The 113,448-nt window shown below is 56.7% G+C and carries 107 protein-coding genes, 1 tRNA gene, 1 other RNA gene and 1 pseudogene (1 of these 110 only partly in view); 24 read left to right on the forward strand and 86 right to left on the reverse strand.

Annotated elements, in window-relative coordinates:
* From ABWQ15_RS00590 to murD, 11 genes and pseudogenes are all read right to left on the reverse strand, one after another.
* Window positions 1–479 (reverse strand): annotated as a pseudogene (locus ABWQ15_RS00590) (hypothetical protein); the annotation flags it as partial.
* A gap of 103 nt (window positions 480–582) precedes the next feature.
* Window positions 583–768 carry a hypothetical protein gene (locus ABWQ15_RS00595; RefSeq protein ID WP_353906882.1) on the reverse strand — a complete coding sequence of 62 codons (186 nt, stop codon included), beginning with the start codon at window positions 766–768 and terminating at the stop codon, window positions 583–585.
* A 109-nt stretch (window positions 769–877) separates the two neighbouring features.
* Entirely contained in the window at window positions 878–1,309 is a 432-nt protein-coding gene (locus tag ABWQ15_RS00600) for a hypothetical protein (RefSeq protein ID WP_353906883.1), read from the reverse strand.
* A gap of 162 nt (window positions 1,310–1,471) precedes the next feature.
* A complete protein-coding gene (locus ABWQ15_RS00605; protein ID WP_353906884.1) occupies window positions 1,472–2,455 on the reverse strand; it encodes a hypothetical protein in 984 nt (327 codons plus the stop codon).
* Window positions 2,456–2,616: 161 nt separating this feature from the next.
* Window positions 2,617–3,345, reverse strand: a complete 729-nt coding sequence (locus ABWQ15_RS00610) for a hypothetical protein (protein WP_353906885.1) — start codon at window positions 3,343–3,345, stop codon at window positions 2,617–2,619.
* A gap of 67 nt (window positions 3,346–3,412) precedes the next feature.
* Window positions 3,413–4,417 (reverse strand): exonuclease domain-containing protein, encoded by a 1,005-nt coding sequence (locus ABWQ15_RS00615; protein ID WP_353906886.1) that lies wholly within the window; start codon window positions 4,415–4,417, stop codon window positions 3,413–3,415.
* A gap of 653 nt (window positions 4,418–5,070) precedes the next feature.
* Entirely contained in the window at window positions 5,071–5,265 is a 195-nt protein-coding gene (gene gmtX / locus ABWQ15_RS00620) for a gamma-mobile-trio protein GmtX (RefSeq protein WP_353906887.1), read from the reverse strand.
* 252 nt (window positions 5,266–5,517) lie between these two features.
* The gene (gene ligA / locus ABWQ15_RS00625) at window positions 5,518–7,539 is read right to left on the reverse strand and encodes an NAD-dependent DNA ligase LigA (protein WP_353906888.1); all 2,022 of its coding nucleotides are present in this window, start codon (window positions 7,537–7,539) and stop codon (window positions 5,518–5,520) included.
* Between the two features lie 84 nt (window positions 7,540–7,623).
* A complete protein-coding gene (locus ABWQ15_RS00630; RefSeq protein WP_353906889.1) occupies window positions 7,624–8,055 on the reverse strand; it encodes a DNA ligase LigA-related protein in 432 nt (143 codons plus the stop codon).
* A gap of 58 nt (window positions 8,056–8,113) precedes the next feature.
* Window positions 8,114–8,812, reverse strand: a complete 699-nt coding sequence (gene yunB, locus ABWQ15_RS00635) for a sporulation protein YunB (protein ID WP_353906890.1) — start codon at window positions 8,810–8,812, stop codon at window positions 8,114–8,116.
* Between the two features lie 43 nt (window positions 8,813–8,855).
* On the reverse strand, window positions 8,856–10,235 hold the full coding sequence (gene murD / locus ABWQ15_RS00640) for a UDP-N-acetylmuramoyl-L-alanine--D-glutamate ligase (RefSeq protein ID WP_353906891.1): 1,380 nt from the start codon (window positions 10,233–10,235) through the stop codon (window positions 8,856–8,858).
* A gap of 149 nt (window positions 10,236–10,384) precedes the next feature.
* Between murD and rnpB the strand changes: the two genes are divergently transcribed.
* Window positions 10,385–10,813, forward strand: an RNA gene (gene rnpB, locus ABWQ15_RS00645) — RNase P RNA component class A.
* 383 nt (window positions 10,814–11,196) lie between these two features.
* Here rnpB and ABWQ15_RS00650 read toward each other — a convergent pair.
* From ABWQ15_RS00650 to ABWQ15_RS00750, 21 genes are all read right to left on the reverse strand, one after another.
* A complete protein-coding gene (locus ABWQ15_RS00650; RefSeq protein WP_353906892.1) occupies window positions 11,197–11,934 on the reverse strand; it encodes a YebC/PmpR family DNA-binding transcriptional regulator in 738 nt (245 codons plus the stop codon).
* A gap of 4 nt (window positions 11,935–11,938) precedes the next feature.
* Complete coding sequence (locus tag ABWQ15_RS00655) at window positions 11,939–12,727, reverse strand: Nif3-like dinuclear metal center hexameric protein (protein WP_353906893.1); 789 nt, start codon at window positions 12,725–12,727, stop codon at window positions 11,939–11,941.
* Complete coding sequence (locus tag ABWQ15_RS00660; RefSeq protein ID WP_353906894.1) at window positions 12,711–13,424, reverse strand: tRNA (adenine(22)-N(1))-methyltransferase; 714 nt, start codon at window positions 13,422–13,424, stop codon at window positions 12,711–12,713. Before ABWQ15_RS00660 ends, ABWQ15_RS00655 begins: the two co-directional genes overlap by 17 nt.
* A gap of 124 nt (window positions 13,425–13,548) precedes the next feature.
* Window positions 13,549–13,758, reverse strand: a complete 210-nt coding sequence (locus tag ABWQ15_RS00665) for a DUF1858 domain-containing protein (RefSeq protein ID WP_353906895.1) — start codon at window positions 13,756–13,758, stop codon at window positions 13,549–13,551.
* Between the two features lie 345 nt (window positions 13,759–14,103).
* Window positions 14,104–14,385, reverse strand: a complete 282-nt coding sequence (locus tag ABWQ15_RS00670) for a zinc-ribbon domain containing protein (protein WP_353906896.1) — start codon at window positions 14,383–14,385, stop codon at window positions 14,104–14,106.
* A 39-nt stretch (window positions 14,386–14,424) separates the two neighbouring features.
* Window positions 14,425–15,066 carry a sigma-70 family RNA polymerase sigma factor gene (locus ABWQ15_RS00675; protein WP_353906897.1) on the reverse strand — a complete coding sequence of 214 codons (642 nt, stop codon included), beginning with the start codon at window positions 15,064–15,066 and terminating at the stop codon, window positions 14,425–14,427.
* 96 nt (window positions 15,067–15,162) lie between these two features.
* Window positions 15,163–16,518, reverse strand: a complete 1,356-nt coding sequence (gene glmM, locus ABWQ15_RS00680) for a phosphoglucosamine mutase (RefSeq protein WP_353906898.1) — start codon at window positions 16,516–16,518, stop codon at window positions 15,163–15,165.
* Window positions 16,519–16,546: 28 nt separating this feature from the next.
* Window positions 16,547–17,599, reverse strand: a complete 1,053-nt coding sequence (gene ruvB / locus ABWQ15_RS00685) for a Holliday junction branch migration DNA helicase RuvB (protein ID WP_353906899.1) — start codon at window positions 17,597–17,599, stop codon at window positions 16,547–16,549.
* A 52-nt stretch (window positions 17,600–17,651) separates the two neighbouring features.
* The gene (locus ABWQ15_RS00690; protein WP_353906900.1) at window positions 17,652–17,984 is read right to left on the reverse strand and encodes a DUF6054 family protein; all 333 of its coding nucleotides are present in this window, start codon (window positions 17,982–17,984) and stop codon (window positions 17,652–17,654) included.
* 75 nt (window positions 17,985–18,059) lie between these two features.
* Complete coding sequence (gene ruvA, locus ABWQ15_RS00695) at window positions 18,060–18,668, reverse strand: Holliday junction branch migration protein RuvA (RefSeq protein ID WP_353906901.1); 609 nt, start codon at window positions 18,666–18,668, stop codon at window positions 18,060–18,062.
* Window positions 18,669–18,729: 61 nt separating this feature from the next.
* Complete coding sequence (gene ruvC, locus ABWQ15_RS00700; RefSeq protein WP_353906902.1) at window positions 18,730–19,239, reverse strand: crossover junction endodeoxyribonuclease RuvC; 510 nt, start codon at window positions 19,237–19,239, stop codon at window positions 18,730–18,732.
* Window positions 19,240–19,344: 105 nt separating this feature from the next.
* Window positions 19,345–20,751 (reverse strand): DUF4179 domain-containing protein, encoded by a 1,407-nt coding sequence (locus ABWQ15_RS00705; protein ID WP_353906903.1) that lies wholly within the window; start codon window positions 20,749–20,751, stop codon window positions 19,345–19,347.
* Window positions 20,748–21,218: a sigma-70 family RNA polymerase sigma factor gene (locus tag ABWQ15_RS00710; protein ID WP_353906904.1), complete on the reverse strand. Its 471-nt coding sequence runs from the start codon at window positions 21,216–21,218 to the stop codon at window positions 20,748–20,750. Before ABWQ15_RS00710 ends, ABWQ15_RS00705 begins: the two co-directional genes overlap by 4 nt.
* Before the next feature lie 139 nt (window positions 21,219–21,357).
* Window positions 21,358–22,254 carry a site-specific tyrosine recombinase XerD gene (gene xerD / locus ABWQ15_RS00715; RefSeq protein WP_353906905.1) on the reverse strand — a complete coding sequence of 299 codons (897 nt, stop codon included), beginning with the start codon at window positions 22,252–22,254 and terminating at the stop codon, window positions 21,358–21,360.
* A gap of 59 nt (window positions 22,255–22,313) precedes the next feature.
* A complete protein-coding gene (locus tag ABWQ15_RS00720; protein ID WP_353906906.1) occupies window positions 22,314–22,949 on the reverse strand; it encodes a stage II sporulation protein M in 636 nt (211 codons plus the stop codon).
* A 438-nt stretch (window positions 22,950–23,387) separates the two neighbouring features.
* On the reverse strand, window positions 23,388–23,822 hold the full coding sequence (locus ABWQ15_RS00725; protein ID WP_353906907.1) for a hypothetical protein: 435 nt from the start codon (window positions 23,820–23,822) through the stop codon (window positions 23,388–23,390).
* Window positions 23,823–23,913: 91 nt separating this feature from the next.
* On the reverse strand, window positions 23,914–24,327 hold the full coding sequence (gene yajC, locus ABWQ15_RS00730) for a preprotein translocase subunit YajC (RefSeq protein WP_353906908.1): 414 nt from the start codon (window positions 24,325–24,327) through the stop codon (window positions 23,914–23,916).
* Between the two features lie 80 nt (window positions 24,328–24,407).
* A complete protein-coding gene (tgt, locus tag ABWQ15_RS00735; RefSeq protein ID WP_353906909.1) occupies window positions 24,408–25,541 on the reverse strand; it encodes a tRNA guanosine(34) transglycosylase Tgt in 1,134 nt (377 codons plus the stop codon).
* A 9-nt stretch (window positions 25,542–25,550) separates the two neighbouring features.
* Complete coding sequence (locus tag ABWQ15_RS00740; RefSeq protein ID WP_353906910.1) at window positions 25,551–25,805, reverse strand: TfoX/Sxy family DNA transformation protein; 255 nt, start codon at window positions 25,803–25,805, stop codon at window positions 25,551–25,553.
* Window positions 25,806–25,916: 111 nt separating this feature from the next.
* The gene (gene queA, locus ABWQ15_RS00745; RefSeq protein ID WP_353906911.1) at window positions 25,917–26,942 is read right to left on the reverse strand and encodes a tRNA preQ1(34) S-adenosylmethionine ribosyltransferase-isomerase QueA; all 1,026 of its coding nucleotides are present in this window, start codon (window positions 26,940–26,942) and stop codon (window positions 25,917–25,919) included.
* A gap of 117 nt (window positions 26,943–27,059) precedes the next feature.
* The gene (locus ABWQ15_RS00750; protein ID WP_353906912.1) at window positions 27,060–28,595 is read right to left on the reverse strand and encodes a SpoIID/LytB domain-containing protein; all 1,536 of its coding nucleotides are present in this window, start codon (window positions 28,593–28,595) and stop codon (window positions 27,060–27,062) included.
* Window positions 28,596–28,784: 189 nt separating this feature from the next.
* Between ABWQ15_RS00750 and asd the strand changes: the two genes are divergently transcribed.
* The gene (gene asd, locus ABWQ15_RS00755; protein ID WP_353906913.1) at window positions 28,785–29,876 is read left to right on the forward strand and encodes an aspartate-semialdehyde dehydrogenase; all 1,092 of its coding nucleotides are present in this window, start codon (window positions 28,785–28,787) and stop codon (window positions 29,874–29,876) included.
* Window positions 29,877–29,950: 74 nt separating this feature from the next.
* On the opposite strand, the gene ABWQ15_RS00760 is transcribed toward asd, so the two are convergent.
* From ABWQ15_RS00760 to ABWQ15_RS00790, 7 genes are all read right to left on the reverse strand, one after another.
* Window positions 29,951–31,555, reverse strand: a complete 1,605-nt coding sequence (locus ABWQ15_RS00760; protein ID WP_353906914.1) for an ABC-F family ATP-binding cassette domain-containing protein — start codon at window positions 31,553–31,555, stop codon at window positions 29,951–29,953.
* A gap of 98 nt (window positions 31,556–31,653) precedes the next feature.
* Window positions 31,654–32,874, reverse strand: a complete 1,221-nt coding sequence (gene tyrS, locus ABWQ15_RS00765) for a tyrosine--tRNA ligase (protein ID WP_353906915.1) — start codon at window positions 32,872–32,874, stop codon at window positions 31,654–31,656.
* 410 nt (window positions 32,875–33,284) lie between these two features.
* On the reverse strand, window positions 33,285–34,619 hold the full coding sequence (locus tag ABWQ15_RS00770; protein ID WP_353906916.1) for a uracil-xanthine permease family protein: 1,335 nt from the start codon (window positions 34,617–34,619) through the stop codon (window positions 33,285–33,287).
* A gap of 271 nt (window positions 34,620–34,890) precedes the next feature.
* Window positions 34,891–36,060, reverse strand: coding sequence for a cation diffusion facilitator family transporter (locus ABWQ15_RS00775; protein WP_353907086.1), 1,170 nt, complete (start codon window positions 36,058–36,060; stop codon window positions 34,891–34,893).
* 99 nt (window positions 36,061–36,159) lie between these two features.
* Window positions 36,160–36,771, reverse strand: a complete 612-nt coding sequence (locus ABWQ15_RS00780; protein WP_353906917.1) for a hypothetical protein — start codon at window positions 36,769–36,771, stop codon at window positions 36,160–36,162.
* A gap of 95 nt (window positions 36,772–36,866) precedes the next feature.
* On the reverse strand, window positions 36,867–40,427 hold the full coding sequence (addA, locus tag ABWQ15_RS00785; RefSeq protein WP_353906918.1) for a helicase-exonuclease AddAB subunit AddA: 3,561 nt from the start codon (window positions 40,425–40,427) through the stop codon (window positions 36,867–36,869).
* On the reverse strand, window positions 40,420–43,740 hold the full coding sequence (locus ABWQ15_RS00790) for a PD-(D/E)XK nuclease family protein (protein WP_353906919.1): 3,321 nt from the start codon (window positions 43,738–43,740) through the stop codon (window positions 40,420–40,422). The genes addA and ABWQ15_RS00790 overlap by 8 nt, the downstream gene beginning before the upstream one ends.
* 175 nt (window positions 43,741–43,915) lie before the next feature.
* On the opposite strand from ABWQ15_RS00790, the gene ABWQ15_RS00795 reads away from it, so the two are divergent.
* The 4 genes from ABWQ15_RS00795 (at window position 43,916) to ABWQ15_RS00810 (ending at window position 45,874) form a co-directional block, all read left to right on the forward strand.
* Window positions 43,916–44,527 carry a DUF1643 domain-containing protein gene (locus ABWQ15_RS00795; protein WP_353906920.1) on the forward strand — a complete coding sequence of 204 codons (612 nt, stop codon included), beginning with the start codon at window positions 43,916–43,918 and terminating at the stop codon, window positions 44,525–44,527.
* A 171-nt stretch (window positions 44,528–44,698) separates the two neighbouring features.
* Complete coding sequence (locus ABWQ15_RS00800; RefSeq protein ID WP_353906921.1) at window positions 44,699–44,956, forward strand: hypothetical protein; 258 nt, start codon at window positions 44,699–44,701, stop codon at window positions 44,954–44,956.
* 21 nt (window positions 44,957–44,977) lie between these two features.
* Entirely contained in the window at window positions 44,978–45,466 is a 489-nt protein-coding gene (locus ABWQ15_RS00805; protein WP_353906922.1) for a hypothetical protein, read from the forward strand.
* A gap of 3 nt (window positions 45,467–45,469) precedes the next feature.
* Complete coding sequence (locus ABWQ15_RS00810) at window positions 45,470–45,874, forward strand: hypothetical protein (protein ID WP_353906923.1); 405 nt, start codon at window positions 45,470–45,472, stop codon at window positions 45,872–45,874.
* Between the two features lie 39 nt (window positions 45,875–45,913).
* Here the strand turns inward: ABWQ15_RS00810 and ABWQ15_RS00815 are convergent, their stop codons facing one another.
* From ABWQ15_RS00815 to trpS, 4 genes are all read right to left on the reverse strand, one after another.
* Complete coding sequence (locus ABWQ15_RS00815; protein ID WP_353906924.1) at window positions 45,914–46,669, reverse strand: hypothetical protein; 756 nt, start codon at window positions 46,667–46,669, stop codon at window positions 45,914–45,916.
* Between the two features lie 28 nt (window positions 46,670–46,697).
* Entirely contained in the window at window positions 46,698–47,849 is a 1,152-nt protein-coding gene (gene wecB, locus ABWQ15_RS00820; RefSeq protein ID WP_353906925.1) for a non-hydrolyzing UDP-N-acetylglucosamine 2-epimerase, read from the reverse strand.
* The gene (locus ABWQ15_RS00825) at window positions 47,849–49,048 is read right to left on the reverse strand and encodes an MraY family glycosyltransferase (protein WP_353906926.1); all 1,200 of its coding nucleotides are present in this window, start codon (window positions 49,046–49,048) and stop codon (window positions 47,849–47,851) included. Before ABWQ15_RS00825 ends, wecB begins: the two co-directional genes overlap by 1 nt.
* A 61-nt stretch (window positions 49,049–49,109) precedes the next feature.
* Complete coding sequence (trpS, locus tag ABWQ15_RS00830; protein WP_353906927.1) at window positions 49,110–50,117, reverse strand: tryptophan--tRNA ligase; 1,008 nt, start codon at window positions 50,115–50,117, stop codon at window positions 49,110–49,112.
* Between the two features lie 232 nt (window positions 50,118–50,349).
* On the opposite strand from trpS, the gene gltX reads away from it, so the two are divergent.
* Together gltX and asnA are read left to right on the forward strand one after the other, a co-directional pair.
* Window positions 50,350–51,849, forward strand: coding sequence for a glutamate--tRNA ligase (gene gltX, locus ABWQ15_RS00835; protein WP_353906928.1), 1,500 nt, complete (start codon window positions 50,350–50,352; stop codon window positions 51,847–51,849).
* 41 nt (window positions 51,850–51,890) lie between these two features.
* Window positions 51,891–52,898: an aspartate--ammonia ligase gene (gene asnA, locus ABWQ15_RS00840; protein ID WP_353906929.1), complete on the forward strand. Its 1,008-nt coding sequence runs from the start codon at window positions 51,891–51,893 to the stop codon at window positions 52,896–52,898.
* 164 nt (window positions 52,899–53,062) lie between these two features.
* Here the strand turns inward: asnA and tsf are convergent, their stop codons facing one another.
* The 5 genes from tsf to ABWQ15_RS00865 all read right to left on the reverse strand — a co-directional run bounded on the left by tsf (window position 53,063) and on the right by ABWQ15_RS00865 (window position 57,640).
* Window positions 53,063–53,980: a translation elongation factor Ts gene (tsf, locus tag ABWQ15_RS00845; protein WP_353906930.1), complete on the reverse strand. Its 918-nt coding sequence runs from the start codon at window positions 53,978–53,980 to the stop codon at window positions 53,063–53,065.
* A gap of 56 nt (window positions 53,981–54,036) precedes the next feature.
* Window positions 54,037–54,786 (reverse strand): 30S ribosomal protein S2, encoded by a 750-nt coding sequence (gene rpsB, locus ABWQ15_RS00850; RefSeq protein WP_353906931.1) that lies wholly within the window; start codon window positions 54,784–54,786, stop codon window positions 54,037–54,039.
* 190 nt (window positions 54,787–54,976) lie between these two features.
* A complete protein-coding gene (locus ABWQ15_RS00855; protein WP_353906932.1) occupies window positions 54,977–55,282 on the reverse strand; it encodes a YlmC/YmxH family sporulation protein in 306 nt (101 codons plus the stop codon).
* Window positions 55,283–55,367: 85 nt separating this feature from the next.
* A complete protein-coding gene (locus tag ABWQ15_RS00860) occupies window positions 55,368–56,939 on the reverse strand; it encodes a putative ABC exporter domain-containing protein (RefSeq protein ID WP_353906933.1) in 1,572 nt (523 codons plus the stop codon).
* Window positions 56,936–57,640: an ABC transporter ATP-binding protein gene (locus ABWQ15_RS00865; protein ID WP_353906934.1), complete on the reverse strand. Its 705-nt coding sequence runs from the start codon at window positions 57,638–57,640 to the stop codon at window positions 56,936–56,938. Before ABWQ15_RS00865 ends, ABWQ15_RS00860 begins: the two co-directional genes overlap by 4 nt.
* A gap of 166 nt (window positions 57,641–57,806) precedes the next feature.
* On the opposite strand from ABWQ15_RS00865, the gene sigG reads away from it, so the two are divergent.
* Window positions 57,807–58,577 carry an RNA polymerase sporulation sigma factor SigG gene (gene sigG / locus ABWQ15_RS00870; protein WP_353906935.1) on the forward strand — a complete coding sequence of 257 codons (771 nt, stop codon included), beginning with the start codon at window positions 57,807–57,809 and terminating at the stop codon, window positions 58,575–58,577.
* Window positions 58,578–58,634: 57 nt separating this feature from the next.
* Here the strand turns inward: sigG and ABWQ15_RS00875 are convergent, their stop codons facing one another.
* The 7 genes from ABWQ15_RS00875 to ABWQ15_RS00905 all read right to left on the reverse strand — a co-directional run bounded on the left by ABWQ15_RS00875 (window position 58,635) and on the right by ABWQ15_RS00905 (window position 66,321).
* Window positions 58,635–60,329, reverse strand: coding sequence for a glutamine--tRNA ligase/YqeY domain fusion protein (locus ABWQ15_RS00875; protein WP_353906936.1), 1,695 nt, complete (start codon window positions 60,327–60,329; stop codon window positions 58,635–58,637).
* Between the two features lie 174 nt (window positions 60,330–60,503).
* Window positions 60,504–60,749: a DUF6514 family protein gene (locus tag ABWQ15_RS00880; protein WP_353906937.1), complete on the reverse strand. Its 246-nt coding sequence runs from the start codon at window positions 60,747–60,749 to the stop codon at window positions 60,504–60,506.
* Window positions 60,750–60,998: 249 nt separating this feature from the next.
* On the reverse strand, window positions 60,999–61,592 hold the full coding sequence (locus ABWQ15_RS00885) for a ribonuclease M5 (protein ID WP_353906938.1): 594 nt from the start codon (window positions 61,590–61,592) through the stop codon (window positions 60,999–61,001).
* Entirely contained in the window at window positions 61,589–62,644 is a 1,056-nt protein-coding gene (gene holA, locus ABWQ15_RS00890; RefSeq protein ID WP_353906939.1) for a DNA polymerase III subunit delta, read from the reverse strand. The genes ABWQ15_RS00885 and holA overlap by 4 nt, the downstream gene beginning before the upstream one ends.
* A gap of 9 nt (window positions 62,645–62,653) precedes the next feature.
* Window positions 62,654–64,909: a DNA internalization-related competence protein ComEC/Rec2 gene (locus tag ABWQ15_RS00895; RefSeq protein ID WP_353906940.1), complete on the reverse strand. Its 2,256-nt coding sequence runs from the start codon at window positions 64,907–64,909 to the stop codon at window positions 62,654–62,656.
* Window positions 64,906–65,127 (reverse strand): helix-turn-helix domain-containing protein, encoded by a 222-nt coding sequence (locus tag ABWQ15_RS00900; RefSeq protein ID WP_353906941.1) that lies wholly within the window; start codon window positions 65,125–65,127, stop codon window positions 64,906–64,908. Before ABWQ15_RS00900 ends, ABWQ15_RS00895 begins: the two co-directional genes overlap by 4 nt.
* Before the next feature lie 105 nt (window positions 65,128–65,232).
* On the reverse strand, window positions 65,233–66,321 hold the full coding sequence (locus ABWQ15_RS00905) for a DUF3048 domain-containing protein (protein ID WP_353906942.1): 1,089 nt from the start codon (window positions 66,319–66,321) through the stop codon (window positions 65,233–65,235).
* Window positions 66,322–66,466: 145 nt separating this feature from the next.
* Here ABWQ15_RS00905 and ABWQ15_RS00910 point away from each other — a divergent pair, with 145 nt between their 5' ends.
* Together ABWQ15_RS00910 and ABWQ15_RS00915 are read left to right on the forward strand one after the other, a co-directional pair.
* Window positions 66,467–67,015, forward strand: a complete 549-nt coding sequence (locus ABWQ15_RS00910) for a DUF4364 family protein (RefSeq protein ID WP_353906943.1) — start codon at window positions 66,467–66,469, stop codon at window positions 67,013–67,015.
* Window positions 67,016–67,039: 24 nt separating this feature from the next.
* On the forward strand, window positions 67,040–68,065 hold the full coding sequence (locus ABWQ15_RS00915; protein ID WP_353906944.1) for a threonine aldolase family protein: 1,026 nt from the start codon (window positions 67,040–67,042) through the stop codon (window positions 68,063–68,065).
* Window positions 68,066–68,142: 77 nt separating this feature from the next.
* Here the strand turns inward: ABWQ15_RS00915 and ABWQ15_RS00920 are convergent, their stop codons facing one another.
* The 19 genes from ABWQ15_RS00920 to ABWQ15_RS01010 form a co-directional block, all read right to left on the reverse strand.
* Complete coding sequence (locus ABWQ15_RS00920) at window positions 68,143–69,549, reverse strand: aminopeptidase (RefSeq protein ID WP_353906945.1); 1,407 nt, start codon at window positions 69,547–69,549, stop codon at window positions 68,143–68,145.
* Window positions 69,536–71,209 carry an L-threonylcarbamoyladenylate synthase gene (locus ABWQ15_RS00925; RefSeq protein ID WP_353906946.1) on the reverse strand — a complete coding sequence of 558 codons (1,674 nt, stop codon included), beginning with the start codon at window positions 71,207–71,209 and terminating at the stop codon, window positions 69,536–69,538. Before ABWQ15_RS00925 ends, ABWQ15_RS00920 begins: the two co-directional genes overlap by 14 nt.
* Before the next feature lie 37 nt (window positions 71,210–71,246).
* Window positions 71,247–72,308 (reverse strand): peptide chain release factor 1, encoded by a 1,062-nt coding sequence (prfA, locus tag ABWQ15_RS00930; protein ID WP_353906947.1) that lies wholly within the window; start codon window positions 72,306–72,308, stop codon window positions 71,247–71,249.
* Between the two features lie 40 nt (window positions 72,309–72,348).
* Complete coding sequence (locus ABWQ15_RS00935; RefSeq protein WP_353906948.1) at window positions 72,349–72,849, reverse strand: flavodoxin family protein; 501 nt, start codon at window positions 72,847–72,849, stop codon at window positions 72,349–72,351.
* 35 nt (window positions 72,850–72,884) lie between these two features.
* On the reverse strand, window positions 72,885–73,643 hold the full coding sequence (locus ABWQ15_RS00940) for a YdcF family protein (protein WP_353906949.1): 759 nt from the start codon (window positions 73,641–73,643) through the stop codon (window positions 72,885–72,887).
* Complete coding sequence (locus ABWQ15_RS00945; RefSeq protein ID WP_353906950.1) at window positions 73,640–75,538, reverse strand: ABC-F family ATP-binding cassette domain-containing protein; 1,899 nt, start codon at window positions 75,536–75,538, stop codon at window positions 73,640–73,642. The genes ABWQ15_RS00940 and ABWQ15_RS00945 overlap by 4 nt, the downstream gene beginning before the upstream one ends.
* Before the next feature lie 9 nt (window positions 75,539–75,547).
* The gene (locus ABWQ15_RS00950) at window positions 75,548–76,930 is read right to left on the reverse strand and encodes a UDP-N-acetylmuramoyl-tripeptide--D-alanyl-D-alanine ligase (protein ID WP_353906951.1); all 1,383 of its coding nucleotides are present in this window, start codon (window positions 76,928–76,930) and stop codon (window positions 75,548–75,550) included.
* Window position 76,931: 1 nt separating this feature from the next.
* Window positions 76,932–77,981 carry a D-alanine--D-alanine ligase family protein gene (locus tag ABWQ15_RS00955; RefSeq protein WP_353906952.1) on the reverse strand — a complete coding sequence of 350 codons (1,050 nt, stop codon included), beginning with the start codon at window positions 77,979–77,981 and terminating at the stop codon, window positions 76,932–76,934.
* Window positions 77,982–78,210: 229 nt separating this feature from the next.
* Entirely contained in the window at window positions 78,211–79,194 is a 984-nt protein-coding gene (locus tag ABWQ15_RS00960) for an Ig-like domain-containing protein (RefSeq protein ID WP_353907087.1), read from the reverse strand.
* Between the two features lie 140 nt (window positions 79,195–79,334).
* The gene (locus tag ABWQ15_RS00965) at window positions 79,335–80,048 is read right to left on the reverse strand and encodes a V-type ATP synthase subunit D (RefSeq protein ID WP_353906953.1); all 714 of its coding nucleotides are present in this window, start codon (window positions 80,046–80,048) and stop codon (window positions 79,335–79,337) included.
* 12 nt (window positions 80,049–80,060) lie between these two features.
* The gene (locus tag ABWQ15_RS00970; protein ID WP_353906954.1) at window positions 80,061–81,446 is read right to left on the reverse strand and encodes a V-type ATP synthase subunit B; all 1,386 of its coding nucleotides are present in this window, start codon (window positions 81,444–81,446) and stop codon (window positions 80,061–80,063) included.
* Complete coding sequence (locus ABWQ15_RS00975; RefSeq protein WP_353906955.1) at window positions 81,446–83,215, reverse strand: V-type ATP synthase subunit A; 1,770 nt, start codon at window positions 83,213–83,215, stop codon at window positions 81,446–81,448. Before ABWQ15_RS00975 ends, ABWQ15_RS00970 begins: the two co-directional genes overlap by 1 nt.
* A 76-nt stretch (window positions 83,216–83,291) precedes the next feature.
* Window positions 83,292–83,609: a V-type ATP synthase subunit F gene (locus tag ABWQ15_RS00980; RefSeq protein WP_353906956.1), complete on the reverse strand. Its 318-nt coding sequence runs from the start codon at window positions 83,607–83,609 to the stop codon at window positions 83,292–83,294.
* Between the two features lie 13 nt (window positions 83,610–83,622).
* Window positions 83,623–84,618, reverse strand: coding sequence for a V-type ATPase subunit (locus ABWQ15_RS00985; RefSeq protein ID WP_353906957.1), 996 nt, complete (start codon window positions 84,616–84,618; stop codon window positions 83,623–83,625).
* Window positions 84,619–84,645: 27 nt separating this feature from the next.
* Window positions 84,646–85,236 carry a V-type ATP synthase subunit E gene (locus ABWQ15_RS00990; protein WP_353906958.1) on the reverse strand — a complete coding sequence of 197 codons (591 nt, stop codon included), beginning with the start codon at window positions 85,234–85,236 and terminating at the stop codon, window positions 84,646–84,648.
* A gap of 22 nt (window positions 85,237–85,258) precedes the next feature.
* Window positions 85,259–85,747: a V-type ATP synthase subunit K gene (locus ABWQ15_RS00995; protein ID WP_353906959.1), complete on the reverse strand. Its 489-nt coding sequence runs from the start codon at window positions 85,745–85,747 to the stop codon at window positions 85,259–85,261.
* Window positions 85,748–85,761: 14 nt separating this feature from the next.
* Window positions 85,762–87,696, reverse strand: a complete 1,935-nt coding sequence (locus ABWQ15_RS01000) for a V-type ATP synthase subunit I (RefSeq protein ID WP_353906960.1) — start codon at window positions 87,694–87,696, stop codon at window positions 85,762–85,764.
* Between the two features lies 1 nt (window position 87,697).
* The gene (locus tag ABWQ15_RS01005; RefSeq protein ID WP_353906961.1) at window positions 87,698–88,012 is read right to left on the reverse strand and encodes a hypothetical protein; all 315 of its coding nucleotides are present in this window, start codon (window positions 88,010–88,012) and stop codon (window positions 87,698–87,700) included.
* Between the two features lie 292 nt (window positions 88,013–88,304).
* Entirely contained in the window at window positions 88,305–88,865 is a 561-nt protein-coding gene (locus tag ABWQ15_RS01010; RefSeq protein ID WP_353906962.1) for a hypothetical protein, read from the reverse strand.
* 251 nt (window positions 88,866–89,116) lie between these two features.
* Between ABWQ15_RS01010 and ABWQ15_RS01015 the strand changes: the two genes are divergently transcribed.
* Both ABWQ15_RS01015 and ABWQ15_RS01020 read left to right on the forward strand, forming a co-directional pair.
* Window positions 89,117–89,193 (forward strand) — tRNA-Arg (locus tag ABWQ15_RS01015).
* A gap of 410 nt (window positions 89,194–89,603) precedes the next feature.
* The gene (locus ABWQ15_RS01020; RefSeq protein WP_353906963.1) at window positions 89,604–89,999 is read left to right on the forward strand and encodes a hypothetical protein; all 396 of its coding nucleotides are present in this window, start codon (window positions 89,604–89,606) and stop codon (window positions 89,997–89,999) included.
* A 198-nt stretch (window positions 90,000–90,197) separates the two neighbouring features.
* Here the strand turns inward: ABWQ15_RS01020 and ABWQ15_RS01025 are convergent, their stop codons facing one another.
* Both ABWQ15_RS01025 and ABWQ15_RS01030 read right to left on the reverse strand, forming a co-directional pair.
* Entirely contained in the window at window positions 90,198–90,359 is a 162-nt protein-coding gene (locus tag ABWQ15_RS01025) for a hypothetical protein (RefSeq protein ID WP_353906964.1), read from the reverse strand.
* 118 nt (window positions 90,360–90,477) lie between these two features.
* Complete coding sequence (locus ABWQ15_RS01030; protein ID WP_353906965.1) at window positions 90,478–90,783, reverse strand: DUF1540 domain-containing protein; 306 nt, start codon at window positions 90,781–90,783, stop codon at window positions 90,478–90,480.
* 235 nt (window positions 90,784–91,018) lie between these two features.
* Between ABWQ15_RS01030 and ABWQ15_RS01035 the strand changes: the two genes are divergently transcribed.
* From ABWQ15_RS01035 to ABWQ15_RS01055, 5 genes are all read left to right on the forward strand, one after another.
* Window positions 91,019–91,204: a DUF305 domain-containing protein gene (locus ABWQ15_RS01035; protein WP_353906966.1), complete on the forward strand. Its 186-nt coding sequence runs from the start codon at window positions 91,019–91,021 to the stop codon at window positions 91,202–91,204.
* 13 nt (window positions 91,205–91,217) lie between these two features.
* A complete protein-coding gene (locus ABWQ15_RS01040; RefSeq protein ID WP_353906967.1) occupies window positions 91,218–91,460 on the forward strand; it encodes a spore coat protein in 243 nt (80 codons plus the stop codon).
* Between the two features lie 293 nt (window positions 91,461–91,753).
* Entirely contained in the window at window positions 91,754–93,130 is a 1,377-nt protein-coding gene (locus ABWQ15_RS01045) for a citrate transporter (protein WP_353906968.1), read from the forward strand.
* A gap of 15 nt (window positions 93,131–93,145) precedes the next feature.
* Window positions 93,146–94,999 carry an asparagine synthase (glutamine-hydrolyzing) gene (gene asnB / locus ABWQ15_RS01050; protein WP_353906969.1) on the forward strand — a complete coding sequence of 618 codons (1,854 nt, stop codon included), beginning with the start codon at window positions 93,146–93,148 and terminating at the stop codon, window positions 94,997–94,999.
* A 129-nt stretch (window positions 95,000–95,128) separates the two neighbouring features.
* The gene (locus ABWQ15_RS01055; protein WP_353906970.1) at window positions 95,129–95,839 is read left to right on the forward strand and encodes an HDIG domain-containing metalloprotein; all 711 of its coding nucleotides are present in this window, start codon (window positions 95,129–95,131) and stop codon (window positions 95,837–95,839) included.
* Between the two features lie 56 nt (window positions 95,840–95,895).
* Here the strand turns inward: ABWQ15_RS01055 and ABWQ15_RS01060 are convergent, their stop codons facing one another.
* The 3 genes from ABWQ15_RS01060 to fba all read right to left on the reverse strand — a co-directional run bounded on the left by ABWQ15_RS01060 (window position 95,896) and on the right by fba (window position 99,200).
* Entirely contained in the window at window positions 95,896–97,560 is a 1,665-nt protein-coding gene (locus tag ABWQ15_RS01060) for an S-layer homology domain-containing protein (protein ID WP_353906971.1), read from the reverse strand.
* Between the two features lie 98 nt (window positions 97,561–97,658).
* Entirely contained in the window at window positions 97,659–98,162 is a 504-nt protein-coding gene (locus tag ABWQ15_RS01065; protein ID WP_353906972.1) for an amidase domain-containing protein, read from the reverse strand.
* A gap of 99 nt (window positions 98,163–98,261) precedes the next feature.
* Window positions 98,262–99,200, reverse strand: coding sequence for a class II fructose-1,6-bisphosphate aldolase (gene fba, locus ABWQ15_RS01070; protein WP_353906973.1), 939 nt, complete (start codon window positions 99,198–99,200; stop codon window positions 98,262–98,264).
* 255 nt (window positions 99,201–99,455) lie between these two features.
* Between fba and ABWQ15_RS01075 the strand changes: the two genes are divergently transcribed.
* Both ABWQ15_RS01075 and ABWQ15_RS01080 read left to right on the forward strand, forming a co-directional pair.
* Window positions 99,456–100,694: a 6-phosphofructokinase gene (locus ABWQ15_RS01075; protein ID WP_353906974.1), complete on the forward strand. Its 1,239-nt coding sequence runs from the start codon at window positions 99,456–99,458 to the stop codon at window positions 100,692–100,694.
* A 60-nt stretch (window positions 100,695–100,754) separates the two neighbouring features.
* Entirely contained in the window at window positions 100,755–100,928 is a 174-nt protein-coding gene (locus ABWQ15_RS01080) for a hypothetical protein (RefSeq protein WP_353906975.1), read from the forward strand.
* Between the two features lie 79 nt (window positions 100,929–101,007).
* Here the strand turns inward: ABWQ15_RS01080 and ABWQ15_RS01085 are convergent, their stop codons facing one another.
* The gene (locus ABWQ15_RS01085; protein ID WP_353906976.1) at window positions 101,008–101,778 is read right to left on the reverse strand and encodes a type III pantothenate kinase; all 771 of its coding nucleotides are present in this window, start codon (window positions 101,776–101,778) and stop codon (window positions 101,008–101,010) included.
* A gap of 143 nt (window positions 101,779–101,921) precedes the next feature.
* Between ABWQ15_RS01085 and ABWQ15_RS01090 the strand changes: the two genes are divergently transcribed.
* The gene (locus ABWQ15_RS01090) at window positions 101,922–102,464 is read left to right on the forward strand and encodes a methylated-DNA--[protein]-cysteine S-methyltransferase (RefSeq protein WP_353906977.1); all 543 of its coding nucleotides are present in this window, start codon (window positions 101,922–101,924) and stop codon (window positions 102,462–102,464) included.
* A gap of 101 nt (window positions 102,465–102,565) precedes the next feature.
* Here the strand turns inward: ABWQ15_RS01090 and spoIVA are convergent, their stop codons facing one another.
* On the reverse strand, window positions 102,566–104,041 hold the full coding sequence (spoIVA, locus tag ABWQ15_RS01095) for a stage IV sporulation protein A (RefSeq protein WP_353906978.1): 1,476 nt from the start codon (window positions 104,039–104,041) through the stop codon (window positions 102,566–102,568).
* Between the two features lie 283 nt (window positions 104,042–104,324).
* On the opposite strand from spoIVA, the gene ABWQ15_RS01100 reads away from it, so the two are divergent.
* The 3 genes from ABWQ15_RS01100 to ABWQ15_RS01110 all read left to right on the forward strand — a co-directional run bounded on the left by ABWQ15_RS01100 (window position 104,325) and on the right by ABWQ15_RS01110 (window position 106,851).
* Window positions 104,325–105,221: a transporter substrate-binding domain-containing protein gene (locus ABWQ15_RS01100; protein WP_353906979.1), complete on the forward strand. Its 897-nt coding sequence runs from the start codon at window positions 104,325–104,327 to the stop codon at window positions 105,219–105,221.
* Between the two features lie 71 nt (window positions 105,222–105,292).
* The gene (locus ABWQ15_RS01105; RefSeq protein WP_353906980.1) at window positions 105,293–106,078 is read left to right on the forward strand and encodes an amino acid ABC transporter permease; all 786 of its coding nucleotides are present in this window, start codon (window positions 105,293–105,295) and stop codon (window positions 106,076–106,078) included.
* Between the two features lie 14 nt (window positions 106,079–106,092).
* Window positions 106,093–106,851, forward strand: a complete 759-nt coding sequence (locus ABWQ15_RS01110) for an amino acid ABC transporter ATP-binding protein (RefSeq protein ID WP_353906981.1) — start codon at window positions 106,093–106,095, stop codon at window positions 106,849–106,851.
* A gap of 62 nt (window positions 106,852–106,913) precedes the next feature.
* On the opposite strand, the gene ABWQ15_RS01115 is transcribed toward ABWQ15_RS01110, so the two are convergent.
* From ABWQ15_RS01115 to rlmN, 5 genes are all read right to left on the reverse strand, one after another.
* Entirely contained in the window at window positions 106,914–108,449 is a 1,536-nt protein-coding gene (locus ABWQ15_RS01115) for a DUF3794 and LysM peptidoglycan-binding domain-containing protein (protein WP_353906982.1), read from the reverse strand.
* A gap of 467 nt (window positions 108,450–108,916) precedes the next feature.
* Window positions 108,917–109,804, reverse strand: coding sequence for a ribosome small subunit-dependent GTPase A (rsgA, locus tag ABWQ15_RS01120; protein ID WP_353906983.1), 888 nt, complete (start codon window positions 109,802–109,804; stop codon window positions 108,917–108,919).
* Window positions 109,797–111,809, reverse strand: a complete 2,013-nt coding sequence (gene pknB / locus ABWQ15_RS01125) for a Stk1 family PASTA domain-containing Ser/Thr kinase (RefSeq protein ID WP_353906984.1) — start codon at window positions 111,807–111,809, stop codon at window positions 109,797–109,799. Before pknB ends, rsgA begins: the two co-directional genes overlap by 8 nt.
* 1 nt (window position 111,810) lies before the next feature.
* Window positions 111,811–112,563: a Stp1/IreP family PP2C-type Ser/Thr phosphatase gene (locus ABWQ15_RS01130; RefSeq protein WP_353906985.1), complete on the reverse strand. Its 753-nt coding sequence runs from the start codon at window positions 112,561–112,563 to the stop codon at window positions 111,811–111,813.
* Between the two features lie 5 nt (window positions 112,564–112,568).
* Window positions 112,569–113,448, reverse strand: the 3' portion of a protein-coding gene (rlmN, locus tag ABWQ15_RS01135) for a dual-specificity RNA methyltransferase RlmN (RefSeq protein ID WP_353906986.1). 152 nt of this gene lie beyond the right edge of the window; only the last 880 of its 1,032 coding nucleotides appear in the window; the start codon falls outside the window, past its right edge; the stop codon is at window positions 112,569–112,571.

Here is a 113,448-nt window from a genome sequence, read left to right on the forward strand (position 1 = left end):
CACAAAACTGTTACCACAGAAAGAAGCTCCTGAGGCACAGCAATACTAAATTGCCCCCGATACTTGTCCAACTCCTTTGCATAGCGATTAAACAGTGTTGCGTGAATAATCGGGCATTCAATTTTTAGTACCTGAGATTTGAAATAAGCGGGGTCGTCCTGATATTCTTCCAATGTATCTACATCAAAGATGTCGAGATATTTCTGCCTGTCCTTTTCAAATTCCTTATATGCTTCAGCAATGATATTTTTGAAGGCTTTGGAACCGTTCTTCATGCTGCTTTTTGTTATCGCCTTTGTTCCAAAGGCTTTTTGCAAATCCTTAAAAGCCCGGTCGGACACACCGGCTCCTGCTTCAGTCTGAATAAACTGCTCAAAATAGCCGTCAAAATTCTTGCGAATCTCATTGATTACTTTTTTTACATGGGCATCGTCGTAGCAGACTTCCTCAACATGCCATTCATCTTGATGTGCATACATATTTGAACCCCCATGCGTTCCTCTTTTTTGAATAGGTGAGCTGTCCTACCAGTTTATTAATACTCCACCCTTTTATGCTATATAAACATACTGCAAAGCTCAATTACCGATTTAGAGAGCCGGGCTCAAACTCTCCATTGCACCATCTAACAAAATTTCCAGAATGAAGTATGTAAGTTTTCACTGTGTTTTCTTTCAAATACCCCTTCCGCTGAGCCTCTTTAACTTCTTGCTCATATTCATAAAACAGTTTTTTAATAGCGGAAAGTACGGCTGGATCTGCTTTCATATTGTGTTCCTCCAACGTTTCTTAATAAGCTCGTTTGCAATAGCTTTTTGATGATGTTAATTCTACTCATGATAGGACGCTGAAGCCTGAAAGTTCTTTTTAATGTTTATTAGCGAAGCAGGTCCAAAATAGCCTCGCACTGATCTAAATGCTTTTCTAATAAGAATTTCCATTCCTCTGTGTTTTTTAGCAAATCTGCAATTCCGGAACCAAGTAGAGAACTTTTTTCTACACTTTTAAGTTGTTCTATATTTTTATTAAGTCCAGTGAGAGTATTCTCTACTACAACCCTTGACTTCTCAATAGCTACTACGTCACTATTATTATTTTTTATAATTTTTTGTGTTTGCAGTGCAATGTCAAAAGCTGCCAAGTTAATCTTAATTTCATGTAATTTTCTGGTTAATAAGATGTTTAGTGATGGTAATGTACTAATAATATTTGCTTGTGTATGAGTTTCCGCAATATCCTTGTTGAACATCTTTAAGGCTGCATCGATCTCCAAAAATTCTTTTTCAATATTGTTTAATAGGTTTAACATATTATTCTCCTTAAATTTAATAACGTCTTGTAAAGTTAAACAAAAGATTGTGGATTACGCAATATTTTATTTCAAAAGTTTCATCACCACAGCTTTCCATTATGGTATAGCCCGTCTTCCAATTAGTCTAACATAATCGGCTAGCTGATTGGTTTATTATACTTATTTCATAGAAGTCCAAAGATTTGCAACTTTTTTATAGGTGACAGGTTTTTTTAAATGATGTGGCAATTCATCCCTATCCTCATCCTTATGATAATAATACACAACTGACTTAATCTTTGGGTTATTATTAATCAACAAAAATAAATGTTCATCATTTGCTGGAGCTAATCCTACTATTTCCAACTGACCACTGATGGATTTAAAAAGTTCTTCCTTGCTCTTTGAATTTGGTTCAATTAACTTCCCATACTTATCCAGCCAAGACCAACTCATAATTGCATCACTATACACGTGATCCATATTAGGAATCTTCTTGTATATCATTGCGTCGCACTCTGCTTTATGAGCCGAATAATATAAACTTGTGACATCATATTCAGGTGCTAGTTTTCCGAATTCGCCGTGTAAATGACACACTTTGCCTGCACTTAGTATATTTTCCAAGTTGTAATCATAATTTGTGGTAAATATGTTTGAAAATCCGCTAAGATATGTATTCATTCCCATATAGAAATTTTTATAAACATCATTAATAGCACCGTCATTATATATTCCATCAACTAGCATCTGACTAAGTAATCTAAAAATGATTTTTCTATATGATTCGCTTCGTTCTTCACCGTCTTTAGCCTTAAACCCATTGTTGAATATCTCAAACGCCAAGAAATAATCTTCCAAAAGCACAGAAATAATACTGCTATTATCAGGATAAGTCCTTGTTATTCTTTCTAACTCCATAAGCATAAATAGACCATCGGCCTTACTTCTACATTTACCAGCCTTTATTAAATCAATTTCTTTCACCATGCCATCTAGCAATCCAAGTTGTTCATCTATAGACAAACTATTTTCAGTTAGTGGCGTATATTTTCCTACTCTTATATTTTCAATAACTCGATTCATTATGGCAGAACCAGAATACACATCGACCCCACCAAACTGAATATTGATACCATTTCCAACTAATAAATTTCGTTCCATAACTTTTCACCTCATAATATGAAGCTTATCAAATACGCTGAATTATTCGCATTATTGCTATGATGTGCCACCGGCCCAGCTTCGAACTATGCAATTTGCTGTTGGCAAGCCCAAGGGCTACCCCTTGGGCTTGTCCTATTTAACATAACACGTAATTCATATTAGTCAAACGAAAGGCATTTAAAATGCTGATTCCAATTACTGCTTAACGTATGTTGGATTGCTTTTTTCGCCTGTTCTAAATGCTTGGAATGCACTAGAAAGAAATAATCTCTAGTTGTCCCACGCACATATTTGACTCCGAAGGAACGAGCGTCACATAAACTCTCGCAATGGAAAAATGTTTGGAACCGATTAAGATAGGTCTTCTCATCTAGCCGGCAGCGATGATTATAGAAAATTACGCTATGCCCAGCCAAATAATAGTCGATAACTTCTTCCTCAAAAACATATTTAATGCTTTTGCTGCTACCTTGAGCGACACTTTTGGGTAATAATCCGTTATCAGGATCGAGAAAAACTATATCTGTAGCTTCAAGCTTTTTTAAGGCGTTTCTATGCCACTGATACCTAAATGCACTGCCGCCTGTTTGAGGAGGCAGCAATTCTTCATGGTAATAGGTAGCATTTGCAATGAGGTTCATATTTTCTATCGCAGAAATGCTCCGCTGATTGCCGTAAACCATGCAACCCAGCTTTCCGAGCAATTCGTCATCGCAACCTACAAACTTGGGATCACGAAGATAACCTGTATGCTTCCCGTCATCATTATGTACCTCATCGAAGACAAGATACCAATTGACTCCGACTCTGAGATTGCTAGAGGAGAGACTGCGTAATATACCAATTTTTCCAAAGTCCCCCGCATCTCCTGCATATTTGTTTTGCATTCTTGGCGTTCTCCTTTAGCAGTATAAACAAACTACGAAGTTCATAACTTTTGCTACTTAAAATTCCTCAGTCCTCAGTTAGCATATCGTAGAATACTTGTTCCGGAATTACTTGCAGGTCTGCGCCATCAAGAATTAGTTTCTCAGCCTTCTTCTGCTTGCTACTTTTACCATCCTTAATAGTTTTACAATAGTCATTATTTCCGAGAATAAGAAGATTTGTTTTCTTAGTAACTCCGTCAGCAGGTATGCCTCCAAGGTTTGCTATTAGCTGCATAGCTTCCGCTCTGGACATTTTTTCAAGAGCTCCAGTAAAAACGCATACCTTACCATACAATGGATGGCACTCGTCAAATTTGTTAGATGAGGCTTTAATATCATTGGCATGCTTTCCGTGCTTTGAGCATAACAAACTGCAAAACCCATCAAGTGTTGTTCCACCAGCAATAATATGCTCCCTAAGTGCCATAAAACAACTATTACATGCTTCACAGTCATTTAGTGCTCTATGTGCTCGATCAATTTTAATGTTAAAGAACGCTACTACGTCCGCCTGCCTATGGTGTTTAAGTTCTGGGAGTTCTTTTCGAGCAATCCGCGTCACATCAACGAAATCATTCAATAGCGGTTTTTCAAGATATTGAACCATATTATCGTATATAAAATTAATATCAAAGTTAACGTTATATCCGACTAAAATGCTTTCACCCAAAAAATCAGCAAATGCGCCTATGCACTCGTTAATTGTTGGAGCGTCAGTAAGCATTTCATTTGTTATTCCAGTCAGTTCAGTTATGTACTCGTCCACGTCATTTTCCGGATGAACGAGAGTCAAATACTCATCTGTCTTGACTCCTTTTTCATAACGGATAGCCGCTATCTCAATAATCTCATCCCATGCTGGTGAAAGGCCTGTTGTTTCAATATCAATAACTGTATATTTTTCTGGAAAGGCAATTAGGCTCTTTCCTTTTCCTTTGCGTTCAGTTTTGACAGATTCAGCTTGGCCTATTATTATATGTGGCTTTCCATCTTCGCCAATTTCAAATCCTATTGTAATGCCGACAGACATACAGAATCCTCCTATTAATATTCCTAAAACAGGCATGTCTATAATTAATAAACATACTGCGACGCACAAAATTAATGTGTTTACAAGCGTAATTAGTGTTTGATTCTTAGGGATTACGACTTTCGCCCTTCTAATAACGCAAGTTCTTTATATTTAGGATCAAGGTATCAATTGCTTTTTTCTAAAGTCAAGGAATAAATTCCTATTTCGAGATCGCTTGCTGATATTGAATAGATTGGTCTGTTTAGCTAAAAATAGAAATTTAATTCGTATTTACACCATACAGATTCCATTGAGTTATCCGATTTCACTGCGCCATTTTAAAACCTCTCTAATTTAATAATTCAGTTATCAAAATACTTGAATTTCGCCTAATTACTAATTTTAGAATCTCGCTAATCCATGTATAGTTTACATAACAAACACGCAGACCCGCCCTGCTTCCAGCAGAGCGGGTCTCAAATTTCGCACACTGCCAGTTGCTGAAGTCGTATTTGGCGAGGTTGCGTGATAATTCTCAAGTTTTCGTGACTATTGGTTAATTATACCATTAATTTGACAATATGACAATACTTTTCGATTAATTCTGCAGTTTATCAGACAATAGTAGAAGCACATGGGATAATTCAACGTTAACTTATATTGAGTTACCTTTACAAGTTCTCAAGTATTTTAGAAATAGCAGTAACATAGCCTGCCTTATATATGTTTACGCCGCTGAATTTCATTTTTACCCTACCATAGTCATCAGCAATCCAGCCCTGATAGTTCAACAATTCATCAGATATTGCATTTCTCAACGCTTCGATTTCCATACCTGTCAAACCATGAAATGGAGACACAACCACTTCACAAAGCCTATTTCCTCAAGCTGCTTTCTTCCAGTGGCATACGGTACGGCATCCTTCAAACCACCTGCACGTAGCGCTAGAAGCCTCATAAATTGATTTCCTGCTATGAGTTGTTCTTCGGGTGTCAAAGCGAACATATGGCTCCTTTGACTTAATCCAGAAAACTATATCATTTACAAATTAATGGAAATAAGAAAAGAGCCGAATCTTTCGATTCAACTCATTCCTCAATGATTATCTTTGGTAATCTTAGGTAAGCATTTTTAGAAGTTCCTCTTCAGTAATTATTTTTACACCGAGTTCCTGGGCCTTTGATAACTTAGTCCCTGCTGCCTCACCAGCAACAAGGAAATGTGTCTTCTTACTCACGCTGCTAGAGGCTTTTCCGCCGTTCTTAACGATAAGCTCTTGCACTTCGGTTCTTCCAAGCGTTGGCAGGGTTCCAGATACCACAAAGGTAAGCCCATTGAGCTTTTCGGTAGTCTCGACATTCTCTTCCATCGTCATATTAACACCGCATGTTGCAAGTTCAGAGAGAACAGCCTTGTTCTTGCAATTTCTGAAAAAACCATAAATACACTGAGCTGTCGTCTTTCCCACATCCTGGATCAAAATCAGATCTTCAATGGAAGCCTCAGCAAGTTCATTGATACTATGAAAATTAGCCATCAGTTGCCGAGAAGTAGACAACCCGACATTACGAATGCCTAGTGCTGTCAATAAGCGAATGGGGTCATTGGACTTAGAACGTTCAATAGCAGCAAGAATTTTGTCTGTATTCTTTACTTTCCCAATAATACCTTTTTCTACAAGCTCATCACGGTAATCCTTCAACTTATATATATCAGCGTAGTTTGTGAGATAGCCTTCCGCAATGAGTGCGTCAATATTTTTTTCTCCAAGCCCATCAATTTTCATACAGTTGATAGAGGTAAAATAAGAAATCGTCCTCGATAGTTGTGAATGACAAGATGGATTGAAGCAGCGAATATCTGCGGTGTCCTCTTCTCGAACAAGTGGTTCGCCACAAACCGGGCACTTAGTGGGAGCCACGAAAACTGTCTTTGGCTCATCTACACAGCCATTTAGCTTCGGGATGATTTCCCCGCTCTTAAAAAGCTTGTAGCTACCACCAATGCCTATTTTCATATCGTTGATATAGTCCTGATTATGCAGAGTCACTTTGGAAACATTTGTGCCACAAAGACGAGCAGGCTTTCCAGTTTCTTTGTCATGAAAAATACCAGTGAAAGTAAGCTTGCCGGTTCTTCCGACCGCAGTACTGATTTGGTCGATTACCACAACTCTTTCCTCAGGAGGATACTTGTATGCGATGTGACCATCGCTATACTTAGACCCAGCAGGAAAATCGCTTCGATAATCAACTTGATCGATTTTTACAACAGCTCCATCAATGTCATAAGGCAGATCGGAGCGGCTTTCTCCAATCTCACGAATGGTTTTAATTACTTCATCAGCGTTAGAACAACGCTGATGATAAACGCAATTCACGCCTGCAGCGGCGAGTTTATCCAAGCCGTCGCAGTGACTGATCATCAACTCTTTAGGGCCAGCCTGAACATTGAAGATGAACATACTTAATCCGCGTTCTTTTGTAATGTTTGCATCCAGCAAGCGAAGGGTTCCAGCGGCAAGATTTCGGGGATTTGCTGCCAACTTCTTACCTGCAGCCTCTTGAACTGCGTTGTATCTCTCAAACGCCTCACGCGTCATATAAACTTCACCACGAATTTCCAGATAGTCATATGGCAGATCCAGTTCTTGCTTCACATCCGGAATCATCAAGGCGTTAGCCAAGCAATCATCGCCTTCTAAACCTGTACCCCGACTCTCGGCCATGAAGACGCGAAGACTGGCTTTTTCTGAAGGCAAATTTATTTCCTGTCTCATTCTTAACGTCATACTAAGGCCATCTATCTTGTGCTCTACAGAGAACTTCGCATCAGGATGCACCTGTTGCACCTTTTCAACCCAACTAGCAACATCCTCTAAGGTAAAAACATCTTCAATTGAAAGCATCGGGACGTTGTGCTTGATTTTAACGCCACTCTGGGATTTGGCAATGCCTCCAACTTTCTGCGAAGGAGAATTGTTTGTGACCCATTCTGGGTGTTCTCTCTCAGCAGTCTTCAAACGGATCATTAATTGGTCATATTCGTAGTCGGAGATCTCCGGAGCATCATCATTGTAATAAAGGTCCATGTGATGCTGCATGGTGTCTTTCAATTCAGTGTATTCTTCGATAGTCATAGACAGCCTCCTAACAGCCAAAATCATAAACAAAACACTAGTGATCTTTTTGCTTACGATCTATTTTCGTTTATTCAAGCACCCTTATAAACAATAATTCGAAACAGTTAATTTAAGCTGCTTGTACGAAAAAATCAAGCTGATTAGAATACTATTTACAATTATATATCTATCGTCCACCTTCGGCTCCAGCGAGTATTCCACGTCCGCACCCAGAGCATCCTCCATCCGGCGGCAGAAATCCTCTACCTCGGCGGCGCTGAACACGTCCTGCAGGCTCTCCAGCGGCACCTCGTGGCGATAGGTGGCAAAGCCCGCCTTCAGCTTGTCCCCCACCCGCTGGGAGGGGGAATTCGGAGTGATCTCCTCCGGATGCTCCCGCTCCAGCTGTTGCAAGCGCCGATTTTTCATGTCGTAGTCATAGTCCGACATGGATGGTTCGTCCAGCACGTAATAGCGGTAGGCGTTTTCGTTGAGTTCCTCCCGCAGACGCTTCATTTCCTCCTGATAGTCCATGGTTCCTTCCCTTTCCTGCGGCCCGTCCGGGGCCTTGAACGGGAGGGCCGCCTCCCGTTCAGTTTCCGTTGATGATGTAATCCCTGGCGTCCTTCGTCTGGTCGCTGGAATCGCTGAAATAGGTGTAGCTTCCCGGTACGGAGCCCACGATCACCGTTTCCGCCACGGTAAAAGCATTGCTGACCTGCGTGGCCGTGTTAAAGCCCGGCAGCAGAATCGCCACGGACACGTCCACGTCCAGAAGAATCTGGTGTTTTGTCTGGTTGATTCCAGCGGAGATGAACTGATTTTCAAGATGTGCCGTGGACGATCCAACGGACTGCATCCGCACCGTCACCCGCGGTCCCCGGCCGGCCAGCAGGCTGACGCCGGTAAGGTTGCCCACGGGGATGGACAGATCTTTGGTGGATACCTCGGATATACGATCCAAAATCACGTTCAGAATCTTAGACTGCAACCGGTTGAACTCCGGCATATTGGTTTTCACCGCCGTGATTTTCCCATCGTTGTCCTTTTCAAAGGAGATCAAGTCTTCATATTTGATCTCGCCGCTGTCAATCGTCTCGTTCACCGCCTGCGTGACGATGCTGTTCACCGTGTTGGTGACCCGGGTGACGGCAAGCTGAGTCAGCAGCTGCTTCATCTGGACCCCTGCCACCACGGTTAGCACCGCCAGACCAAAAAGTAAAACGGCCAGCATAAAGCGCACAACCGCCCGGCGGGACAAGGGCCGCCGGTAGTACCGATATCCTCTCATAGAATCACCCCATCAGAGGATTCTATGCGGAGCGGGCTTTTCCTTATTTCAGCTCGCTGACAATCTGCTTGAAGACCTTGCCTCGTTCCATAAAATTCTTAAACTGGTCAAAGGCTGCGCAGGCTGGGCTCAGAAGTACCACATCACCGTCGCTTGCCCGTTGGGAGGCGGTCTCCACGGCGGCCTTGAAACCGGAAATATCCACCATTTCCGGCTGACCGTGATAATTGGGTGCGTTTTCAACGCACGCGCGGATTTTGTCCGCCGTGGCTCCGCAGAGGATCAGCAGCTTTACGTGGTCCACGATCTCCGGCCCCAGCACGTCGAAGGGGATGTGCTTGTCATAGCCCCCGGCGATGAGAATGACCTTTTCCGAAAAGGACCGCAGCCCCGCAATGGTGCGGGAGGGGCTGGTGCCGATGGAGTCGTTGTAGTACCGCGTGCCCCGAAGGGTTCGCACCAGCTCAATGCGGTGTTCCACCCCGGCAAAGGTCCGGGCCACCTGTCGCATGGCCTCGTCGGGAACCAGACCGTCCACGGCGGAGATTGCCGCCAAGTAGTTCTCCACATTGTGGACGCCGGGAAGCAAAATGTCTGATGTGCGCAGGATTTCCCGCTCTGCGCCGCTTTTTCGGGATATGACGGCGTCTCCCCGGAGAAAAACGCCCTCCTCTGGCTCGGACTGCCGGGAGAACAACCGCACATGGCCCACGGCCCGACCCGCCTGTTCCGCCGTAATGACATTATCAGCATTAAATACTGAAATATCTTGGGAAGACTGATGTGTAAAAATATTTTCCTTTGCGGCCACATACTCCGCCATATCCCTGTGGACGTCCAGGTGGTTGGGAGCCAGATTCGTGATGACAGAGATGTGGGGACTGCGTTTCATGGTCATCAGCTGAAAGGAGCTTAGCTCCAGCACGGCGTAATCCTCCGGCTGCATCGCTCCCGCATCGCACAGCAGCGGGCGGCCAATGTTGCCGCCAACATGGACGGTTTTTCCGGCTTCCTTCAGGAACTCCGCGATCAGGGTGGTGGTGGTGGTCTTCCCATCGCTTCCGGTGACGGCGATCAGCGTGCAGGGGGCAACCTCAAAAAAGACCTCCATCTCGGAGGTGACCACGCTCCCCCGCTCCACCGCCGCCAGCAGCTCCGGAACATCCTGCCGCAGTCCCGGCGTGCGGAAGATAATATTCTCTCGCAGGTCCTTCAGGTATTCGTCTCCCAACTTCAGCGACACGCCCAGTGCCTCTAGTCGACCGGCCTCGTCGCCCAACGCCTCCCGGCTTTTGCGGTCGCAGGCGGTGACGCGGACGCCGGACTTTGCCAGAAGCTCGATCAGTGGTGTGTTGCTGACGCCGATGCCCACGATGGCTACGGTCTTATCCTTGATGGATGCGATGTATTCGTGTAACGTCATAAACAGTTCCTCCAAAAAACGCCCGCAGGGGCGGAAAAATTACTCAAATAGTATACCGCAGCACGGGGAAAATAGCAATGAACCCAAGCCAAATTTTTCATTTGCCCTTCTGGTTGACAAGATGGGAAAGAGCGGTTAAAATAGATAAGCAAGCAAAACAGACAGTCGCGTGGACAGGCCGAAAGGCCGTCTATGAGGAAAGTCCGGGCTCCACAGGGCAAGGATAACGGGTAACGCCCGCCGAAGGCGACTTCAGGAAAAGTGCAACAGAGAAATACCGCCGTCTTTTTCCGTTCCATGGCAGTCGGCGCCGCGCCGGCTAGCATCGCCTCCGGGCGGAGCGCGGAGCTGCCGATTTCCGTGGATCGGTAAAAGACGGTAAGGCTGGAAAGGCGAGGTAAGAGCTCACCCGACGGCTGGAGACAGTCCGCCGCTGTAAACTCTATCCGGAGCAACACCGTGGGGAAGCAACAGGTCTGCCCGACCGCTTCCGGGAGGTGGCTTGAGCGCGTCGGTGACGGCGCGTCGAGATAGATGACTGTCAAATACAGAACCCGGCTTACAGTTTTACTTGCACAAGATATGGCCCCGGCTGCGGAACACGCAGCCGGGGCTTGTTCTGTCTCTCCCTATGTCCGCCTTGCTGCGCAGCGCCCGGACTTGTTTTGCCAGCTCCGCGCCACCTGACGATAGCGGGATTCAGGTCTCCTTTCCCGAGCCACCCGCTCCTGAGCCGCCCGCTCCTGAGCCGCCCGCTCCTAAGCCGCCTGACGATAGCGGGCGGCCTCACTGTAGCGCAGTGCCTGACGGCTTTCTCGATCGAAACAAAACAAAAGTTTTGTTGAACATTAGAAATAAAATTTGTCCGGGAGCGAATTGCTCCCGGACGCTTCATTCTTTTCGGTTCGGACCGTGGGGTATCCCGCAAAGTGCTGCGGGTGGATCCGGATAGGGTTTCCGCTCAGTCCTCCTGCCAGTTGTGCCAGACGTTCTGGATGTCTTCATTGTCCTCCAGCATGTCGATGAGGCGCTCCATGTTCCTCACGTCGCCCTCGCTGGAGAGAACGATGGTGTTCTGGGGAACCATCTCAATATCGGCGTTGACGAAGCTGTATCCCTTTTCCTCCAACGCCTTAACCACGGCGTTGAACGCATCGGGGTCGGTGGTGATCTCAAGGGCCGGACCGTCGGCTTCAAAATCGGCGGCGCCGGCGTCCAGCGCGTCCATCATCACGGTATCCTCGTCCAGCTCGCCTTCTTCATTGTCGATGACGATGACGCCCTTCCGGTCGAAGGACCAGCTGACGCAGCCAGGTGCGCCCATGTTGCCGTTGCATTTGTCAAAGGCGTGGCGAACATCCGGCGCGGTGCGCTGGCGGTTATCGGTCAGGGCATCTACGATGACGGCTACGCCGCCGGGACCGTATCCTTCATAGGTGATGGATTCAAAGCTGTCGGTGTTGCCCGCACCCAGTGCCTTTTCGATGGTGCGTTTGATGTTTTCATTGGGCATGTTCACGGCCTTGGCCTTGGCAATAACGGTGGCCAGACGGGAGTTATTGTTGGGGTCGCCGCTGCCGCCGCCTTCCTTCACAGCCACAATGATCTCTTTGGCCACCTTGGTGAACGCCGCAGAGCGCTTCGCGTCAGCCGCGCCCTTGGTCTTTTGAATGTTATGCCACTTGGAATGTCCAGACATATGTTTATTCTCCTTTGACGTAGTATTGAATGACTTCCCGGTGAGAAGCGGATTTTTCAACGAAAAGCGTGGGGAATTTTTCCTGTAAGTAGGAAATCAGCACCTGACAGACCGGGTCCTCCGTTGGGAAATGACCCGCGTCGATGAGGTTGACGCCCTTCCCTGCCGCGTCCAGAAACGCGTGGTAGCTGAGGTCGGCGGTGACAAAGGTGTCGCACCCGGCGGCGGCCGCCGCGTCCGCGTACTCGCCGCAGGCGCCTCCGCCCACAGCCACGCGCCGCACTGACTTTCCCGCGTCGGCGTATCGTACGCCGCTGCAGCCCAGCGCCGAGGAGACCCGCGCCACAAAATCACCCAGCGCCATGGGCACGGAGAGTTGCCCAATCCGGCCCAAGCCATCCTCCAGAAACGGCCCAGGGTCCTCCAATCGCAAAGTCCGGGCCAGTACGTCGTTGACGCCGCCCTTCGCCACATCCAGATTTGTATGCATACAGATCACGCCTATATTCGCCCGTGTCAGCTTTCGCAATAGACGCCCCTGAGGTGTGTCCTCCCGCAGGGACTGCACCGGAAGCCACCGGCAGTTCATGATCGGGTGATGGGTCACAATGAGTTCACAGCCCTTGGAAGCGGCCTCGTTCACTACGGCGTCCGAGGCGTCCAGCGCCACTAGAACGCGGGTAATTTCCGCTGCAGGGTCGCCCACCAGCAATCCCACGTTGTCCCAGTCCATCGCGCCGGATTTGGGTGCGAGATTGAATAGACTTTTTTCAATTTCAAGAGCCGTTGGCATGACGCCACTCCTCCCATAATTCCAGCAATGACTCCATTACGCGGCGCAGATGGTCCGCCTTTTCCACGTCCTCCGGGCGGCCTCCACGGTTTAGCCCCGCCACCGCAGCCTGAAGCCGGAGAATCTGCTCCACCAGATACCGCCCACCCAGTGGGTCATCCGTAAGGCACGCGCCGCCGTACAGTTGTCCCGGCGACAGGCTCTGTGTCCCGGCAGAGACCCCCAGTACGGGGTACATGGTCCCCCGGTCCACAATCAGCCGCTCCCGGCGGATGGCATATCCGTTGGCAAAGAGAAAGGCCCGCAGTTCCTCCGCTCGCGACTGGGGCTGGAGCAGCAGTGTATGGCTCCCGTCCTTTGTCCAGGAGGAGGCGGCGAGAATGGAGACGATATTTTCGCCCCCCAGTCCGGCGATGACCACGGTGTCCGCCTCCTGCGGGTCCACCCCGGCAAGACCGTCGCACTGCCGGAAGTCAATCCGATCCAGGACTCCGTAGCGTCCGGCGGTATCGCGCCCACGGCTTAGAGGGCCGCTGCGCAAATCGCAGGCGATGGCGGAACGGAGTCGTCCCTCCAGCATCAGCCAGACCGGGAGATAGGCGTGATCCGTACCCACGTCCACGAGAGCCGCGCCCCGGGGGACCCAGTCCGCCAGCAGTTGCAGCCGGGCCGATAATTCAAGTTTTCGTCCGCTCATTCGGCGCTCCACTTCCCTCCGGTCCCGCCCCACGGCGGGAATATCCTCCGCCAATCTGCGGCACAAATGGAACGCATACGGGAAACCCGTATGCGTTCTATCGGGCCTCCCTGAGTGGGAAGCCTTATTCCTCGGCCTTGTTGGCTTCCTCGTTGACCAGCTCCAGCAGTTTGTCTACATCGATGCCGTGAACCATGCAGGCCTCCTCCACAGTTTCGCCGCGGGATGAGGGGCAGCCCAGGCAGTGCATTCCGATGGAGAGGAAGATTGGTGCGGTCTGAGGGGCCACGTCCAGAATATCACCGATGATGGTGTCTTTCGTAATTTCAACCATGATTTTGCCTCCAAAATTCAGTTTGTCAGGGCAGCACCGTATAATTCACGCGAAACTGCACCGTCTCATTTAAAAAATTCCTAAAAGGCGACCACCGCAAATTGTGCAGTGCTGCCCAGGATTTTGCCACATTTAGGCGTTGTTATTATACCCCGATTTTTCTCTGATTTCAAGAGAAATTGGGGAGAAATTTCGCGCAAAGCGTCAAAATACTCGATATCGTCACCGGGTTTTCAGCGGATGCTCTGTTTTCAGTCTCTTTTCGGATTTCAAAACGGACGGAATCGGCAAAAAAGTGCACAAAAAAGGAACGCCCGAAAGGGCGTTCCTTTGAGATGACTTTCGTTATCTCTGCTCCTCGCGCATCTTGGCGAAGCACTCGCTGCAATACACAGGACGGTCGGACTTGGGCTCGAAAGGAACGCGAGCCTCGCCGCCGCAGGAGGCGCAAACAGCGGTGAAATACTCCCGGGGACCGCGGGAAGCGGCCTTGCGGGCGTCACGGCAGCTCTTGCAGCGCTGGGGCTCATTCTGGAAACCGCGCTCTGCATAGAACTCCTGCTCACCGGCGGTGAACACGAACTCCTGGCCACACTCTTTGCACACTAAAGTCTTGTCTTCGTACATGATTTTTACCCTCTCTTTGAAAAGAAAAATATATTGCGTTCAGCTCTTGCTGAAATCGCCGGAAAGAAGTTGCTGTGCCACCTTGCGACGGATCCGCTGCACAGCGTTATCCACGGATTTAGGGGATTTGCCCACGGTTTCGGCAATTTCCCGACATGATAGACCGTCCAAATAATACCCCAAAATCTTCGCTTCAAACTCGGACAACTGTTTCCGGACACCAAACAAGAGACTGCTCGTATGCTCCCTGTCGATCAGAAAATCTTCAGGGCTACGCCGCGTCAAATCCTGGGTGCCAAGGGTGTAGGAATCGCGGTCAAAGAAGGGTGTATCAAGAGAAACCGACTGGTTCAGAGGCATATGCTTGCCGCGGGAGGCGGCGCGCAGAACTGAAAGCAGACGATTGCGGACACAGGTTTCGGCAAAGGTGCGAAAAGAGGCTTCTTTCTCCCCGTCATATTCCCGGACGGCTTTCATCAGCCCAATCATTCCCTCCTGCAACAGGTCCTCGCTGTCTCCGCCGATCAGAAAGAATGGACGGGCGCAGGAACGAACCAAACGGGTATATTTGGAGACCAGTTGCTCTTCCGCCCGGCGATCGCCGCCAGCGACCTGAGCGCAGAGCTCCTCATCCGAGGGACCGTCTGCATAGGATTGATTTAACTCTTCACATTTGCACATATGTATTATACCTTTTGAACACAAATTTTGTCAAGAGAAATCTAAAATTCGTCAAATTTTTCTTATAACTTTTATAGAATGATTGGGCGGTCCCTGTCAGACTTTCATATTCTTTACGAAATCTGCAAGTTTTTCAGCGGTCCGATGGGCCGTGTCAGTGGTTTTAGCCTCCACCATGACACGAATCAGCGCTTCCGTTCCGGAGGGGCGCACCAGAATTCGACCTTCGCCGCCCAAAGCCTCTTCCTCCGACCTCACGGCGTCCTTCAGCGCCTGAGAGGCCATGATCGCCTCCTTCACGCCCCGCAGATGGGAGACGGATACGTTCACAAGCTCCTGCGGGTATACCGCACAGACGGACACCAGCTCCGATGCCTTTTTTTGGGCCAATTTCAGAACCTGCAAAAACTGGAGGGCGGTGACCTCACCGTCGCCGGTGGTTTCCAGTTCCGTAAAGATCGTGTGGCCGGACTGCTCGCCCCCGATGCGGTAGTCGCACCGGAGCATTTCCTCCAGTACGCTCCGATCGCCCACGTCGGTGCACACCAGCTCCAGTCCGCTGTTGCGGCAGAATTCGTGGAGGCCCAGATTGCTCATCACGGTGGCGACGACTGTGTTGCCGCTGAGCTTTCCCCGGCGCTTCATGTCTGCGGCGCATACGGCCATCACCTTGTCACCGTCGATGGTTCCACCGGTCTCGTCCACCAGAAGGCAGCGGTCCGCGTCCCCGTCGAAGGCGACGCCCACGTCGTACCGCCCCTTCACCACCGCCGCAGACAGGTCCTCCAAATGGGTGGAGCCGCAGCGGCTGTTGATGTTCACGCCGTCGGGCTGAGTGTGGATGAAATCCGTGTGGGCTTTGAACCGGCCGAACAGCTCCGGCGCGGTGGCACTGGCCGCGCCGTTGGCGCAGTCCACCAGAATGTGCAGACCCGCCAGATCGCTTTCAATTGTTCCCGCCACAAAGTCGATATAATCCCGCTTCAGCTGGCGCATCCCGTGATGCCGTCGGCCGATTTCCTCTCGGGTCCGGGATTTCATGGGCTCGTCGGACAGGATCTTTTCCTCCACCCGGCGCTCCACCTCGTCGCTGAGCTTGTAGCCCTGAGCGTTGAAGACCTTGATGCCGTTGTGCTCATAGGGGTTGTGGGATGCGGAGACCACGATGCCTGCGTCTCCCCGCTCCCGTACGGTCAGGTACGCCACGGCGGGGGTGGGAATGGTCCCCAGCGGCTTGACGTCACCACCAACGTCGCAGATACCCGCCATCAGGGCGGATTCCAGCATATCGGAGGAGACGCGCGTGTCCTTGCCGATCAAAATGACCGGACGGCGGCCCAGCTCCTCCATCAGCACGGCGGCGATGGCCTGTCCCACAAGAAACGCCTCCTGCGCGGTGAGATTCTCGCCCACCACGCCGCGGATGCCGTCGGTCCCAAAGAGTTTTCCCATATCAAACATACCTCATTTATTCAAAAAATCAAAGGGAGAGCTGCTCCGGCTCGTCTGTCCCGCCGGGAACGGACAGTCCCAGATGCCGATACGCCCGGTGGGTTACGCAACGGCCCCGGGGCGTCCGGGTCAGAAAGCCCAGCTGCATCAGATACGGTTCGTAGACATCCTCCAGCGTCACGGACTCCTCCCCGATGGTGGCCGCCAGAGTTTCAAGGCCAACCGGCCCGCCGCCATAGTTTTCAATGATGGAGGTGAGCATTCGGCGGTCCACGGAGTCAAGGCCCAGATAATCCACCTCCAGCGCGTTCAGCGCCTGATCCGCCACAGCTTTTGTGATGACGCCATCGGCCTTCACCTGGGCGAAGTCCCTCACCCGGCGAAGCATCCGGTTGGCAATTCGGGGCGTTCCCCGGCTGCGCTTTGCAATCTCAAACGCGCCTGTATCCTCGATGGGGACGCCTAAGATTCCTGCGCTGCGCTTCACGATCAAAGAAAGCTCCTCCGGGGAATACAGCTCTAGCCGCAGCGTCACTCCGAAGCGGTCGCGCAGCGGCGCGGAGAGTTGTCCCGCCCGGGTGGTGGCCCCAATCAGAGTGAATCGGGGCAGATCCAGCCGGATGGAGTTGGCGGAGGGGCCCTTTCCCACAATGATGTCCAGCGCGTAGTCCTCCATGGCGGGGTATAAAATCTCCTCCACAGAGCGGTTCAGCCGGTGGATCTCATCCACAAATAAAATGTCGTTTTCTGCCAAATTTGTCAAAAGCGCCGCCAGGTCCCCCGGCTTTTCGATGGCGGGGCCGGAGGTGATGCGGATGTTGACGCCCATCTCCGCAGCGATGATGCCTGCCAGCGTCGTTTTGCCAAGGCCCGGAGGCCCGTGGAGCAGTACGTGGTCCAGCGGCTCCGTCCGCTGCTTTGCGGCGGCGATAAACACGCTGAGGTTCTCCTTGGCCTTCTCCTGCCCTATGTAGTCCCTCAGCGCCTTGGGGCGCAGGGAAATCTCGCCGCCGTCCTCCTCCAGAAAGGTCTTGGCGACGATGGGTTCTTCATAGATATCGTTTCCAAAGTCGATGCTCAATTGCTCACTTCCTCCAAATCGCGGGCGGTTTCATATGTACAGGAGTTTTGCCTTACAGACCTTCCACCAGCTCCTGTATACAGTCCAAAAATGATTCTTCACCCCAGGTGTTGATCTTGAAAAACACCGCCTGGCTCCCGCCGGAGGTGATGGCGGTGAGGAACAGGTCCGTCCCGTGCCCCAGCAGGGTCAGGTTCATGCTGACCCGATTCTTGCCGATATAGCTGTACCGCTCATAGACTCGGACCGCACAACGCACATCCCCCGCCACATAGTCACTTCCGTCCTCATAGGTGGCGGACATGCTGCCGCTCAGGACTCCGTCATGCAGGACACTCAGGGTGCTGTCGAAATCGCCCTGAAACCGGCGCTCGTATTTAGCCATGACCAATCCCCTTTCTCATCTGACGATGCAAAACGCGGCGAGGCCGCGCAAGTCTTCCCAAATAAGCTCCGAACGTTATCGCGCCATCTTTTTCAGGCATGCCCGGATGATCTCCTCCAGCGGCAGGCTCTCCACGTCCACGCCCTTTAGAGCCGCCACAGTCTCCGCCGTGGAGTATCCCAGCACGCCCAGTGCGGCGGCGGCCTCCGTAGTCTTATTTGACAGGACGGCTCCCGCGCCGGCGTTTCCGCCGACCGAAGTCAGTCCGCCGAACGCGGCACTTTCTCTAGTCATCTTGTCTTTCAGCTCCAAAATGATGCGCTGGGCGATTTTCTTTCCGATGCCGGGGGCTACCGTCAGCGACTTTTCGTCCCCGGTGATGATGGACATAGCCAGCGTCTCCGGCGTGGAAACGGACAGGATGGCCAGCGCCGCCTTGGGTCCCACGCCCGACACGCCAATCAGCATTTTGAAGCTGTTCAGTTCTCCTACGCTTCCAAAGCCGTACAGCCCAAAGGCATTTTCTGCCACATGGAAATAGGTGTACAGCTTTGCCCTTTCCCCTTTTTTAAGGCTGGAGAGAGTGTTGCTGGTGGTGGCGCAGGCGTACCCCACGCCGCCGCAGTCAATCACCGCCAAATTCGGCTGTACTTCCGCCACGGTGCCGTTCAAATAGTAAAACACTGGGTCTCCTCCGATCTTTCGTACAAATGCCGGCAATCAGCCATGTACCCATTCAAAATGCTCAGACAGTCTCCCTCACATCCTTTATCTGTGGCATCTGTGAAGTAAAACTCCTTGCGTGACATAGCGCCAGAGCCAGCGCATCGGCGGCGTCGTCCGGCCGAGGGACGGCCTTCAGGTTCAAAAGCCGCCGGGTCATGTCCATAACCTGCCGCTTCTCCGCCTTTCCGTATCCCACCACGGCCATCTTTACCTGGGACGGCGTATACTCATACAGCGGCACGCCGCATTTCTCCGCCGCCAGCAGAATCACGCCCCTGCCGTGGGCCACGGCGATGCCGGTGGTGATGTTGTTGTTGAAAAACAGCTCCTCAATGGAGATCACATCCGGCTTCAACTGGCCGATCAATTCCTCCATGTCGCTAAAAATCTGATAGAGTCTTTTGGAAAGTGGCAGGCCAGCGGGTGTGGTAATGGCCCCGTAGGTCACCATAGACGCTTTTGTCCGGTCGGCCTCCACCAGCCCGAAGCCGATGGTGGCGATGCCGGGGTCGATACCCAAGATCCGCATGGTACTCCCCTTTCACACAATTAAAGTCATTATAGCAAACCGGGGCCCGATACGCAACCGAAAAAAAGGAGCGCCGTCTAAGGCACTCCTTTTTTATACTTCGTGTCACCGGATGGAGATTGCCGCCGGGGCGGAGAAGTCTGTCACGCGGGTGAAAACCGGCTTTAGCCAGACCTCCGTTCCGTGATAATCCGGCAGGGGAACGGTCTCGTAGAAAAATCCCGATACGCTGCCGTCTAGGTATTCGCCGGTGTCTGGCTCCTGATAGCCGTAAGACGAGACGCTGGATGAGAAGGATTCTGCCGTCCCACCCGCATCCAAATGCCCATTCCACAAGCTATACATCCAGCCTTCCCGATACTGCTTCTCACGGAACGTCAGCAGGTATCCCCGCTCAAGATGCTGAATCCCGGCTAGCTCCGTGCCGTCCGGCAGCGGATCATGCTCCTCTGTGGCAAGATTCAGCCGGATTTTTTCACGACTCTTTTCCAGCCATCGGGCCTGTGTGATGTAAAGTTTTAATTCTTTACTGTTACTAAAATACGTAGTATCCATCCAATAGGTCACCATAGATGGAGAATTCTCCTCCCCCGTTGCGGAGATGCCGTTGGTCACTGGGACGAACCGTTCACCCCGCTCGTTTTCCACGTAGAAGTCCAGTCCGGTCAGCCATGCGGTGTTGTCCGGGTCATAGCCCAAATCCAGCCGCAGATGGGTGGGATAGATCTCCGCCTGCTTCAGCGTCAGCGTCTGACTGTCCAGTTGGAAGGTTTTCCCCACCGCCACGGTCTCGCCCTGAGCCGTGAACCAAGGGTCGAAGGTCAGATCGAAAGTAAACACCGCCAGAATTTTCGGGTCGTGGGTTTGCACTTTAAAATATGTGTCCTCCATCGTCTCTTCAGCGGATTCCATTGCAATTCCATTCTCATCATAAGCGCTCTGGTAGACGTTCAGAGTCAGTGTCAATCCCTCCGGCATGTCCCGGTCCACGAAGTCCACTGTCAGTTGCCGGAGGTCCCCGTTGGGGGTACCGTAGGACCCACTGGAGCTGCTGTACCCGTCGCCGCCATCCGGCAATGTCACCGCACCGTCGGCATCCAGCTGACCGTATTGGTCGGTGTCCAGTGTGTAGAAGACATTCAGCTGCTTCTGGTCCACGATTAGGTACTCCACCCTAGCGGTGATGCCATTTTTGCGCTGCTCCTGTCCCACAGACTGGACGTATTCGTCCTCTACCGCTGCGGAGAGAGACGGCGACCACGTCACCGCCTTTGCCAGCTCTCGCAGCACCGGCACTCCTCCGCAGGCCCGGGCGAAGGGCGGGAACAGGTTCACCAGAAGCATAAACGCCACGAAGCACACCGCCAGACTCCCAGCGGGAATACCCAGAATACGGGTGCGTTTCCGTGAAGCTTTTTTCCTTTTTACCGCCTTTGTTACCGTGTATGCAAGCTGCGATGGAGTCTCCACAAGCGAATCGCGCAGCGCCTTATATTCCTCATTTCGGTTCATATGTTGCCCTCCTCCAGCTCCAGTCTCAACAGCGCCAGCGCCCTGCGCTGGCGGGTAACAACGGTGCCCTGAGGGATACCCAGCGTTCGGGCGGTCTCTGCCAGCGTTAGATCCCCAAAGTACCGCAGGACAATTATCTGCCGTAGTTTCCGAGGAAGACGGGCTACCGCCTCCCGCAGGGGCAGCGCGTCATAGTTGAAGTCTTCCCCCGCCTCGGGCAGGTATTCCGCTGGGCGCAGGCGCATCAGCCGCCGCAGCTCCCGACCGCACTCGTTGATGAGGATGCGGGTGAGCCACGTCTCGAAATACTCCGGCTGACGGAGGTGGCGCAAGTTCCGCAGCGCCTGATACACCGCCTCGTCCACGGCCTCCAGCGCCGCGGCTTCCCCACCCAGATACGCAAAGGCGGCGCGGTACAGCCGCGTCTTCTGCGCCTCCGTCCGCTGGATAAATTCCTGCTGATCCATGCCCTTCCCCCTTTCTGCCTATTAGAGCGTTTATGCGGGCGTTTTGATTTCCCTTCCGTGGGATTTTTTTTAAGATTGCAGCAGTAAAGAGCCAGGGCGGAAAAACCTTCCGCCCCGGCTCCGGCTGACTCGCTTGTATTCACGCTTTGGGATGGGCCTTATTATACACGTCCTTCAACTGGTTTTTCACCACATGGGTATAAATTTGTGTGGACGAGATGTCCGCATGGCCCAGCATCTCCTGAATGGAGCGGAGGTCCGCGCCGTTTTCCAGCAGGTGAACGGCAAAGGAATGGCGCAGGGTGTGGGGCGTGATGTCCTTTTGGATGCCCGCCTTCTCTTGATAGTATTTGATGATCTTCCAGAAGCCCTGACGGCTCATGCGCTCACCGTTCATGTTGACGAACAGCGCCTGCTCGTCAACATCCGCGATGATCTCGGGCCGGACGTTGATCTCGTAGTCCCGCAGGGCCTTCACAGCGGCGGGATACAGGGGGATAATGCGCTCTCGGCCCCGGCTGGCGCAGCGCAGAAAGCCCGCCGACAGGTTCAGATCATCCACATTCAAATCAATCAGCTCGGTGACGCGGATACCGGTAGCGTACAATAGCTCCAGCATGGCGTGGTCCCGGAAGCCCTTGGCGTCCACGCACTGAGGCTGCTCCAAAAACAATTCAACTTCCTTGCTGGTAAGAATTTCGGGATATTTCCGCTCCACCTTCGCAGCCGTCAGCCCCCTGGCAGGATTCGCGGCTAAGTCGCCGGAGGAAACCATGAATTTATAGAAAGACTTGGCCGAGGCCAGAAACCGCGTTACGGAGGCGGCGGACTTACCCTTTCCGTGCATCCAGTCCATATAGTGCTGGACCATTTCCGGCGCGGCGCGGCGCAGGTCACTGTCCTCCTCCACGTGAAGAAACTCCTGAAACTGGTTCACGTCCCGCAGGTAGGCGGACACCGTGTTGGCGGAGGCGTCCTTTTCAGCAGTCAGGTATTTTTCGTAAAGCGCCAGATACTCCGCTGCCACAGCGTGCATCTCCTTTCCTACCGCCGGTAAAAATAATTTCCGTCAGCGCGGTTTTTTCAAATTTTATGTTACCGGAAGATCAACCCCAAGACCCAGCTGAGAAGCTTCGGGGACACCAGCAGCTCCGTCACCACCCCGGCAGCCAGCACTGCGCAGACTGTTCCGAACCGAAGCCACCACGCCCGACCATAGGAGGGCGGTGTGGGCCGCCCACTCTTTTCCAGCGACAGTGCAGCCAGCGCCACAGACTTTTCCAACGCCGGGACCGCCACGGCAAAATAGCACGGCAATGTGATCAGACACCTCAGCCCGAAAACCGCCAGAGCCAATAGAACGCCGTTGCGGCCAAAGGCCGCCGTGAAGCAGCAGACGGAAAACGAAAGGAAGAAGCCGTATGCTGCCGTGACCGCCGGAAGCAGCGCCGCACCCACCGAGGCAAAGCCCAGCAGAAACGCCAAAAGCGGATACCGAAAATAGACCACCAGTGCGGAAACCACCGTTTTCGCGGTCATCTCCGGCGGTGACTTCAAGGAAAAATAACCGTTCAGGTACTCCGTCAGTTCTCCGGCGGTGCTCGTGCTCACGCGCGCGGAGAGGACCTGTCCCAAAAACAGGCCCGCCAGAAAACAGGCCGCCAACAGAACCAGACGCAGCCACGGCCCGCGTCCGCTCCGTATCAGGCGGCGTCCAACTACCGACCCCACAAACAAAGCGCCTCACCTCGCGCAATTCTATGCGGTGCGCCGGCAGGTTAGAAGTCAGTTGACGTAAATATCACTTTTACTAATATATTGCTTTTTCCCCCGGACCGCAAGGGCTTTTACAGGAATTTGCCATTTTTGTAAACTATGACAAAATATTATGTAAATGTAATTATGTAAACACATGAAACTGAGTGGCTTAGAAGCCCTCTCAGTTTCTACCAAACGTCAAGATGTGGGGTCCGCCCTTTGACGGACCCCACTATATCTGCGCAGCCGGACTATTTCGTCTGGCTTTTATACGTTCCAATCATTTTTACAAAAAAATTTGGGTTTTACTATAAATTTGTTGAAAATCACAAGTGAAGCCCTACTACGGACACGTGAGAAAGACGGCGGTCAAGGACGGAGCGGGGCGATCTCTTGAATCCGAGGCCTATTTCAGGACTTCTTCCCCGTCTTCAATCGCCGGGGCGGAGCGGCATGCTGCTTCCGCTTCTTCCCACGCCCACCGCCCAGCAGTCCGGCCAGTATTCCTCCTGCCAGTGCCGATGCAAGCAGGATCGCGCTCTCCCGGGACCAGACCACGCCATCACAGGCCAGCATCCCACCTAGCATCAGTATCACCGCAAAAATGCCCGCGGACCCCAGCGCCGCCAACAGCGTCCCTGCATTGGTGTGCCGGATAGCCTGAATTCCTCCGAAACAGGCTGCCACCGCCCCGCTCCCCGCCTGGAACCGAAATGCCGCCGCCTCCGGAATGACGCCCTTGATGGTCAGCAGCGCCAGCAGGCACTGGAACACAATATACAGGGCCAGCGACAGCGCCGCCCCTTCTGGAAACCCCGCCCATCCGGGCGCTTTGCGTTTGGCCATAAAAAATCCTCCCCCGTCACATGCTCTTTTCCAGCATATGACAGGGGAGGGGCGTTTATGAGGGGGCAGTCCTAATTTTGCTGTGCGGCTTTTACACCTCGGGGTCCCAGGACTTCTTCCCGTCGTCCTCGGCGGGCTTCTCCTCCTCGGCGGCCTTTTCCTCGACAGCCGGGGCGGCGGGCTCTTCGGGTACCTCGTCGGAAGGCTTGACCTTCTGCTTCTTCTGGTCCTTGGGGTCTGTGGACGTCTGCACGCCAGTGGTGGACACAGCCCACTTGGTGATCTCCACGCGGACGCGGTCGTCACTGGTCTCGATGATAATGGTGTCGTCGTTCACCTGCACGATGTTGCCCACGATACCGCCGATGGTGGTGAGCTTGTCGCCTTTCTTCAGACCGCTGCGCAGCTGCTCGGCGGCCTTCTTGCGTTTGTTTTCCGGGCGGATAATCATGAAATAAAATACCGCAACCAGGACAACCAGCATTAAAATTGTCGTAGGATCCATAGGACAAATACTCCTTTGTAAAATCAGAATAGTATTATTATATCCAAAACAGCCAAGATTTGCAAGTCCTTTTTCGGGGCTTATACCCGCTGCTCCAATTTCCCGCTGTATTTCGCCCGGAACTCGTCAAAAGTCCCTGCATCCAGTGCGTCCCGGAGCTTTTGCATCAGCTCGTTGTAGAACCAGAGGTTGTGCAGCACAGAAAGGCGCAGGGCCAGTACCTCGTCCGCCTTGAAGAGGTGGCGCAGGTATGCCTTGGAAAAGCTCCGGCAGCATGGACAGCTGCAGCTTTCACTGACAGGAGACGGGTCGGTCTCGTATTTTCGGTTCAGAATATTCACCGTTCCCTCCCATGTGAACAGCTTTCCGTGCCGTCCGTTGCGGGAGGGCATCACGCAGTCGAAAAAGTCCACGCCGCGGCTGACGGCCTCGATGATGTTGCTGGGGGTGCCGACGCCCATCAGATATCGGGGCTTGTCCTGCGGCATGTGGGGTTCCACCGCGTCGATGATGTCGTACATCACCTCCGCCGGCTCTCCCACCGCAAGGCCCCCGATGGCATAGCCGTCGCAGTTCAGCTTTGCGATCTCATCCATGTGCCACACACGCAGGTCTGGGAATGTGGCCCCCTGATTGATGCCGAAGAGCATCTGCCCGGGATTCACGGTGTCCGGCAGAGCATTCAACCGCCTGTGTTCCGCGACGCACCGCTCCAGCCATCTTGCCGTCCGTTCACAAGACGCCTTTGCATACTCGTGCGTAGCTGGATTCTCCACGCACTCGTCAAAGGCCATGGCGATGTCGCTGCCCAGATTGGACTGGATCTGCATGGATTCCTCCGGCCCCATAAAAATGCGGTGTCCGTCGATATGGGAGGCGAAGGTAACGCCCTCCTCCTTGATTTTTCGCAAAGAGGCCAGTGAAAACACCTGAAACCCGCCGGAATCGGTCAGAATTGGGCCATCCCAGTTCATAAATTGATGGAGTCCGCCCATCGTGCGAACCACTTGATCGCCGGGGCGCAGGTGCAGGTGATAGGTGTTGGAAAGCTCAATCTGACAGCCGATCTCCCTGAGGTCGTGGGCGCTGACGCCGCCTTTGATGGCTCCCTGCGTACCCACGTTCATGAACACCGGGGTCTGAACCACACCGCCGTGGGCACAAGAGAATTGTCCCCGCCGCGCGCGGCCCTGATATTTAATGACTTTAAACATGAACGGCTCCTATTTCAGATTTTTGTGAAACGTCCTCAGCTCCGCTTTCTTCTCCGGAGGCAGCATCGATTTTTTCACGCCCTCCACGGCTCCCTCAATGGCTTCCAGCTGGTGGAGGCACGCGCCGGAGTCCACCTGTGTGTAGATGCGCATAAACGCGTCATAGGTTCCTGCCCTTCGCAGTTCCTCCGGCGTTTCAATGCCGACTTTTCTCAAATTTTCAGCCAAAACCGGCCCAATATTGGGTAGCTCCGTCAGTTCCATGGAAGCTCCTCCCTCGCTATAAATGTCCGATGTATGCGCGGAATTGCATATACGTTGCATACTTTTGCATATTCACTGTATATGCAAAATGTGAATATACAGTGATTCAAGTCAATGAATAAACATGGCATCCCCGAAGCTGAAGAACCGATACCGTTCCTTCACCGCCTCGCGGTATGCGGCGAGAATATGCTCCCTCCCCGCCAGCGCGGAGACCAGCATGATAAGGGTGGACTCCGGCAGATGAAAGTTGGTGATAAGGGCGTCGGTCACCTTGAATTGATAGCCGGGATAGATGTAGATGCCGGTCCAGCCGGACTTGGACTCCATGGTCCCGTCCTCGTTCGCCCAGGACTCCACGGTCCGGCAGGACGTGGTCCCCACGCAGACCACCCGTCCTCCGCCCGCTTTCGTACGGTTGATCAGGTCCGCCACCTCCTGAGAGATGATGCAGTATTCGCTGTGCATCTCGTGGTCGGTGATCTCATCCTCCTTCACGGGGCGGAAGGTGCCAAGACCCACATGGAGCGTCACATACCCGATGCTCACACCCTTGGCGGCGATCTTCTCCAGCAGTTCCTTGGTAAAGTGGAGACCTGCCGTCGGAGCGGCGGCGCTTCCCAGTTCCCGGGAGTAGACGGTCTGATACCGCTCCCGGTCCTGCAATTCCTCTCGGATATAGGGCGGCAGGGGCATTTTGCCCAGACGCTCCAGAACCTCCAGAAAAATTCCCTCGTAGTGGAACTTCACAAGCCGGTTGCCGCCCTCCACCTCGCTGATGATCTCGCCGGTCAGTTCTCCGTCACCGAAGGATACCTGCGCGCCTGGGCGCATCTTTTTACCCGGGCGGACAAGGCACTCCCAGACGCCCTCCCCCTTGTCTACCAACAGCAACACCTCGCAGGCTCCGCCGCCGGGTAGTCGATGGCCCAAAAGACGGGCGGGCAGAACGCGGGAGTCGTTTAAAATCAGGCAGTCCTTCTCCGTCAGAAAATCTGGCAGCTCGTAAAAATGGTGATGCTCCCAGGCCCCCGTGGTCTTGTCCAGCGTCAGCAGACGGGACGTATCTCGCTTTTCGATGGGCGTCTGGGCAATCAGTTCTTTGGGCAGGTCATAGTAAAAATCGCTGGTCTTCATGAAACCCTCCATGGGTCCGCGTGCTGACGATCTGAAAAAATCTCCGGGCATGAAGGTTTTTCGATGTGACGCGGCTCTGCCGCGCTTTAGGCGGGCGGCGTGCCAACTTGCGATCAATCACCCGATGGTGATATCGGTATAGTAGAAATTCAAAATGTCGCGGTAGGAATACCCCTGTTTTGCCATGGCCAAAGCGCCGTACTGGCTCATTCCCACGTTGTGGCCGTTTCCAGTGCCAGTGATCACAAAGCTTCCGGGAGACGCGGTGGTGGCGGTAGACGCACCGGAGGACGCATTCAGCGCCCCGGTCCCGGAGGAGGTGACGGCATAGGGCGCACTGCCGGTGTAGGAAGCCACCGTTCCGGTTCCGGAGACGGTATAGGCCCCGCTCAAAGAGGAAATCGAACTGCCGGAGCCGTTCACATAGTATCCGGTGGTCATTCCGCTGTCGTCCCCATTGATGCAAAAGCGCATACTCTTCACATTCTTGCCGTAGGTTGTGCTGTAAAACGCCATACGGCAGGTCTCGCCTTTCACCGTCAGGATCTTCCCTGTTGTATCCACAAAGGTGACTTTGCAAACGTTTCCGGTGGGGGTCCGCTCTGAGACATAGGCGTTTTTCACCGTCCCGATGGAGTACCCGCTTTTTTGCAGAACCCATGTCAGCTCCGAGGGTGAATAGGTCACGGTGTAGCTGTAATTGGGGATGGAGATGGTGGCCTCATAGGGGTCGGCCTTTCCGATTAGATATCCCACCGCTTTCCCCCAGACGTTTTCGGCGTTTTCTGTGGCTCCGCCGTCGGAGGAGTGATACACCGTCTCCGCCAGCGCTCCCTGATACCGGACGCACTCCCCTGCCGTGGCGTCCACGGCGGCGTCGGTGTCCGCGCCGGAGGCGTTGACGCCGTTATAGACCTGACAGTCCGTGGTATTGCACATGTCAAAGCCGTAGGCGCTCAGATGCTTCGTTGTTACGGAGGCATAGGTTCGGGCGCAGACGGCCTGGGCCTCCAGCGCGGCCATGGGCCAGCCGGTCCCCAGCTCGTAGGGCAGCACGCCCTTCACGTAATCCTCCAGCGACACCACGTTCACCACATACAGTCCCCCGCCGGTGACTCTCGGATACTCGAATCCCCCGGCATACCGATACCCCTTGAACCACGTGGGCCCCCCCACAGGTAGTACGCCAAGCTTGTAAAGTCCCTGACAGTCGAACTCAAAAAGTGCTCCGGAGGACCCGGTGACCGTCACTGCAACAGCGGTGGAGGAATGGCTACTTCCCCCACCGTTCCTTCGGGCGTAAAACTGCCCGCCGATATACGCGGGCCAGCCGCCGTTGGCCGCGGCGGCAGAGGACGCCTCATCAAAGGAACTGTAAGGCCCGGACTGGTCAAAGGAACCCAAATCTCCGCCCGGCACCATGGTGATGGCGGTCTGCGTGATGGAGCCCAGCGTGACAAAGCTCCGGCCGTCGTCATAATAGCCAAGATCATAGCCTCCGCTCTGGGTATTTTCCAGTTTGGCGGAGGTGACGGCACCGCTGCCGTACCGCAGGCCCACCTTGACCGTGCCGTTGACGGCAGCGGAAGCGGACACGGTGTTCAGCGCGAGAAATATGACGAGAATTGACAGGATACCCAACAGTTTTTTCATACATCCTCCACAGGGTTTTAACCTTGACGGGACCGAAAAAGTATGCTACCATAATACAAATGTCCGTGCTGTATGAACATACAGTTCCGGTTGCAATCCACACATTCTATATTATAGTACACCAAAGCCCTACATTCAACAAGAATTCGACGTTCCACGTCAAATCACATCACACAGGAGGCAATTTTCATGAAACAGTACAAAGTCGGCATCATCGGCTGCACCGGCATGGTGGGCCAGCGCTTCGTCACCCTGCTTGAAAACCATCCCTGGTTCCAGCTCACCGCCGTTGCCGCCAGCGCCCGCAGCGCGGGTAAGACCTATGAGGATGCCGTGTCTCCTCGCTGGGCAATGGAAACCGGGATTCCCGAAGAGGCGAAAAAACTGGTGATTCTGGACGCGGAGGCCGACGCGGAAAAGCTGGCGGCTCAGGTGGACTTCTCCTTCTGCGCCGTGGATATGAAGAAAGAGGAGATCCGGGCGCTGGAGGAAAAATACGCGAAGCTGGAATGCCCCATCGTGTCCAACAACTCCGCCAACCGCTGGACGGACGACGTGCCCATGGTGGTTCCTGAATTGAACGCGGAACACATCAAAATCATCGAGGCCCAGCGCAAGCGCCTTGGCACGAAGCGGGGCTTCATTGCCGTGAAGTCCAACTGCTCCATCCAAAGCTACGTGCCTGCTCTCCATCCCCTGCTGAAATACGGCGTGGAGCGTGCGCTGGTGTGCACCTACCAGGCCATCTCCGGTGCGGGCAAGACCTTCCAGCGCTGGCCGGAGATGGTGGATAACTGCATCCCCTACATCGGCGGCGAGGAGGAGAAATCCGAGCAGGAGCCCATGAAGGTCTGGGGCCATATCGAGGGCGGAAAGATCGTCCGGGCGGAGTCCCCCGTCATCACGGCTCAGTGCTTCCGCGTGGCCTGTCAGGACGGACATATGGCCGCGGTGTTCATGAAGTTCAAGGACGGCTGCAAGCCCTCCATCGAGCAGATCAAAAAGGACTGGGCGGAGTTCCGCGGCCCCGCGCAGGAGCTGGAGCTTCCCTCCGCCCCCAAGCAGTTCCTGCACTACTTTGAGGAGCCTGAACGGCCCCAGACCCGGCTGGACCGGAATCTGGAACACGGCATGGCCATCTCTCTGGGCCGTCTGCGGGAGGACAGCCAGTACGACTACAAGTTCGTCGGTCTGAGCCACAACACCCTCCGGGGCGCGGCAGGCGGCGGCGTGCTGCTGGCGGAGCTTTTGTGCAAGGAAGGCTACATCACCGCAAAGTAATGCAGCTGTAAAGTATAAGCGCCTGTCCGTGTTTCGCGGGCAGGCGCTTTTTTATCGCTGGGGCTTCCAGCTTCTTACTGGGCGTTTTCCGCCTTTTGAAGCTCGATATAGTCGTCGTAGGTACAGGCCTTGTCCACTATGCTTCCGTCAGGCTGGAAGTCGATGATGCGGTTTGCTACGGTCTGGACGAACTCATGGTCGTGGCTGGCGAACAGAACCACGCCCTTGTACTCGATCAGCCCCTTGTTGACAGCGGTGATGGACTCCAGATCCAGATGGTTGGTGGGCTGATCCAGCACCAGCGAGTTGGAACCGAACAGCATGATCCTCGACAGCATACAGCGCACCTTTTCACCGCCGGAGAGGACCTTCACGGGCTTGAATACCTCGTCCCCGGAGAAGAGCATCCGGCCCAGGAAGGACCGCATGAAGGACTCCGTGGTCTCGGAGGTATACTGCCCCAGCCACTCCACCAGATTCAAATTGCAGTCGTTGAAAAAAGCGGAGTTGTCCAGCGGGAAATAGCTGGTGGAGATGGTGGTGCCCCACTTAAAGCTGCCCTCGTCCGGCTCCAGTTCCTCCATGATGATCTTGAACAGAGTGGTCTTCGCCAGCTCGTTTTCACCCACAAAGGCGATCTTGTCCCCCTTGTTCACCCGGAAAGAGACGTTGTCCAAGAGCTTGCGTCCGTCGATGGTCTTGCTCAGACCCTCCACGGTCAAAATCTCCTTGCCCGGCTCCCGGTCCATGGCAAAGCCCACAAAGGGATACCGCCGGGAGGACGCGGGCATTTCTTCCACCGTGAGCTTATCCAGGAGCTTTCGGCGGGAGGTGGCCTGCTTGGACTTGGACTTGTTGGCGGAGAACCGTTGGATGAACAATTGCAGATCCTTGATCTTATCCTCGTTCTTCCGGTTCTGGTCCTTCATCATCTTCTGGACCATCTGGCTGGACTCGTACCAGAACTCGTAGTTACCCACGTACATCTTGATTTTGCCATAGTCCACGTCCACGATGCTGGTGCAGACATTGTTCAGGAAATAACGGTCGTGGCTCACCACGATGATAAGGCCCTCGTACTCCATCAGGAAGTCCTCCAGCCACTCGATGGCCTGAAGGTCCAGATGGTTGGTGGGTTCGTCCAGCAAAATGATGTCCGGCTTTCCGAACAGCGCCTGGGCAAGCAGAACCTTCACCTTTTCCTTGGCAGTGAGGGAGGATATCTGGCTGTACAAAATTTCGTTGGACAGGCCCAGGCCCTGAATCAGGCGGCTGGCGTCGGACTCAGCCTCCCAGCCGTTCATGTCGGAAAACTCAGCCTCCAGTTCACTGGCCTTCACGCCATCTGCATCGGAGAAGTCCTCCTTCTCGTAAAGGGCATCCTTCTCCTTCATGATGTCGTATAGGCGCTGGTTACCCATGATGACGGTATCCAGCACGGTGTACTCATCATACTGAAAGTGGTCCTGCTTCAAAACCGACATCCGCTGGTTCGCGGAGACGATGACCTCGCCGGTAGAAGGTTCCAGTTCTCCGGAGAGGATACGGAGGAACGTGGTTTTTCCCGCGCCGTTGGCGCCGATGATGCCGTAGCAGTTGCCGGGCGTAAATTTGAGATTCACGTCCTTGAACAGCGCTTGGCCGCTGAAATTCAGGCTGACTTCACTGACTGTAATCATTCTTGTTTTCCTTTTTGTCGTTTTCGTATTTCAGCGCGACAGCAGGCGCGCAAAAGCACGTCTGCTGTCCGCATGATTGCACACTATAATAGTATAACTCAAATCTGCGCGCGATGGAAGATCTTTTTACCCTTTTTGATAACAATTCCGTCTCCGGAGAAATCGTCCCGGGCAAAGACGTCGGAGACCTCCGGCTTTTTGTCGTTGACCGTCACGCCGCCCTGCTGCACCAGACGCCGGGCCTCACCATTGGAGGCGCATAGGCCACAGGCCGTCAGCAGGTTCAAAATACCGATCTTCCCACCGTCGAACTGGGCGTCGGCCAGGACGGTGGCGGGCATGTGCTCCGCTTCGCCCGCGCCGGTAAAGAGGCGCTTTGCCGTTTCCTGCGCCTTTTCCGCTTCGGCCTCGCCGTGGACCAGTTTGGTCAGCTCATAGGCCAAAATTTCCTTGGCCCGGTTGAGCTGACTGCCCTCCCATTGGTCCATGGCGTCGATATCCTCCAGCGGCAGGAAGGTCAGCATCCGGATGCACTTGAGAACGTCCGCGTCGCCCGTGTTCCTCCAGTACTGATAGAAGTCGAAGGGGCTGGTTTTGGCAGGGTCCAGCCACACCGCGCCGGAGGCGGTCTTGCCCATCTTCTTCCCCTCGGAGTTCAAAAGCAGGGTGATGGTCATGGCGTAGGCATCCTTGCCCAGCTTTTTACGAATCAACTCTGTGCCGCCCAGCATGTTGCTCCACTGGTCGTCACCGCCGAACTGCATATTGCAGCCCACAGTCTGGAACATGTGGTAGAAGTCGTAGGACTGCATGATCATATAGTTGAATTCCAGGAAGGAAAGGCCCTTTTCCATCCGCTGCTTATAGCACTCCGCCCGCAGCATATTATTCACGGAAAAGCACCCGCCAACCTCACGCAAAAGTTCCACGTAGTTCAGATTCAGGAGCCACTCGGCGTTATTGAGCATCATCGCCTTGCCCTCGCCGAATTCGATAAACCGCTCCATCTGCTTTTTGAAGCAGTCGCAGTTGTGCTGAATCATCTCCGGCGTCATCATCTGGCGCATGTCCGTCCGGCCGGAGGGATCGCCGATCATGCCGGTGCCGCCGCCGATCAGGGCGATGGGCCGGTTCCCCGCCATCTGCAGACGCTTCATCAGGCAAAGGGCCATGAAATGGCCCACGTGCAGGCTGTCCGCTGTGGGGTCAAAGCCGATATAAAACACGGCCTTTCCGTTGTTCACCAGCTCCCGGATCTCCTCCTCGTCGGTTACCTGCGCGATCAGGCCTCGGGCCTTCAATTCCTCGTAAATTTCCATTGTCTTATTTCTCCTGTCTTTCTATTGTTCGAATTTGGGACAGGACGCAAAAAAACGCCCTCCGTCCCATGGGGACAGAGGGCGAATCGCTTCGCGGTACCACCTCTGTTCGCGCCGCCCTCGCGGACGGACGCCTTCGGCCGTGCCATCACACGGCAGCGCTGTAACGGGCGCGCCCGGCGCACGCCTACTGGGCCGGTTATGGCCGTTGGGGTGCCGGTTCAGAGGTGTATTCGCCCGCAGTCGCTCGCCCCTTTTCACCAGCCAGGGGCTCTCTTTGCAGCGCCGTGCGGAGTACTGTTCCCCATCATCACTGTATACAGGGTGTACTATATCCGATTTTTTTCTGTTTGTCAAGGGAAAGTATATTTCCCGTCGCTTTTTTTTAAGGCTTAAAAAGGCTCTGCCGATTAGTACTTGCCCAGATCCGCGGAGCCGTCCGCGCTGGCGGTCTTTCCGAACTGGAAGTCGTTGCCCGGCAATATGGCGTTCAGCGCCACACCCGCGATGGCGGCAATGGCAAGTCCCGTCAGCGTCATATGCGCGCCCGCCACGGTGAAGGTCAGCCCGCCGCAGCTGTTGAAGCCAAGGCCCGAGACCAGAATCACCGCCGCGATGATGAGGTTGCGGCTGCGGGTGAAGTCTACCTGATTTTCCACCACGTTCCGCACGCCCACGGCGGAGATCATGCCGTAGAGAATGAAGCTGACGCCGCCGATGACCGCCGCGGGAATGGAGCTGATGACGGCGGCGAATTTGGGACTGAAGGACAGTACCACCGCGTAAATCGCCGCCAGACGCACTACCTTCGGATCGTACACCCGGCTGAGAACCAGCACGCCGGTGTTCTCCCCGTAAGTGGTGTTGGCGGGGCCACCGAACATGCCGGCCAGCGACGTTGCAAGACCGTCGCCCACCAGCGTGCGGTGAAGGCCCGGGTCCTCCAGAAAATTCTCTCCCACTGTGGCGGAGATGGCGGAGATATCGCCCACGTGTTCCATCATGGAGGCGATGGCGATGGGCGCCATGACAAGGATTGCGGACAAGTCGAACTTTGCTAGTACAAAGGGCTGCAAGCCGAAGAAGCCGGCCTCCCCCACGGCGGTGAAGTCTACCTGTCTGGTAAGCAGCGCCACCGCATAGGGGATAGCCACCCCCAGCAAGATGGGAATGATCTTCAGCATGCCCTTTCCCCAAATATTGAATACGATGATGACCGCCATGGCCAACAGCGCCAAAGGCCAGCAGGCGGACGCGTTGGTCACGGCAGAGGGAGCCAGAATCAGGCCGATCAGGATGATGATGGGCCCGGTGACCACCGGTGGGAAATAGCGCATGACCTTGTAAGGTCCTATCACTTTAAAGAGAAGCGCCAGCACCAGATACAAAAGGCCCGCCACCACCACACCGCCCAAGGCGTAGGGCAGTTTTTCCGCACCGGTCATGTCGGCGTATTTTCCGCTGTTCAAATCCGCCACCGCGGCAAAACCGCCAAGATAAGCGAAGGAAGATCCCAAGAAAGCTGGGACTTTGAATTTTGTGCAGGCGTGGAACAGCAGCGTTCCAAGTCCCGCGAACAGGAGCGTTGTCTGAATGGACAGAGGCAGACCGTATCCCCTGACGATGATGGGCACCAGCACGGTAGCGCCGAACATGGCGAACATATGCTGCAAGCCCAGCAGCAGCATTTTGGGGACACCCAGAGTTCGGGCGTCGCGGACGGGACCGGAATTTTTCTCGTTCATGGCAGGTGTTCTCTCCTTTTTGCGCAAAAAAATACCGGCACAACGGCCGGTTAAACAGGAAAAGCAAAAAAGGCGGTGCCGTAATTCTTCAACATCGTCATGACACTGCCCCCTTTCGCTCTTTTCCGTATGATTATACAGAAGCCGAGGATGAATTGCAAGAGTGGATTCACCTGCGTTTGTAAAAAATAATTCTCTGAATTTAGTGATTATGACGGCGGCCTCCTGATGCCGGGAGGTCGCCTCTGGGCGGGGTTTGCTTTTCAGAAGTTCACGCGGTATATGACCGTTCAATATTCATCACCGCGAAATAGTTGCCATCCAGCACCTGCACCGCCGCGCAGATCTCAGACCTCACCTGCTCGTCGGCAAGCCGGAATTTGAACGGCACCACCACATCAAAAATCAGGTTCGTGTGAGTTGATCCCGTCACCATGCGGAAGTCGTGAATGGATATCTGGCTGTCGATACGGCTCACCAGCGCCGCCACCTTTTGACGGGTCTCTTTCGTGATCCCGTCGTCCACCACGATGGGGTCCATGTGGATCACCGTCTCGCAGCCAAGCTTTTTCTTCAGCTCCATTTCAATGTTGTCGATCTCGTCGTGGATGTCCAGCACGTTTTCGTTGGCGGGGACCTCCGCGTGAAGGGAGATCATCCGGCGACCGGGGCCGTAATCATGGACAATGAGGTCGTGGATGCCCAGAATGCCCGGATGCGCCATCACGATGTCCCGGATGCCGGCCACAAAATCGGCTGAGGGCGGCTGGCCCAGCAGTGGGTCCAGCGTGTCCCGTCCCGAGCCCAGCCCGGACCAGATAATGAACAGCGCCACCAGAATACCGCACCAGCCGTCAATCATCACCCCGGAAAAACGGCCCGCCAGCGTAGCGATCAGCACCGCTGAGGTGGCCGCGCTGTCGCTGAGACTGTCCATGGCTGTGGCGTGCATGGCGGTGGAGCTGATACGCTTTCCTACCGTGCGGTTATAGGAGCACATATACAGCTTCACGCAGATGGACGTAATCAGTATCCCGACGCTCACCCACGAGAATTCCACAGGCTCAGGGTGCAGAATTTTCCCAACAGAGGTACGGGCCAGCTCGAAGCCCATCAGAATGATGAACATGGACACCAGCAGTCCGGAGAGGTATTCAATCCGCCCGTGGCCGAAGGGATGCTCGGAGTCCGGCTTCTGCTCCCCCAGCCGAAAGCCCATCAGCGTGATAACGGAGGAACCCGCGTCGGACAGGTTGTTGAACGCGTCGGCGGTGATGGCGATGGAACCGGAGACTGTGCCGGCGAAGAACTTGCCCGCAAACAGTAACAGGTTCAGCAGAATTCCCACCGCGCCGCACAGGATTCCGTAGGCTGTCCGCACCGCCGGGTTTCCAATATCGTCCCTGTTTTTAATAAAAATTTTTGAGAGCAGCCGGATCATTCCGTCAGACTCCTTTTCAAAGCGGCGCAGGCCGCCAATCATTTTTCATCTCTTTCCGGCGCGAAAGGCCACCGGAAAAGAGACGGCGCAACGAAAAGGTTACGCCTCACCGGGGATCGTCAAATGCAGGTGGCAGCACAAATCATCCAGATCGTCCTCCGTGGCGGCGGGAATGCGCAGCTTTGCGCCGCAGGACTTGCAGATCAGATCCACGGCGGACCGGCGAATTTCCATGGCGTATTCTCGGCTTCCACAGGCGCAGACGATCCCGCCTTCCCGGGCGGCGATATCCTTCAGCTCGGAGAGGACCTCGTACATAATGACGCTGTCCAAAAACGGCTCGCCGCCGTTCTCCTGGTTCTGCTTCTCCTTCTCCGCCAAGATCTCCAGCGCCTGAAGATGCTTTTCAACGATTCCCTCGTCCCCCACGTAGCAGCAGAACTCCTGCGTCTTCGCGCAGCTGAAGGCCACGCCGCCTTCCCGCGTCAGGCTCTCCACGCTGCACTGGGTTGTGTGGGTCTCGCCGCAAAGTCCGCAGGGAACGAAAATTTTACACCGCTGACCGTCAAACTCCGTCCGCAGGGCGGACCCGCCGCAGGGGCACTCCACCTCCACGCCGGAGGCCTTTAGCGCGAACAACGACCGCGCCGCCATCACGGGCTTTCCGCAGGCGGGGCAGAGATAGCCGAACGTCCTCATCTCATTTTCCATGGGTACACCTCAAATTTTTAATTCCGGTAAATGTCATTAAAAACGTAGTATAGCATAACGCAGCAGAGTTTTCCAGTATATTCTGCTGTTTTTCCTCACAAATTCACCGTTTCGCCGGGAGACAGAAAGTACAGTGCCCTGCGGACCACTTTTTTTTCCAGAACCCGTTCCAGCGCGGCGCTGTAAGCCTCCAACTGGGGACGGTAATGCTCCGCCCGGCGCCGAACGTCCTCCTCGAATACGCGGTCGGTCTTGAAGTCCACCACCGTGAGGCCCTCTGCCGTCTCAAAGCAGCAGTCCACCACGCCCTGTAACAGCACCTGGTCGTCTCCCGCGTCTGCATCCAGCTCCGATGCGGAGATCAGAACGGTGAAGGGATACTCCCGTAGGACATTTTTCCCAGAGCGGATATCCTCCGCCAGCGGCGAGGCCAGCAGGGCTTCCAGCTGCCCCACGTCCACGCAGTCCGCCTGCTGAGGCGTCAGTAGACGCTTTTCTCGTAACGCCGCCACCTGTCCCACGGCGTCCGGGTCGGCAAAGTTCAGATATTGAAGGGCCAGATGGACCGCCGTACCCCGCTCCGTGGGGGTGAGCCCCTGGCGCTCCTGACGGAACCGGGGTTGGTCCAGCGGACGCAGAGCGGGCGGGCGGGGCGCATTTTCCGCCGCCTCATCGTCTTTCTCTCGGCCCTTCAGTTGGGTTGCCGTCCGCTTGGCGGGAAGGCGGGTGGCCGCTTCGTAGGGATAGCTCCGATCCAACAGGCTCAGGTCCGCGCACCCCTCGTCTCCGGTCTTCCTGCGTTCCGTCCGAATGGGCAAAATCTCTCGGAAATCCTCGCTGTCATGCAAAAACACCTGCCACGGACTCTCGTCCCCCGCGCAGAGGTTTTCCGGCTCCACACCCGCAAGGTCCCGCAGGGGTTTTGCCTCCGGACGGCACAGGAGAGGCAGCAAAAGCCACTCGCCATAGCTCCGGCACCCCGCCGCCGTCTCCGGCGGGACCGGGCAGGCGGCAAGGCTGGCCAGTCGTTTCAAAGTGCTCTGCGTATGATACAGGCTGTGCAGCAAAATCAGCTTTTCCTTTGGCCGGGTCATGGCCACGTATAAAATGCGCTGCTCCTCCGACTGGTTTTCCCGGCGGAGCTTTTCCTCGATCGCCCGGCGGGCCATGGTGGGATAATGGATGTGGCGGTCAAGGTCCACCCGCCGGGGGCCGAGACCCAGCTCCGGATGAACCAGCACCGGGGTGTCGAAATCCATCCGGGAAAACGTCCGGTCCAGGTCGCACAGCAGCACGATGGGAAATTCCAGTCCCTTGGACTTGTGGACGCTCATGAGCCGAACACCGCCCAATTCCGATTTTCCCCGGGTGGCGGGCGCCTGATCGCTGTCGATCAGCTTTTGAAGCTGCTCCAAAAACAGGAACAGTCCCCGGCAGCCATTGGACTCGAATTTCTCCGCGTGTTCCGTCAGGGCGATCAAATTTTCCTTCCGCTCCTCGCCCCGGTCCATGGCCCCGAATACGCCCAACACGTTCAACTCGTTGTAAATATGCCACAGCAGCCGCTCCACACTCATGTCCCGGGCCAGAAGCCGCAGGCGGTCCAGCGTTTCAAGAAACGCGCGGCAGTCCTCCCCGCCGTCGCTTGTTACCGCGTCGTAATAGTCCCCAGCGGCAGAGGACGCCCGCACCCGCGCCAGCCGGTCCGGCGTGAACCCGAACAGGGGCGAGCGGAGAACGGCAATCAGCGGCACGTCCTGCCGGGGGTTGTCAATCACATGGAGCAGGCTCAGCAGGGTGGATACTTCCATAGAGGAGAAGTAGTCCCCCCGCTCCTGAAAGGAACAGGGTACCCCCCGCTCCGCCAGTGCCGCCGCGAACACCGCCGCCCGGCTTCCCGGCGAGCGCATCAGAATCACGATGTCCTCCGGGCGGCAGGGCCGCAGTGTGCCATCCTCCCCCGTGATGGGGTACTTCTCATCCAGCAGCTGCCAAATGCGCTGCGCCGCCAGCCTGGCCTCCGCTACGCCCTTTTTCACCGGGCGCTCAAGCTCCGCCGACCGCTGGCGGGCGGAAATCAAATGGTACTCCGTGGTGCAGTCGTTTCGCTCGGGGTAGTAGGCCGCGCCGAAGTGCAGCTTTTCGTCCTCGCCGTACTTTATCTCTCCCAGCTCCGGGGACATGATGTTCTCAAAGATGAAGTTGGCGGCATCCAGAATTTCCTTCCGGGAGCGGAAATTCTGGGATAGCAATATTTTCCGCTCCTCCCCCTCCGCCGCGTCGGCGTGGGATTTGAAGGCGGCGTATTTCCGCAGGAAGATGGTGGGGTCCGCCAGCCGGAACCGGTAGATGGACTGCTTCACATCGCCCACGGTGAACAGGTTCTTCCCCTCCCGGGATACCGCCTGAAAAATGTGGTTCTGGACCTCGTTGGTGTCCTGATATTCGTCCACCAGAATTTCCCGATAGCGGGCGGAGACCTGCTCCCCCAGCTCCGTGGTATTACCGTCCTCATTCGTCAGCAGCTCCAGCGCCAGATGTTCCTGGTCGGAGAAGTCCGCCGCGTTCAGCCGCAGCTTTTCATTTCGGTAGCGCCGGGAAAATTCCGCTGTCAGTGCCAGCAGCGCCGCCATGGCGGGAGCCACGGCTTGTAAATCCTCCATGGCCTCCCCTCCGGTGACGGCCAGCAGCGTCCGCAGCTTCTTCACATCCGCCTTACATTCGTCCCACAAGGTCTTTAGGCGCAGAACCTCCGGGTCGTCTTTTCGACCTTTTGGGGTAGTCAGGTGGGGAAAGTCCACCGCCTCCGCCATGTTTCCTGCGCTGTCCCAGCCCTGAGCGGCGTCTCGCAAAGCATCCAGCGAATCCGCTGCGGACAGGAACTTCTCTCCATATCCAGTATGTAAAGCTATATCACTTTCAACACTCTCTGCACCGCAACGGAGAATTTTTGACCAGGACGCTGCTCTGCGGGCAACGCCCGCCAGCAGCTCCGCTGCATAGGGCGTTTCGTCGAACACTCCGGAGAGGTGCTCCCACTTCTCCCGGTTCTCCTCCAGCCACCGCTGTGGGTAGGCGTGGCTCTGGAGCTTTCCGTGGAGTTCCAGCACAAGCTCAGCCAGCGCGCCGTCGTCCCGGCCCGCGCCCAGCGTGTCCGCCAGCAGCTCTGCGCCGGGAGTTTCAACAAGTTTTTTGTAAAAATCCTCCAGCGTCCGGTCCAGCACCCGGCGGCGCAGCAGCGCCGCCTCTCCCTCATCCAGCACCCGGAAGTCCGGGGTCAGGCAGTATTTCTCCCCGTCCCGGGCCAACAGGTGGACGTTCTCCCGGAGAAGCGCCGTGCAGAAGGCGTCCACCGTTTTAATGTCCGCCTGATAGACCCGCAGCAGTTGGCGGCGGAGATGGGCATTGCCGGGGTTCTCTCCCAAGAGTTTACCCAGTTCTGAGGCGATTTTGCTCCGCAGCTCCGCAGCGGCGGCTTTCGTATAGGTGATCATGAGGAAATCGTCGATGTTGCAGCCGTCCTCGAGAATGTAGAGAAACAGCCGCTCCACAAGCACTTTCGTCTTGCCGGACCCTGCCGCCGCCGACACCAGCAGGCTTCCGCCCCGGTTCTCCACCGCCGCCCGCTGGGCGTCGGTCAATTGAATGTTAGCCACGTCCGTCTCCCTCCCCATCCATCTGCTGCCAGAACTCCGCAACCGTCACCTTCTGGATGTACCGCAGGCGGTCACCGCCCCGGCCGTCCTCAAAGTGACAGGCAGGCGCCCAGTCGCAGAACTGGCACACGCTGTCGCTCTCGTCGTGGCAGCAGGGGTCTGCGTCGATCATACCGTCGCGCACCTCGTCAGCGATGGTGTGGAGCAAATGCTCCACGTAGTTCCCCAACTTTCCCAGCTGGGCGGCAGTGGCGATGCTGCCGGAGAGGTTCCCCTCCCGATCCACCCGCAGCGGCAGGTATTTCGGCTCCGTCAGCGCGTCGTGCTCCATGGCCCGCAGAACCTCCGACTCGTTCAGTAAAAGGCCGCTGCGGCGCAGGGTTTTAGCCCGTTCCTGGGCCAGTTTCTCCGGCGTCACGTTCCGCTCCTGCGCCAGAATGTCGTCCCGCGCCGGGAGATACAGCACTCCTGCGGGCACCACGTCCCGCTGGAAGTAGGCTTTTCCCTCGTTTTGCAGCGCAAACAGGTACAACAGCATCTGGATGTCCAGCCCCATGCGTACCTCCGCCAAATCAAAGCTCTTCTTCCCAGTCTTGTAGTCCACCACCCGGAGGTAGAGCCTGTTGTCCTTGACCCAGCCGTCCACCCGGTCCACCTTGCCATTCACCCGAAGCTCCCCGTCCGGCTCGGACACAGTGACGGCAGGCAGCGTTCCCTTGTCCCCGAATGACAGCTCAAATTCCACCGGTACAAAGTCCGACTGCGCCAGCTCCCGCGCCGTCTCCTCCACCACGGCGTAGGCCGTGGTCCTGAGACGGGAGAAAAGATACCGGAACCGGGCCGTCCGGTCCTGAAGGTTGGGCAGCTCCTTTTGGACGAACGAATCCATAAAGCGGTCGGTCAGTCGACGAAGCATTTCCTGGGAAACATTCGCAAATCCGCCCTGTTTCGCCGCTTCTGCCGTGACATTTTCCAAAATAAAATGTAAAAACGTGCCGATTTGCGGCGCATCAAAGGAGGCCGTTTCGCGCTGTCTGGCCTTCAGTCCGTACTGCATGAAGTACGCGAAATGGCACTGGCGCAGCTTTTCAAGCCGGGACGCGGACATATTGAACCGCTCGCCGTACAGCGCACGAACGGCGGGCAGGGTCAGCCGTCCCCGGCCCATGGCCGCCGCCCGCTCCATCGCCGTCAGACGCTCCGCCCAGTCCGGCTTTTCCGCGAACCAGCGCCACACCGGACCGCCCGGGTCCTGACCAGCGGCTTCTAAAGCGGGCGCAATGGCTGACAGGCGATATTCCTTTTCACCGCTCTCCCTCTCCAAACGGTTATCCGGGAACAGCTTTCCCAGCCGCTCCACCACAAAGGCGGGCCGGAGCTGCGCCCCATTCACGTCGGAGATGGGATAGCTCACAGTTAGCCCGTCCGTGGGCTGGGCCAGAGAGGCGTATAGATTTTGAAGCTCAACGTTGAACTGGTCCATACCGGTGGGGGCCAAATGAATACCCCGGGAGGCCAACTCTTCTCGGTCGTCGTCGTTCAGCACGCCGCCGCTCTGGGCCACGGCGGGCAGCACATGGTCGTTGGCTCCCAGCAAAAAAAGATACTTCGTCGTGTGGCGGTCGTTCCGGGTGATTTCGCTGGCGGACACCTGATCCAGCGCGGGTGGAATGGTCCCCACGCTGTACTGCGTCAGAAGCAGCCGGAACAACCGGGCGAAGGACTCCGGGTCCATGGCCTCGTTCCCCAGAATTTCCACGAACTGGTCCAGTACGCCGCAGAGGATTCCCCACAGCTGACTCGTCTCCTCTGCCGTCTGCAATTCACCCTGCTCGCCCAGGGCCTTCATCTGGCCTTCCAGCGAGGACTGAAGGTCCAAAGCCTCCATAAAACTGTAGAGTGCATTTACCTGTTCACTCGCTGTCTCAGCGGCTTTCATGCCGTCCGACAGGAGCTTCAGCGGCCCGCGAACCCGGTGGCGCAGATCGTTCAGCTCCTGAAGCTCTGCTTTTTGCGCTTCTGTCCAGGGCGCGCCGTAGCCGCCGGGATTGGCGGCCCAGTCCGCTTCCCGCAGCCAGAGGGAGCCGTGTATCTCCCACGTGAGGGCGTAGTTTTCCAGTCGGTCGCACTCCGCCGGGCTCAGCCCGGCTAAACCGGTTTTGAGATAGTGAAACATGTCCTCGTACTCGCACCCGCCGGTAACGGAGTCCAGTGCTCCGGCCAGAAGGGACAGCACCGGCTTTTCCAAAATGTCGCTGCGGCGGCTGAGAAACACCGGCACGCCGTACCGCTCGAACACATTTTCAATGGTGGATTCGTAGTCCTTCATGTTCCGCGCCGCCACGGTGATGTCCCGGAAGCGGCATTTTCCCGTCTTCACCAGCCGCACAATGTCGGCAGCGGTCTGCTCCACCTCCGTGAAGGCGGTGTCCGCATCCCTGACGCGGACGGCGTCCGTCGGGCCATCCCAAGTCTCGTCCCCGCCAAAAAACGCCCGCTCCACAAGACCCAGCGGAGAGTCGTCCCTGTCTTGGACATATTGAATTTCACAGGCCTGGCCCGCCTCCGCCGCCAGGCGGCACAAACGGTCCCGGGTCCGCACGGAGACTTCGAATATCTCGCCGGCGTTGTTCTCTTCCCCCAGCAGCGTCACCATCACGGACGCCGCCCGCCGCAGAAAGACGGACAGCACCCCCTGCTCCAGCCCGTTGAAATAGGAGAAGCCGTCCAAATAAACGTCTTTACCGTCGGCGTACCCGGATTCCTCCAGATGGTCCTGGAGTTTGCTCATCCGGTCCCTTCCGTCCAGCCCCGGACGGCAGAGCCGGGCATGGTAATCCGCGTAGATCAGTGCAAGATCCCGCAGCTTGTCCCCCATGGCACCGGAAATATCCTGCGCCTGGGCGGCAAAAGTCTCCGGCGTCACGGCGTAGCTGGTCAGCTCGTCCAAAAGCCCCATGAGCTGCTCCAAAAACGCGGCGCGCTGGCTGGGGCGGCGGTAGACCTTCAGCACCGGGGCCAACTCCGTCAGAGACATTTGCAGCGTCAGCAGCTTTCCCCCGGCGTCGAGTGTCACGTCCGCCGCGCCGCCGGTGATGGCCAGAACGCGGGTGGCGAGACGCCGAAAGCTCAAAACCTCCGCGTGGCGGCTGGCGGTGTCCCCGCAGGCCCGGCACAGGTCCACCTCCGCCTGATGGGAGGCATGCTCCGGCACCAGCAGGATCTGCCGAGATGAATCTCCCTTTTCGGCGATCTCCCGCAGAATCCGCTTTGATTTTCCGGACCTCGCCCGGCCCATCAGGATCGTCAGCATGGCTCTCTCCCTTTCCGCGTCTCCGGCTGAACCGGTAAAATTCCATTCGGCTGCTTTAAACGACCGTCTTTGCAGCTATTTTACCACAATCCGCCAAGAAAGAAAAGAACGGAGGATTTGCATTTTTGCCCCCGGCCTGTTACACTGAGGAAAATGTCGAAAAGGAGCCAAGCCGATGCACATTCCCAGTTCCACCACCGGAGAGATCAAGGTAATGTCCTTTGATGCGGCGCTGTGCCACGCGCTGCGGCCCTCCCCGGACTACGACGCCGCCAAATGGCTGTACGTCCCCAACGCCTACTCTGAATACCGATATATCCTGGGGACCCGGGGCGAAAAGCCCCTGATCTGCGTGGGCATCAACCCTTCCACCGCCGCGCCAGACGCGCTGGACCCCACGCTGCAATCCGCCCAGCGCATTGCCCTGAGCAACGGGTACGACAGCTTTCTCATGTTCAATGTATATGCCCAGCGGGCCACCCGGCCAGACGACATGGAGAAGGCCTGCAATCTCTTTCTCCACGGGGAGAACCTCAGGGCCTTCGCGTACCTCCTGTCTCTTTCTCCCCAACCCGCCGTCTGGGCCGCCTGGGGCAACATCATTGAAAAGCGGCCCTACCTGATGGAATGCCTGCGGGACTTCGCCACACAAGGCCGGTCCGCTGGAGCCAGATGGTTCACCGCCGGTCCGCCTCTGAAGTCCGGCCACCCCCACCATCCGCTGTACCTCAAGCGGGACACCGCTCTCATGGAGTTTGACGTCAAAGCCTATCTGAGCGAACGGTAACGAATTCCTCTGCGGCCGCGTGCGGCGGCGCATTAAAATTCCCGTCCGGTTACGGCCCCGCCCGCAGGGGTTCCGCTCCGGACGGGAATTTTCCGTCCGGCGGCACATTTCCCCCCTTCCGGTCATATACTGCTTTGACAGATACAATTCGACCATTGACAGGAGGGTACCATGGACGACAATACCAATCAGACCATTCAGCAGATGAATCAGGACCCGGCCGCCATTCAGCGAATCCTTACCTCTCAGGACGGACACAGACTGGTCCAGCTGATGACTCAGTCCTACGGAGGCCCGGCTCTCCAAAAGGCAGCCGTCAGCGCCATGCAGGGTGACAACGGTCAGATCATGCAGATGGTGAACCAGCTGATGCAAAGTCCCGAAGGAGCGGCGCTGGTGGAACGCATCAATCAGGCGACAAAAAAGTAAACCGGAAAGGGGGCGGATGGCATGGCGGAATTTGAGGATAAACTGAACGCGTTGCTGTCGGACCCCAACAGCATGGCGCAGATTATGCAGCTGGCGCAGTCCCTGAACGGCGGGGCCTCCGCCTCTCCCCCTCAGCCGGGTCCGGCGCAAAACGGATATCCGCCCCAGGGCGGCTATTATCCTCCGCCTGGTCAGCCTCAGGGAGGCTATCAGAGTCCTCCGCCGCAGAGCGGCTTTCCCCCACCGGGAAATTTTCAGGCGCCCCAGGGAGCGCCGCCGGGAGGCAATCCGCTTTCGTCCCTGCTGGGCGGCATCGACCCCGCGACGATAGCCCGGCTGATGCCGTTGGTTCAGGAGCTAGGCAGTCCCCAGAACAACAATAGCCGGGCGCTGCTGTACGCTTTGCGCCCCTATTTGAAGCCGGAGCGGCAGATGAAGATCGAACGGGCGCTTCAGCTGGCGCGTATTGTCCACATCGGGAAGAAATTTATCGCCGGTTGGGAGGCATGAGGGATGTATAACCGCTATATCCGCAACGATAACGGCTCTTACTCCCGAATTCCCGAAGAAGACCTCCGGTCCGGTCTCGGAAATCCACCGCCCCCGCACGGAAGCGGACCCGTCCCTGGCGGATCTGGCGGTCCCGCGCCGGGTCCCGGCGGACACCCTCATGCTCCCCCAAACGGCCCATTTTCCGGCCCGCCGCCCCCGCCTCCAAACGGCCCGTTTTACGGCCCGCCCCCCCCGCCGCTGCACGGCGAGGGAATCTCCGCAGCACTGCGGAAGATGCTGGACAAATTTCATTTGGACAACGTGGACTCCGGCGATCTGCTGCTCCTCCTGCTTTTGTTTTTTCTATTTAAGGAAGAAGCCGACGAAGAGCTCCTGATCGCTTTGGGCCTGCTGTTGATCTTATAGAAAAGCGGCTTTCCGTATGTACGGAAAGCCGCTTCTAAATTATGCCGCTTCGGTCAGAACCGTTCCGTCCGGCAGGGTAAAATCTTTCGTGGATGGCCCGGAGGAATCCAGTGTTGGGGACCCCATGCGGTAGATGGTCTCGCCGTCCTTCAGCCACTCCGCCGCCGCTAGAAGTCCGGTGTCCACGCTGACCCAGTACCGCAGAACGTAGCCGTTCTCGTCCTCTCCCGTTTCCACATAAATGCAGTTCACCCCGGAGAGGCTCCGGTAATCCGCCTTTTCGATCTGGTTCACCGGCAGAGCCAGCACATCCTCATAGGTGGAGATTTCCTGCTCCTCGTCTGCAGAGATGTCCCCGGCCGAGCAGCTGTAGACGCTGGTCTGATTCCCGTACCAAATGTAGGTGGTCTTGCCGTTGGTGAGGGTGTGGCGGGTCTGCTGGCCCTTCGGTGCGGTATCCGTCCGGGTCCAGCCGCCACTGACGGACACGGTGACATCCGTCGTGCCGGTTCCGCCGCTCCATAGCCGCTCCACAGTGATGCTCCGCCGGTAGCTGGCGGGGCGGTGGAGGGATTCGATGGCGAACTGCACCGTCTCCGGCGTCACGGCGATGGGTGTGATCGCGTCAATCTTCCCGCCGTCAATCGCCGAGGAATCCTCCGTGGGCTGGACGACATCCGGCAGGACAATGCGGGAGGAGCGGCGCAGGCTGTTGATCAGCAGGATCGCCACCACCAGCACAAACACAACCACGAAACCGGCGGCGGTAAACTTTCCAATTTTGCGGTTTCTCATGGTGCCCTCCCTCCCCGCCGTCTTTGACTTAGGCGCCGGTATAGTCCTCCGGCAGGTCGCTGCGCAGGCCGAAATGCCACTCGATAGCGTCCGCGATGCGCGCGCAGGCGCGGCCATCGCCATAGGGATTCACGGCGCGGGCCATCTGGTCATAGGCCCCACGATCCCGAATCAGGCGCGTGGCCATGGTGACGATATCGTCCTGATTGACGCCCGCCAGCTTTACCGTTCCGGCGGCTACGGCCTCGGGCCGCTCCGTCTCCCGGCGCAGTACCAGAACCGGCTTTCCAAGAGCGGGGGCTTCCTCCTGAAGTCCTCCGGAGTCGGTCAGCACCAAAAAGCAGCGCGCCATGAGATTGTGCATCTCATCGGCGGGCAGCGGGTCGATCAGATGTACTCTCGGCGCACCCCGAAGATATTGGTCCACCGCCTCCCGTACTACGGGGCTCAGATGGACGGGATACACCAGCTCCACGTCGCTGTTTTCCTCTGCGATCTGGCGCAGGGCAAGCATAATATTTTTCATAGGCTCGCCGTAGTTCTCTCTGCGGTGGCAGGTGACAAGGCACACCTTTTTCTCCCCGTAGGGCAGACGGTTCAGCTCCTCCGTGGAGAAGTGATAGTCCGGACGGACAGTGGTCTTCAGCGCGTCGATCACCGTGTTTCCGGTGATGAACAGGCCCTCCCGGATGCCCTCTTTCCTGAGATTGTCCCGGTTGTTCACCGTAGGGCAGAAATAGAGGTCCGCCAGTCGGGACACCAGCACCCGGTTCATCTCCTCTGGAAAGGGAGAATACTTGTCATAGGTTCGAAGCCCTGCCTCCACGTGGCCCACCTTCACCTGATGATAAAACGCGGACAGCGCTCCCGCGAAGGTGGTAGAGGTATCTCCGTGTACCAGAATCATGTCCGGTTTCAGCGCGTCTATGGCCTCGTCCATCCCCAAAAGACACTTGCTGGTGATGGTGGAGAGAGTCTGCCGGGGGGTCATGATGTCCAGATCCCAGTCCGGCTTCAAATCGAAGACCTCCAGTACGGAGTCCAGCATCTGGCGGTGCTGCGCCGTGACGCAGCAAAGGCTCTCAATTCCCTCCCGCGCGGACAGTTCTCTGACTAGAGGCGCCATTTTGATGGCCTCCGGCCGGGTGCCGAAGACGCTCATCACACGAATTTTCCCCATCACTGGTCCTCCTCCTTTTCCCAGCCCTCCGGCTCATGTGTCTCGGGCTTTCCCGGGACGGAGGGTCCGTCCTGCGCCGGGGGCGCCGGGGACTCCGGTGCCTCCGTATGGTGTCCGTGTTCCTTCAGCTCCTCCATCTCCTCGTGGAGCTCCTCCCGGACCTCCTTAGGAAACACAGCCCTTGCGGCCACCACCGCAACCACGCACAGCGACACGAAAAAGATCATGGCCCGCAGCTCACCGCTGGTGGTCAGCACCACGGCACTGAGGCCCAAAATCGCGGAGATCACGTACAGCGTGGCCACCGCCTGTTTCTGGTTCAGGCCCATGTCGATGAGGCGGTGGTGGATATGGCTGCGGTCCGCCTGCATGGGGCTTTGCCCGTGGGCAATGCGGCGGATGAAAGCGAATGCCGTGTCGAAGATCGGCAGGCCCAGAATCAGAAACGGCACCGCGAAGGAGATGATGGCCCAGGATTTGAACAGTCCCTCCACAGACATGCAGGCCAGAATATAACCCAAGAACGTTGCTCCGGTGTCCCCCATGAACATTTTGGCGGGGTTGAGGTTATAGGGCATGAAGCCGACGCAGGCTCCCACCAGCGCCGCCATGACCACGGCAACCTGGACCTCGCTGACCAGCAGCGAGATTACAAGCACGGTAGTGGCGGAGATGGCAGACACGCCGATGGCAAGGCCGTCCAGTCCGTCGATCAGGTTCACCGCATTGGTAATCGCCACGATCCACAGCACCGTGATTGGAATGGACAGCACACCCATGTCCCAGTATGGATTTTCCGAGAGCAGGTTGGGGTTGCTCAGAACGTGGATCACCACGCCGTTGAGCGCCGGAATCAGTGCCGCCGCGATCTGGATGAGAAATTTGAACTTGGCGGGCAGGGGCGTGATGTCGTCCACCACACCCAGTACCACGATGATGACGGCCCCCAGAAGAATGCTGCGAAATTGGTTCGTCATCTCCGCAAACAGCAGGATGCTCACAATGAAGCCCAAAAAAATGGCCAGCCCGCCCAGCCGCGGAATGGGAACATGGTGCATCCGGCGGTTGTCCTTGGGAACATCCACCGCCCCCACCTTGTAGGCAAAGGTTTTTACGATGGGAGACGCCAGAAAGCTGACCACCAGCGCCACAAGCAGGGCCAGAGATACCCCGGCAAACAAATGCGTATTCAATAGCATTGTGACAACGATTCCTTTCACCGCGCGCTTTGTCCGGCTTCTCCGGCGGCGCGCGCTGTAATCAGCGGTCGATGAAGCCGACCTTTTTGTAGACTTTGCCCAACGTCCGGTTGGCGACCTTTGCCGCCCGCTCCGCACCGTCGCGGTAGATGGACTGCAGGGCGTCCTTGTCGGCAAGCAGCCGCTCCGTCTCCTCCCGGATGGGGCGCAGCAGTTCCACCACCGCCTCGCCCACGGCGGTCTTGAAATCCCCGTAGCCGTGCCCGGCGAACTCCGACTCAATGGTGTCGAAGCCCCGGCCCGTACAGGCGGAGTAAATCTGCATCAGATTGGACACACCCGGCTTTTCCTTCTGGTCGTACCGCACGCAGGCCTCGGAGTCCGTCACCGCCTTTTTGAACTTGCGCAGAATGTCCTCCGGCTTTTCCAGCATATAGACGCAGCCGTTTTGATCCTTGTCGGACTTGCTCATCTTGCTTTCCGGAGAGGCCAAGCTCATCACCCGCGCCCCGATCTGCGGAATATAGGGCTCGGGAATTTTGAACACGTCGCCGTAGATCCCGTTGAAGCGGGCGGCAATGTCCCGGCAGATCTCCACGTGCTGCTTCTGGTCGCCGCCCACCGGCACCAGATCCGCCTGATACAGAAGAATGTCCGCCGCCATCAAAGCCGGATAGGTGAACAGGCCCGCGTTGATGTTGTCCGCGTTTTTCGCGGACTTATCCTTGAACTGGGTCATGCGGCTCAGCTCTCCGAACATGGTGTAGCAGTTCAGCACCCAGCCCAGCTGGGCATGGGCCGGAACGTGGGACTGGACAAACAGCGTGTTTTTCTTCGGGTCCAGACCGCAGGCGATATAGGTTGCAAGCTGCGTGAGGGTGTGCCGCCGCAGCTCGGAGGGGACCTGACGGACCGTGATGGTGTGCATGTCCGCCAGCATATAATAGCAGTCATACTCGTTCGCCAGCGCCGCCCAGTTGCGGATGGCCCCCAGATAGGAGCCCAGGGTCAGGTCACCGGAGGGCTGAATACCGCTCAGAATCCGTTTTTTCTGTGTCTCGTTTTCCATGGTAACACCTCAAAATCTGCCGCTTTACCCCATGTTGGCCATAAAGCGGCAATATAACTTTTTTATTGTAGCACGGCGTATGGAAAAGTGCAATCCGTTTCGGGGATTTTGCCCCCAGCGGCGTCAAAGGCTGCTTCCTTCCCCTGCGTCGGCGCAAAGCAGGAAAATTCTTGACATTCAGGGAGACAAAAGCGATAATATATCCTGTTAAATTCTGCATGGAGGTAAATTCATGGCTGTTGATAAAGCATTCTTTGACGAAATGGAGGCCCATATTCCCGGAGGGAAGGTACGCACCCGTTTCGCCCCCTCCCCCACCGGCTACATGCACGTGGGGAACCTGCGCACCGCGCTTTACACCTGGCTCATTGCCCGCCACGCGGGCGGCACTTTTATCCTACGCATTGAGGACACCGATCAGGTCCGTTTGGTGGCGGGCGCCACCGACGTGATCTACAAAACCATGGCCGAGTGCGGCCTGAATCACGACGAGGGTCCCGATGTGGGCGGTCCGGCGGGCCCCTATATTCAGTCGGAGCGCCGGGACCTGTACGGAAAGTATGCGGAGCTGCTGGTGGAAAAAGGCTTTGCATACCGGTGCTTCTGCGGGAAGGACGAGGATGAATCCCAGGAGGTTGCAGAGGGCGTCAAGGTCAAAAAGCACCACTGCGGCTGTCCTAATCTCTCTTGCTCCGAAATTCAGGCAAAGCTGGACGCCGGCGCGCCCTATGTCGTTCGCCAGAAGATTCCCCGTGAGGGAACTACCACGTTCCACGACGTGACCTTCGGGGATATTACGGTGGAGAACGACACGTTGGACGATCAGGTACTCATCAAATCCGACGGACTGCCCACCTATAACTTTGCCAACGTGGTGGACGACCACCTGATGGGCATTACCCATGTGGTCCGGGGCAGCGAGTATCTCAGCTCCGCGCCGAAGTACAACCTTTTGTACGAGGCGTTCGGCTGGGAAATTCCCACCTATGTCCATTGCGCCCCCGTCATGCGGGACGCCCACAACAAAATGTCCAAGCGCCACGGGGACCCCTCCTACGAGGACCTGATCGCGCAGGGGTATCTGACCACTGCCGTTTTGAATTATGTCGCCCTGCTGGGCTGGGCGCCCAAGGGAGAGCTGAGCGAGCAGGAAATCTTCTCTCTTGATCAACTCGTGGATGCGTTTGACATTGCCGGAATTTCCAAGTCACCCGCCATCTTTGACATCGCAAAGCTGGACTATTTTAACGCCACGTATCTCCGCGCCCTTGCGCCGGAGGAATTTTCAAAGATTGCGGAGCCCTATATCCGAAAGAGCGTCCAAAATCCGTCCATTGACGCTGCCGCCGTTGCCGCACTGCTTCAGGCGCGGTGCGAAAAGCTGACGGAGATTCCCGAAAAGGTGGACTTCTTCGATGTGCTGCCGGACTATGACGTTGAGTTTTATGTAAATAAAAAGTCCAAAACCGACAAGGCCGTCTCCAAAGGTATGCTCTCCGTCGCCATCCCCGTGCTGGAGGCGCTGCCCGCCTGGGATACCGACTCTATCCATGACGCGCTGATCGACCTTGCGGAAAAGCTGGCGGTCAAGAACGCCACACTGATGTGGCCCGTACGGATCGCGGCGGCGGGCAAGTTGGTGACGCCCGGCGGCGCGGTGGAGATCTGCCGCATTCTGGGGCGGGATGAAACGCTGCGCCGGCTGAAGCACGGCCTTTCCCTGCTGGGCTGAGTCCCGGTATCAAAATACAAATCAGAAAGATGGGTAGCCCAATGAGTAAAGTAGTGATTCCTGCCGGATATAAAATGCCCCTGACAAACAACCAGCTCCAGCGCGCCATCGAGTTCATCCACGCGGATTTTCAGAAGAATCTGACGGAGCGGCTTGATCTCCACCGTGTTTCAGCCCCCCTGTTTGTGGACGGAGACACAGGCTTAAACGATGACCTCAACGGCGTGGAGCGCCCTGTGGCTTTCGATATTCCGGATGTGGGCACCGACGGGCAGGTGGTCCACTCTCTTGCCAAGTGGAAGCGTCTGGCACTAAAGCGTTATGAGTTCAAGGTCGGGACTGGCCTCTATACCGACATGAACGCCATCCGCCGGGATGAGGAGGTGGACAACCTCCACTCCGTGTACGTGGACCAGTGGGACTGGGAAAAACACATCCGCCGGGAGGATCGGAACATCCAGTATCTCAAAGACACCGTGCGTACTATCGTGACCTCCATCTGCGACACCGCCGAGGACCTGAGGAAAGCCTATCCCGTCCTCACCTTCCACCCGGATCGGGACGTATTCTTCATCACCACCCAGGAATTGGAGGACCGCTATCCCGACCTCTCCCCCAACGAACGGGAAAAGGCCGTGTGTGAGCGGCACCATACCGTGTTTCTCATGCAGATCGGCGGAAAGCTCAAATCCGGCAAGCCCCATGACGGCCGCGCCCCAGACTATGACGACTGGACGCTGAACGGCGACATCCTCATGTGGAACCCCATTCTGGAGCGGAACTTTGAGGTCTCCTCCATGGGCATCCGGGTGGATGAGGCGGCGCTGGACAAGCAGCTGACCCTCTCCGGCCACGATGAGCGGAGAAGCCTGCCCTTCCACAAGATGCTGCTGGGCGGCGAGCTGCCCCAGTCCATCGGCGGCGGTATCGGGCAGTCCCGGCTGTGCATGTTGCTGCTTGGCACCTGCCATATCGGCGAGGTACAGGCCAGCCTTTGGGATAAGGATACAACAGCGGCGTGTGAAAACGCGGGGATTACCCTTCTGTAAACCGCATCAGCAAAAAAGCTGCTTCGATCTTGAATGGCACAAAAAGGCGCAGAGTAAGAATATTTTCTTGCTCTGCGCCTTTCCTATAAAACGTAAAAAAGGGCCTGAGAAGCACCGATTTGGCGCATCTCAGGCCTCTAAACATTGACTTGAGGGACAGCTGATTAACCCTTCACCATGGAGGCGATCTCGTCGGCAAAGTTCTCCTGCTTCTTTTCAATGCCCTCGCCCTTCTCAAAGCGAACGGCGGTAACGAACTCGAGAGAGCCGCCCAGCGTCTTTGCGGAGGAAGCGATATACTGCTCCACGCTCATGCTGTTGTCCTTCACAAACTCTTGCTGCAGCAGGCAGTTTTCCTCGTAGAACTTATTCAGCTTGCCGGAGGCAATCTTCTCCTTCACGGCGTCGGGCTTGGAAGCCATCTTGGGATCGTTGGACATCTGAGCGACCAGAATCTTCTTCTCCTCGTCCAGAACGTCCTGAGAAACCTCGGACTTGTCCCAGAAGCGGGGGTTCAGAGCAGCGATCTGCATGGCGACGTCCTTGCCGACGGTTTCCACCTTCTCGGCGGCCAGGTCGGTCTTGAAGTTCACCAGCACGCCGATCTTGCCGCCGGCGTGGACATAGGGCACGGAGATGCCCTCGGAATAGCGGACGAAACGGCGGACCTTGATGTTCTCGCCGATGACCAGCACCATCTCCTGCTGCTGCTGGGTGACGGTCAGGTCGGTACCCTCGTACTTGCACTCCATCAGCGCGTCCAGATCAGCGGGGTTCTGCTTTGCAACCGTGGCGGCCACGCCCTTAACGAAGTCCACAAACTTCTCGTTCTTGCCCACAAAGTCAGTCTCGGCGTTGACTTCCACCACAATACCCAAGCCGTCGATCACTGTGGCCAGAGCCATGCCCTCGGCGGCGATGCGGCCGGCCTTCTTCGCGGATGCGGCCATACCCTTCTCGCGCAGCCATTCAACAGCCTTGTCAATGTCGCCGTCGGTGGCGGCCAAGGCCTTTTTGCAGTCCATCATGCCCACGCCGGTCATTTCGCGCAGGTTCTTCACATCAGCAGCTGTAATAGCCATCTTCGATATTCCTCCAAATTGATGATTTAATGAGGCATATGCCCCGGAAACGTCTCTTACTCGGCGGACACGGGTGCGGAAGCCGCAGGGGCCTCGACGGCCTCCTCCATCTGCTCGCCCTGCTTGCCTTCCAGCATGGCGTTGGCCATGATGGAGGAGATCAGCTTGATAGCGCGGATGGCGTCGTCGTTGCCGGGGATGACGTAATCGATCTCATCGGGGTCGCAGTTGGTATCGGCAATGGCGACCACGGGAATACCCAGCTTGTGGGCCTCGGCAATGGCATTGCGCTCCTTGCGGGTATCCACGATGAACAGCGCGCCGGGAAGGGACTTCATGTTCTCCACGCCGCCCAGATACTTCTCAAGCTTGGCAATCTCGCCCAGGTGCTTCATGACTTCCTTCTTGGGCAGCATATCAAAGGTGCCGTCCTCCTGCATGGTCTTGAGCTGATGCAGCCGATCCACGCGGGTGCGCATGGTCTTGAAGTTGGTCATCATGCCGCCCAGCCACCGGGCGTTGACATAGTACTGACCGCAGCGCTGAGCCTCCTCGCGGATGGCGTCCTGCGCCTGCTTCTTGGTACCAACGAACAGAAGGCTCTTACCGTCGGCAGACAGATCGCGGACAAAATTGTACGCCTCTTCCAGCTTGCGGACGGTCTTTTGCAGGTCCACGATATAGATGCCGTTGCGCTCGGTATAGATATACGGAGCCATCTTGGGGTTCCAGCGGCGGGTCTGATGACCGAAGTGGACGCCTGCTTCCAGCAGAGACTTCATGGATACGATACTAGAATTTGCCATGGTTTTGTTCCTCCAAATATAAATTTAGTTTACCCTCTGGCGCTTCAACCCATCCGCCAGTTTCCATCGGAAACACAGACGGATAGTCCACCACCATGCGTAATGCTGTAATATAATACCACAAGATGTCTACGGATGCAAGGACTTTTTCGTGAAAAACCGCAAAATCCTGACCGGAACCCCTCACTTTTCAGGGATTCCGGTCAAAATTTCTATATTTCTTCCGCCTCTTTCGTTCCAGCGCAGGGTCCCGCCGCTGAAACGGCTTGTCAATCAGGATAATGTCGTCCCCAATGCGCTGGATGCAATCCCAAGGGATATAATACTCCTCGCCCCTGCCGAACAGACCGAAAAAGCGGTATGGCCCGTACACAATGATCGCGCACACCTGTCCTTCCGGCAGCTTCAGCTCCACGTCCGCCACGTATCCCAGTCGGCAGCCGTCGCAGATGTTGATGACCTCCTTGCTCCGCATCTCCCGCATCCTGCACTCCATGGCGATCCACCTCCCTGAAAAAGAGGATATGCCGGAGCAGGAATGTCCTATGCCGGGCGGCAAAAGACTTTGAAAACGCGGCCCCTTACCGGCTGCTCAGCTCCGCGTATTCCAGCAGGTTTCGGCACAGAAACAACACCAGAAGGCTTGCGGGCAGATTGCCCGCCACAGTCAAAAGCAGCACGCATGCCGCGCCAAAGTCCCAGATGAGTCCACCCACCAGCGCCAACGCGACACCGGTCGCCATCACCGCCAGCGAGATCGCAAGATAGAGCAGCAACACCAGCACCCTGGACACGCTGCCACCCCAGATGCGCTGCACGGCGATGTCCGCAGAAAGATACACGATCCCAAACGCGACGCGAGCCAGCACAGCGGCCAGAAACTCCATCGGTCCGAGCCGCAAAAGAACGCCCACCGGAACGAAGATCACCAGCGCGTCCAGCACCATGGAGGGCATCGTTTCCGCCAGCGCCCAAAGGAGCTTTTTCAGCGCCGGCTCCGGCACCAGATAGAGGTACGGACGGGTCAGCTCATAGTTGAACCGCCCGGTCGTCATGGCGGAAAAGAGCTGCAGATAGGAGGCCATGCAGAAGGTGGGCAAAAGCCCGGCGTCTTTTGTGAACACGCAGAAAATCACGGTAATCACCGCGAACAGCAGGCTGTTGGCAGGCAGAATAAATTTCCGGGAACGGCGGTTTTCAAGCAGATGCTTGCGGAAAAAGGCGCTGGAGCCCCAGCCGCCGCGAAGGCCGGTCCTGCCAACCTTGACGTTGGCGGGCAGAGCCTCCCGCATGGTTCCCTCTTTTTTGGCGGAAATGGCAGAATAGCTGATCTCCGCGCTTTTGAGCACATCCTCATAATAATCCGGGTCCATACGAAACAGCAGCCGGAGCAAAATGACCGTCAAAAGCACGCACAGGCCCACGCCCTGAACCGCAAGGCCCCAGTCGCCCACCAGCGCGCCCTTTGCCGCAAGGCTCAGCCAGCCCCCCACGGGGACCGCGTATAAAAACTTTCCCGTAGCCTGCACCGCGGCCCGCGCACCGATGCCCTCCAACCCATAGGGCAGACACCGGGCGGCCAGCCACATCCCACACAGGGCATATATGCCGGTGAAAACCACGCGGCAAAGTTTTTGCCTCCGCAGGTCGTGGCTGGTGAATGCGTAGAGCATCATAGCCACGACCTGACCCAGAAAGATTGCGCAGCCGTAGAGGATCAGCAACGCGATCATCTGAAGGATGGTGGCATTATAAAAATTATGGAGATTCGGATACTGGAACAGCAGAAAAAAGCCCACCAGCAGCGAGGTTCCCATCTGGCGCAGCAGTCCGTAAAACAGAATGGTTTGAGGTCGGACAGGCGCGGTAAACAGCAGCGTCGCGTCCGAAAGGTTAAAGATGTTGCCGCCTCTTGAAAAGCCGGCGTTGGCCGTCATGATGAACATTGCCGTGTAAAACGCCAGGACGATGGCTGTCAGCCCATCCATGCTGTGATACGCGCCACCCCCCCCGCCGGTGTGGCTGCCGCCGATCATCGTAAAGACCAGCAGCGCCAGCAGGACAATGGCGTAGATCAGGCGGGCCGGCTTTTTCACCATCTCCCGAAGCCGGTTTTTCATGGTCGTGAAGGCCAGATACCGCAGCGGTCTCATACAGCGCCGCCTTCCCCGCCCTCGGTGATGGAAAAGAACAGTTCCTCCAGACTCTGTTCCGCCGACTCTCCCTTTTTCCGGGTGGCGGCGAACGCGCCATTCATCATGATATGGCACACGTCCCACGTCTCCTCCACGGAGTTGATCATGTGCGTGGAGATCAAAACAGTGGTGCCGCTCGCCTTCAGCTCCTGAAAGACCTCCTTCAGTTCCCGGATGGCGTGGGGGTCCAGCCCCACCAAGGGCTCGTCGAATACCGCAACTCTCGGCCTGGGCAGCAGCGCGCAGCAGATGGAGAGCTTTTGCTGCATTCCCTTGGACAATTCCTTGCCCAGTTTGTCCTTCTTGTCCCACAGCTCAAACCGCTCCATAAGCCGCTGCGCGTATCCGTCGTCCTCCAGCCGGTAGGCCCGGCGGATAAATTCCAGATGCTCCTCCACGGTCAGCAGATCGTACACCGCCGGAACCTCCGGAATATAGCCAAGCATCCGCTTAGCCTCCAGCGATTTGTTGGGCTTTCCGCAAATTTCTATGTCGCCCTCAAACCGCAGAAGCCCCGTGATGCATTTGATCATGGTGGATTTTCCCGCGCCGTTGGGACCCAGCAGCACCGCCGCCTCTCCGTCGTCCACGAAGAAGCTGATATCCTGATTGGCAATGGTTTTGCCGTATTTTTTGGTCACATGATTAATGCGAAGCACGCCTTCTCTCATCCTCTCTCAGTATAAAGATCCAAATTATTCTAGTATAGATCCCCGTGAAAGTCAACACGTGCCGCCGTATCTCGACAAAACCTTCCAGTATAGGAAAATCGACCGCCGGAAATACTGATTCAGGAAGAAAAAATCAGGTAGCGAGGTGGCTTTCATGCAGGGAAAGGTCGAGATTTGCGGTGTAAACACATCCAAGCTGAAAGTTCTGAAAAACGAGGAAACCATGAACCTGCTGCGCAGGACGAAGGCGGGGGACAAGGAGGCGCGGCAAAAACTGATCGAGGGAAATCTCCGTCTGGTGCTGTCGGTTATCCAGAAGTTCTCCAACCGGGGCGAGAACGCGGACGACCTTTTTCAGGTGGGCTGCGTGGGCCTTATTAAGGCCATTGACAATTTTGACGTCTCACAGCCCGTGCGTTTCTCTACCTACGGAGTTCCGATGATCGTGGGTGAGATCCGACGGTATCTGCGGGACAATAGTGCCATCCGGGTATCCCGCAGCATGCGGGACACCGCTTACCGGGTCCTCCAGATGCGGGACAAGCTGATTGGCGAAAATCAGAGGGAGCCATCGGTGGAGCAGATTGCCAAAGCGCTGGACATCCCCCGGGAGGAGGTGGTCTTTGCCATGGACGCCATCACCGATCCGGTCTCCCTCTACGAGCCAGTGTATTCCGACAGCGGAGACACCCTGTGCGTGATGGATCAGGTGCGGGATAAGAAAAACACCGACGAGAACTGGGTGGACCACATCGCTTTGAAGGAGGCACTCCGTCGCCTGAGCGACCGGGAACGGCGGATTCTGGCCTTGCGGTTTTATGAGGGCAAGACCCAGATGGAGGTCTCCGCCGAGGTGGGCATTTCTCAGGCGCAGGTTTCGCGGCTTGAAAAAGGGGCCATTGATACCATTCGAAAAAATCTATAGCGTGCAAAAAAGCGGCCCGCCGTCCAATAAACGGCGGGCCGCTCAGTGTGCCGCAAATTACTTTTTAAAACTGTCCTTCAGGCTGACGCTGCGGTTGAATACCAGATGGCCCGGTGCGGAATCCTTGTTGTCCAGGCAGAAATAGCCCAGACGCATGAACTGGAAATTCGCGGGAGCCGCGGCATCGGCCAGCTCGGCCTCCACCTTACACCCGCGCAGTACCTCCAGCGAACCGGGATTCAGATAATCTAGGAAGTTCTTGTCCGCGCCGTCGGGGTCCGCGTCGGTAAACAGGTTGTCGTACAGCCGCACCTCGGCATCCACGGCTGTGGCGGCGTCCACCCAGTGGATTGTCGCGCCCTTGACCTTCCGTCCGTCGGCGGGGTCGCCGCCCCGGCTCTCCGGGTCGTATTCGCACAGGACCTCCGTGACATTGCCGTCCTTGTCCCGGACGCAGCCGGTGCAGGTTACGAGATACGCACCCTTCAGCCGTACCTCGTTGCCGGGGTACATCCGCTTGTACTTGGGCACCGGCTCCTCCAGAAAATCGTCGGCCTCAATATAGACGGTCCGGGAGAAGGCGACCTCACGAGTGCCAGCCTCCGGGTCGATGGGGTTGTTCTCCACGGTCACCGTCTCCTGCTTGTCCGCGGGGTAATTGGCGATCGTCAGCTTCAACGGCCGCAGCACCGCCATAGTCCGGCGGGCGGTCTCGTTCAGATCCTCCCGTAGGCAGTGTTCCAAAAAACCGAATTCTACGACGGAGGGAACCTTTGCAACGCCGATACGCTCACAGAAGCTGCGGACAGACCGCGGCGTATAGCCCCGGCGGCGCAGACCGCACAGAGTGGGCATCCGGGGATCGTCCCAGCCGGAGACCATCCCCTCCTCCACCAGCTTGCGCAGCTTCCGCTTGCTCATGACCGTGTGGTCGATGCCAAGTCTGGCAAATTCGATCTGCCGGGGTCTGGAGGGTAAATCGGTATGCTCGATGACCCAGTTGTACAAGGGCCGGTGATCCTCATACTCCAGAGAGCAAAGAGAGTGTGTGACCCCCTCCAGCGCGTCCTGAATGGGATGGGCAAAGTCGTACATTGGATAGATGCACCACTTGTCCCCCTGCCGGTGATGGTGAGTATGGTTGATCCGGTAGATAACCGGGTCGCGCATATTGAAGTTCCCGCTGGCAAGATCGATCTTGGCCCGCAGAGTCATGCGGCCGTTTTCAAACTCGCCGTTTTTCATCCGCGCAAAAAGATCCAAGCTCTCCTCAATGGGACGGCCACGCCACGGGCTGCGGGCTGGGACACCGATTTCGCCCCGATACTCCCGGAACTCCTCCGGGTTCAGCTCGCAAACGTAGGCCAGCCCCTTTTTGATGAGTTCCACGGCCTGCTTATAATCTTCGTCAAAATAATCGGAGCCGTAAAACAGCCGGTCGCCCCAGTCAAAGCCGAGCCAGTGGATATCCTCCTGAATGGCGTCTACATACTCGGCGTCCTCCTTGGCGGGATTCGTATCGTCAAACCGCAGGTTACACAATCCCCCAAACTTTTCCGCCATGCCAAAATCGATGGCCAACGCCTTGCAGTGTCCAATATGCAGATAACCGTTGGGCTCCGGTGGAAAGCGGGTGTGGACCTTCATGCCGGCATATTGCCCGCCGGGAGCGATGTCCTCCTCGATAAACGTCTGGATAAAATTTCGGCTCTCCGGGGTCTCTGTCTCCGGGGTCTTGCGTTCCTCTGCCATACTGCGTTTCCTTCCTTCCTATGGCGCACTTCTGCTTTTGTCCATATTAAAAGCTATTATACAAACTTCATACAGAAAATGCAAGAGGGGGCCGCATCGCCGAAAAAGCAGTCAAAGAAAGTCTGGAAATCTTTTTCATCTTCACCGAGCCGCTTCCATACTCCCCCGTCCGGGCTAACTAAGCAGCCAATCTTCCGTCACATCCCTCAGCGATACCGGAGTCACCGCACACCGCAACAGCAACTCCACCAACCGCCAGACCCGGTCACCGGACGGCGCAAGGCCGTTCACGCGGCTGCACTCACTACCACGGACGATCTCCACTCCATAGTCTCCCGGAAAGCCGTCCGTATCATCCAACAGGTAATATGCCGTTTTTTCTCCCAGTACCTCAGCCTCTCCTACCAAAACCCTATGCAACAGCGCTCCCTCCAATTTTTGACAAACTGTCAAGTTAGTTTATGCTTGTACCGCGAATCCCGCCGTGAGGGAATCGATACACGTGTATTTTAGCACATCGCTCTGTCGAATTTTGTCGAATTTTAAGCAATATAAGTATTTTTGCAAGAAATTTAATTTCTTTATAGCAATTCATTTGTTTAAAATGCACAAATAGTTTCATATGTGAAAGTGAAACACCTCTGCCCTTTCATCTCTTCCGCAAATCCGTCAAGACTCGTCATTCAGCAGAGCCAGCAGCTCCGCCTTGCCGTACAGTAGATTCAGCGCGTCCAGCATGGCGGAGGCGGACAGATGCTCCGGCAGAGCCAGCCGCCGCAGCAGCGCCCGGCGCTTTTCCGCGCTGTCCGGCCCGCCGGTGAGACCCAGTTGATAGAGGTCGGCCTTTGTCAGCGGCTCCCGCACAGGCGCGGGGGCGTCCTCTCCCTCGAAGGTGGCCCCGGCCCGCTCCAAAGCAGCGAGCAGCACCTCGGGGCGCATCCCCTCCACTCCCAGCTTTCCCTCTTTTCCAGCCTTGCGCTTGCGGCGCTCCTTGCCGTAAAAATCCGGGATATACGCCTGCTTTACCTTGTCTTGCGGCAGCGCACCCTTGAGGTAATTTCGGATGACGAACCCCGCGCCGTCACTGTCCGTCAGGACGATCAGTCCCTGTTCCTCCGCCAGACGCCGCAGGAGGGACAATTTCTCCCGATCATTGAACACGGCAAAGCCGCCCACGGGGAACACAGCGGCGTCCACCGTCTGACGGAGGGTATTCTTGTCGTAGCGGCCCTCCACCACGATCACTTCCCGCACCTTTCTCATTTACGCTGCGCCCCCAGGCGCACCAGTAACAGCTTCAGCTCACCGGCGCTGTCCACGCCCTTTTCGCTCTTCATCCGCCGGTCCAGGACCTGGCACTGCTTCACCGCTGCGGCGCACCAGGGCGCTGTGGTCTTTTTTGCGGCGGACAGCAGCATCCGCACCGGATAGTCCGACTTGTAGCCCCACAGACTCATCAGCCAGTATTTGTCCTTTCCGCTGTCGATGGAGAGCCGGGCGGTGTAAATGCGGCGGAGCTGCGCCCCCAACATTCCAAGAATCAGGATCGGCTCCGTCTGCATTTTCAAAAGGTCGCCCAAAATCCGCGCTGCCTCGTCATAGTTCCCCGCCAGAACTGCGTCGGACAGCTTGAACACCTCCGCCGACAGCACCGGGTCCGCCACCGCGTCGATGTCCTTCTCGGTGACGGTCTTTCCTTTTGCATAGGCGCCGATCTTTGCGATCTCCGGCACCAGTCCGGTCATCAGCGGGCCGCAGAGAAACGTGAGGTACTCCGCCGTCTGTCGGTCGATCTCCTTTCCCAAAGCCCGGAACCGTCGGGCGATCCAGGCAATCAGATCGCTGCTCTCCGCCGGACGGAATTCCACCGCCTGCGCATGGCTTGAGAGAACCCCGCACAGCTTTTTCATCGTTTTGTTGGGCTTGTAGGTCAGAGTATCGTAAGAAAAGACGATGCAGCAATACTCCGGCACATCCTCCAAAAATGCAGTAAGCTTTTCCCGCTGGTCATCCCCCAGCTTGAAGAGGTCGAAATCACTGACCAGAATCAGCGTCCGCTCCGTCATCATCGGCATGGCCTCTGCCATCTCGGAGAGCGTCTGGACCGTCAGGTCCTTTCCCTCCAGCCGGTGATAATTGAACTCCTCAAATTCCTTGGGGATCAGCTGCTTACGCAGTTCGCCCAGATAGTATTCCCGGAGGTATGCCTCTTCTCCGTAAAAAATGTAGACGCTGCCGAGAGTCCCGGCGGCGATGTCCGCTTTCAGTCTTTGAAACGCTGTGTTTTCTTTTGGCTTAACCGCTTCACGTGCCATGTTGACCTCTCACTTTACAAAAATGTGGATATTGCCCTGCTTGTCCGTCCGATAGACGGTGACGCCCGCCTGCACCAATCGCCGCAAGGCCTCCTCCGATGGATGGCCGTAGCTGTTTCGGCCCACGCTGACGATGCCTATTTCCGGTTTTACCGCGTCCAGCAGCTCTTCGCAGGTGGAATATTTGGAGCCGTGGTGTCCCACGATCAGCGCCTCGATGTCCGGCAGAGGATAGGCGGAAATCAGTTTTTCCTCCGTCTTTGCGTCCATGTCGCCGGTGATCAGCAGGTCGAAGTCGCCGTCGGAGCAGAGCAGTGACAGGCCGTGGTCGTTGTCGTTATCGCCGCCAAGAGGCGGATAGATCGTCAAGACGCTGTTCCCTAGCGCCCACGACTCCTCTTCCGTGACGAACTCCACATCCGCGCCGTGGTTCGCCGCCGTTTCCATCACCCAGCTTCTGAGATTCGCGTCGTCCCAATAGTCCGGGGCCATCAGAGTCTTTACCCGCAGCCGGTCCATCAGGCCCGCCACGCCGGAGATGTGGTCGTAATCGTAGTGGCTTAGCACCAGATAGTCAAGCTCCTTGCAGCCCATGGTCAAAAGCTGGTCCGCGGTGTCGCTGCCCGCGCCCAGCCAGCTGTTTCCGGAGCCGCAGTCCATCAGTGCAAACTGCCCGCCGGACGCCATAATGGTGCCGGCTCCCTGCCCCACGTCCACCGCCACGATATCCAGTGCGCCCCGGGCGTAATAGAGACGCCCCAGCTTCACCGTCGCCGCCAGAGACAGCGCCGCCAGAACCGCCGCCACCGCATATTTGCGGCGGGCCTTGGGTTTGCAGAAATACGCCGTGCCGAACAGAATGTAGAAGTACACAAGCCAGTATTTCAAAAACGGATTTGTGTAATACAGCGCGTGATACGGAATCTTCGCCAGAGTATGGACCGTCAGCAGCACGTAAGCAATCAGCCCCCTTGGGACCAGCGCCGCAACAAAAGCCAGCGGCATCCAAATAAACCCCAGCAGGACGGAAATCAGCCCCACCGCGAAGATCAGGCTCACCGCCCACAGGCACAGCAGGTTGGATACAGGCGAAACCAGCACCAGAAAGCCGAAGTAATACGCCGTCAGCGGCAGCGTAAACACCAGCGCGCCGCAAGTGGCGGAAAAGCTGGTGGAGACCGCGCGAAACACCCTGCCCCGCTCCTTTTTGCCCCTCAGGACGCGGTCCAGCTTCGGCGTCAGCCACAGCATCCCGGCCACCGCGCCAAAGGACAGCTGAAGGCTGATAGACGCAGCGGCAAACGGGTTTTGCAGCAAAATCAGTAGCAGCGCGAAGCTCAGGGCCGTGGGCGGGTCTCCCTCCCGCCGCATGGCGGGTGCGATCAGCACCAGCGACAGCATCACGCAGGCGCGGACCACGGATGGCCGCGCCCCGGTGAGCAGCGCGTAGAAAATCAGCACCGGAATGGCGGTGCATGCCGCCGTCCGGCGGCGTTTCTTCCCCACCAAAGCCAGTACCAGCAGCATTAAAAAGGAGCAATGCAGACCGGAGACGGCCATGATGTGATAAATTCCCGCCTCGCTGAGATCCGTCCCTGCCGAATCGCTCAGCAGCGTCTTGTCGCCGGTGAGAATGGCGGTCATAAACCCCGCCGTCTCGCCGGGATACAGCTCCAGAATCTTTTCCTGCATGGCGTGTCCCAGCCGGACGGGCCACCACCGGAGTGAGGACGCGCCCAAATCGCCGTAAGTCGCCTCTCCTCCACCGTATGCCAGCAGGAAGACACCCCGGGACGTGAACGTGGTCACCTCGTCGTCCTGAATTCTTGCCGCGCTTTTCAGGTGGACGTCATCCGTCACCGTACACCCAGGGGTCAACTCCAGTAGCGCCGCGTCCCCATAGTAGACGGCCCTCACCCCTCGAAGGCCTGGAAGCTCCGGGCGCACGGTGACCTTCGCGCCGTAGTCCGTCGCCGTCGGATAATCCAGCAAAACCATGGTCACGCCCGCTGAATCGGTTTCCGCCAGCGCCTCCGCCGGAGTCTGGACAAAAAGGGTAAATGCCCAGTCATACCCCAATGCTACGGATAGCGCCGTGCAGATCAAAACCACCCGATACCGCGTCGGTTCCCGCAGGAAAAGCGCCAGCGTTCCCAGTCCCAGCGCCGCTGCCGAGCCGGGCAGCAGCCACCGCGACGGAAGCAGATATTGCGCCAGAAAGATGCCCGCTGCAAAGGAGAGCGCCCATGTCGCCAATTTTCTCATTTTTTTGTCGGAGGCGCGGGGTCGATGGTCCTGCCCAGCAGGTAGTCCGTACTGGTATTGTAAAGGTCCGCCAGCTTGACCACGGCCCATACGGGGATTTCTCGCTCGCCGTTCTCATACCGCCGATAGACGCTGCGGTGCATATTCAGGTAATCCGCTACCTGCTGCTGCGTATGATCCCTGTCTTCACGTAAATCCCGGATTCTCTTAAATTCCACACCACATCACCATCCCCTAAAAAGCTACCAAACGGAAACATTTTTACCTTGTATTGTGCTCGTTCGGAGCCATTTCATGCCACAGTAATCTTATAGGATCACGCCTTATGATACCGTCATGACACCGGTCTTGGAGCTGATGATGCACACATAGCTGTTACCCTGCCCCAGATTCAGCGGGATGTTGCCCATGGTGGTGTAGACGAAGGGGCTGTTTCGTCCCAAACGGCTCCAGTGGATGGGAATGCTTTTCCCGCCGCAGAAATACGCGCCGTCCCCCTTGCCAATGGTCTTTACCGTCAGGCGTCCGTAAGTATCCCCCGAAATCACGGAGATGTCGGTTTCCAGCACCAGCAGGTTCGTAATTCCTACCTGCTCACCTGTGTTGCCGTCCACATATTCCTTGCCGTACTGCCCCACCAGATACTTGCCGCTGGCGGCGTCGTAGTCAAAGGTCCCGGTCTTGTACTGGGAGAATTTTACGGAGACATGCTCCGCCGTCTCGCCGTTTGGCGGCGTGCCGTCCTCCACGAACTTCTGGCCGTAGATATAATTGGACTTGTGCTCCGTGCGGAAATGGCCCGCTGTCAGATAGCCGAGGATGTTTTCGCCGGAGGTCAGCATGCTGTGCTCGTAGCCCATGGTCTTCCGCCGATCCGCATCCCGCCAGAAAATTTTAGCATCAGACCCGCCGTTGACCCCGTCCATATTGTCCACGCCCCATGCGGCGATGTCGGAATAGGCATCCGGGCTGCCCCCGGCGTGGACGTACAGCGCATCGTGCCCCAGGGCCAGCTCTATGTAATAGGGGCGGCTGGAGCGGATACTGCCCAGTGTCCCGACGCTTTCCCCCTCCAGCGTCTGATAGAGCGCCATCATGCGGGTAATGCCGCCCTCGGCGGGGACTTCGTAGATAATATCCGCCAAGGAGGTTCCCAACTGGGGCTGGGCGGCCTTCAAATTGTTCAGCATTACCGCCACGGGCCGAAGATTCTCATACTCCGGCTCCATGGGAAGCCCTGTCAGCGGATTCGTGCCGGAGGGGACGTAGGGCTCCGGCTCCTCTACGACTGCCGGCGCAAAGGCGGATACCGCCGAGGCCGACGAGGATGCCGCCGACTCTTCCGCCTTGCCGCAGGCGGAAAGGGTGAGCAGTATCAGGGCCGCACACAGGAGGGAGAAGATTCGTTTCATAGACGCGCCGCCTTTCGTTTTCTTCTCTCCTATCATCCCACCCCGGTCCCTCTCCGTCAAGTCATTTTACATTTTTCCCCTATACAAATCGGAAAAAGGCGGTTATAATCAAAGTAAAGTACGTATGCGCAAAGGAGGCGGTTGCATGGCCGGACATGGGTTTATCCATGATCAATTGGAAATCAAATTTTTGATTTTGTACATCGCCGCGCGCGTCATTCAGCCGGTGCCTTTCGATACCATGCTGGAACTGACGCTGTGCGACGACGCCATAGACTATTTCGACTTTTCAGACTGCCTCGCAGACCTTGTAAAGACAGAACACTTAACATTGTCCGAGGACGGTTTATACGCCATTACCGAAAAGGGACAACGAAACAGCGAAATCTGCGAATCCAATCTCCCCTACTCCGTCCGTCAGCGGTGCGACAAGAACTTGGCGGACTGCAACCGCCGTCTGCGGCGCAAAAGCCAGGTTCAGGCTTCTTCCGTCCAGCGGCCCAACGGGACGTGGACGGTGTCCCTCTCTCTCTCCGACGACATGGGCAGCGTGATGGACCTGAATCTGATGATGGTGCAGGAGGACATGGCCCGGGCCGTTGAAAAGCGCTTTCGCCAGAGTCCCGAGCGGCTGTACAGCCAGATCGTGGACCTGCTTCTCTCCGACGGACAGGACGAAAAGAGCGAAAAATAAACCAAAATGAGAAAGAGGGATTTCATGTACAGCTTCCGCAACGACTACAGCGAGGGCTCACATCCCGCAGTTTTGAAGGCCCTGACCGACACAAATTTGGAACAGACCTGCGGGTACGGTCTGGACCCCCGCTGTGCCGAGGCGTCCGACCTAATCCGCCGCCAGTGCGCCGCGCCGGATGCCGACGTGCATTTCGTCGTGGGCGGCACCCAGGCAAACCTGCTGATCATCCACGCGCTGCTGCGCTCCTTTGAGTCCGTGGTGGCCGCCGACACCGGCCACGTCAATACCCACGAGACCGGGGCCATTGAAGCCACCGGCCACAAGGTCTGTTCCGTCCCCTCGCCCGACGGGAAGCTTACCCCCGCTCTGATCGGGGCGGTTCTCGACCGGCACGACGGCTCGGAGCATATGGTCCATCCCAGGCTGGTCTATATCTCCGATACCACGGAGGTGGGCACCGTCTACACGAAAGCGGAGCTGTCTGCCCTGTATGATTTTTGCCGGAATCAGGACCTGTATTTGTTTTTGGACGGCGCGCGTCTCGGCTCCGCGCTGACGGCGGAGGACAGCGACCTGACGCTTCCGGACCTGGCGGCATTGACCGACGTATTTACCATCGGCGGCACGAAAAACGGCGCGCTGTTCGGCGAAGCCGTCGTTCTCAGCGCCGGATGCGGCAGGGCGGATTTTCGGGCTTACATGAAGCAGCGGGGAGCCATGCTGGCGAAGGGACGGCTGCTGGGCCTTCAGTTCTCCGCGCTGCTGGAAGACGGGCTGTATTTCGACATCGCCCGCCATGCCAACGAAATGGCGCAGCTCCTGCGCAAGGGCATCGCAGAATTGGGATACAGCTTTGCCTCCGATTCCCCCAGCAACCAGATATTCCCCATTTTCCCGGATGCGGTGGCGAAAAAGCTGGAGTGCTGCTATGAATTTGAAGTAAACGGCCCCACCGGGGACGGCTGTACCTGCATCCGGCTGGTCACCAGCTGGGCCACGCCGCGCAGCGCAGTGGAGCAGTTTCTGAAAGATCTTGCGGCGGTATGACTGCCGCCCTAAGTGCGATAAAAACGACCCGTCGACGCAATGCGCCGGCGGGCCGCTTTTTGTTTTAAGTCAAAAGCTCAGTTTTTCGCCTGAAACACCGCCGTCATGCCCTTATAGGTCTCGTAGCAGTCCAGCTTTGCCACCGTTTCAAACGGTGAGTGCATACTCAGCACCGGAACTCCCGCGTCCAGTGTGGTAATGTTCCGATTGGCCATATACGCGGCCACCGTCCCGCCGCCGCCGGCGTCCACCTTGCCCAGCTCCGCGATCTGCCAGAGAACGTTCGCCTCGTCGAAGAGGCCGCGCACATAGGCCACAGTCTCCGCGTCGGCATCGGATGCGCCGGATTTTCCTCTGGCTCCGGTATACTTGCAAAGGCCCACACCGTAGTTGAGCCAAGCTGCGTTTCGCTTGTCAAACACATCAGAAAAGACAGGGTCGAACGCCGCGGTAACGTCCGCGCTGAGGCAGAAGGATTTCTCCAGACACACCCGCACGGGAACGCCCTGCGTTTCACACAGGTCCTCCATAAAGGTGTCGAACGCGGCGGACTGCAAGCCCGTCACTCCTTCCGACCCAATTTCCTCTTTGTCCGCCAGAATGCAGACAGCGGTTTTCTCCGGCGTCTTCTTTAAATCCAAAAGCGCACGGAACGCCGCGTAGGCACACACCCGGTCGTCGTGGCCGTAAGCGCCGATCATGCTGCGGTCCAGCCCGATATCACAGGCCATGGCGGCTGGAACAGCCTCCAGCTCTGCGGAGGTGAGATCGTCCTCTACAATGCCGTATTTCTCGTTCATCAGCTGCATCACCGCCAGCTTTACTCGATCGCTGCCCTCGCCCTCCAGAGGGCGGCTTCCCAGCAGAAGGTTCAGCGACTCGCCGAGAACAGCCTCGCCCAGAGGTTTTTTATTTTGCTCTGTGCCCAGATGGGGCAGAAGGTCTGTGATGACCAGCTTGGGGTCGCCCTCATCCGCGCCGATGCTGACGGGGATAGTCTCACCATTTTTCAGCGCAACCACGCCGTGGAGCTCCATAGGGACAGTAACCCACTGGTACTTGCGGATGCCGCCGTAATAGTGGGTCTTGAAGTAGCACAGCTCGCTGTCCTCATACAGCGGGTTGGGCTTCAGGTCCAGCCGGGGCGAGTCGATGTGAGCAGCGGCGATCTGCGTGCCCTCGCTGAGAGACTTGTTCCCGATGCAGGCAAGATACACGCTCTTCCCCCGGTTGCGGAAGTACAGCTTGTCCCCCGCTTTCAGCTTCATGCCGCGGGCAAAGGGCTTGAATCCAGCCTTTTCCGCCAGCCGCACCAGCTCCGCCGCGCATTCCCGCTCGGTCTTGCTCACATCTAAAAACGCCTTGTAGTCCGTACAATAGGACTCCATGGACTTCTCTTCTTTTACATCAAATTTATCGTAGCCGTTTTTCTTGCCGGAGAGCAACTTTTCCCGCAGCTCTTTCATCTTTTTATCCTCTGCCATTTGCTTTATCCTCCTTGATTTTCTCGATTAAACGGGCAAAGAAATCCCTCGCATCGTCCCGAAACGCCTTCGGTGTATCTGCGGTATTGCTCAGCTCCTGATCGCACTTTTCGCGGAAGTAGTCGTCCTGCTGCTGGGCGGAGACACGGAGACGGGCGTACTTCTCGTCGATGCCGTCCCGCTCCATAATCCGCCGGACCCGCATCTCAATGGGCGATGTAACCGCCACGGTGCAGTCGCATAGCTTGTCGAGGCCGGACTCAAAGAGATTGATGGCGTCCAGCGCGCAGAGCTTTCCCTCAAACGCAGCAATCCGCCGCTCCACTTCCGGCCGGAGAAACCGGAACACGATGTCATTGAGCTGGTCCAGCCGGTCGGAGTCGCCGAAGACCAGCTCGCCCAGAGCCTTGCGGTTCAATGTCCCATTGGGATTGAAGACCTCCGAGCCAAAGGTCTCTGCAATGGCGCCGCGCAGTCCCGCGTCCGTGTTCAGCAGCTCATAATAAACCGCGTCGCAGTCCAGCGCCAGTCCGCCCAGGTCCTCAACGGCTTTCAGCGCGCTGGTCTTGCCCGCGCCGGTGCCGCCGGTGAGGCCCAGAACAATGCTCTCTTCCTCCACGTCCACCACATGGAACCCGGCCGCCTTTTTCAGCCGGTTGCCAATGGCCAGCCCCAGCCCCCGGTTGTCCGGGCACTGGGCCAGAATCTCCGTTACATCGCTCCCGTCAAAGGTCCGCAGCGCGTCGAACACCCGCTGAGCCTGAACCTCCTTGTCGTCAACAGGGCCCAGAAGGTGGGTCTCATGACCTTGAAACAGCGATGCAAACTCGTCAAAGCAGATCACGCCGGTACCGGCCTTCAGCCGCTGGACGATAGCCTGAGCTGTCCGGCGGGGATTGCCCGTGAACACGGTGACGGCGGCTTTCGGTGCGTAATGGCGGTACTTCATGCCGGGGGCCCTGGGCTTTTCGTTCTCCCCCAACGGCGCGGTGACTGCCTTATCCACCTCGATCTCCCCAAGAACCCGCTGAAGGTCCTCCAGCGGCAATCCGCCGGGACGGAGCAACCGGGGCGGCGTCACCGTCAGATCTATGATTGTGGACTCCACACCCACGGAGCAGGGTCCGCCGTCCACAATGCCCTCAATCTTGCCGGACATATCCTCCGCAACGTCCGCCGCGGTAGTGCAGCTGGGGCGTCCAGAGGTGTTGGCGGAGGGCGCGGCGATGGGGACCCCCGCATAGCGGATGATGGCCTGCGTCACCAGGTGGGCCGGGCATCGGACGCCCACGGAGTTCAGTCCCGCCGTGGTCACGTCGGGGATGACGGGTTTCCGCTTCAAAATCATCGTCAGCGGTCCCGGCCAGAAATTCCGCGCCAGCGTGTATGCCAGAGGCGGCACATCCTCGCAGAACCGGGGCAGCCACTGGGCGGAGGGCACGTGGATGATGAGGGGGTTGTCCTGAGGCCGGCCCTTCGCCTCAAAGATGCGGCGCACCGCCTCCGGGTTCAGCGCGTTGGCCCCTAGGCCGTACACCGTCTCCGTGGGGATGGCCAGCAGCCCGCCGGAGCGGATGATATCCGCCGCCATCTCGATTTTTTCCTCCACAATCCTTTGCTGACCCTTAATGTTGGTTAAATCAATCAGTTTTGTCTCCATGGTCATACCTTCTATTTTACACGGGTCCCGCCCGCTTTTATTTCTCCTGTTTGCGCAGCTTTTCCGCCGTGTCGGCGGCGATCAGCGCGTCAATCAGCTCATCCAGATCGCCGTCCATGACGGCGTCGATCTTATAGAGCGTCAGTCCAATGCGGTGGTCCGTCACCCGACCCTGAGGGAAGTTATAGGTGCGGATGCGCTCACTCCGGTCCCCGCTGCCCACCTGACTGCGGCGGCGGGCGGCCTGAGCCGCGTCCTGCTTCGCAAGCTCCGCCTCATAAAGTCTGGAGCGAAGTACCTTCATGGCCTTGTCCTTGTTCTTGAACTGACTCCGTTCTTCCTGACACTCCACCACTGTCCCGGTGGGCAAATGGGTGATGCGAATGGCGGATTCGGTCTTGTTGATGTGCTGTCCCCCCGCGCCGGAAGAACGGTAGGTGTCGATCTTCAAATCGCCGGGGGCAATGGTGAATTCCACCTCCTGCGCCTCCGGCAGCACCGCCACCGTGGCGGCGCTGGTGTGGATGCGCCCGGCGGACTCCGTCTCCGGCACCCGCTGGACCCGGTGAACACCGCTTTCAAATTTGAACCGGGACCAGGCCCCGTCACCCTCGACAAGAAAGCTGATTTCCTTCACACCGCCCAGCTCTGTGCGGTTTTCACTGACCACATCCACGGAAAAGCCCTTCCGCTCGGCGTACATACCGTACATGCGGAAAAGGGACGCGGCAAACAGTGCGCTTTCCTCTCCGCCTACACCACCGCGGATCTCCACCACAACGTTCCGCCCGTCCTCCGGGTCCCGGGGCAAAAGCAGCCGCTTCAGCTCCTGTTCCAGCCGCTCCGCCTCCGCCTTTGCGTCAGGCATCTCCTCCTGAGCCATGGCCCGCAGCTCCGGGTCGCTCAGCAAATCCTCCGTCTCCCGCAGGCGGCAGTCCGCCTGCTCCCAGGCGGAGAATGCCTCCACAACCGGAGTCAGTTCTTTCAGTTCCTGATTTACCACCCGCAGTCGGTCCGGACTGCCATAGACCGACGGGTCGCTCAATTGAGATTGCAGCGCGTCGTACCGCGTTGCGACCTCCCTCAGTTTTTCAAGCAAGCTCATGCCTCCCCTCTCTTAATTTTAGTTGGGGAAGCAGCTAATCCTGAATCTCCTCGCCTTCCAGAAAAGCCCGCGTCCGACGGAGAAATTCCTCCTGCCAGAAGTGGTAGCCAACAGAGCCGGCCCGCAGAGACACGGCGGTCCGGTGGGGCTGAGAGAGGTACTTATCCATCTGCTGATAGACCTCCTCGCACTTGCCGTTACCTCCGCGGAGAAGCACGTAGGACACATTGGTTAAAAGATATCCCTTCTCCTTCAAAAAGCCGCGTATCACGCTGCTGCACCGCCCGGCCCAGACCGGCGTACCCAAAATCACCAGCTTGTAATTCGCCAGAGGCTTTTTCGTCTCAAAAGGTTGGAGCGGCGCCACCGTGCGGCGCATAGCATCCATGCCGCTGCGGAGAAAACCCTTTGCGCCGCTGCGGTCCACGCCGTCGTTCAGCTCCACCAACTCGGCGTCAAGTGCCATCGCCAGCTCTTCCATAGCAGCCTTGGTGTTCCCCGTTCGGGTCGAATACATACATAAAATATCGCTCATAAGACCTCCTTGGTCTCTCGCGGGTACGCCCGCGGTCAGTCAAATAGTACGGTCTTCACCAGCGCGAAGGCCTCACGCGCATAGTAGTTGACGGAAAGCCACACCCAAGGCAGCTTTGCAGGAACATCGAAGACATTCAGTCCCGCCCGCTGGGCGATCAGATTGGCCCGGAAGGCGTGAAAATCGTTGGTAATCACGGCGACGGAAGCGCTTGCTGCATCCACTCCGTTCTCCTCCAGCAACTTCTTTGAATACCGGAAATTTTCTGCCGTGCTGGTGGAAGTCTCCTCCAGAATCAGCCGGTTCGGGTTGATGCCTCTCTCCGTCAGCGCCGTAAACATGGCCTGTGCCTCGGTGATGTCCTCCCCCGGACCCTTCCCGCCGGAGAGCACCGCCGGCACGTCCGGGTGGGCCGTCAGGTACTCCGCCGCCGCGTCGATTCGGGTGGAGAGGGCCAAGGACGGCGTCGTTCCGTTCACTCCCGCGCCAAGAACAATTACCGCGTCGGCTTTCAGTGCGGAATTATCCGCCGTTCCGTGGGAAACCAGCAGCGCCTCGATGGAGCAAAAACCCACAATTCCCACAGAAATGATTGCAAGGAAAATCACTTTACAAATTCTGCCGCTTCGACTTTCCTCCGCCCAGCGGAGCAAAGCCGCCCACAGGGCAAGCCCTCCTGCAATTCCCGCGCACAAGCAGGCGGAAAACTTCACGCCGGGGACAAACCAAAGCCCCATCGCCACCATCAAAAATACGCCTGACGCAGCCAGCGAAAGACGGATGGATTTTTTCACTCAGCCGCCTCCGAAAGTGCCTCCCACTTTTCATATAGCTCGTCCAGCGCGGCCTGCACGGCATCCTTTTCCGCCATCAGCCCGTTCAGCTTTTCATAATCGCAGGCCGCGTCGATCATGTCCTGGTCCAGCTTCTGGAGAAGTTCCTCCGTCTCGGAGATGTGGTGTTCGCAAATAACCAGCTGCTTCCGGGCGGCGGTCTGCTCCCGGCCTGTGCGGGGTGGTCTTTCCGTAATGTCTTTTTCCTTAACAGGTTTTGTATTTTCCCGCTTTTGAAGCACTTCTCTCGCCTTGTCCGCCCGGTACTGAGTGAAGCTCATGGGCCAGTCGGTGATGGTGCCGTCCGCGATCTCCCAGATGCGGGTGGCAAAGCGGTTGATAAAATAACGATCGTGGGAGACGAACAGCAGCGTTCCGTCAAAACTTTCCACCGCATCCTCAATCCACTCCCGGGAGTCAATATCCAGATGGTTGGTTGGCTCGTCCAGAATCAAAAAGTTGATCTCCTCGTCCATCAGCATGCAAAGCCGCAGTCGGCTCTGTTCCCCACCCGAGAGGACGGAGACGGACTTAAACACATCCTCGCCGCGAAAATCGTAGGATGCCAGCCGATTTCGGGCGCTGGATTCCGTCATGCTCTTTTTCACTGCATGGAGATTCTCCACCAGATTCCAATTGGGGTGGTCGAAGTGGATGATCTGGGGCAGATAGGCCGGCTTGATGGCCGGTCCCAGCTTGATACGTCCGTCGTCGGGGTAATCCTCGTCCATAATCATTTTGATGAGCGTGGATTTTCCTGTGCCGTTGTCTCCGATGAGTGCGATGCGCTCTCCGCCCTCCACCTTCAGGCTGATGCCTTCGAACAGGTGCTTATCGCCGAAGGACTTGGCCACATTGCGCAGCGTCAGCACCTCGTCGCCCTGAAACTCCACGGAAGAAAATCGGGCGTCCATCTTCCGTCGCTTTGTGGGACGGTCGGTGGTGCGCATCCGCTCGATGCGCTTTTCCATGGAAAACGCCCGCTTGTACATGGCGTCGTTTCCCATAAATGCCCACAACCGCAGGCGGTCCGCCGCCTCGGTGAGTTGGGATATCTTGGCCTGTTCCTTTTCGTACTGTTTCAGCTTTTCCTGATAGCGCTTTTCCTTTTCAACGGCGTAAAAACTGTAATTTCCACTGTAAAACTCCGCTTTGCCGCCATTGATCTCGATGATGCGATTCACTGCCCGGTCCAGGAAGTACCGGTCGTGGGAAATTGCCACCACGGTGCCCTTGAAGCGGGAGATATAATCCTCCAGCCACTCCGTGGCATGGAGGTCCAGATGGTTGGTAGGCTCGTCCAGAAGAAGAACATCCGTGTCCTCCAGAATCAGCCGCCCCAGATTCACCCGGGTCTTCTCCCCGCCGGAGAGGCGGTCGAAGGGCTCCTTGCGCATGGACAAGGGGATGGAAAGGCCGTTTGCCACCTTGTTGACGGCCACTTCTGTGTCGTATCCGCCAAAGGTCTCAAATTTCTCCGTCAGCATCCCATACCGCCTCAGCAGCGCCGGATCACTCTCCCCCGCCGCCATGCGCCGGGCGATGTCCTCCATCTCCTGCGCCAGAGCGGAAAGGCGAGTGAACGCCGAGCGGAGCACGTCCTCCACCGTGAATCCCTCCGGATAGATGGGAATCTGGGAGATCAGTCCCATTCGGTGGCCCTTCGCCAGCGACACGCTGCCGGCGTCATAGTCCAGCTCACCGGTGAGGATGCGGAACAGCGTGGTCTTTCCCGCGCCGTTGGGGCCCAGAAGCCCTACCCGCTCTCCCTCATCGATCTGAAAGGTCAGCCCATCCAGTATTTTCTTTTCCAAATCGAAGGACTTAACCAGCCCCTCTACCTGTATCTCTATCATTGGTAATCCTTAATCCTGATAATCCTGCTCTTTCAAAAATTCCACAATGGTCTCAAAGTGCATGGAAAAATGAGACGCCTTCACCAGAGCGCTGGTATCCGGGCCGAACTGCCGCAACAGTTCCTCCCGGGCCGAGTCCTTGTCGGGGAAATGAATGGCGCTTCCACCGGAGGCCAGCGTGCCCTCCGCGATCTTCTCCGCCTTCTGCCCGATGGCAATCACCATGTCAATTCCCAGCATGGCCGCCAGTGCGCCGATGTTGTAGTGAGCGGCCTCACCGTGGTCTCCCAGTTCACCCATGTCGCCCAAAATCGCCAGCTTGTGACTCCCAGTGCTCTTTGCCAGCACCTCCAGTCCCGCCGCCACCGATTGGGGATTGGCGTTATAGCAGTCGTTTAAAATAATGCGCCGACCCGGAAGCCGCACAACCTCCATGCGATTTCCCACACCCAGAAAGGACGCGACCCCGGAGACGATCTGCTGGCGGCTCAGACCCAGCATTTCCGCAATAGCTACCGCCATGGAGGCGCAGTATACCAGATGCTGTCCCGGTGCGTTAATGGTCAGATCATAGACGTCCTTTTTTGTGGTAACGCGGCAGGTGATGCCGTCAAGCCCATGGTCGCTGACATCGGTTACGCGGATGCCGCAATGCTCCGACTGACCGCAGCGCAGGGTGGTAAACGGCAGCTCCAGCGTATTCAGCAGCGCGTCGTCCCCGTTGAGGATGGCGGTGCCGCCGGGCTTGAGAAAGTCAAAAATCTCGCTCTTGGCCTTTAAAATTCCCTCCCGGCTGCCCAAAAATTCAATGTGGGCGTCACCGATGTTGGAGATGACGGCGATATCCGGCCGCACCAGCTCCCCCAGATAGTGAATCTCACCGAAGTGGTTCATACCGGTCTCAATGACCGCCGCCTGATGCTCCGGCATCAGCTGGAACATCGTCAGCGGAGTCCCGATGTCGTTGTTGAAATTCTCCGGCGTCTTCAAAATATTCAGTCCCGCGGAGAGAACGGCGGCAATCATTTCCTTGGTGGTAGTCTTACCCACGGAGCCGGTAATCTGGACAAAGGGGATGTCGAACCGGTCCCGGTAAGTCGAGGCCAGAGCCTTGAGCGCCAGACGGGTATCGTCTACCTTGATATAAAATCTGTCGGAACGAAGATCTGCGGGCAATCGGGTGCACAGGGTTCCGGCCGCGCCGGATTCCAGCGCCTTGTCAATGAAATCGTGGCCGTCGAAATTTTCACCCTTCCAGGGCACGAACAGGCAGCCGGGAACCAGGTCCCGGCTGTCGGTACATACGGCCGACACGGCGGGAGCGTCCTCCCGCGGATTCCACCAGACTCCGCGAACAGCGGCCTCGATCTCTCTGACTGTCATTGGCAGCATGTTAATTCTTCCTCCTTAAAGACAACTGAACGATCTCCTCGCAGAGATCATCATATGTAAGTCCCACGGCGGCAGCCTCCTTGGGCATCAGGCTGGCAGGGGTCAGCCCCGGCAGGGAGTTGGTCTCCAAACACCATGGCACGCCGTCCCCGTCCAGAACAAAATCAGCACGGGAATAGACGGACAGGCCCAGCAGCTGATGAAGCTTCAGCGCCATCTCCCCGATTTCCTGCTGCTGCTCCTCCGTGAGGTTGGCGGGGCACAGCTCCAGCGCGGCGCCGGACTGATATTTTGCCTCATAGTCGAATTTTCCCTTGGCGGAAATCACCTCCACTGGCGGCAGCCACCTCTCGCCCAGCACCGCAGTGAAAATATCCCGGCCCATGATCCGCTCCTCCACGATGACCTGGCTGTCAAAGCGCAGAACGTCCCGCAAAGCGGCTTTCAGTTCCTCCCTCGTCTCCGGCAGGTAGACGCCAAGAGACGACCCGCTCCCCGGCGTCTTCACGACGCATGGCATCGTCAGCCCCTCCGCCAGCGCGGCCACATCCGTCTCGCCGTACTCCGCCATACGCCACTTGGGCGTACGGATTCCGGCAGCGTCCATCATCCGCTTCGTGACGATCTTATCCATCGCCATGGCGGAGGACAGGTGGCCGGAGCCGGTATAGGGAATCCCCAGCAGGTCCAGTGTCGCCTGAATGCGTCCGTCCTCTCCGCTCTCGCCGTGGAGTCCCACGAACACGAGGTCCGCCAGAGCGCAGACGTTCAGAACATCCTTTCCGATCAGTCCGTGACTTTGGAACTTCCGACCGCGGCGTACCGCGTCCAGATCCGGCTCGCAGGTTCGGATCGCGGCGTCCCCGCACCGACCGTCCGGTGCGTCAAACAGCGCCTCCAGCGGACCGTCATAGTCCTCCAGACCCAAAAACAGGTCCACCAGCACCGCCTGATGACCTTTCCTGCGCAAGGCTTTGCAAACAGCCGTTCCCGTTACCAGCGAGACCTCCCGCTCTGGAGACAGGCCACCGGCCAATACGACAATTTTCATGGTTCTCCCTTCCGCCGCCGTCGGCAGCCTATAAAACGCCCCACAGCCACAGGACGGCCCCCCATCAGGTGGGCTATCCAATGATTATTTCAATCTGTACCAGTTTAGCACAAATTTTCCGTGAATACAAGCACAGGAACCTGCCGGAAGAACTTTTCGGCAGGTTCCTGTAGATTTTCTTGAATAAGGCCGCCGGGAGTAACGCAATTATAGGAAAAAGCGCACGATTTTACTTCATCCAGCCGAAGAACCCGGTGTCCTCTCCCTCAAGCAGCGTTCCCGCCGCGCAGAGCATCTGCGCCGCGTCCGCCCGCGTCATGGGCTGAGCGAGCGTATTGCTTCCGAAGCTGCCCGCCGCCATAACGCTGGCAGCCTCCATGTTGCCGACGGCCTGCGCCGCCCAGGAGGGCACCGCATCCCGATCTGCATACCATGTGGCAAGGTCCACGTCGCCCACTGCCAGCACCCGGTCCAGAATGGATGCGGCCTCGTTAAACGTCACCGGATCGGCGCTGCGAAATGCCGCCCCCGCCCCAGTGGAGACGCCCTGGACAATGCCGTCGGCCAATCCCGCAGCGGCATAAGCCTTTGCCCATGTGGGGATCGCGTCGTCGTCGGAGAAGCCGGTCATGGTAACGGTATCCGCCGGAAGTTTTGCAAGCTCCATGGTCATGGCGAGGAATTCGCCCCGGGACACCGTGCGATCCGGTTCAAAGTAATACTTCCCGCCCATGCAGGCCCCGGTGAACACTCCGGTTTCCGCAAGATACTGGGCGGCAGCGGCGGCGGTGCAGTTTTTGGTGTCCTGATACTCCACGCCGGACTTCGTCTTATCCACCGTCACGGTGACCGTGGCGGGGGCGGAGACGTTTCCTTTGGCATCCGCCACCACATAGGTGAAACTGTCCTTCCCGCTCTTACCTTCCGCGGGGGTATAGGTGAAAGTGTTGCCCGACACGGCAACGACACCCTTTTTCGGTGCGGTCGCTACGGTAAACGTCAAATCACCGTTTTCATCGTCCGTAGCCAGAAACTGTGCGCGGTAGGGAATGTTGCGGTAGGTCCTGATGGTAAGTTCTTTTGCGATGGGAGCGCCCTGCGCGGGAACGGCTGTCTCCTCGCTTTTCTTGCCGAACAATGCCTGAGCCGGCACGGTCATCATCAGCAGCAATGCCAGCAGCAGCGCCGGGACGCGAGCTTTCTTGTTTGTCATTTTCAAGGGAACACGACCTCCTGTTGTAAATTCTGTGTGGAGGTAGTGTTTGCCTTCCCGATAAGATTATACAGAAAAAAGAGCGGTTTTTGCCGCTCTTTTTTCTGTATATTTTATCATGTGATTTTAAAACTATAGGCTTATTCACCCTGCGGTGCACCGGACCGTTCGGCAAAAGCCTTGAGCGCCTTGGCGTCGCGCTCTCTCTGTTCCTCAATGGCCTCAGCCAGAAGCATATCCTTCACCTTCATGAGCCGGATGGTGGTGGCGCGGTCGTTTTCGTCCAGCTTCATGTTGATATATCGGATGGCCTCCTGGGTATCGGGAATCATCACGTATTCCAGCGCGTTGACGCGCCGGCGGGTCTTCTCGATCTCCTCCGCCATCAGCTGGGCAGCCTTTTCAATCTGCGCCAGCTTCAGCATCTTGCGGAACACCTTTCCCAGAGCATCCACCGCCGTATCCAGTTCACCGGAAGTCCCGGCGAAGCCGTAAGGATAGATGTCGCTGTCCGACTGGGTCTTGGTCTTGAAATCATAGACCGGGACGTTAACGGACATGATGTTCTGAAACCCCATGGTCAACTCCACGCTCTGCTTGGGATACAGCAGCGCCTGTTCCATGGCCTCGGAGGACATGAGGGCCGACGCCACGGTAAACGACCCGTGGACGGTCATCAGCTCCTCCTCCACCTCCGCCCGGAGGGTACGCACCTCCCGGACGGTCTCCAAAAACTGCTTCATCAGCTCATCTCGCTTGTCTTTGAGCAGCTTGTGGCCCCGCTGGGCCGTGCGGAGCTTACCCTTTAGCCGGGTCAGCTCCATGCGGGTGGGGTTCACATTGAGCTTTGGCATGGTCCCCCCTCCTTATTTTTCGTCCTTCTTGGGCCAGTATTTTTCGATCAGCTCCGGCTTGATCCGCTTCAGCTCACTCTTGGGCAGGATGCTCAGAAGTTCCCATCCCAGATCCAGCGTCTCTTCGATGGAGCGGTTCTCCTCGTAGCCTTGGTTGACATAGCGCTTCTCGAATTCATCCGCAAACTTTGCGTACAGCAGATCCGTGGGCGTCAGGGCAGCCTCGCCCAGAATGCTCATCAGCTCCTTGTTGTCCTTGCCGGTGGAATAGGCGGCGAAGAGCTGGTTCATGGTGCTGGAATGGTCTTCCCGTGTCTTGCCCTCGCCGATACCCTTATCCTTCAGACGGGACAAAGAGGGCAGCACATCCACGGGAGGATGAATGTTCTTGCGATACAGCTCCCGGGAAAGGATGATCTGGCCCTCGGTGATATAGCCCGTCAGGTCTGGGATGGGGTGGGTCTTGTCATCTTCGGGCATGGTCAAGATGGGGATCAGGGTGATGGAGCCTTTCTTCCCCAGCTGGCGGCCGGCCCGTTCATACATGGTGGCAAGGTCGGTGTACAGATATCCGGGGAAACCGCGGCGGCCGGGGACCTCCTTCTTGGCGGCGGAGACCTCGCGCAGAGCCTCGGCGTAGTTGGTGATGTCGGTCATGATGACCAGAACGTGCATATCCTTTTTAAAGGCCAGATACTCCGCGGCGGTCAGCGCCATACGGGGTGTTGAAATGCGCTCCACTGCGGGGTCGTTGGCAAGGTTTGAGAACAGCACCGTCCGATCGATGGCACCGGTACGCTTGAACTCGCTGACGAAGAACTCCGATTCCTCAAAGGTGATGCCGATGGCGGCAAACACCACGGCAAAGTTGGAGGCCTCGTCCCCCAGCACCTTCGCCTGACGGGCAATCTGTGCCGCCAGGTTTGCGTGGGGCAGGCCGGAGCCGGAGAAGATGGGCAGCTTCTGGCCTCGGACCAGCGTATTCAATCCGTCGATGGTGGAAACGCCGGTCTGGATAAACTCGTTGGGATAGTCCCGGGCGGCGGGGTTCATGGGCAGGCCGTTGATATCCCGATACTCTTCCGCCAGAATGGCGGGGCCGCCGTCGATAGGCTCGCCCATGCCGTTAAATACGCGGCCCAGCATGTCGGCGGAAACGCCCAGCTGAAGCGGGTGGCCCAAGAAGCGAACCTTGGACTGGGCCAGGTTGATACCTGCGGCGGAGTCGAACAGCTGCACCACGGCGGTGTCGCCGTTGACCTCCAGCACCTTGCCCTGACGAATAGAACCGTCGTGCAGCTCCACCTCCACCAGTTCATCATAGGTGACGCCCTCCACCTGTCGGACCATCATCAGAGGGCTGACAATCTGTTCGACGGTACGGTATTCTTTAATCATCAGTCCACACCTCCCTGCGCGGTCACTGCCGCGATCTCCTGCGTCATGGCTTCGTCAATGGCAGCGTATGCCGCTTCATATTCCTCCGCCGGCACGCTCTTTGCCCGGCCGATGGTCTCTCGGGACGGGATGGCGAACAGCTTGGCCGCATCCGCACCCTTTGCGATGGCGTCCCGGCACAGCAGGTCGTAGCGCAGAATAATTGCCATCAGCTTTTTCTGCCGATCATAGCTGGAATATCCGTCAATATCCGTGAAAGCGTTCTGCTGCAAAAAGTCCTCGCGGATCATACGAGCCGTTTCCAGCGTCAGCTGATCAGCGGAGGACAGCGCGTCCTTGCCCACCAGCTGGACGATCTCGTTCAGGCTGGCCTCATTTTGCAGAATGCTCATGGCCTGTCCTCGGTCCTTCATGAAGTCCTCGCCTAAGTTTTCGTCGAACCAGGGCTTCAGAGAATCCAGATACAAAGAGTAGGAGTTCAGCCAGTTGATGGCCGGGAAATGGCGCTTGTAGGCCAGCGCCGAATCCAGCGCCCAGAAGACCTTGACGATCCGCATGGTGGCCTGGGACACAGGCTCAGATAAATCGCCGCCCGGAGGCGACACCGCGCCCACGGCGGTCAGGCTGCCCCGGCGCTCGTCGGAGCCGATGCACTCCACGCTGCCGGCCCGCTCGTAGAACTGGGCCAGACGGGAGCTCAAATACGCGGGATAGCCCTCCTCGCCGGGCATCTCCTCAAGGCGTCCGGACATCTCGCGCAGAGCCTCGGCCCAGCGGGAAGTGGAGTCGGCGATAACAGCCACATCATAGCCCATGTCGCGGAAATACTCCGCGATGGTGATGCCGGTGTAGACCGACGCCTCACGGGCGGCCACGGGCATATCAGAAGTGTTGGCGATCAACACGGTCCGTTTCATCAAAGACTCGCCGGTGCGGGGGTCCTTCAGCTCAGGGAACTCCCGCAGCACGTCGGTCATCTCGTTGCCGCGTTCGCCGCAGCCGATGTAGACCACGATATCCACGTCGGACCACTTGGCCAGTTGGTGCTGGACCACTGTTTTGCCGGAGCCGAAGGGGCCGGGCACGGCGGCGGTGCCGCCCTTGGCGATGGGAAACATGGTGTCGATGACGCGCTGGCCGGAGCACAGGGGCCGCTTGGGGGGATACTTGTGCTGATAGGGCCGGCCCACACGGACGGGCCACTTTTGGGCCATGGGCACCTCTACCGTCTTCCCGTCGTCGGTTCGGATGACCGCCACGGTCTGCAAAACGGTGAAGGAGCCGCTTTCGATCTTCTCTATCGTACCGCTGATATTGGGCGGCACCATAATCTTGTGCAACACTACCGGCGTCTCCGGAACAGTGCCCAAAATGTCACCGCCGGTGACATGATCTCCCACCTTTGCAACGGGTGTAAAGTCCCACTTCTTGTCATGATCCAGAGCGGGAATCTCAATGCCGCGGGTGATATTGGCGCCCACCTTTTCAACGATCTTCTCCAGCGGGCGCTGAATTCCGTCGTAAATGCCCTCGATCATGCCGGGCCCCAGCTCCACGCTCATGGGCGCGCCGGTTGTAATCACCTCTGCGCCGGGTCCCAGGCCAGAGGTCTCCTCATAAACCTGAATGGACGCGGAGTCGCCCTTCATGGTTAAAATCTCGCCAATCAGCCGCTGGGGACCAACACGAACCACGTCGGACATATTGGCGTCCGACAGTCCCGTCGCCACAACCAGCGGCCCGGATACTTTTACAACTTTACCGCTCAAACAGACAACCTTCTTTCAGGATAAATTCGCTCTTTAGCAGGGGGCTTCACAGAAAGCCCACTCCTACGCCCGACCGTTACAGAATATCGGCGCCGACCGCCCTTTCGATCGAGTTCTGGATGTTGTTTCTGCCAATGCCCAGAGACCCGCCCCGTCCGGGGATCAGGATGATGGCGGGACGCAGCTCATCCTTGTACCGTTCCAGCACGTCCGGCAGCTTCGCCGCCAGTTGCTCCGTCAGGTAGATTACTGCGCAGTCGGTTTTTGCCAGCTCGTGGATCTTCCTGCGGGCCTCCTCCGGCGCGGAAATGGGGTAGGTGTCCAGCCCCAAGGCCCGAAAGCCCATGACGGACTCCCAGTCCCCTACCACCGCGATGCGATAGGTCGTTGCCATTTTTTCACACTCCTTACGTCCGAAGCCGCGCCCGGATGGTCTCCGGGTCCAACCCGGCAGCCCGGCCCATCAGCAAAATGCGGAGGTTTGTATACTCCGTCTCCCGCGCGGCCAGATAGCCGATCAGCGGCGCTTCGCCGAACGCCACCATCTGTGCGCCGGAAAGATACCCGGAAACCGCGTCGTCGCACAGCTTTTCAAATTTTGTCAGCGCGCCGACCTTCAGCGCGTCCGCGCCGGCTTGGGCCGCGTCTTTTAGCTCCGTGGAGGCGTACAGCTCCGCAAGACCGCCGCCGTTGTTCCCGGCAACCGTCAAAATCTCGCTCTCGCCCACAGTCCCGCCGGAAACCAGCACGCCCTCCAAAAAGGCCGCGTTCTTGCCCATGCGGAGAGTCCGCACCAGAGAGCGGAGGTTCGCCGCGTCGATGGAGACGCGGACATAGCCCCGGAGAAATTCGCTGCCGGTGGTTTCCGCCGTTTCCATCTCGTCCCGATACATCCAGCGGTCCAGCACGATGTCCCCAAGCTGGGGGTCACGGGTGGTCTCCAGCACTTCCTTCGCCTCGGCGATGGCGGTGGCCAGCAGGGGCGGCAATAGATTCATGTCTCCGCCGGTGATCATCTCTTTTAGTTCCGCCGCGGGAACGCGCCCAAGGTCCGCCAGCATGTGGTCCGGGTCCGTATTCATAGCTTGGGCCTTCAGAATGGCCTTTGCATTGTGGTAATCGTATTTCAGCTTGAAAATATTCAAGTATTGGTTGTCCGGTGCGCTGTCGCCCAAGTCCTGTAAAGTTTCTTCCCTTGCAGTTGCAATCGCCGCATCCATAGCCCCTGGACTCTCAAGGCTCATGGTGGGATACCCGCTTTCCTGCAGGAGCTTCACCACTTCTTCGTTGCTGCGGGAAGTCAGGATCTGCTCCATTCGCTCGCCCGTCAGCAACCCCGTCTCCATGGCGCGGATGCGGGCGGATATCACCAGATAATCGGTGTCCTTGATTTTTTTAGACAAGGCGCTTCCTCCCAGCTCTTCGATTCGTTACGCTTCCGGGAACAGGACTTTGGCGACCTCGCCGGCCATCTCGCCCCTTTGCAGACGCACCAGCGTATCAAAGGTACAGTTGACCTCCACGCTGCCGTCCACCAGAATGAAGCCGCCCTTCAGTGCCCGTGTCTGGCCGGAAAGAGTCAGCTTCCCGTTCAACTTCTTATTGGCCGTGTCCACCGCGGCCTGGCCCATCTTTTCCCGGTCCGCCTGAGAGAAAACCACTTCTCCCCTGCCTTCTGGCGCGGCCTGGGCCAACAGGTTCGCCGTCACGGCAATGTACCGTTCCTCCGGCATGGCGCAGAGGTTTTCCAATGCCAGATTAAACGCGGTCTCCACCTGAGCTTGCCGCGCGGAGAGTAGATCCTTTCGGGCCTCCATCTGCGCCACGCTCACCAACCGATCTTCCCGCTCTGCGGCGGTCTTTTCATTCTTCGCCCTGGCGTCCGCGGACTCGCGGTCCGCCTGAGCGCGGTATTTCGCCGTGATCTTCTCCGCCTCAGTTTGCGCCTCCGCCAGTACGCGGTCGATCTCTGCCTGTGTGTCGGCGGCAATGCGGTCCGTGATCTTTTCGATTCCGTTCATGTCAAATCCCCTTTCTGCGGGGTTACTTGCTGATGTTGATAATCATGAGCATGGACGCCAGCAAAGAGAGGATGGCGTAGAACTCCACGGTGATGCACAAAACCATGCCCTTTGCCCAGTCGTCCGGCTTCTTGGCCAGAATATTGATGGATGCAGCGGCCACGCGGCCCTGAGCGATGGCTGAGAACAGTCCGCCCAGCGCCATGGGCAGGCATGCCGCGAAATACTGCAAGCCCACTTGAAGGGAAATGTCGGGAAGAGAGCCGCTCAGCAGCCCCATGCGGAAAATGGCGAAGAACCACACCACCAGACCGTAGAGGCCCTGCGTGCCGGGAATAACCTGCAAAATCAGGACTTTGCCGAACTTGGTTGGGTCCTGGCACAGAAGGCCGGTGCCTGCCTCGCCGGCAATGCCGGTGCCCTTTGCGGAGCCAATGCCGGAGAGTCCCGCCGCCAGACCAGCGCCCAGCAGAGCCAGAGCCAGACCACCAAATGCTTCAAAAAATCCCATGATGAATTTCCTCCTTATTCTTTTACAATATCCACATATTTTGTTTTGATCTCCAGAGGCCGGAACCGTCTGCCCCCGTCCTCATAGAACTTATTGAAATACTCCAGGCACTGAAGTCTCAGGTCGTGGACGAAGCAGCCCAGCAGATTCAGGGCGAAGTTCAGCGCGTTGCCCGCCATGGAGATGATAAAAAATATTACCACGTTGCCGGGGATGGCGCCCAGTGTGTTGAATACCTGCGCGATGACGCTGCCCGCCAGCATCAGGGCCATGAGACGGGAGTAGGACAAAATGTCTCCGAAATAGCCCGTCACGTGGTTATAGAGGGATCCGATCACCGCCGTCACCTTGCCAAAGCCTTTGGCATTCCATCCGGAGCCAACCATCACCATCACGCCGCCGACAATCAGTACAATCCGGGTCACACCCAGAATGGACAGCGCCAATCCGGCGAACATGACCCACCAAGTCCCTTCCTCCCAGACGGCGTCCATGATCTGTCCGCGCTTGAGCTTCTTGTAGAAGCTGATGGCCATACCGGTATTAATCTGGATGAAGCCGAGGCACATGGCCCCGATCAAAATCATCAGCGTATCGTCCAGTGGGGTGAACAGGGCGGGTAGGGCAAATGTCGTTCCGGGGTTGATAATGCCCATAAGCTGGGGCAGGAAATCTCCGAAAAAGCCGCCTGTGATCAAGCCCATGATAAACGTGCTGATGCCGCATAGTCCCATCAGACCAAAGAAATGAGCCATGCCACCCTTGGGCCTGTATTTTTTCAGAACCACCACAGAGGCCAGCATCATCAAAGTGCCGTATCCCATATCCGCCATCATGATACCGTAAAATAAAATAAAGAACGGCGTCATCAGCGGGTTGGGATCCAGACTTCCATACGCCGGCAGGGAGTACATATCCGTCACCATGTTCAAAGGCCTTGTCAGCCAGTTGTTTTTCAGCTGCACGGGAACGTCCGGGTACTCCTCTTTACTGGGCTCGGCAGTCTCCCACGCGCAGTCCCGCTTTTCAAGCAGGGCCGCAAGCTTTTTCTCCGCTTCCGCAGGAACCCAGCCCTCAAAAAAGACGATGGTCCCGTCGGTCAGCAGGCGCTGGGCGTCCGCGTCCTCTGCCGCCTCCGCGTTCAGGCGGTCGGCATAAGTCCGCAGGGCGTCCCGCGCGCCGCCGCAGGCGGAAAGCGCCTCGGTGACCCGCTTCTGGCCCGCTTCATTCTCCGCAGCGGACTTTTCAAGCCTCGCCAGATTCTCCGCCGGAGTCCCGGTGCAATCCGAAAAAGTCACCACGCTGAACCCAGCGCGGTGCAGAATCTCCATCGCCGCTTCCTCGTCCGCCCGGTGGCAGACCAGCAACAGATACTTCTGCGTTTTATCCGCCCCTGCGGGATATAGCTCTGCGGCCATTTTACCGCCGCTCAGCTCCGCCCGCAACGCCCCCACGTCCGTGGCGGCGGGACAGACTCCCAGACGGAAAACCGCGTGGACGGTGTCCGGCGTCTCCAGTGGGAAATCCAGGTCCTTCCATGGCGTCAGGGCCGCGGCGCGGGCCGTCAGCCGTCCCTTCCGGCTCTGGAGTTCGGCCAGTTCTGTCAGCAGACCGTTAATCATTTCACAGGATGCTTTCGCCTGCTCCGCGGAGTCGCTGCTGAGAAATTCCGACTCCTTGATGGGTCTTCGCTGAATGAACAATCCATCCTTTACCGCGGCATACTTCCGAATGGCGTTCAGGGCGGTGGTCACGTCGGCAATAGCTCCCTTGGCGTCCATCAGCGGGGACGTACCCCGGCGCAGCAGCGTCGACCAGGCCGGGTCGTTCAGCAGGCCGTCTGGCTCGCTGATCTCCACGCAGCCAAGACGCAACAGCGCCCGTAGCAATCCGTCCCGTTCCGCCGCCATGGCCACCACGCGGAGCTTTTTCATTTTTACGATGGCCATTTTACTGCTTCACGACCTTTCCAACGATACGCTCCACGGCCTCGGACATGTGGGTCTTCGCCTGTCCGGCTAAGGCTTCACACTCCTGAGCGGTACCCTCCCGGATCTTTGCGCATCGCTCTTCCGCGCGGCCCTCTGCCTCTCGCAGCAGCCGCTTGCTCTCCTCTGCGGCCTGACTTCGCATCTGCTCCAAAAGTGCAAGCCCATTTTTCTCCGCCTGAGCAATCCGCTCCTTTGCCTCCTGCTCCGCAGTGGCTTTTCGCGCCTTGTTCTCATTTTCCGCCTTGTTAACGGTCTCAATGGCTTCCAGTGACATTCTTTGATCACCTTCTCTCCCAATGACTTAATATTTTCCATTATCATGCAATACCCGATTAGATTATATGGTATTTGCATCTGTAAAGCAAGGCCATTTTTTTATTCCGCATTCCTTTCCGGACATTTGTTCATACTTTTATAACAAAAATGGACAAACCGTCTTTGAAAATTTATTATATATGCCTATGTTTTTTCACAGACAAGCAGACATATCCTGTTCCAGAGGGAAGTGCCTCTAAAAGCGAAAAAAGCAGAACGCTTTCCATAAGGAAGCGCTCTGCTTGTATCAGTCAATGTTTTTTCTGGCCGCTGACCGCGCAAACCATCTCGTTGAGCTCCTTGCCGGTCTGGTCCATGGCGCGGGGCAGCTGAGAGAGGCCAACCTCGATCTTCCGCAATTCCGCGGTGACCTGAGCCGCAGTGGTGCCGAAAGCCCCGGCCATATCCTGATACTGTCTTTGGATGTCGGATACCAGTGCGTTCAGCCGCGCTGTGGTAGCAGACTCCAGCTCACTGGCCCGCCTCCGGGCCTGGCACTCGATGTCCCCCACTTGCGCCCGGACCTCCTGATAGGACTGCGCCTGAGGGCGCAGTTCCTCCAGCTCGGCAGAAAGGCTTTCGATCTTCTCTCGCAGCTCCTCCGCCTCTCTCCGTGCCGAATCTTCCTGCTTCCGCAGCGAAAGATCCAGCCTCTTTTGCAGGGCCTCATTTTCGGCACGGAGATCGTTGTTCTCCCGGCGAAGCGCCTCCTGAACATCCGTGTTCTCCTGCGCCGTCTTCTGAATGTACTGAATGACTTCCTCTTTGTCGAAGCCACCGAATGCAACGCTTTTGAAATTTTTTGTCTCCATTGTTGCCGCTCCTTCTCCGGGTCCCGCCCGCGCCTCCGCCGACGGCTTTCAGGTATGACGCCGCGCGCAGGCAAGTCTCTAAAAAAGCTTCATCCGCCGTGGCTCTTGCCATTGCGGTATATGCAAATATTATAGCATGCCATTTTTTTCTTTACAAGCCCTCATATAAAAAGTGAAAAGATTGTAAAAAAATGCTTGCATTTTGAAATCAACTATGCTAGTATAAATAAGCTGTTTGAAAACAGTGGTACGCGCCGTTAGCTCAGCTGGATAGAGCGTCTGGCTACGGACCAGAAGGCCGGGGGTTCGAATCCCTCACGGCGTACCAAAAAAGAAGTCTTGAGAAATCAAGGCTTCTTTTGTTTTTGCTTAGGACTGCAATGGATTAGAGATTCGTACTTGAATGAAGTTTATTCATATCAGAATAGCGTATGTCCAAAAATAATTGAAAAATTGCACACGAATTTGGACACAAAAATCACCCCTGTGAGAACCTAGCTGGTTCCCACAGGGGTGATTATCCTAGCAACACCGCTCACCATTCGATCAGAACGAGGGTGGTGTTTTATATAATTGATCAAATCAGTCAAGTTATTCTATACTGCCGTCTCCATCCCGACAGGCTGCAGCTTCCGGTCGAACCCGCAGCCCCGGTAAATAAATACTAGCGTCCGCACCTGCTCATGTGTCAGGTGCATATCTCCTTCTTGTGGAATAGTATAGGAGAGGGGTCGAGTCATGTACACAAAAATTACTAACCCAAGCATCGTTATTTTCGACGGCAAAACCGGCGAGCTTATTGGAACTGCAACATTCAAATTAACGGATGAATCGGAAAAAAAGCTCTTAAATCTACTAAATTACAATATACAGCCACCCTCTCTTACGCTGTTGGATGTAGATCTATACAAACCTTCCCCGAATTATACCCCGCCGATACCGTACAGTCCGTATGCACGCAATGGAACCATTTATGCGTTATTTACTGATGAATATACAGGTAACCCTGTTCCAGTAGAAATTCAGCTAAACTATAATGCGCGGGCAAGAGGAAACACAACAGGCAACCTATTTCATTTTGAAAGCGTAGAGTTTGGTGACATAGATATACAATCCGTGAAAATCATTTATTAAGTTAAAGTCCCGCCTTCAAGGTATTATCATCAGAGGCGGGACTTCTTCTGTTTATTTAGAAAGATATGTATGAGGACTATCAAAACGCGGATGCGACCGGGAAGAAGCACCTGCTGAAATATGTGGAAACCCGTTCTGATTCTTCGGAGGCGGATTCGAGATCTGCAACAGCTAGTCGGAGTTGGACAAGCGGAAATCCTAAGTTTCCTTATTGGCTGCGATAATTGCAAGGTTATCTCCAATCGCGCTGAAAAAGTTCGCAAGGACATTGGTTTGATCGGCTGTTAAGTCAGTTGAAATTGCTATAGCAATTGAAGAAGCCAATAAAACGAGGCTGCTGCCGGGCGGACATGGCGACATGGAACCACCTCCTCCAGTCATCATATGTGGAGGGCTTCCAAAAGGTCAATTGGTCAAGCTGCCGCCTGCCGAGCGGATAAAAAGGAATCCGCCACTTAATAGTGGCGGATTCCCTTGATTATTCCTTGAAGGTCTGGCATCCGGCACCATTGCCGCATCCGCAGTTTTCAATGGTAACTTCGCCAGCTTTGCATTTGCAGTTCTCATTGTGCTTGCAGTTAGTAGCTTTGCAGCTGATGTTGGTTGCGGGGCTTGCGGAAGCCTCATTTACGCTGTTAGTTGCACCGTTTGATGGGCGAAAAGAACGGCAGGAAGTTTGGCTGCTGGATTTCGCGCTTTCTCCCGAAACATCGATGGAAGACAGGCCGCAAAGGCCGGAACAGTTATAACCGCATGAATGCACGCTACATCCGAGATTACTCATATCTGGCAACACCTTTCCTTTGAATATGTACTTAGTCTTACTGAATAATTTGAAATTATGCAAAGCACCGAGCGAAAGCCATTGAGACCGAGACCGGTAGATCCGCTCCGGTACGCGGAAGGTCTCTCCATCCGAAATTCTCGCTGAATGCAGATAGAAAAATGTCTTGAAACAGACATGATATTGAAACTTTTGCAGATAATATGCTCAAAACGTATGAAAGGAGCAAATAACCATGTCTCAACTCAACCAAATGGAACTGCAGAACCTTCGCCATATGATTGGCGCACATGAGACTGCCTATCAGAAGATGCAGACCTATGCACAGCAGTCAACCGATCCTCAGGTAAGAGCCTTTTTTGAAAAGTCCGCGCAGAGTGCCAAGACCACAAAAGAAAACTTAATGACATTTTTAGGATAAGGAGGAACTTGTTTTGCACGAAAAAGAAATGGTTAACGACGCTCTGTCTGCCGTGAAAAGTGAGATGACATTCTACTCCAACGCGATTGCAGAGTGTTCAAATCAGAAGCTTAGATCCACAATTCAACAGATTCGCAACAGCTGTGAGACTTCTCAGTATGAACTTTTCCAGTTGGCCAGCTCCAAGGGGTATTATAAGCCCGCAGCGCAGGCCAGCGATACTGAAATCCAGCAGGTAAAGTCACAGGCTCAGTAAATTCTGCAAAACAGCATCTAAAGTGATTTGTTCTGTATTTTAATTTTGAGCGATTCAAGCTGACCGTTAACAACGGCCTGTGATAAGAAAGCAGTGAAACGCCCCGAAACCTGCCGCACGGCAAGTTCCGGGGCGTTTTAGGGCTCAAGGTTGCTTGGTCAGAGCCAAAGATTGTTCTCATAAGCAGCAAAGAAACTGACAATTTGTGGCATAGAATTGAATTTTTCAAAAATCACACTCCGAAACGGTGGGAATAAGATGGTCTGCCAGTATTTTTTTAGGAGGTACAGTTAATGGCGGATTTTGCAGTTTCCTTGACGCCGCTTCACTTTATATATCTGATCGGCGTCATCACCGTCCTGACCACAATGATTCTCAGGAAAGATACCCCCCTCGTCTGCATTGTGTTTTTATTTTTAATTGGCCTTGTGGCCTGCGGCACGCTGACGGGAGCGATTCAGTCCGTGTTTGCATCAATTCTATATGCGGCCAAGGAATTTATGGAAATTATTGCGACCATCGCGCTGATTACGGCGCTGTCCAAGTGCTTGTCGGACCTTGGCAGCGACCGCATCATGATGCGGTCCATGTCCACCGTGATGAAGAATTCGTACATATCGTGGTGGGTTCTTGGAATTACCATGCTGGTCTTCTCGCTGTTCCTGTGGCCGTCCCCGTCCGTAGCGCTGGTGGGTGCCATTCTTCTCCCGCTGGCGGTAAAGAAGGGGCTTAAACCGCTGGCCGCGGCTATGGCGCTGAACCTGTTCGGCCATGGCGTTGCCCTGAGCGGAGACTTTGTGATTCAGGGTGCGCCGGCCATCACCGCCTCGGCGGCGGGGATTGACACCCACCTCTTCATTTCTGAAGGCATGCCGTTGTTTTTGGTAATGAGCGTCACGACGGTGGTGTCCGCTTTTATCATCAATCGCAAGGAAATGGGGCAAACTGAAAGCGTTTCCGTGACTGCGGAGCAAAAAGAGAACACTGAAAATCGCTTTCCCCGGGCGGCAATGCTGCTGGCCATTTTGGCGCCGGCGGCATTTATTGCCGACGTGGTACTCATGGCGGTCTTTAATCTCAAGGGCGGCGATGCAACCAGTCTCGTCTCCGGCACTGCGGTCGTGGTACTGGTCATTGGTTCGGTGGCCGGGTTTGGAAAAGAAAGTCTGGATCGGTTCACAAATTATATTTCGGACGGATTTCTGTTTGCCATTCGTATCTTTGCACCTGTCATTATCATCGGCGCGTTTTTCTTCCTTGGCGGCAGTGGAATTACCACCATTCTGGGTGAGAAATACCAGAGCGGAATTCTGAACGACTGGGCCGTTTGGCTGGCCGGCGTTACACCGTTGAATAAATATGTGGTCACGCTGATTCAGATGGTCATCGGCGGACTGACCGGTTTGGACGGCTCCGGATTCTCCGGACTTCCGTTGGTGGGATCTCTGGCCAATACATTCGGCACCGCGGTCGACTGCTCGGTGCCGCTGCTGGGTGCGCTGGGACAAATCGCTGCCATCTTTATCGGCGGCGGTACCATCATTCCCTGGGGCCTGATGCCGGTGGCAGCCATCGCTAATGTGAATCCGCTGGAACTCGCGCGGAAAAACTTTGTTCCGGTTATGATCGGCTTCTTCTTCACTTTCTTGACCGCGTGCCTGCTGATTTAATGAGGAGGCAATGCTATGTGTGGAATCGCGGGATTTTATAACGCAAACAAAAACTATCTGACTGAGCGGGAGCGCTATACGGACATTTTGGAAAAAATGAACGTCGCCCAGCATCACAGAGGTCCGGACGACTGCGGTACGCTCCTGGATGCCCATGTCGGTCTGGCTCACACGCGGCTTGCAATCATTGACCTGAATACGGGCCGTCAGCCCATGTCCAAAACCATGGACGGACGAACCTGGACAATTGTATATAATGGGGAACTCTACAATACCGCCGAACTTCGCGGGGACCTTGCGGCCAAGGGGTGGACCTTTGAAACCACCAGCGACACGGAAGTGATTCTGGTGGGTATGATGGAGTATGGGTCTGAATTTGTGAAACGGCTCAACGGCATTTTTGCCTTTGCTGTCTACGACCCTGTACACGACAGGGCGACGCTGTTCCGGGATCGCTGCGGTGTAAAACCGCTCTTTTATACCGTGCAGGACGGGAATTTGATTTTCTCGTCGGAGATCAAGGGACTGTTTGTATTTCCCGGTATGAAGCCACGTCTGGATCGCCGGGGTCTCAACGAGATTTTCAGCATCGGCCCCGCAAAATCTTACGGTGTGGGCGTATTTCGCGACGTGGAGGAGCTGCTTCCCGGACATTTGCTCACGGCATCACCGGACGGAATCTCCGTGGAATGCTATTGGAAGCTGGTCAGCCGGGTTCATGAGGATGATTTCACGACCACAGTGGAGACCACCCGGGAGTTGGTGCTGGATTCCATTCGGCGGCAGATGGTCTCCGACGTACCGATCTGTACGTTCCTCTCCGGCGGGGTGGACAGCAGTCTGGTGACGGCCATCTGCGCGGAGGAGCTGAAAAAAAAGGGTGAGCAGCTCCGTACGTTTTCCTTTGACTTCACGGGAAACGACCGCAATTTCAAGCCCTCATCCTTCCAGCCGTCCCAGGACCGGCCCTATGCAGATCTTGTGGTTGACTATCTGAAAACGGATCACCGGTACCTGGAATGCAGTACGGAGGATCAGTTTGCCTGCCTGGAGGCTTCCGTGGACGCCCATGACCTTCCGTGCATGGCGGACGTGGACTCCTCACTCATTTATTTCTGCAAGGAGGCCAGCCGGTACAACAAGGTGGTTCTGACCGGCGAGTGCGCCGACGAAATTTTTGGCGGATACCCATGGTTCCACAAAAAGGAGTGCTTCGAGGCAGACACCTTCCCGTGGACCATGGATCTGGAAGCGCGCAAGGTACTGCTGCGGGATGATTTTCTGGATTATCTGGGGATGGACGACTATGTGGCCGAAACCTATCAGCGTTCGGTCGCCGAAACGCCCCGGCTGGCGCAGGATACACCGGAGGAAGCCCGCCGCCGCGAGATTGCCTATCTGAACATCCGGTGGTTCATGCAGACGCTATTGGACCGCATGGACCGCACCAGCATGTTCTCCGGACTGGAGGCCCGGGTGCCCTTTGCGGACCATCGGATTTTGGAGTACGTCTGGAATGTGCCCTGGGAGATGAAGACGAAAGACGGCGTCGTGAAGGCGCTGCTGCGCTCGTGCGGCGTCGGGCATCTGCCGGACTCGGTGCTATACCGCCGCAAATCCCCGTATCCCAAGACCTATGACCGGCAATATGAGACGTTGCTCTCCAAGCGAGTACGGGACATCATGGCGGATTCCAGTTCGCCCGTGCGGCAGTTTCTGGACCCCAAAAAGGTGGAAGTATTTCTTTCCAGTCCCTCGGATTACGGAAAACCGTGGTACGGGCAGCTGATGGCAGGACCGCAAATGCTGGCGTATATCATTCAGGTGAATTACTGGATGAAGAAGTGGAACATTGCCCTGCTCCCATAGCGGAGCCAAATTTCCAGTTCAGCCTGTTCCCTGCCGTGATTTAAGTTATCATGGTATAGCGTTGCCTCTTTTTGCGGGCACGGCGCATGATTTGGGGCAGCAATCAAATACTAAATCCGGGGTGATCATTTGGCTGACGGCAGCTCTTTGTTCGAGGAAATCGAGCAGCACTTGCTTTCTGACGAAAAGCCATCCCGCTTCCTGTCGGAGCTCGCCGGTTCCTCCGCACTGGGCGAGTATCCGTTCGACATGCTGAAACGGCTGCAACCAACGCCGCAATCCCCCCGGTACCATCCGGAGGGAAGCGCCTGGAATCACACTCTGCTGGTCGTGGACGAAGCCGCGGGGATCAAGACAAAAAGCGCCGATCCCCGCGCTTTCATGTGGGCTGCGCTGCTGCACGACATCGGCAAGCCCTCCACAACCGTTCGCAGAAACGGTAAAATCACATCCTATGACCACGATAAGGCGGGCGCTCTTCTCACAAGAGAGTTCCTTGGCGTTTTTACAGCGGACATGGACTTCATCGAGCGGACGGCCCAGCTGGTTCGCTATCACATGCAGATTCTGTTCGTGGGAAGAAACCTGCCTTTTGCCGATCTTGAGGGAATGAAGCGGAATACGGATGTCCGGGAGATCGCCCTTCTGGGGCTTTGCGACAGGCTGGGGCGGCAAGGGGCGGATCGACAGCAGGAGCAGGAAAATATCCGCACTTTTTTGGAAGTATGCAATTCGCAATCAGGAGGCAGGCTTCATAAAGCCGGACACGGACAGCGTGGACAGTTTCCGATACAGTTCAGACATGGCAACTCGGATGTACCTTACGGGCGGAAGCGGTAAAGCAGAAAAGCATGGTTCCCGGATACTTCCGGGAACCATGCTTTTTTATTCAAAGTTCAGGCCAGCAAACTGTTCCAGTTCCAGCCGTGTTCCGTGGGGATGGTCCCCAACCGCCACAGCGACAATCCGGTAATCCCCAGCAGCTTTGCGGCGTTCAGTTTAACCTGCACGCTGTCGTCGTTGTCGTACCAGACGAAGTAGCGGCTGCCGTCCTCTGTGGTATAGACCGCGTAGGGCTGCTGGTAGGTATCCGACCAGCCCGCTTCCGTGTCGGACTGATTCAGCCGCAGATACAGCGTCTCGTTGGAGGGATATACCGGTGTGCCGGAGAGCAGCTTTCCGTCAGCGCCGATCTTCCAGGCCATCGGCTTGCTGGAGTAGCCCAGAAGGAGCTTGGACGTATCTGCCACACCGGTGTTGGGGTCAGTCGCGGCCAGCAGCGAGGCGTACACCTGGTCGGCGGGGGCCGGCGCGGCGGTCTTATAATACTCCGTCCCCACATAGGCGGTCAGATCCGCGGCGTTGTAGTCATAGGCCATCAGGATCACCTTGTCGGCCAGCCGGCCGATGGCGGGGTAATCGTAGCCGTCGTAGTAGCTTCCAGTGGTCAAAACCGGGGAAACGCATACATACAAGCTCTTGCCAAGGGAATGTACTTTACCCGCAAGAGCGGTGATAAACGCGGTGAAATTCTCTTTTTGCGCGGCCCGCAGTCCCTCAAAATCAATGGTCACACCGTAATAGGGGTTCTTTCCGACTACGTTGTAGGTAACGGTCAGTTCATTTGTGATCTGCTCCACTGCCGCTTCCCTGCCGTTGGCCGAGGCCAGCAGGTCCCTCACTCCGCCGGAGACATCCATAAATACGCTGAGGTTCAGCGAAGTGCCATTGATATCCAGATTGCCGGTCACATCCTGATAGCTGCTGGGGACGGCGTACTCATTGCCACCCGCCGAGGTGGTGGACAGCAGAGCCGTCGTCCCGTTCCAGGTCATCCGGCTCCATCCGGCGCTGACCGCCGCCATCCCGTTCGACAAGCCGATTTGGCTGTATGAGGAGATGGCGTAAAATGCGTGGACGAAATCGACTTTCCTGTTCAGCTTTTCATAGATGCGCACCAGCATGGCCGCAGCCTGCGCCCGGGTGGCGGTGGCAGAGGGCGCGAAGGTGGTGGCGCTAGTGCCGGAGGTCATGCCGATCTGATAGGCTACGGCCACGTACCCCTTCCCCGCCGTCACGTCGGTAAACGGCAGGGAGACCTGCTTTCCCTCAATGGCGGCGGCGCCCTTCAGGCCCAGCGCCCGCACCAGCATTTCGGACATCTCGGCCCGGGTAATGGGGGCGTTGGGCCGGAAGGCCCCTCCGCCATCCACCACGTCGTGGGCAAGAGCTGTCTGCGCCGCGGAGTACCATGCGTGGGAGGCGGGCACATCGGTAAAGGTCGGCTGGGCCGGGGTCTCCGTGGCCCAGTTCATGGTCTTTGCCATCATCCGCACCAGCACCCCAGCAAACTGCCCCCGGGTCATGGAATCGGAATAGCCGAAGGATGTAGTGCTGTACCCGCCCATCAGACCGTAATCCACGGCCTTCTGCACCTCTGATGCAAGAGAGCTTTCGGCGGGAACGTCCTGAAAGGACGTGGCGAAGGCCATGGCCGAAACAGGCAGCGCCAGAGACGCCGACAAAGCGGCGGTCAGCAGCGCCGCAATAAATTTTTTCATTTGATTAATCGCCATCCTTTTCTTTCGTAAAAAATCATCTGAGGCGGGACGCATCCCGCCATACCGCAATTATAGCACCTTCAGCCGCTTCGTTCAAGTCATGGCCGGATGACGCCGATAATTTGGATAGGCCGGAGCAAAAGGTACTCATAGCTGTTCAGGGGGCGATTGTCAGCATCAAAGCTGTGAGCCGCCACCAGAATGTTCTCCGGGGCATAGGGCGGCTGCGCCGCCACCACCACCGGCGTATGCTGAAATCCCTGACCGGTGAAGGACAGCTGGACCACATCTCCGGGGCGTATTTCCGTCAGCAGACACTCCCGTCCCACCGGCCCCACAGAGGACTGCGGGCGGGTAAGGAAATTGAAAAAATACTCCACACCCGTCCAGGACGGAGATTTTCGGTTAGCGTCGATGTAGTACCAGCCAAACGTCGGAAGATAGTTCATAACGCCGGACCCGGCATAAACGCACTGGGAGGCGAAATTCGTACAGTCGCCGCCGATGCTGTCGTAGTTGTAAAAATCCGGGTTCCGTCCGTATGCCCACCGGTGGGCGTACGCTACCGCCGCCAGGCGGTCATAATCCTGTAAAAGGCACATAGGCACCCCTCCCCTGCCCTCAGACTATGTTAAGCGGACGGGAAACGTGAAAAAAAGCAGGGAGACAAAGGTCTCCCTGCTTTCATGCTGAAATGATGCTTATGCCTTGTGATCGCAGCCCAGAACGTCCACAATCTTGTGGGCGACCATCTCCTTGATGGCCTGACGGGCGGGCTTCAGGTACTGGCGGGGGTCAAAGTCGGCGGGAGCCTCCGCAAAGTGCTCGCGGATGCAGGCCGTCATGGCCAGACGCAGATCGGAGTCGATGTTGATCTTGCACACGGACAGCTCCGCGGCATGGCGCAGCTGGTCCTCGGGTACGCCGACAGCGCCGGGCATATTGCCGCCAAATTTGTTGATCTTCTCCACAAACTCCTGAGGCACGGAAGAAGAACCGTGCAGCACGATGGGGAATCCGGGCAGACGCCGGGAGACCTCCTCCAGCACGTCGAACCGCAGCTGGGGCTTGGTGCCGGGCTTGAACTTGTAAGCGCCGTGGCTGGTGCCGATAGCAATAGCCAGAGAGTCGCAGCCGGACTTGGTGACAAACTCTTCCACCTCTTCGGGGTGGGTATAGGAGGAGTCCTCAGACTTGACCTTTACATCGTCCTCAATGCCGGCCAGAGTGCCCAGCTCCGCCTCGACCACCACGCCGTGGTCGTGGGCGTATTCCACGACCTTTTTGGTAATCTCAATGTTCTCGGCGAAGGACTTGCCGGAGGCGTCGATCATGACGGAGGTGAAGCCGCCGTCGATGCAGCTCTTGCAGGTCTCAAAATCCGGACCGTGGTCCAGATGGAGTACGATGGGGATATTGGGGCACTCAATGACCGCAGCCTCCACCAACTTCAAAAGGTAGGTGTGGTTGGCATAGGCCCGGGCGCCCTTGGACACCTGAAGGATCAGGGGAGCGCTGAGATCACGGGCAGCCTCGGTAATCCCCTGCACGATCTCCATATTGTTGACATTGAATGCGCCGATAGCGTAGCCGCCGTCATAAGCTTTCTTGAACATTTCGGTTGATGTGACCAGTGGCATATCAATCATCTCCTGTCAAAATTATCAGTTTTCCCCGTCTTCCGGCGCCGCCGGAGTCCCAAATTCGCCGCTCTGGTGAAGAAATCCAGTTCAGTACCAATTAAATTAGAGGAAAACGATTTTCTTTTATGATAATATCACAGAAAAAATAAAATGCAAGTATTTACAATTATATTTTGTCATGGTAAGATAATTTTGCCAATATGTACAAGACAAACCCGGTTTTCCGGGATGAAAAATCAGGAGGTAAAATTCATGAGTGAACTGAAAGGTGCCTGCATTCTGGGCCAGTCCGGCGGCCCCACTTCCGTCATCAACGCCAGTGCATACGGCGTCATCGCCACCGCTCTGAAGTCTTCCAGCATCACAGCGGTCTATGGCGCGGAGCATGGAATCAAGGGCGTTCTGAACGACCGCCTGTTCGACATGAGCAAGGAGGATCCCGGTGAGCTGGAGCTTCTAAAATACACGCCTTCCTCCGCTTTGGGTTCCTGCCGCTACAAGATGGCGGACCCCGACGTGGACGACACCGACTACAAGCGTATTCTGGAGATCTTCAAGAAGTATGACGTGCGCTATTTCTTCTACAACGGCGGCAACGACTCCATGGACACCTGCAACAAAATTTCAAAGTATATGCAGAAGGTCGGCTATGAGTGCCGTGTGATGGGCGTACCCAAGACCATCGACAACGACCTTTACGGCACGGACCACTGCCCCGGCTACGCCTCCGCCGCCAAGTATATTGCCACTAGCTGCATGGAGGTCTATCAGGACGCTCGGGTGTATGACACCGGGATGGTCTGCGTCATTGAGATCATGGGCCGTCACGCCGGATGGCTGGCCGGAGCGGCAGGTCTCGCCACGGCCTACGGCGCAGGTCCCGACCTGATCTACCTGCCGGAGACGGACTTCAACATGGACGAATTCCTGGCCGATGTGGACCGCATATATAAGGAGAAGGGCAACTGCATGGTGGCGGTGTCCGAGGGAATCCACTATGCCGACGGCACCTTTGTCTCCGAGGCAAAAACCTCCTCCACCGACGGGTTCGGCCACGCCCAGCTGGGCGGCCTCGCCGCCACCCTCGCCGCTGCTGTCAAGGAGAAGACCGGCGCAAAGGTCCGGGGCATTGAGCTGAGCCTTTTGCAGCGCTGCGGCGCGCATCTGGCCTCAGAGACCGACATCGAGGAGTCCTTCATGTCCGGCAAGGCGGCCGTGGAGAACGCGGTCAACGGTATTTCCGACAAGATGGTGGGCTTCGTGCGGACCGAGCGAGACGGCCGCTACGTCTGCAAGACGGAGCTTTTGAACCTGACCGACGTTGCCAACGCGGAGAAGAAGGTTCCCCGGGAGTGGATCAATGAACGGGGCAACGGCGTGGAAAAGCCCTTTATCGACTATGCGCTGCCCCTGATTCAGGGCGAGCCGAAGCTGCCGAAGCAGGACTCCCTCCCCCGCTTTGCAAAGCTGAAAAAGGTGCTGGCGAAATAAGCACAATGACGCCGCGCCCCGCTCAAAAGAGCGGGGCGCGTATAATCAGGAGAGCAAACCATGCAGATTTACTGGATTTTTATCATTATTGCCGTCTTCGTGTTGATTTTTTCAGGCAAGATAGATGCAGCGGCAAAGGCTGACAAAAAGCTAAAAAAATTACTTATTGGGGCTTGTATCCTTTTGGTTGTAGCGAATACGATACTGATCGTAATTTCGCTGAAAGCCTTATAAGCCAACGGGCATTTAGCTCTCCAAAGCCAGATGACTTTGGAGAGCTTTTCATTTCCTTCAAAGCATTCACCCACTTTGTTCATTTGTTCTTCTGATAGATGGCCCACAGCCCGTCCATCAAAAGATACTTGTCGTAGACGATCTTGTTCCGGCAATACTTGACGATGACCGGCGCGTTGCCGCCGGTGGCCACCACGCTGACGGTTTTCCCGTTAAACTCCTCCCGAATGCGGTCAATCACACCGTCCAGCATTCCAGCGGTGCCGTAGACAATGCCGGAACGCATACAGTCCTCCGTATTCTTGCCGATCAGTGTCTTGGGATGCTGGAGGGAGATGGCGGGGAGCTGCGCCGCCCGGCGGCTCAGCGCCTCCAGCGAGACATTGACCCCCGGCAGCAGGAGTCCGCCCTCGTAGGTGCGGTCATGGGAGATCACACCGATGGTGGTTGCGGTGCCCATGTCGATGGTGACAATGGGCGCCGGAAATTTTTCAAGAGCCGCTACCGCGTCCGCCACAATGTCGGCCCCCATCTGGGTCTGAAAGTCCATGCGGATATTCAGTCCCGTTTTGACGCCCGGTCCGACCACCATGGGCGGCTTGCCCAAGAGGCGGGCCACCGCTTTTTCCAGCATGAAATTCAGCGGCGGCACCACGCTGCACACGATGGCCCCGCTGACGTCCTTCAAATCGTAGTGATACAGCGCGAATACGTTCATCAGGTCGATGCTGAACTGATCTGCCATTCTGCGACCGTCCGTGTCCAGCGTGGCCAGAAATTTCAGCTCCCCGTCCGCGCCGAACAGCCCCACGGACGTATTGGAATTTCCAATGTCGATGGCTAAAAGCATACGCATCCTCCCCCTGTCTAATGTTTCTATGGTATCACGTCCGGCTTTTTCTTGCAAGGGGAACCACACTCTGTTATAATGATTTCAAAAGTCGAACAAATGTTGCCTTAGCCAAATTGCTGAATTTGAGAGGAGCTTTCGCCATGGACACGATCTTTACGCTCTCTTCCCCGCTGGGTCCCCTGCATCTCGCCGCCGATGGCGCGGCGCTGACCGGGTTATGGCTGGAGGGGCAGAAGTACTTCGCCGCCACCCTCACCGGTGGAGAGCAAACCGCTGAGCTACCGATATTTGACGAGGTCCGGCGCTGGCTGGACGCTTATTTTTCCGGGGAAGACCCAGGCCCGCTCCCCCCGCTGGCCCCCCGAGGCAGTGCGTTCCGCCAGGAGGTCTGGAAGCTGCTGCTGGAGATCCCTCGGGGCGAGACCACCACCTACGGCGCGCTGGCGGAGTCCCTGCGAGCGGGGGGTGTGGCTGCGTCGGCTCAGGCCGTGGGCGGAGCGGTGGGCCATAATCCCATCTCCATCCTCATCCCCTGCCACCGGGTGGTGGGAAGCGGCGGCTCCCTCACCGGTTATGCCGGTGGCCTGGACAAAAAGCAAAAGCTGCTGGAGTTGGAGGGCACGGACCTCTCCCGGCTGTATATGCCGGTTGAAAATGGACAGTCCCGGAAAGCCGCAGAGTAAAGCGCCATGCCGTGTCAAGCGCACTGATTTCGGACAAAATATTGCGGGTTTGCACACGCAGGCAGAGGAAAGCACTTTGTGCTTTCCTCTGCCCTTTTATATTACAGAATAATGCAGATCAGCCCTCCGCTGCCTTCGTTGATGATGCGGGTCAGTGTCTCCTGCAGTTTCTTCCGGGCGTCGTCCGGCATCCGCTGGAGCTTGTTTTGCAGATCCTCGCTGACCAGCTCGTGGAAGCTGCGGCCGAAGATGTTGGACTGCCAGATCTTGCTGGTGTCTCCCTCGAACTGCTGCAAGAGGTAGTTCACCATGTCCTCAGACTGCTTTTCGTTCCCCACGATGGGGCTGACCGCCGTCTCAATGTCGGCTCGGATCATGTGGATGCTGGGGGCGCTGGCCTTCAGGCGGACGCCGTACCGTCCTCCCTGCTTCATGATCTCCGGCTCCTCCAGTTTCAGCTCGTCGATGCCGGGAACAACAATGCCGTAGCCGTTTTCCCGCACATCGTGGAGCGCCCCGGCCACCTTGTCGTATTCCGCCTTTACCGTTGCCAACCGGGTCAAAAGGCTCATTAGATCCCCGTCATCCGCCACAGAGAAGCCGGACTGCTCCGAAAGCGTCTTGTAGAACAGTTCCCGCGGCAGACTCAGCTCCGCCGAGGCGACGCCGGTCCCAAGGTCGATGCCGGTGAGCTTGGCGTTGCTGATGCTTTCCCTCTGGCCCAGAGCGGCGATCACGCTGTCGATCTCCCGAATGTGGTGCAGCTGAGCCGTCCCCTCTCGGACCGCGCAATACAGTCCCGCCTTGATGGGGTGCTCCCCCGGGAGGGCGTCCACCCATGCGGGCAGAAACAGGTCCAGCTCCTGCATGGGGAACTCGTACAGCACGGCTTTGAGAATATCAGCCACCGCCGACTCGTCCAGTTCCAGACAGTTCACCGCCATACAATTTACGCCGTACCGGGAAGAAATATCCTTTGTCACCGCCTGTGTCCGATCGGATTTCGGCGCGTCGGAGTTCACCAGGACGATAAACGGCTTGCCCAGCTCCTGCAATTCCCGGATGACCCGTTCTTCGGCCTCCAGATAGTCCTCCCGGGGAATATCCGAAATGGACCCGTCGGTGGTGACCACGATGCCGATTGTGGAGTGTTCCGCGATGACCTTCCGGGTGCCGATCTCCGCCGCCTCCGTCATGGGGATCTCGTGGTCGTACCAAGGGGTGGTCACCATGCGGGGCTGGTCGTCCTCCGTGGACCCAATGGCCCCCCGGACCATATACCCCACGCAGTCGATCAGCCGTACGGAGAACGCCGCCCCGTCGGGCAGCTGCACCTGAACGGCCTCCTCCGGTACAAATTTTGGCTCCGCCGTCATGATGGTCCGGCCCGAGCCGCTCTGGGGCAGCTCGTCTCTGGCCCGTTCACGGCGGTAGACATTATCGATGTTGGGGATCACCTGCGTCTCCATAAACCGTTTGATAAAGGTGGATTTTCCTGTGCGTACCGGTCCTACCACGCCGATGTAGATGTCACCGGCGGTCCGGGTGGCAATATTCTGATAGATGGTCGTATTCATAGCATCCCCCGTCCTTCTTGCAATCCTGCTTCCACTTTATGTCCGACCCCTGACAAGTATGACAGGCTGAAGCACTGAAAAACAAACGAAGAAATCTGATTTCGCTTTAAAAAGAGAAAAACGGCAATACGGTCCCAGACTTTGCGCTATTTGTGGAAGTTTACAAAAATTCATCTATTTTTTTACAGTAATTTTTTATATCTTATATTTACAGTATCGGTTTATCCTGATAAACTGATAGCGTATTGAATTAGAGGGTGGTGCCCTCAGTTTTGGAGGATTTATGATGAATATGAAAAAGATTCTCGCTCTGCTGAGCGCGGCGGCTGTGATGAGTTCCCTGGCTGCCTGCGGGACCTCTGCTCCCGCGGCAAGCGCAGCTTCCGGTTCCGCGTCTTCTTCCGCAGCGGCGTCCGCGTCCGGCAGCGCGGAGCGCACCACGTTCACCGTGGGCTTTGATGCGGAGTACCCCCCCTACGGCTACAAGGCCGACGACGGAAGCTATGTGGGCTTTGATCTGGACCTTGCGCAGGAGGTCTGTGATCGCAACGGCTGGGAGCTGGTCCGTCAGCCCATCGACTGGAACTCCAAAGACATGGAGCTGGATGCGGGTAACATCGACTGCATCTGGAACGGATTCACCATGACCGGCCGTGAAAATGACTATACCTGGGTCGGACCCTATGTAAACAACTCCATTATGTTTGTCGTGAACGCCGGCAGCGGCATCACTGACGCGTCCCAGCTGGCCGGTCATCCCGTGGTGACTCAGTCCGGCTCCTCTGCTCTCACCGCCCTGACCGACGACCCGGGCGACGGCAGCAACAACGAGAATCTGACCCTGGCTGCCTCCTTCTCCGCACTGGATGAGGTCCCCGACTACAATACCGCGTTCATGAATCTGGAGTCCGGCGTGGACGACGCCATCGCGGTGGACATCGGCGTTGCCAATTACCAGCTGAAGACCCGCGGCTCCGACAAGTTCATGATGCTGGAAAAGCCCCTCTCCACCGAGCAGTACGGCATCGGATTCAAGAAGGGCAACACAGAGCTGGCCGACCAGGTGAAGGCCACGCTGGATAAGATGTGGGCTGACGGCACCTTTATGAAGATCGCCACCGCCGCCGCGGAGAAATACGACGCGCCGGAGCTGGCCGACATGATCTGCTACGGAAAATAATCAATGCGCTTCCAAGAGGGCGGCGGGTCTCCCCGCCGCCCTTTTCATGAGAACAGCAAGGAGAGACATCTATGGATTGGGGCAATATCGTTCAACAGCTGATCTATCTTTGGGTTCAATATCTGGTACCCTTAATGAATATCCTTCAACAGCTGCTGGTGGGCCTGTGGGCCGCTGTGCAGCTCTTTGCGCTGACGCTGGTGTTCTCCCTGCCGCTGGGTCTGCTGGTGGCTCTGGGGCGAATGTCCTCCTGGGCGCCACTGCGCCGTCTGGGTTCAAAACCGGAGTCAACCGGAAAAGCACTGGGCAAAACGATACTGGGACTGCGGAGATTCAAGCCCGTGCAGCTGATCGTCAAGTTTTTCATCTCCATTCTCCGGGGCACGCCGCTGATGCTCCAGATGATGGTGGTGTATTTTGGGCCTTACTATGTGTTCCATGTGAGCCTTTCGGGGTACTCCCGCCTGCTGGCGGCTGTGATCGCGTTTTCCATCAACTACGCCGCCTACTTTGCCGAGATCTACCGCTCCGGCATCCAGTCCATTCCCCAGGGACAGTATGAGGCGGCGCAGGTGCTGGGGTACAGCCGGGGTCAGACCTTTTTCAAAATTATCCTGCCCCAGATGGTGAAGCGGGTTCTCCCCGCCATCACCAATGAGGTCATCACCCTGGTCAAAGACACGTCGTTGGCCTTTGTCATCGCCTATCAGGAGATGTTCACCATCGCAAAGCAGATTTCCGCAGCCAAGACCACCATCATGCCGCTGTTTGTGGCGGGGGTGTTTTACTTCATTTTCAACAGCGTCGTGGCCTGGATCATGGAGCGTATTGAAACGCGCATGAACTATTATAGCTGAGGAGATGTCCTGCAATGAAAGTCATGGAACTGAGCAACGTCCGCAAGTCCTTTGACGGAGAGTCGGAGGTCCTGAAGGACATTTCCATCGGCGTGGAAAAGGGCGAGGTGGTGGCCATCATCGGCCCCTCCGGCTCCGGAAAGTCCACGCTGCTCCGCTGCGCCACGCTGCTGACGGAGATGGACGGCGGCGAGCTGTCCTACTCCGGGGAAAAGGCCGCGTGGAACGACGAGGGCGGAAAGACGGTTTACGCCAGGGATCTCAAAAGTATCCGAAGCCGTTTCGGCCTGGTATTTCAAAATTTCAACCTCTTTCCCCACTACACCGTCCTCAAAAATCTGACGGACGCGCCCGTCAGCGTCGGGGGCCGAAGCAAGGCGGAGGCGGAAACCACAGCCCGGGGTCTGCTGGCAAAGATGGGCCTTTCCGACAAGGCGGACTGCTATCCCTGCCAGCTTTCCGGCGGACAGCAGCAGCGGGTGGCCATCGCCAGAGCGCTGGCCATGAATCCTGAGATTTTGTTTTTTGACGAGCCTACCTCCGCTCTGGACCCCGAGTTGACCGGCGAGATTCTGAAGGTCATCCGTCAGCTGGCTCAGGAGAAAATGACCATGGTGATTGTCACCCACGAGATGGCGTTTGCCCGGGACGTGGCCGACCGGGTGATCTTCATGGACGGCGGCGTCATCGTGGAACAGGGCGACCCAAAAAAGGTTATCGGTTCGCCGAAGGAGGAGCGGACAAGGCAGTTTTTGGCCCGGTTCGCCAACTGAGGGCGCAGTCAAAGATAAAGCGGTCCGGCATTGCCGGACCGCTTTTATGTCGCTTTGTGGCTTTACGCCCGCTTCCGTGGAATCAGCAGCAGCTTTTCATCCGGCACACCGTCCTCCTCCTCCAACTCGTTGGCGGCGAGGATGGTGGAGATGGTGGTGTTGTACCGTTTGGCCAGATCCCACAGCGTCTCCTGCTTTCCCTTGCACCGCAAGACCAGAGAAGGCGCGCCGCTGAGGTCCTTGGGCGTTTCGCTGCTGACTTTTGCGGCGGAAACGCAGACTCGTTTTTTACGAGAGACCGCCTCCGCGCGGAACTCCACTGGGAACCGGACCTCGATGCCCCGGTCGCCCAGGCTCCCCTGCACTTCCTCGGCGCAGAAGGCGTGGGCGGTGACCCGGCAATCCTCTGGCAGCTCCAGCTGACAGCTGACGTCGATGCTTCGCTCCGCCACCAGCGCCGCGCCGCCCTCGTCCAAATACAGCGCCCGGATGGCAACGGCGGAACGGAGCGTGACACCGCCGCCCTCCCGGTTGACGGACACCGCGCCTGGAATGGCTGAAAGGGATAGAATCGATTCCGTGACCACGCCGATTTCCAGCACCTCCCGCACCGTCTGACGGCGGATCAGTGTCTCCGCTAAATCGCAGAATTGCATTGGCTTGGCGTCGTAGCTCAGGTCATAGGCCGTGCTGTACAGGTCGCACAGAAGCGTCGCGTCCTGCTCCTGACGCAGCAGCGCCGCGGCGTGGAGATAAAGCGTTACGGCGATCTTCCGGTTGTCATGGTCGCCGTCCACCTGAATGTCGGTTCCGGTGAGTTGGAGCCTGACCGTGGCGACGGAGCCCTCTGCGGCTCCCTCCACCTCCATAATCTGGGAAAACGGAAGTTCACCGGAGGTGGAGCAACACTTCCCCTCCGGGGAGCGATACAGGAGGGTCACGGTGAAAAGACCCTTCAGAATCAGCTTGCTGCCCACGACCTTTGCCTCCGTCACGCAGCTGCACACCCGGCTGGACAGAATCTCCGCAGCCCCCGCCCTGCCCGGTGACAGGTCCAACTCATCAGAAAATGTAAAATCCTTCTCAACAATATGTGTCAGGGCGGTGGTGTGCTGAACCTCCTGCCGCTTTTGAATACACAGCGCATTTTCCGCCTCCGCGTCGGTACAGAATTCCGTCGCCGTGCGGCGGTAGCCGGTGAGGCGGGTCACCAGCTTGCAATGGGTAAAGACCTTACGTGGGTTCAGAGCTCGGGTCTCCAGCAGTTCCGGTTCCGTCTCTGCCAACAGCACCACACACTCCGGCATGGCTTTGGCATCCGACTCGGCGGAAAAGGGCATGGCGAAATCCAGCGTACGGACGCCGCTCTCCCCGTCCGGGGTGTAAAGCACCGTAACCCGTATGGTGCCGGAAACCTCTGCCTTACCGTCCCGCAGCTCCCGACTGTGGAGATATACTTTGCCCTCCGTGTCAATGATGCGGGCGATGTCGGGGCAGTAATCCGGCACGATTGTCTCCGCCGTCTCCTCCTGCGTCAGCGTCAGCTCGCCGCCTACGTCATAGGCGTCGAAGCGGGCCTTTTTCAATTCCAGTTCCATTCAGACCATCCTTTCCCGGCCATTGTGATTCTGGCGTATCCTATGCCGGGAAACGGTCGGTTATTCCTTGATTCCGAACAACCGGCGCAGCAGTCCACACAGCGCTTTGGGCGACTTCCAGACGACGATTTTCATAAGACGCACTCCTTTTTCAAATAAGACTCATCTCAGCGCCGAAGACAGGCGCATCCGCAGGCAATCAGAAGAAGCGCGACAATAAACATCAGGCATCCTGTCGGAAAGACCGACGCAACCAGAATGCCAAATCCAAGCGCAACCGCGCACCTGCCCAGCCAACAGCCTCCGCCTCGTCCAAACCACATATCCGCCGCACCTCCTCCCGTACTCCAGTATATACGAGGGAGAGGAAAAGCGTGCGGGTCGGGATACCGGGAGCGACGGAGAAATTTTTCATGAACCGGGAGCAAATAAGCGCGGATACCGCCAAAGCGGTATCCGCGCTTATCTTACTTTTTCTGTTCCTCCCACTCTTTCAGAGGCTTCAATTCCTCGTAAAGCCGAAGATAGCTGTCGTGGCGGCTCTTTTGGAGGTCGCCGTTTTTCAGTGCCTCCAGCACCACGCAGCCCTTTTCCTTTGTGTGGCTGCACCCCACAAACCGACATCCGGAAAGAAAAGGCGCAAAGTCCGGGAAAGTTTCCGGCAGACGCTGCTTCAGTTCAAAATCCAGCTCGTCGGTGTCAAAGGAGGCAAAGCCGGGAGAATCCACCACATCCGCGCCGCAGTCCAAATGGTAAAGCTCGATATGCCGGGTGGTATGCCGTCCGCGGCCCAGCGCCTGGCTGATCTCGCCCACCTGAAGATGATACTCCGGGTCCAGCGCATTCAAAATGCTGGATTTCCCCACGCCGGAGTTACCTGTAAAGGCGGAAAGCTTTCCGGTTATCAGGGGTTTCAGTTCCTCCATCCCCTCTCCCGTCTCCGCGCTGACGCGGACGGTGGGGAATCCGGCGGCGCGGTAGATGTGGTACAGGCTGTCGGCGCTGTTCAAATCGCACTTGTTCAGCGCCACCACTATGTGACAGCTCTTCAGTGCCGCGATGGCGGAGAGCCGGTCGATCAGATAGGGGTCGGTTTTGGGGAGGGCTTCCGAGGCGATCACGACGATCTGATCCACGTTTGCCACGGCGGGGCGGAGAAAGGAGTTTTTCCGGGGTTTCACAGTCTCCACGATTCCCTCGCCGTTTCCCAGCTCCAGAATCTCTACCCAGTCCCCAACCAAGGGAGAAATTCCCTCTCTGCGGAACTTTCCTCTGGCGCGGCACTGGAGTATCTCCCCGTCGGTCTCCACGTAATAAAATCCGCTGAGTGCCTTTTTAATCCGGCCCTCACCCATTGAAATCCACCGTGCGCGTCTCGAAGAGCTCATCATCGTAATAGACCTGCACCGTCCCGGAGCCGGACCCGTACAAGTCCAAAGGAATCGTCCCTTGGCTGCAATTCACGTTACCCTCATAGGCCGATTGCCCGTTCAGAAGAACCACCATATGAACTGTTTCCCGTCCGTCCTGCGGCAGGGAGAAGGTAACGGACTTGGCGACGGTGTTCCCTCCGGGATTCTGTGTACCGGCCGGACCTTTGCTGACAGAGAGAGTGATTGGGTCTCCCACATAGGCCTGCGTTCCATTCTTAATGTCCTGATCCACCACGGTTCCGGCGGGCTCATCGCTGTCCACGTCCTTCTCGGTCACTTTCAGTCCCATGGTTTCGGCTTGCTTCTTTGCCACATCAAAGGAGACATTCACAAACGAGATCACGGTGATCGGCGTTTTCTCCGGCCCTGTGCTGATGACCAGCGTCACACTGTCGCCCTTTTTCAGGGGAGTCCCCGCCTCCGGCTCCGTGCGGATCACGCAGTCTACACCCACATCGCTGCTGCTCTCCTCTTTGGTTTCAAGGTTCAAGTCCAGCTCGCTGATTAGGTTTTTCATGGAAACCTTGGCAATCTGAGAGGTCTGTCCGGTCAGGTCCAGCATATTGTCGGTTTTCACCCCGGCGCTGATGGTCACATTAATGACAAGGTCGCTCTTTTTGGTCATGCCCTCTGTCGGGTCCTGCTTGATAATAACGCCCTCGGGCGCATCGTCATATACGGAGTCCACGACGTTGATCTCAAAAATTCCGGCCACCTCCGGCAGCTGTTTGGCCTCGTCCTCCGTATAGCCCATCACCTTGGGGACGGTATAGGTCTCCCCCGCCTCCATAGAGCTGAACACCGCTCTGGCCAGGAAGAAGATTGCCAACAGTGCCACCACAACAATGCCGATGATCATAGCCGTGCGTTTTTGGGGAGACACCTGTCGGGCCGGTTTCCGGGAGAGCTCCCGGTCGTAACTCCGGTCGTAATTTCGGTCATAGTTCCGATCGTAATCCCGCGCGGATTCCCGCTCCCGGAGCGTCTCCCTGGACGGATGGTGCTGTGCGGCGGCCACGGCACCGGTGTGGAGCAGGCGGGTAGGCTCATCGGGTTCCTCCGGGTGCAAGTCCTTGGGATCAATGTCCAGATCCACGCCCGGGTTTTTGCGGAACGCGTCCAGATCGGCGATCATGGCTTCTGCAGAGTCGTACCGCCGGTCCCGGTCCGGGGCCATGGCTTTCATGCAGATCAGCTCCAGCGGCCCCGGGATATCGGGATCGATCTCCCGAGGAGCCAGCGGGATGGAGCTGAGGTGCTGGATTGCCACGGAGACGGCGGAGTCCCCTTCAAAGGGCAGGCGGTTGGTGAGCATTTCATAGAGCACCACACCGGCAGAGTAGATGTCGGAGCGGGCGTCGGTTCGATCACCGCGGGCCTGCTCGGGAGAGATATAATGCACGGAGCCAAGGGCCTCCTGCGTCAGCGTCTGGGCAGAGTTTTCCAGACACGCAATTCCAAAATCGGCCACCTTCACGCTGCCGTCCCGCAGGACCATTATATTCTGAGGCTTGATGTCCCGGTGGACGATGCCCCGGCTGTGGGCGTGGGAAAGGCCCCGCATGATCTGGGTGATGAAGTGCAAAGACTCCCGCCAGTCCAGCTTTCCCCGCTTTTCCATGTACTGCTTCAGGGTAATACCGTCGATAAGCTCCATAACGATATATTCCACGTCGTCGCTCTGGGACACATCGTACACAGAGACGATGTTGGGGTGGGACAGCATGGCGACCGCTTTGGATTCCGCGTGGAACCGGCGACGGAACTCCTCGTTCTGCGCCAGATCGCTCTTCAGTATTTTGACCGCCACCAGCCGGTTGAGGCGATGACACTTGGATTTGTAGACGACGGCCATGCCGCCGGTGCCGATCCGTTCCAGAATCTCATAGCGATTATCCAGCATTTTTCCGATATAGGGATCCACCATGTCACATCGCCTCCTTTTCGTCGTCCTTCCGCATCAGCACCGCGGTCACATTATCCTTGGCCCCCCGGCTCTTTGAAATTTCCAGCAGTCTTGCAAGACAGGCCTCTCCCGTCTCGTCGTGGTTTACCTCATCCAGCATTTCCTGATCCGTCACGGTGTCCACCAGCCCGTCGCTGCACAGCAGGAGAAATTCTCCCCGCTTCATCGGGCATATGTAGCCGTCGCACTCGATCTGCGCATCCGGCCCCAAAGCCCGGGTAATGAGGTTGCGGTTGGGATGGCGGCGGGCCTCCTCGGCGGTGATATCGCCCCGCTCCACCATGCTCTCCACCAGAGAATGATCCCGCGTCACACGGACAATAGCCTCCGGTGTGATGTGATACGCCCTGCTGTCGCCCACGTTGCTGACCACTGCACCGCCGCCGTAACTGACAGCGGCGACCAACGTCGTTCCCATGTTGCGGAATTCTTCGCTTTGCTGCGCCGCCTCCCGTACCGCTCGGTTGGCAAGAGACACCGCAAAGGACGACGCCTCCCGCAGCTGCTGCGGCGTCATCTCCAGCGTCAGCACCTTTTCAAGCTCTCTCACATAAGTATCCACTGCAATATAGCTTGCCTGCTTACCGCCGGCGGTGCCGCCCATGCCGTCGCAGACCACGCAGACGGTGTATCCACCGTCCGTCTCCTTCACAGCATAAGCATCCTGATTATCCTTGCGGACAAGGCCCACGTCCGTGATACCCCAGACCTGCATGTCGATCACTCCCCTTTCTGTTCTTCCATGGCCTTCCGGCGGAGCTGTCCGCAGGAAGCGTCGATATCCCCGCCCAGACTCCGCCGCACTGTGGCGGTAAGCCCATGGTCTTCCAGTCGTTTTTGAAACGCCGCGACCCGCTTTGACGGCTTGAACGGGCTTTCCACCACATCGTTCAGCGGGATCAGATTCACATGGCCCGGCATTCCCCGGACCTTCTCCGCGATAAGGTCGGCCTGCCAGTCGCGGTCGTTCACGCCGTCGATCATGGCGTATTCAAAGGAGATACGCCGTCCCGTCTTCTCAAAGTATCGATGACAGGCGGCGAACAGGTCCTCCACGGGGTACGCCCGGTTCACCGGCATAATTCTGGTACGCGTCTCATCGTCCGGCGCGTGAAGGGAAACCGACAGCGTCAGCTGCAAGCCAAGGTCCGCCAGACGCTGGATGCCGGGTATAACGCCGCAGGTAGACAGAGAAATATGCCGCATCCCAATGTTCAGTCCGTCCGGGTGGTTCACCAGCTCCAGAAATTTCAGGACGTTGTCCAAATTGTCCATCGGCTCTCCAATGCCCATCAGCACGATGTTGGAGATGGGTAGGCCGGAGTCCTTCTGCGTGAAGATCACCTGATCCAAAAGCTCCGCGGGCGTCAGGTCCCGAACCTTTCCGGCGATGGTGGACGCGCAGAACGCGCACCCCATCCGGCACCCCACCTGAGAGGAGATGCAAACGGTGTTCCCATGGTGATACTGCATCAAAACAGATTCAATACAGTTGCCATCGCCTAGCTCCCATAGGTATTTTATGGTGCCGTCCAGTTTGGAGACCTGTTTGCGGACGGCCTTTGGCGGCATAAGTACGCAGCTCTCCTTCAGCTTTTCC

This window comes from Oscillibacter sp. (genome assembly GCF_040505565.1).
Classification (GTDB): Bacteria; Bacillota; Clostridia; order Oscillospirales; family Oscillospiraceae; genus Oscillibacter.

What these genes read in the sequence shown, in the direction of transcription:
- murD (WP_353906891.1), bottom strand. Translation starts at nt 10,235, where the DNA reads ATGACGTTACACGAATACATCGCATCCATCAAGGATAAGACCGTAGCC.
- ABWQ15_RS01060 (WP_353906971.1), bottom strand. Translation starts at nt 97,560, where the DNA reads ATGAAAAAATTTATTGCGGCGCTGCTGACCGCCGCTTTGTCGGCGTCT.
- ABWQ15_RS00655 (WP_353906893.1), bottom strand. Translation starts at nt 12,727, where the DNA reads ATGCCAACGGCTCTTGAAATTGAAAAAAGTCTATTCAATCTCGCACCC.
- ABWQ15_RS00915 (WP_353906944.1), top strand. Translation starts at nt 67,040, where the DNA reads ATGTACAGCTTCCGCAACGACTACAGCGAGGGCTCACATCCCGCAGTT.
- ABWQ15_RS00810 (WP_353906923.1), top strand. Translation starts at nt 45,470, where the DNA reads ATGTATAACCGCTATATCCGCAACGATAACGGCTCTTACTCCCGAATT.
- ABWQ15_RS01130 (WP_353906985.1), bottom strand. Translation starts at nt 112,563, where the DNA reads ATGCAGGTCTGGGGTATCACGGACGTGGGCCTTGTCCGCAAGGATAAT.
- asnA (WP_353906929.1), top strand. Translation starts at nt 51,891, where the DNA reads ATGAGTAAAGTAGTGATTCCTGCCGGATATAAAATGCCCCTGACAAAC.
- ABWQ15_RS00860 (WP_353906933.1), bottom strand. Translation starts at nt 56,939, where the DNA reads ATGAGACCGCTGCGGTATCTGGCCTTCACGACCATGAAAAACCGGCTT.
- ABWQ15_RS00770 (WP_353906916.1), bottom strand. Translation starts at nt 34,619, where the DNA reads ATGAACGAGAAAAATTCCGGTCCCGTCCGCGACGCCCGAACTCTGGGT.
- ABWQ15_RS00690 (WP_353906900.1), bottom strand. Translation starts at nt 17,984, where the DNA reads ATGGCTAAATACGAGCGCCGGTTTCAGGGCGATTTCGACAGCACCCTG.
- ABWQ15_RS01020 (WP_353906963.1), top strand. Translation starts at nt 89,604, where the DNA reads ATGTACACAAAAATTACTAACCCAAGCATCGTTATTTTCGACGGCAAA.
- xerD (WP_353906905.1), bottom strand. Translation starts at nt 22,254, where the DNA reads ATGCACGCTGTGGCAGCGGAGTATCTGGCGCTTTACGAAAAATACCTG.
- ABWQ15_RS00825 (WP_353906926.1), bottom strand. Translation starts at nt 49,048, where the DNA reads ATGCTATTGAATACGCATTTGTTTGCCGGGGTATCTCTGGCCCTGCTT.
- ABWQ15_RS01085 (WP_353906976.1), bottom strand. Translation starts at nt 101,778, where the DNA reads ATGCTTTTAGCCATCGACATTGGAAATTCCAATACGTCCGTGGGGCTG.
- ABWQ15_RS00800 (WP_353906921.1), top strand. Translation starts at nt 44,699, where the DNA reads ATGGACGACAATACCAATCAGACCATTCAGCAGATGAATCAGGACCCG.
- ABWQ15_RS00705 (WP_353906903.1), bottom strand. Translation starts at nt 20,751, where the DNA reads ATGAACCGAAATGAGGAATATAAGGCGCTGCGCGATTCGCTTGTGGAG.
- ABWQ15_RS01105 (WP_353906980.1), top strand. Translation starts at nt 105,293, where the DNA reads ATGGATTGGGGCAATATCGTTCAACAGCTGATCTATCTTTGGGTTCAA.
- ABWQ15_RS00780 (WP_353906917.1), bottom strand. Translation starts at nt 36,771, where the DNA reads ATGGAAAATGAGATGAGGACGTTCGGCTATCTCTGCCCCGCCTGCGGA.
- ABWQ15_RS00665 (WP_353906895.1), bottom strand. Translation starts at nt 13,758, where the DNA reads ATGGTTGAAATTACGAAAGACACCATCATCGGTGATATTCTGGACGTG.
- ABWQ15_RS00905 (WP_353906942.1), bottom strand. Translation starts at nt 66,321, where the DNA reads ATGAAACGAATCTTCTCCCTCCTGTGTGCGGCCCTGATACTGCTCACC.
- ABWQ15_RS00925 (WP_353906946.1), bottom strand. Translation starts at nt 71,209, where the DNA reads ATGGAGACAAAACTGATTGATTTAACCAACATTAAGGGTCAGCAAAGG.
- gltX (WP_353906928.1), top strand. Translation starts at nt 50,350, where the DNA reads ATGGCTGTTGATAAAGCATTCTTTGACGAAATGGAGGCCCATATTCCC.
- ABWQ15_RS00945 (WP_353906950.1), bottom strand. Translation starts at nt 75,538, where the DNA reads ATGATAGAGATACAGGTAGAGGGGCTGGTTAAGTCCTTCGATTTGGAA.
- ABWQ15_RS01025 (WP_353906964.1), bottom strand. Translation starts at nt 90,359, where the DNA reads ATGTCGCCATGTCCGCCCGGCAGCAGCCTCGTTTTATTGGCTTCTTCA.
- asnB (WP_353906969.1), top strand. Translation starts at nt 93,146, where the DNA reads ATGTGTGGAATCGCGGGATTTTATAACGCAAACAAAAACTATCTGACT.
- ABWQ15_RS00980 (WP_353906956.1), bottom strand. Translation starts at nt 83,609, where the DNA reads ATGGCAACGACCTATCGCATCGCGGTGGTAGGGGACTGGGAGTCCGTC.
- asd (WP_353906913.1), top strand. Translation starts at nt 28,785, where the DNA reads ATGAAACAGTACAAAGTCGGCATCATCGGCTGCACCGGCATGGTGGGC.
- ABWQ15_RS00750 (WP_353906912.1), bottom strand. Translation starts at nt 28,595, where the DNA reads ATGAAAAAACTGTTGGGTATCCTGTCAATTCTCGTCATATTTCTCGCG.
- wecB (WP_353906925.1), bottom strand. Translation starts at nt 47,849, where the DNA reads ATGGGGAAAATTCGTGTGATGAGCGTCTTCGGCACCCGGCCGGAGGCC.
- ABWQ15_RS00795 (WP_353906920.1), top strand. Translation starts at nt 43,916, where the DNA reads ATGCACATTCCCAGTTCCACCACCGGAGAGATCAAGGTAATGTCCTTT.
- ABWQ15_RS00600 (WP_353906883.1), bottom strand. Translation starts at nt 1,309, where the DNA reads ATGTTAAACCTATTAAACAATATTGAAAAAGAATTTTTGGAGATCGAT.
- ABWQ15_RS00815 (WP_353906924.1), bottom strand. Translation starts at nt 46,669, where the DNA reads ATGAGAAACCGCAAAATTGGAAAGTTTACCGCCGCCGGTTTCGTGGTT.
- ABWQ15_RS00970 (WP_353906954.1), bottom strand. Translation starts at nt 81,446, where the DNA reads ATGATTAAAGAATACCGTACCGTCGAACAGATTGTCAGCCCTCTGATG.
- ABWQ15_RS00895 (WP_353906940.1), bottom strand. Translation starts at nt 64,909, where the DNA reads ATGAGAAAATTGGCGACATGGGCGCTCTCCTTTGCAGCGGGCATCTTT.
- ABWQ15_RS00920 (WP_353906945.1), bottom strand. Translation starts at nt 69,549, where the DNA reads ATGGCAGAGGATAAAAAGATGAAAGAGCTGCGGGAAAAGTTGCTCTCC.
- ABWQ15_RS00775 (WP_353907086.1), bottom strand. Translation starts at nt 36,060, where the DNA reads ATGATCCGGCTGCTCTCAAAAATTTTTATTAAAAACAGGGACGATATT.
- ABWQ15_RS01010 (WP_353906962.1), bottom strand. Translation starts at nt 88,865, where the DNA reads ATGGAGACAAAAAATTTCAAAAGCGTTGCATTCGGTGGCTTCGACAAA.
- queA (WP_353906911.1), bottom strand. Translation starts at nt 26,942, where the DNA reads ATGAAGACCAGCGATTTTTACTATGACCTGCCCAAAGAACTGATTGCC.
- ABWQ15_RS00790 (WP_353906919.1), bottom strand. Translation starts at nt 43,740, where the DNA reads ATGCTGACGATCCTGATGGGCCGGGCGAGGTCCGGAAAATCAAAGCGG.
- ABWQ15_RS01065 (WP_353906972.1), bottom strand. Translation starts at nt 98,162, where the DNA reads ATGTGCCTTTTACAGGATTATGACCGCCTGGCGGCGGTAGCGTACGCC.
- ABWQ15_RS00960 (WP_353907087.1), bottom strand. Translation starts at nt 79,194, where the DNA reads ATGACAAACAAGAAAGCTCGCGTCCCGGCGCTGCTGCTGGCATTGCTG.
- ABWQ15_RS01000 (WP_353906960.1), bottom strand. Translation starts at nt 87,696, where the DNA reads ATGGCCATCGTAAAAATGAAAAAGCTCCGCGTGGTGGCCATGGCGGCG.
- ABWQ15_RS00910 (WP_353906943.1), top strand. Translation starts at nt 66,467, where the DNA reads ATGGCCGGACATGGGTTTATCCATGATCAATTGGAAATCAAATTTTTG.
- ABWQ15_RS00950 (WP_353906951.1), bottom strand. Translation starts at nt 76,930, where the DNA reads ATGCTGCCAATGACAGTCAGAGAGATCGAGGCCGCTGTTCGCGGAGTC.
- ABWQ15_RS00650 (WP_353906892.1), bottom strand. Translation starts at nt 11,934, where the DNA reads ATGTCTGGACATTCCAAGTGGCATAACATTCAAAAGACCAAGGGCGCG.
- ABWQ15_RS00885 (WP_353906938.1), bottom strand. Translation starts at nt 61,592, where the DNA reads ATGAGAAAGGTGCGGGAAGTGATCGTGGTGGAGGGCCGCTACGACAAG.
- ABWQ15_RS00710 (WP_353906904.1), bottom strand. Translation starts at nt 21,218, where the DNA reads ATGGATCAGCAGGAATTTATCCAGCGGACGGAGGCGCAGAAGACGCGG.
- ABWQ15_RS00670 (WP_353906896.1), bottom strand. Translation starts at nt 14,385, where the DNA reads ATGTACGAAGACAAGACTTTAGTGTGCAAAGAGTGTGGCCAGGAGTTC.
- ABWQ15_RS00955 (WP_353906952.1), bottom strand. Translation starts at nt 77,981, where the DNA reads ATGAAAATTGTCGTATTGGCCGGTGGCCTGTCTCCAGAGCGGGAGGTC.
- yajC (WP_353906908.1), bottom strand. Translation starts at nt 24,327, where the DNA reads ATGGATCCTACGACAATTTTAATGCTGGTTGTCCTGGTTGCGGTATTT.
- ABWQ15_RS00725 (WP_353906907.1), bottom strand. Translation starts at nt 23,822, where the DNA reads ATGGCCAAACGCAAAGCGCCCGGATGGGCGGGGTTTCCAGAAGGGGCG.
- ABWQ15_RS00675 (WP_353906897.1), bottom strand. Translation starts at nt 15,066, where the DNA reads ATGTGCAAATGTGAAGAGTTAAATCAATCCTATGCAGACGGTCCCTCG.
- ABWQ15_RS00740 (WP_353906910.1), bottom strand. Translation starts at nt 25,805, where the DNA reads ATGGAACTGACGGAGCTACCCAATATTGGGCCGGTTTTGGCTGAAAAT.
- ABWQ15_RS00630 (WP_353906889.1), bottom strand. Translation starts at nt 8,055, where the DNA reads ATGGACTATCAGGAGGAAATGAAGCGTCTGCGGGAGGAACTCAACGAA.
- ABWQ15_RS00990 (WP_353906958.1), bottom strand. Translation starts at nt 85,236, where the DNA reads ATGAACGGAATCGAAAAGATCACGGACCGCATTGCCGCCGACACACAG.
- ABWQ15_RS01030 (WP_353906965.1), bottom strand. Translation starts at nt 90,783, where the DNA reads ATGAGTAATCTCGGATGTAGCGTGCATTCATGCGGTTATAACTGTTCC.
- tgt (WP_353906909.1), bottom strand. Translation starts at nt 25,541, where the DNA reads ATGTTTAAAGTCATTAAATATCAGGGCCGCGCGCGGCGGGGACAATTC.
- ABWQ15_RS01045 (WP_353906968.1), top strand. Translation starts at nt 91,754, where the DNA reads ATGGCGGATTTTGCAGTTTCCTTGACGCCGCTTCACTTTATATATCTG.
- rpsB (WP_353906931.1), bottom strand. Translation starts at nt 54,786, where the DNA reads ATGGCAAATTCTAGTATCGTATCCATGAAGTCTCTGCTGGAAGCAGGC.
- ABWQ15_RS01005 (WP_353906961.1), bottom strand. Translation starts at nt 88,012, where the DNA reads ATGTCACTGGAAGCCATTGAGACCGTTAACAAGGCGGAAAATGAGAAC.
- yunB (WP_353906890.1), bottom strand. Translation starts at nt 8,812, where the DNA reads ATGAGAGGATATCGGTACTACCGGCGGCCCTTGTCCCGCCGGGCGGTT.
- sigG (WP_353906935.1), top strand. Translation starts at nt 57,807, where the DNA reads ATGCAGGGAAAGGTCGAGATTTGCGGTGTAAACACATCCAAGCTGAAA.
- ABWQ15_RS01115 (WP_353906982.1), bottom strand. Translation starts at nt 108,449, where the DNA reads ATGGAACTGGAATTGAAAAAGGCCCGCTTCGACGCCTATGACGTAGGC.
- ABWQ15_RS00805 (WP_353906922.1), top strand. Translation starts at nt 44,978, where the DNA reads ATGGCGGAATTTGAGGATAAACTGAACGCGTTGCTGTCGGACCCCAAC.
- ABWQ15_RS00605 (WP_353906884.1), bottom strand. Translation starts at nt 2,455, where the DNA reads ATGGAACGAAATTTATTAGTTGGAAATGGTATCAATATTCAGTTTGGT.
- ABWQ15_RS00855 (WP_353906932.1), bottom strand. Translation starts at nt 55,282, where the DNA reads ATGGAGTGCAGGATGCGGGAGATGCGGAGCAAGGAGGTCATCAACATC.
- ABWQ15_RS00660 (WP_353906894.1), bottom strand. Translation starts at nt 13,424, where the DNA reads ATGAGCGGACGAAAACTTGAATTATCGGCCCGGCTGCAACTGCTGGCG.
- ABWQ15_RS00875 (WP_353906936.1), bottom strand. Translation starts at nt 60,329, where the DNA reads ATGGCAGAGGAACGCAAGACCCCGGAGACAGAGACCCCGGAGAGCCGA.
- ruvC (WP_353906902.1), bottom strand. Translation starts at nt 19,239, where the DNA reads ATGCGGATCTTGGGTATCGACCCCGGCATCGCCACCATCGGCTTCGGG.
- glmM (WP_353906898.1), bottom strand. Translation starts at nt 16,518, where the DNA reads ATGGGAAAACTCTTTGGGACCGACGGCATCCGCGGCGTGGTGGGCGAG.
- ABWQ15_RS01080 (WP_353906975.1), top strand. Translation starts at nt 100,755, where the DNA reads ATGCAGATTTACTGGATTTTTATCATTATTGCCGTCTTCGTGTTGATT.
- rsgA (WP_353906983.1), bottom strand. Translation starts at nt 109,804, where the DNA reads ATGGGTGAGGGCCGGATTAAAAAGGCACTCAGCGGATTTTATTACGTG.
- fba (WP_353906973.1), bottom strand. Translation starts at nt 99,200, where the DNA reads ATGCCACTGGTCACATCAACCGAAATGTTCAAGAAAGCTTATGACGGC.
- ABWQ15_RS00935 (WP_353906948.1), bottom strand. Translation starts at nt 72,849, where the DNA reads ATGAGCGATATTTTATGTATGTATTCGACCCGAACGGGGAACACCAAG.
- ABWQ15_RS00595 (WP_353906882.1), bottom strand. Translation starts at nt 768, where the DNA reads ATGAAAGCAGATCCAGCCGTACTTTCCGCTATTAAAAAACTGTTTTAT.
- trpS (WP_353906927.1), bottom strand. Translation starts at nt 50,117, where the DNA reads ATGGAAAACGAGACACAGAAAAAACGGATTCTGAGCGGTATTCAGCCC.
- tyrS (WP_353906915.1), bottom strand. Translation starts at nt 32,874, where the DNA reads ATGGAAATTTACGAGGAATTGAAGGCCCGAGGCCTGATCGCGCAGGTA.
- tsf (WP_353906930.1), bottom strand. Translation starts at nt 53,980, where the DNA reads ATGGCTATTACAGCTGCTGATGTGAAGAACCTGCGCGAAATGACCGGC.
- holA (WP_353906939.1), bottom strand. Translation starts at nt 62,644, where the DNA reads ATGGCACGTGAAGCGGTTAAGCCAAAAGAAAACACAGCGTTTCAAAGA.
- pknB (WP_353906984.1), bottom strand. Translation starts at nt 111,809, where the DNA reads ATGGTGGATCCCTATATCGGAAAAATGCTGGATAATCGCTATGAGATT.
- ABWQ15_RS01100 (WP_353906979.1), top strand. Translation starts at nt 104,325, where the DNA reads ATGATGAATATGAAAAAGATTCTCGCTCTGCTGAGCGCGGCGGCTGTG.
- spoIVA (WP_353906978.1), bottom strand. Translation starts at nt 104,041, where the DNA reads ATGAATACGACCATCTATCAGAATATTGCCACCCGGACCGCCGGTGAC.
- ABWQ15_RS01035 (WP_353906966.1), top strand. Translation starts at nt 91,019, where the DNA reads ATGTCTCAACTCAACCAAATGGAACTGCAGAACCTTCGCCATATGATT.
- ABWQ15_RS00610 (WP_353906885.1), bottom strand. Translation starts at nt 3,345, where the DNA reads ATGCAAAACAAATATGCAGGAGATGCGGGGGACTTTGGAAAAATTGGT.
- ABWQ15_RS00995 (WP_353906959.1), bottom strand. Translation starts at nt 85,747, where the DNA reads ATGGGATTTTTTGAAGCATTTGGTGGTCTGGCTCTGGCTCTGCTGGGC.
- ABWQ15_RS00615 (WP_353906886.1), bottom strand. Translation starts at nt 4,417, where the DNA reads ATGTCTGTCGGCATTACAATAGGATTTGAAATTGGCGAAGATGGAAAG.
- ABWQ15_RS01110 (WP_353906981.1), top strand. Translation starts at nt 106,093, where the DNA reads ATGAAAGTCATGGAACTGAGCAACGTCCGCAAGTCCTTTGACGGAGAG.
- ABWQ15_RS00965 (WP_353906953.1), bottom strand. Translation starts at nt 80,048, where the DNA reads ATGCCAAAGCTCAATGTGAACCCCACCCGCATGGAGCTGACCCGGCTA.
- ligA (WP_353906888.1), bottom strand. Translation starts at nt 7,539, where the DNA reads ATGACTATCGAAGAATACACTGAATTGAAAGACACCATGCAGCATCAC.
- ABWQ15_RS01090 (WP_353906977.1), top strand. Translation starts at nt 101,922, where the DNA reads ATGGACACGATCTTTACGCTCTCTTCCCCGCTGGGTCCCCTGCATCTC.
- ABWQ15_RS01075 (WP_353906974.1), top strand. Translation starts at nt 99,456, where the DNA reads ATGAGTGAACTGAAAGGTGCCTGCATTCTGGGCCAGTCCGGCGGCCCC.
- ABWQ15_RS00760 (WP_353906914.1), bottom strand. Translation starts at nt 31,555, where the DNA reads ATGATTACAGTCAGTGAAGTCAGCCTGAATTTCAGCGGCCAAGCGCTG.